Source organism: Pseudomonas sp. I8001, assembly GCF_013385345.1.
Classification (GTDB): Bacteria; Pseudomonadota; Gammaproteobacteria; order Pseudomonadales; family Pseudomonadaceae; genus Aquipseudomonas.
Genome location: NZ_JACAQC010000007.1, coordinates 639,370 through 751,603 on the forward strand (window position 1 = coordinate 639,370; position 112,234 = coordinate 751,603).

111 protein-coding genes (2 of these 111 running past the window's edge) are annotated in these 112,234 nt (G+C 60.2%); 60 read left to right on the top strand and 51 right to left on the bottom strand.

Annotated elements, in window-relative coordinates:
- The 6 genes from atpB to mnmG form a co-directional block, all read right to left on the bottom strand.
- Positions 1-857, bottom strand: the 5' portion of a protein-coding gene (gene atpB, locus HX839_RS07480; protein ID WP_003213554.1) for a F0F1 ATP synthase subunit A. Its footprint begins 13 nt before the window's first position; the window shows 857 of its 870 coding nt (coding positions 1-857); the start codon lies at positions 855-857; the stop codon falls past the left edge of the window.
- A gap of 16 nt (positions 858-873) precedes the next feature.
- Positions 874-1,281: a F0F1 ATP synthase subunit I gene (locus tag HX839_RS07485; RefSeq protein WP_003213556.1), complete on the bottom strand. Its 408-nt coding sequence runs from the start codon at positions 1,279-1,281 to the stop codon at positions 874-876.
- Positions 1,282-1,429: 148 nt separating this feature from the next.
- Positions 1,430-2,302 carry a ParB/RepB/Spo0J family partition protein gene (locus HX839_RS07490; RefSeq protein ID WP_003213558.1) on the bottom strand — a complete coding sequence of 291 codons (873 nt, stop codon included), beginning with the start codon at positions 2,300-2,302 and terminating at the stop codon, positions 1,430-1,432.
- A gap of 9 nt (positions 2,303-2,311) precedes the next feature.
- Positions 2,312-3,109 (bottom strand): ParA family protein, encoded by a 798-nt coding sequence (locus HX839_RS07495; RefSeq protein WP_003213559.1) that lies wholly within the window; start codon positions 3,107-3,109, stop codon positions 2,312-2,314.
- An 18-nt stretch (positions 3,110-3,127) separates the two neighbouring features.
- Positions 3,128-3,772, bottom strand: coding sequence for a 16S rRNA (guanine(527)-N(7))-methyltransferase RsmG (gene rsmG / locus HX839_RS07500; RefSeq protein WP_003213561.1), 645 nt, complete (start codon positions 3,770-3,772; stop codon positions 3,128-3,130).
- Complete coding sequence (mnmG, locus tag HX839_RS07505; RefSeq protein WP_177066909.1) at positions 3,769-5,661, bottom strand: tRNA uridine-5-carboxymethylaminomethyl(34) synthesis enzyme MnmG; 1,893 nt, start codon at positions 5,659-5,661, stop codon at positions 3,769-3,771. Before mnmG ends, rsmG begins: the two co-directional genes overlap by 4 nt.
- A 586-nt stretch (positions 5,662-6,247) precedes the next feature.
- Here mnmG and HX839_RS07510 point away from each other — a divergent pair.
- The 3 genes from HX839_RS07510 (at position 6,248) to HX839_RS07520 (ending at position 10,233) form a co-directional block, all read left to right on the top strand.
- Complete coding sequence (locus HX839_RS07510) at positions 6,248-6,754, top strand: sigma-70 family RNA polymerase sigma factor (RefSeq protein WP_008439546.1); 507 nt, start codon at positions 6,248-6,250, stop codon at positions 6,752-6,754.
- On the top strand, positions 6,754-7,698 hold the full coding sequence (locus HX839_RS07515) for a FecR domain-containing protein (RefSeq protein WP_177066910.1): 945 nt from the start codon (positions 6,754-6,756) through the stop codon (positions 7,696-7,698). The genes HX839_RS07510 and HX839_RS07515 overlap by 1 nt, the downstream gene beginning before the upstream one ends.
- Before the next feature lie 93 nt (positions 7,699-7,791).
- Entirely contained in the window at positions 7,792-10,233 is a 2,442-nt protein-coding gene (locus tag HX839_RS07520; RefSeq protein WP_177066911.1) for a TonB-dependent siderophore receptor, read from the top strand.
- Between the two features lie 22 nt (positions 10,234-10,255).
- Here HX839_RS07520 and mnmE read toward each other — a convergent pair whose 3' ends face one another.
- The 5 genes from mnmE to rpmH form a co-directional block, all read right to left on the bottom strand.
- Positions 10,256-11,626, bottom strand: a complete 1,371-nt coding sequence (gene mnmE, locus HX839_RS07525; RefSeq protein ID WP_177066912.1) for a tRNA uridine-5-carboxymethylaminomethyl(34) synthesis GTPase MnmE — start codon at positions 11,624-11,626, stop codon at positions 10,256-10,258.
- Between the two features lie 80 nt (positions 11,627-11,706).
- On the bottom strand, positions 11,707-13,389 hold the full coding sequence (yidC, locus tag HX839_RS07530) for a membrane protein insertase YidC (protein ID WP_003213572.1): 1,683 nt from the start codon (positions 13,387-13,389) through the stop codon (positions 11,707-11,709).
- A 2-nt stretch (positions 13,390-13,391) separates the two neighbouring features.
- A complete protein-coding gene (yidD, locus tag HX839_RS07535) occupies positions 13,392-13,637 on the bottom strand; it encodes a membrane protein insertion efficiency factor YidD (RefSeq protein WP_003213574.1) in 246 nt (81 codons plus the stop codon).
- Positions 13,630-14,034, bottom strand: coding sequence for a ribonuclease P protein component (gene rnpA, locus HX839_RS07540; protein WP_010168490.1), 405 nt, complete (start codon positions 14,032-14,034; stop codon positions 13,630-13,632). Before rnpA ends, yidD begins: the two co-directional genes overlap by 8 nt.
- Before the next feature lie 16 nt (positions 14,035-14,050).
- On the bottom strand, positions 14,051-14,185 hold the full coding sequence (gene rpmH / locus HX839_RS07545; protein WP_003213577.1) for a 50S ribosomal protein L34: 135 nt from the start codon (positions 14,183-14,185) through the stop codon (positions 14,051-14,053).
- A gap of 585 nt (positions 14,186-14,770) precedes the next feature.
- Between rpmH and dnaA the strand changes: the two genes are divergently transcribed.
- From dnaA to gyrB, 4 genes are read left to right on the top strand one after another with little or no spacing between them, the layout of a single operon-like run.
- Entirely contained in the window at positions 14,771-16,291 is a 1,521-nt protein-coding gene (gene dnaA / locus HX839_RS07550) for a chromosomal replication initiator protein DnaA (protein WP_032868695.1), read from the top strand.
- Positions 16,292-16,330: 39 nt separating this feature from the next.
- Positions 16,331-17,434: a DNA polymerase III subunit beta gene (gene dnaN / locus HX839_RS07555; RefSeq protein WP_003213582.1), complete on the top strand. Its 1,104-nt coding sequence runs from the start codon at positions 16,331-16,333 to the stop codon at positions 17,432-17,434.
- A 20-nt stretch (positions 17,435-17,454) separates the two neighbouring features.
- The gene (recF, locus tag HX839_RS07560; RefSeq protein WP_003213585.1) at positions 17,455-18,558 is read left to right on the top strand and encodes a DNA replication/repair protein RecF; all 1,104 of its coding nucleotides are present in this window, start codon (positions 17,455-17,457) and stop codon (positions 18,556-18,558) included.
- 4 nt (positions 18,559-18,562) lie between these two features.
- Positions 18,563-20,986, top strand: a complete 2,424-nt coding sequence (gene gyrB / locus HX839_RS07565) for a DNA topoisomerase (ATP-hydrolyzing) subunit B (protein ID WP_003213587.1) — start codon at positions 18,563-18,565, stop codon at positions 20,984-20,986.
- A gap of 98 nt (positions 20,987-21,084) precedes the next feature.
- Here gyrB and HX839_RS07570 read toward each other — a convergent pair whose 3' ends face one another.
- Positions 21,085-21,807, bottom strand: a complete 723-nt coding sequence (locus HX839_RS07570) for a response regulator transcription factor (RefSeq protein WP_003213588.1) — start codon at positions 21,805-21,807, stop codon at positions 21,085-21,087.
- A 173-nt stretch (positions 21,808-21,980) separates the two neighbouring features.
- Here HX839_RS07570 and HX839_RS07575 point away from each other — a divergent pair, with 173 nt between their 5' ends.
- The 3 genes from HX839_RS07575 (at position 21,981) to HX839_RS07585 (ending at position 25,807) form a co-directional block, all read left to right on the top strand.
- A complete protein-coding gene (locus HX839_RS07575; protein ID WP_003213590.1) occupies positions 21,981-22,232 on the top strand; it encodes a hypothetical protein in 252 nt (83 codons plus the stop codon).
- Positions 22,233-22,501: 269 nt separating this feature from the next.
- Positions 22,502-23,497: a FecR domain-containing protein gene (locus tag HX839_RS07580; protein WP_250884777.1), complete on the top strand. Its 996-nt coding sequence runs from the start codon at positions 22,502-22,504 to the stop codon at positions 23,495-23,497.
- A gap of 18 nt (positions 23,498-23,515) precedes the next feature.
- Positions 23,516-25,807: a CHASE2 domain-containing protein gene (locus HX839_RS07585; protein ID WP_177066913.1), complete on the top strand. Its 2,292-nt coding sequence runs from the start codon at positions 23,516-23,518 to the stop codon at positions 25,805-25,807.
- A gap of 180 nt (positions 25,808-25,987) precedes the next feature.
- Here the strand turns inward: HX839_RS07585 and HX839_RS07590 are convergent, their stop codons facing one another.
- The 4 genes from HX839_RS07590 to glyQ form a co-directional block, all read right to left on the bottom strand.
- The gene (locus HX839_RS07590) at positions 25,988-26,758 is read right to left on the bottom strand and encodes a 1-acyl-sn-glycerol-3-phosphate acyltransferase (protein WP_177009015.1); all 771 of its coding nucleotides are present in this window, start codon (positions 26,756-26,758) and stop codon (positions 25,988-25,990) included.
- Positions 26,759-26,842: 84 nt separating this feature from the next.
- The gene (gene gmhB, locus HX839_RS07595) at positions 26,843-27,379 is read right to left on the bottom strand and encodes a D-glycero-beta-D-manno-heptose 1,7-bisphosphate 7-phosphatase (protein WP_166742131.1); all 537 of its coding nucleotides are present in this window, start codon (positions 27,377-27,379) and stop codon (positions 26,843-26,845) included.
- A gap of 2 nt (positions 27,380-27,381) precedes the next feature.
- Positions 27,382-29,436, bottom strand: a complete 2,055-nt coding sequence (glyS, locus tag HX839_RS07600; RefSeq protein WP_003213599.1) for a glycine--tRNA ligase subunit beta — start codon at positions 29,434-29,436, stop codon at positions 27,382-27,384.
- Positions 29,433-30,386 (bottom strand): glycine--tRNA ligase subunit alpha, encoded by a 954-nt coding sequence (gene glyQ, locus HX839_RS07605; RefSeq protein WP_003213601.1) that lies wholly within the window; start codon positions 30,384-30,386, stop codon positions 29,433-29,435. Before glyQ ends, glyS begins: the two co-directional genes overlap by 4 nt.
- 81 nt (positions 30,387-30,467) lie before the next feature.
- Between glyQ and HX839_RS07610 the strand changes: the two genes are divergently transcribed.
- Together HX839_RS07610 and HX839_RS07615 are read left to right on the top strand one after the other, a co-directional pair.
- On the top strand, positions 30,468-31,025 hold the full coding sequence (locus tag HX839_RS07610; RefSeq protein ID WP_177066914.1) for a DNA-3-methyladenine glycosylase I: 558 nt from the start codon (positions 30,468-30,470) through the stop codon (positions 31,023-31,025).
- Between the two features lie 40 nt (positions 31,026-31,065).
- The gene (locus HX839_RS07615) at positions 31,066-31,953 is read left to right on the top strand and encodes a lysophospholipid acyltransferase (protein WP_003213605.1); all 888 of its coding nucleotides are present in this window, start codon (positions 31,066-31,068) and stop codon (positions 31,951-31,953) included.
- A gap of 134 nt (positions 31,954-32,087) precedes the next feature.
- Here the strand turns inward: HX839_RS07615 and HX839_RS07620 are convergent, their stop codons facing one another.
- The 5 genes from HX839_RS07620 to def are packed head-to-tail and all read right to left on the bottom strand — an operon-like array spanning position 32,088 to position 36,644.
- Positions 32,088-32,399: a lipopolysaccharide assembly protein LapB gene (locus tag HX839_RS07620; protein ID WP_003213608.1), complete on the bottom strand. Its 312-nt coding sequence runs from the start codon at positions 32,397-32,399 to the stop codon at positions 32,088-32,090.
- Between the two features lie 18 nt (positions 32,400-32,417).
- Positions 32,418-33,791 carry a Trk system potassium transporter TrkA gene (trkA, locus tag HX839_RS07625; RefSeq protein WP_003213611.1) on the bottom strand — a complete coding sequence of 458 codons (1,374 nt, stop codon included), beginning with the start codon at positions 33,789-33,791 and terminating at the stop codon, positions 32,418-32,420.
- Positions 33,792-33,813: 22 nt separating this feature from the next.
- Complete coding sequence (gene rsmB, locus HX839_RS07630; RefSeq protein WP_177066915.1) at positions 33,814-35,124, bottom strand: 16S rRNA (cytosine(967)-C(5))-methyltransferase RsmB; 1,311 nt, start codon at positions 35,122-35,124, stop codon at positions 33,814-33,816.
- Positions 35,121-36,080, bottom strand: a complete 960-nt coding sequence (gene fmt / locus HX839_RS07635) for a methionyl-tRNA formyltransferase (RefSeq protein ID WP_177066916.1) — start codon at positions 36,078-36,080, stop codon at positions 35,121-35,123. The genes rsmB and fmt overlap by 4 nt, the downstream gene beginning before the upstream one ends.
- 57 nt (positions 36,081-36,137) lie before the next feature.
- The gene (gene def / locus HX839_RS07640; RefSeq protein ID WP_003213617.1) at positions 36,138-36,644 is read right to left on the bottom strand and encodes a peptide deformylase; all 507 of its coding nucleotides are present in this window, start codon (positions 36,642-36,644) and stop codon (positions 36,138-36,140) included.
- Positions 36,645-36,794: 150 nt separating this feature from the next.
- On the opposite strand from def, the gene HX839_RS07645 reads away from it, so the two are divergent.
- From HX839_RS07645 to HX839_RS07655, 3 genes are all read left to right on the top strand, one after another.
- Positions 36,795-37,583, top strand: coding sequence for a peptidoglycan-binding protein (locus HX839_RS07645; protein WP_177066917.1), 789 nt, complete (start codon positions 36,795-36,797; stop codon positions 37,581-37,583).
- Positions 37,584-37,646: 63 nt separating this feature from the next.
- Positions 37,647-38,741: a DNA-processing protein DprA gene (gene dprA / locus HX839_RS07650; protein WP_003213620.1), complete on the top strand. Its 1,095-nt coding sequence runs from the start codon at positions 37,647-37,649 to the stop codon at positions 38,739-38,741.
- A 54-nt stretch (positions 38,742-38,795) separates the two neighbouring features.
- Positions 38,796-39,353: an L-threonylcarbamoyladenylate synthase gene (locus HX839_RS07655; RefSeq protein WP_003213622.1), complete on the top strand. Its 558-nt coding sequence runs from the start codon at positions 38,796-38,798 to the stop codon at positions 39,351-39,353.
- A 139-nt stretch (positions 39,354-39,492) separates the two neighbouring features.
- On the opposite strand, the gene HX839_RS07660 is transcribed toward HX839_RS07655, so the two are convergent.
- The gene (locus HX839_RS07660; protein ID WP_008439566.1) at positions 39,493-40,470 is read right to left on the bottom strand and encodes an NADPH:quinone reductase; all 978 of its coding nucleotides are present in this window, start codon (positions 40,468-40,470) and stop codon (positions 39,493-39,495) included.
- Positions 40,471-40,628: 158 nt separating this feature from the next.
- Between HX839_RS07660 and hemF the strand changes: the two genes are divergently transcribed.
- Both hemF and aroE read left to right on the top strand, forming a co-directional pair.
- Positions 40,629-41,558, top strand: coding sequence for an oxygen-dependent coproporphyrinogen oxidase (gene hemF / locus HX839_RS07665; protein ID WP_003213625.1), 930 nt, complete (start codon positions 40,629-40,631; stop codon positions 41,556-41,558).
- A complete protein-coding gene (gene aroE / locus HX839_RS07670; protein WP_003213626.1) occupies positions 41,558-42,376 on the top strand; it encodes a shikimate dehydrogenase in 819 nt (272 codons plus the stop codon). The genes hemF and aroE overlap by 1 nt, the downstream gene beginning before the upstream one ends.
- Positions 42,377-42,490: 114 nt before the next feature.
- Here aroE and HX839_RS07675 read toward each other — a convergent pair whose 3' ends face one another.
- From HX839_RS07675 to betC, 3 genes are all read right to left on the bottom strand, one after another.
- On the bottom strand, positions 42,491-44,059 hold the full coding sequence (locus HX839_RS07675) for a SulP family inorganic anion transporter (protein ID WP_003213628.1): 1,569 nt from the start codon (positions 44,057-44,059) through the stop codon (positions 42,491-42,493).
- A 154-nt stretch (positions 44,060-44,213) separates the two neighbouring features.
- Entirely contained in the window at positions 44,214-45,134 is a 921-nt protein-coding gene (gene choX, locus HX839_RS07680; protein ID WP_177022425.1) for a choline ABC transporter substrate-binding protein, read from the bottom strand.
- A gap of 16 nt (positions 45,135-45,150) precedes the next feature.
- On the bottom strand, positions 45,151-46,665 hold the full coding sequence (gene betC / locus HX839_RS07685; RefSeq protein ID WP_008439571.1) for a choline-sulfatase: 1,515 nt from the start codon (positions 46,663-46,665) through the stop codon (positions 45,151-45,153).
- A gap of 104 nt (positions 46,666-46,769) precedes the next feature.
- On the opposite strand from betC, the gene HX839_RS07690 reads away from it, so the two are divergent.
- The 6 genes from HX839_RS07690 to HX839_RS07715 all read left to right on the top strand — a co-directional run bounded on the left by HX839_RS07690 (position 46,770) and on the right by HX839_RS07715 (position 52,450).
- Positions 46,770-47,720 carry a LysR family transcriptional regulator gene (locus tag HX839_RS07690; protein WP_177066918.1) on the top strand — a complete coding sequence of 317 codons (951 nt, stop codon included), beginning with the start codon at positions 46,770-46,772 and terminating at the stop codon, positions 47,718-47,720.
- A 31-nt stretch (positions 47,721-47,751) separates the two neighbouring features.
- Positions 47,752-48,078 (top strand): DOPA 4,5-dioxygenase family protein, encoded by a 327-nt coding sequence (locus HX839_RS07695; protein ID WP_003213639.1) that lies wholly within the window; start codon positions 47,752-47,754, stop codon positions 48,076-48,078.
- Positions 48,079-48,180: 102 nt separating this feature from the next.
- Entirely contained in the window at positions 48,181-49,149 is a 969-nt protein-coding gene (locus HX839_RS07700) for a 2-dehydro-3-deoxygalactonokinase (RefSeq protein ID WP_003213641.1), read from the top strand.
- Positions 49,150-49,162: 13 nt separating this feature from the next.
- The gene (locus HX839_RS07705) at positions 49,163-49,783 is read left to right on the top strand and encodes a 2-dehydro-3-deoxy-6-phosphogalactonate aldolase (RefSeq protein WP_003213643.1); all 621 of its coding nucleotides are present in this window, start codon (positions 49,163-49,165) and stop codon (positions 49,781-49,783) included.
- A gap of 33 nt (positions 49,784-49,816) precedes the next feature.
- Positions 49,817-50,965 carry a galactonate dehydratase gene (gene dgoD / locus HX839_RS07710; protein WP_003213645.1) on the top strand — a complete coding sequence of 383 codons (1,149 nt, stop codon included), beginning with the start codon at positions 49,817-49,819 and terminating at the stop codon, positions 50,963-50,965.
- Positions 50,966-51,145: 180 nt separating this feature from the next.
- A complete protein-coding gene (locus tag HX839_RS07715) occupies positions 51,146-52,450 on the top strand; it encodes an MFS transporter (RefSeq protein ID WP_003213647.1) in 1,305 nt (434 codons plus the stop codon).
- Positions 52,451-52,618: 168 nt separating this feature from the next.
- Here the strand turns inward: HX839_RS07715 and HX839_RS07720 are convergent, their stop codons facing one another.
- The 3 genes from HX839_RS07720 to trpB form a co-directional block, all read right to left on the bottom strand.
- Complete coding sequence (locus tag HX839_RS07720) at positions 52,619-53,062, bottom strand: anti-virulence regulator CigR family protein (RefSeq protein ID WP_003214903.1); 444 nt, start codon at positions 53,060-53,062, stop codon at positions 52,619-52,621.
- Between the two features lie 140 nt (positions 53,063-53,202).
- Positions 53,203-54,012 (bottom strand): tryptophan synthase subunit alpha, encoded by an 810-nt coding sequence (gene trpA, locus HX839_RS07725; RefSeq protein ID WP_003214901.1) that lies wholly within the window; start codon positions 54,010-54,012, stop codon positions 53,203-53,205.
- Positions 54,012-55,238, bottom strand: coding sequence for a tryptophan synthase subunit beta (gene trpB, locus HX839_RS07730; RefSeq protein ID WP_003214899.1), 1,227 nt, complete (start codon positions 55,236-55,238; stop codon positions 54,012-54,014). Before trpB ends, trpA begins: the two co-directional genes overlap by 1 nt.
- Positions 55,239-55,347: 109 nt before the next feature.
- Here trpB and HX839_RS07735 point away from each other — a divergent pair, with 109 nt between their 5' ends.
- Positions 55,348-56,244, top strand: coding sequence for a LysR family transcriptional regulator (locus tag HX839_RS07735; protein ID WP_177066919.1), 897 nt, complete (start codon positions 55,348-55,350; stop codon positions 56,242-56,244).
- Here the strand turns inward: HX839_RS07735 and HX839_RS07740 are convergent.
- Positions 56,241-56,567 (bottom strand): YqjD family protein, encoded by a 327-nt coding sequence (locus tag HX839_RS07740; RefSeq protein ID WP_003170746.1) that lies wholly within the window; start codon positions 56,565-56,567, stop codon positions 56,241-56,243. The two genes, HX839_RS07735 and HX839_RS07740, sit on opposite strands and share 4 nt — an antisense overlap.
- Positions 56,568-56,723: 156 nt before the next feature.
- Between HX839_RS07740 and HX839_RS07745 the strand changes: the two genes are divergently transcribed.
- Positions 56,724-56,939, top strand: a complete 216-nt coding sequence (locus HX839_RS07745; protein WP_008439585.1) for a dodecin — start codon at positions 56,724-56,726, stop codon at positions 56,937-56,939.
- Between the two features lie 117 nt (positions 56,940-57,056).
- Positions 57,057-57,284, top strand: coding sequence for a DUF1161 domain-containing protein (locus HX839_RS07750; protein WP_003214893.1), 228 nt, complete (start codon positions 57,057-57,059; stop codon positions 57,282-57,284).
- A gap of 118 nt (positions 57,285-57,402) precedes the next feature.
- Here the strand turns inward: HX839_RS07750 and HX839_RS07755 are convergent, their stop codons facing one another.
- Entirely contained in the window at positions 57,403-58,404 is a 1,002-nt protein-coding gene (locus HX839_RS07755; protein ID WP_087694564.1) for an LLM class flavin-dependent oxidoreductase, read from the bottom strand.
- 217 nt (positions 58,405-58,621) lie between these two features.
- Between HX839_RS07755 and HX839_RS07760 the strand changes: the two genes are divergently transcribed.
- Entirely contained in the window at positions 58,622-59,053 is a 432-nt protein-coding gene (locus HX839_RS07760; protein ID WP_008439587.1) for an OsmC family protein, read from the top strand.
- Between the two features lie 113 nt (positions 59,054-59,166).
- A complete protein-coding gene (locus tag HX839_RS07765; RefSeq protein ID WP_003214887.1) occupies positions 59,167-59,406 on the top strand; it encodes a DUF1161 domain-containing protein in 240 nt (79 codons plus the stop codon).
- Here HX839_RS07765 and HX839_RS07770 read toward each other — a convergent pair whose 3' ends face one another.
- On the bottom strand, positions 59,407-59,829 hold the full coding sequence (locus tag HX839_RS07770; RefSeq protein ID WP_177066920.1) for a hypothetical protein: 423 nt from the start codon (positions 59,827-59,829) through the stop codon (positions 59,407-59,409).
- A 142-nt stretch (positions 59,830-59,971) separates the two neighbouring features.
- Between HX839_RS07770 and HX839_RS07775 the strand changes: the two genes are divergently transcribed.
- Positions 59,972-61,027 carry an aminopeptidase gene (locus tag HX839_RS07775; RefSeq protein WP_177035387.1) on the top strand — a complete coding sequence of 352 codons (1,056 nt, stop codon included), beginning with the start codon at positions 59,972-59,974 and terminating at the stop codon, positions 61,025-61,027.
- 96 nt (positions 61,028-61,123) lie between these two features.
- Here the strand turns inward: HX839_RS07775 and HX839_RS07780 are convergent, their stop codons facing one another.
- On the bottom strand, positions 61,124-61,777 hold the full coding sequence (locus HX839_RS07780; protein WP_177009008.1) for an HAD family hydrolase: 654 nt from the start codon (positions 61,775-61,777) through the stop codon (positions 61,124-61,126).
- Between the two features lie 11 nt (positions 61,778-61,788).
- The gene (locus HX839_RS07785) at positions 61,789-62,331 is read right to left on the bottom strand and encodes a gamma carbonic anhydrase family protein (protein WP_003214876.1); all 543 of its coding nucleotides are present in this window, start codon (positions 62,329-62,331) and stop codon (positions 61,789-61,791) included.
- Positions 62,332-62,385: 54 nt separating this feature from the next.
- On the opposite strand from HX839_RS07785, the gene prlC reads away from it, so the two are divergent.
- A complete protein-coding gene (gene prlC, locus HX839_RS07790; RefSeq protein WP_177066921.1) occupies positions 62,386-64,485 on the top strand; it encodes an oligopeptidase A in 2,100 nt (699 codons plus the stop codon).
- Entirely contained in the window at positions 64,482-64,754 is a 273-nt protein-coding gene (locus tag HX839_RS07795; RefSeq protein ID WP_003214872.1) for a YheV family putative zinc ribbon protein, read from the top strand. Before prlC ends, HX839_RS07795 begins: the two co-directional genes overlap by 4 nt.
- A gap of 27 nt (positions 64,755-64,781) precedes the next feature.
- Here HX839_RS07795 and HX839_RS07800 read toward each other — a convergent pair whose 3' ends face one another.
- Positions 64,782-65,468, bottom strand: a complete 687-nt coding sequence (locus tag HX839_RS07800; protein ID WP_003214870.1) for a tyrosine-protein phosphatase — start codon at positions 65,466-65,468, stop codon at positions 64,782-64,784.
- Between the two features lie 284 nt (positions 65,469-65,752).
- On the opposite strand from HX839_RS07800, the gene HX839_RS07805 reads away from it, so the two are divergent.
- Genes HX839_RS07805 through HX839_RS07815 form a run of 3 tightly spaced genes read left to right on the top strand, consistent with a single transcriptional unit; the run spans position 65,753 to position 69,576 of the window.
- Positions 65,753-66,493, top strand: coding sequence for a gluconate 2-dehydrogenase subunit 3 family protein (locus HX839_RS07805; protein ID WP_017477951.1), 741 nt, complete (start codon positions 65,753-65,755; stop codon positions 66,491-66,493).
- 2 nt (positions 66,494-66,495) lie between these two features.
- The gene (locus tag HX839_RS07810; RefSeq protein WP_003214867.1) at positions 66,496-68,280 is read left to right on the top strand and encodes a GMC family oxidoreductase; all 1,785 of its coding nucleotides are present in this window, start codon (positions 66,496-66,498) and stop codon (positions 68,278-68,280) included.
- A 12-nt stretch (positions 68,281-68,292) separates the two neighbouring features.
- Positions 68,293-69,576: a cytochrome c gene (locus tag HX839_RS07815; protein WP_177066922.1), complete on the top strand. Its 1,284-nt coding sequence runs from the start codon at positions 68,293-68,295 to the stop codon at positions 69,574-69,576.
- A 54-nt stretch (positions 69,577-69,630) separates the two neighbouring features.
- Here the strand turns inward: HX839_RS07815 and HX839_RS07820 are convergent, their stop codons facing one another.
- Complete coding sequence (locus HX839_RS07820) at positions 69,631-69,816, bottom strand: hypothetical protein (protein WP_177040934.1); 186 nt, start codon at positions 69,814-69,816, stop codon at positions 69,631-69,633.
- 287 nt (positions 69,817-70,103) lie between these two features.
- Here HX839_RS07820 and HX839_RS07825 point away from each other — a divergent pair, with 287 nt between their 5' ends.
- The 3 genes from HX839_RS07825 to HX839_RS07835 all read left to right on the top strand — a co-directional run bounded on the left by HX839_RS07825 (position 70,104) and on the right by HX839_RS07835 (position 73,723).
- Positions 70,104-71,162, top strand: coding sequence for a PA0069 family radical SAM protein (locus HX839_RS07825; protein ID WP_087694555.1), 1,059 nt, complete (start codon positions 70,104-70,106; stop codon positions 71,160-71,162).
- A gap of 196 nt (positions 71,163-71,358) precedes the next feature.
- Positions 71,359-72,090 carry a carbonic anhydrase gene (locus tag HX839_RS07830; protein ID WP_003214859.1) on the top strand — a complete coding sequence of 244 codons (732 nt, stop codon included), beginning with the start codon at positions 71,359-71,361 and terminating at the stop codon, positions 72,088-72,090.
- 85 nt (positions 72,091-72,175) lie between these two features.
- Positions 72,176-73,723, top strand: coding sequence for a SulP family inorganic anion transporter (locus tag HX839_RS07835; protein WP_008439613.1), 1,548 nt, complete (start codon positions 72,176-72,178; stop codon positions 73,721-73,723).
- A 129-nt stretch (positions 73,724-73,852) separates the two neighbouring features.
- On the opposite strand, the gene HX839_RS07840 is transcribed toward HX839_RS07835, so the two are convergent.
- On the bottom strand, positions 73,853-74,500 hold the full coding sequence (locus tag HX839_RS07840; protein WP_177066923.1) for a hypothetical protein: 648 nt from the start codon (positions 74,498-74,500) through the stop codon (positions 73,853-73,855).
- Positions 74,501-74,868: 368 nt separating this feature from the next.
- Between HX839_RS07840 and coxB the strand changes: the two genes are divergently transcribed.
- From coxB to HX839_RS07860, 4 genes are all read left to right on the top strand, one after another.
- Positions 74,869-75,996 (top strand): cytochrome c oxidase subunit II, encoded by a 1,128-nt coding sequence (gene coxB / locus HX839_RS07845; RefSeq protein WP_003214854.1) that lies wholly within the window; start codon positions 74,869-74,871, stop codon positions 75,994-75,996.
- 58 nt (positions 75,997-76,054) lie between these two features.
- On the top strand, positions 76,055-77,644 hold the full coding sequence (gene ctaD, locus HX839_RS07850; RefSeq protein ID WP_003214853.1) for a cytochrome c oxidase subunit I: 1,590 nt from the start codon (positions 76,055-76,057) through the stop codon (positions 77,642-77,644).
- A 141-nt stretch (positions 77,645-77,785) separates the two neighbouring features.
- Positions 77,786-78,337, top strand: coding sequence for a cytochrome c oxidase assembly protein (locus HX839_RS07855; protein WP_008439615.1), 552 nt, complete (start codon positions 77,786-77,788; stop codon positions 78,335-78,337).
- 35 nt (positions 78,338-78,372) lie between these two features.
- Positions 78,373-79,260, top strand: coding sequence for a cytochrome c oxidase subunit 3 (locus HX839_RS07860; RefSeq protein WP_003214849.1), 888 nt, complete (start codon positions 78,373-78,375; stop codon positions 79,258-79,260).
- A gap of 6 nt (positions 79,261-79,266) precedes the next feature.
- Here HX839_RS07860 and HX839_RS07865 read toward each other — a convergent pair whose 3' ends face one another.
- Positions 79,267-79,470, bottom strand: a complete 204-nt coding sequence (locus tag HX839_RS07865) for a twin transmembrane helix small protein (RefSeq protein WP_010168612.1) — start codon at positions 79,468-79,470, stop codon at positions 79,267-79,269.
- An 84-nt stretch (positions 79,471-79,554) separates the two neighbouring features.
- Here HX839_RS07865 and HX839_RS07870 point away from each other — a divergent pair, with 84 nt between their 5' ends.
- The 5 genes from HX839_RS07870 to HX839_RS07890 are packed head-to-tail and all read left to right on the top strand — an operon-like array spanning position 79,555 to position 83,472.
- On the top strand, positions 79,555-80,298 hold the full coding sequence (locus HX839_RS07870) for an SURF1 family protein (RefSeq protein ID WP_177066924.1): 744 nt from the start codon (positions 79,555-79,557) through the stop codon (positions 80,296-80,298).
- Positions 80,264-80,863, top strand: coding sequence for a hypothetical protein (locus HX839_RS07875; protein WP_023659276.1), 600 nt, complete (start codon positions 80,264-80,266; stop codon positions 80,861-80,863). Before HX839_RS07870 ends, HX839_RS07875 begins: the two co-directional genes overlap by 35 nt.
- 10 nt (positions 80,864-80,873) lie before the next feature.
- Entirely contained in the window at positions 80,874-81,953 is a 1,080-nt protein-coding gene (locus tag HX839_RS07880) for a heme A synthase (protein ID WP_087694554.1), read from the top strand.
- A complete protein-coding gene (cyoE, locus tag HX839_RS07885) occupies positions 81,941-82,840 on the top strand; it encodes a heme o synthase (RefSeq protein ID WP_177066925.1) in 900 nt (299 codons plus the stop codon). Before HX839_RS07880 ends, cyoE begins: the two co-directional genes overlap by 13 nt.
- Positions 82,837-83,472, top strand: coding sequence for an SCO family protein (locus tag HX839_RS07890; RefSeq protein WP_008439627.1), 636 nt, complete (start codon positions 82,837-82,839; stop codon positions 83,470-83,472). Before cyoE ends, HX839_RS07890 begins: the two co-directional genes overlap by 4 nt.
- Positions 83,473-83,684: 212 nt before the next feature.
- Here the strand turns inward: HX839_RS07890 and HX839_RS07895 are convergent, their stop codons facing one another.
- From HX839_RS07895 to HX839_RS07905, 3 genes are read right to left on the bottom strand one after another with little or no spacing between them, the layout of a single operon-like run.
- On the bottom strand, positions 83,685-84,458 hold the full coding sequence (locus tag HX839_RS07895) for a MetQ/NlpA family ABC transporter substrate-binding protein (RefSeq protein ID WP_177066926.1): 774 nt from the start codon (positions 84,456-84,458) through the stop codon (positions 83,685-83,687).
- A 51-nt stretch (positions 84,459-84,509) separates the two neighbouring features.
- Positions 84,510-85,184 (bottom strand): methionine ABC transporter permease, encoded by a 675-nt coding sequence (locus tag HX839_RS07900; protein ID WP_003214831.1) that lies wholly within the window; start codon positions 85,182-85,184, stop codon positions 84,510-84,512.
- On the bottom strand, positions 85,184-86,191 hold the full coding sequence (locus HX839_RS07905; RefSeq protein WP_134325499.1) for a methionine ABC transporter ATP-binding protein: 1,008 nt from the start codon (positions 86,189-86,191) through the stop codon (positions 85,184-85,186). The genes HX839_RS07900 and HX839_RS07905 overlap by 1 nt, the downstream gene beginning before the upstream one ends.
- 268 nt (positions 86,192-86,459) lie before the next feature.
- Here HX839_RS07905 and katE point away from each other — a divergent pair, with 268 nt between their 5' ends.
- Positions 86,460-88,601 (top strand): catalase HPII, encoded by a 2,142-nt coding sequence (katE, locus tag HX839_RS07910; RefSeq protein ID WP_177066927.1) that lies wholly within the window; start codon positions 86,460-86,462, stop codon positions 88,599-88,601.
- 112 nt (positions 88,602-88,713) lie between these two features.
- Here katE and HX839_RS07915 read toward each other — a convergent pair whose 3' ends face one another.
- From HX839_RS07915 to HX839_RS07930, 4 genes are read right to left on the bottom strand one after another with little or no spacing between them, the layout of a single operon-like run.
- On the bottom strand, positions 88,714-89,433 hold the full coding sequence (locus tag HX839_RS07915; protein WP_003214825.1) for a PA5502 family lipoprotein: 720 nt from the start codon (positions 89,431-89,433) through the stop codon (positions 88,714-88,716).
- A 37-nt stretch (positions 89,434-89,470) separates the two neighbouring features.
- The gene (gene znuB / locus HX839_RS07920) at positions 89,471-90,259 is read right to left on the bottom strand and encodes a zinc ABC transporter permease subunit ZnuB (RefSeq protein ID WP_003214823.1); all 789 of its coding nucleotides are present in this window, start codon (positions 90,257-90,259) and stop codon (positions 89,471-89,473) included.
- Entirely contained in the window at positions 90,252-91,037 is a 786-nt protein-coding gene (gene znuC, locus HX839_RS07925; protein WP_177066928.1) for a zinc ABC transporter ATP-binding protein ZnuC, read from the bottom strand. The genes znuB and znuC overlap by 8 nt, the downstream gene beginning before the upstream one ends.
- Positions 91,037-91,519 (bottom strand): Fur family transcriptional regulator, encoded by a 483-nt coding sequence (locus tag HX839_RS07930; RefSeq protein WP_003214819.1) that lies wholly within the window; start codon positions 91,517-91,519, stop codon positions 91,037-91,039. The genes znuC and HX839_RS07930 overlap by 1 nt, the downstream gene beginning before the upstream one ends.
- A gap of 58 nt (positions 91,520-91,577) precedes the next feature.
- On the opposite strand from HX839_RS07930, the gene HX839_RS07935 reads away from it, so the two are divergent.
- A complete protein-coding gene (locus HX839_RS07935) occupies positions 91,578-92,507 on the top strand; it encodes a zinc ABC transporter substrate-binding protein (RefSeq protein WP_371315625.1) in 930 nt (309 codons plus the stop codon).
- Between the two features lie 127 nt (positions 92,508-92,634).
- Here the strand turns inward: HX839_RS07935 and HX839_RS07940 are convergent, their stop codons facing one another.
- Together HX839_RS07940 and HX839_RS07945 are read right to left on the bottom strand one after the other, a co-directional pair.
- On the bottom strand, positions 92,635-93,588 hold the full coding sequence (locus HX839_RS07940) for a homoserine kinase (RefSeq protein WP_087694550.1): 954 nt from the start codon (positions 93,586-93,588) through the stop codon (positions 92,635-92,637).
- 56 nt (positions 93,589-93,644) lie between these two features.
- Positions 93,645-93,935 (bottom strand): DUF2782 domain-containing protein, encoded by a 291-nt coding sequence (locus tag HX839_RS07945; RefSeq protein ID WP_003214814.1) that lies wholly within the window; start codon positions 93,933-93,935, stop codon positions 93,645-93,647.
- A 74-nt stretch (positions 93,936-94,009) separates the two neighbouring features.
- Between HX839_RS07945 and polA the strand changes: the two genes are divergently transcribed.
- Positions 94,010-96,802: a DNA polymerase I gene (gene polA, locus HX839_RS07950; RefSeq protein ID WP_177066930.1), complete on the top strand. Its 2,793-nt coding sequence runs from the start codon at positions 94,010-94,012 to the stop codon at positions 96,800-96,802.
- 266 nt (positions 96,803-97,068) lie between these two features.
- On the opposite strand, the gene yihA is transcribed toward polA, so the two are convergent.
- Positions 97,069-97,710: a ribosome biogenesis GTP-binding protein YihA/YsxC gene (yihA, locus tag HX839_RS07955; RefSeq protein WP_003214811.1), complete on the bottom strand. Its 642-nt coding sequence runs from the start codon at positions 97,708-97,710 to the stop codon at positions 97,069-97,071.
- A gap of 192 nt (positions 97,711-97,902) precedes the next feature.
- On the opposite strand from yihA, the gene HX839_RS07960 reads away from it, so the two are divergent.
- From HX839_RS07960 to HX839_RS07985, 6 genes are all read left to right on the top strand, one after another.
- Positions 97,903-98,205 (top strand): cytochrome c5 family protein, encoded by a 303-nt coding sequence (locus HX839_RS07960; RefSeq protein ID WP_003214809.1) that lies wholly within the window; start codon positions 97,903-97,905, stop codon positions 98,203-98,205.
- Positions 98,206-98,238: 33 nt separating this feature from the next.
- The gene (locus HX839_RS07965; protein ID WP_003214807.1) at positions 98,239-98,844 is read left to right on the top strand and encodes a cytochrome c4; all 606 of its coding nucleotides are present in this window, start codon (positions 98,239-98,241) and stop codon (positions 98,842-98,844) included.
- Between the two features lie 169 nt (positions 98,845-99,013).
- A complete protein-coding gene (locus HX839_RS07970; RefSeq protein ID WP_087694548.1) occupies positions 99,014-99,652 on the top strand; it encodes a thiol:disulfide interchange protein DsbA/DsbL in 639 nt (212 codons plus the stop codon).
- Positions 99,653-99,662: 10 nt separating this feature from the next.
- A complete protein-coding gene (locus tag HX839_RS07975) occupies positions 99,663-100,541 on the top strand; it encodes an endonuclease/exonuclease/phosphatase family protein (RefSeq protein WP_003214803.1) in 879 nt (292 codons plus the stop codon).
- Positions 100,538-102,643, top strand: coding sequence for a GGDEF domain-containing protein (locus HX839_RS07980; protein WP_177066931.1), 2,106 nt, complete (start codon positions 100,538-100,540; stop codon positions 102,641-102,643). The genes HX839_RS07975 and HX839_RS07980 overlap by 4 nt, the downstream gene beginning before the upstream one ends.
- 102 nt (positions 102,644-102,745) lie before the next feature.
- Complete coding sequence (locus HX839_RS07985; protein ID WP_003214798.1) at positions 102,746-103,522, top strand: N-acetylmuramoyl-L-alanine amidase; 777 nt, start codon at positions 102,746-102,748, stop codon at positions 103,520-103,522.
- A 17-nt stretch (positions 103,523-103,539) separates the two neighbouring features.
- Here the strand turns inward: HX839_RS07985 and HX839_RS07990 are convergent, their stop codons facing one another.
- Both HX839_RS07990 and algB read right to left on the bottom strand, forming a co-directional pair.
- Complete coding sequence (locus HX839_RS07990) at positions 103,540-105,327, bottom strand: KinB sensor domain-containing domain (protein ID WP_003214794.1); 1,788 nt, start codon at positions 105,325-105,327, stop codon at positions 103,540-103,542.
- A gap of 10 nt (positions 105,328-105,337) precedes the next feature.
- Positions 105,338-106,684, bottom strand: coding sequence for a sigma-54-dependent response regulator transcription factor AlgB (algB, locus tag HX839_RS07995; RefSeq protein WP_003214793.1), 1,347 nt, complete (start codon positions 106,682-106,684; stop codon positions 105,338-105,340).
- Positions 106,685-107,076: 392 nt separating this feature from the next.
- Between algB and HX839_RS08000 the strand changes: the two genes are divergently transcribed.
- From HX839_RS08000 to HX839_RS08020, 5 genes are all read left to right on the top strand, one after another.
- Positions 107,077-107,361, top strand: coding sequence for a hypothetical protein (locus HX839_RS08000; protein ID WP_087694545.1), 285 nt, complete (start codon positions 107,077-107,079; stop codon positions 107,359-107,361).
- A gap of 77 nt (positions 107,362-107,438) precedes the next feature.
- Complete coding sequence (locus HX839_RS08005; RefSeq protein ID WP_003170804.1) at positions 107,439-107,603, top strand: DUF1328 domain-containing protein; 165 nt, start codon at positions 107,439-107,441, stop codon at positions 107,601-107,603.
- A 2-nt stretch (positions 107,604-107,605) separates the two neighbouring features.
- Positions 107,606-108,073: an inhibitor of vertebrate lysozyme family protein gene (locus HX839_RS08010; RefSeq protein ID WP_102604421.1), complete on the top strand. Its 468-nt coding sequence runs from the start codon at positions 107,606-107,608 to the stop codon at positions 108,071-108,073.
- 729 nt (positions 108,074-108,802) lie between these two features.
- Positions 108,803-110,134, top strand: a complete 1,332-nt coding sequence (gene gltP / locus HX839_RS08015; RefSeq protein ID WP_017477988.1) for a glutamate/aspartate:proton symporter GltP — start codon at positions 108,803-108,805, stop codon at positions 110,132-110,134.
- Positions 110,135-110,233: 99 nt separating this feature from the next.
- On the top strand, positions 110,234-111,463 hold the full coding sequence (locus HX839_RS08020) for a nucleoside recognition domain-containing protein (protein ID WP_003214785.1): 1,230 nt from the start codon (positions 110,234-110,236) through the stop codon (positions 111,461-111,463).
- An 86-nt stretch (positions 111,464-111,549) separates the two neighbouring features.
- On the opposite strand, the gene HX839_RS08025 is transcribed toward HX839_RS08020, so the two are convergent.
- Together HX839_RS08025 and HX839_RS08030 are read right to left on the bottom strand one after the other, a co-directional pair.
- Complete coding sequence (locus tag HX839_RS08025) at positions 111,550-112,209, bottom strand: ABC-type transport auxiliary lipoprotein family protein (RefSeq protein WP_177020364.1); 660 nt, start codon at positions 112,207-112,209, stop codon at positions 111,550-111,552.
- Positions 112,206-112,234 carry the 3' portion of an MlaD family protein gene (locus tag HX839_RS08030; RefSeq protein ID WP_177066932.1) on the bottom strand. 910 nt of this gene lie beyond the right edge of the window, so 29 of the gene's 939 nt are visible here — the last part of the coding sequence; the start codon falls outside the window, past its right edge — the gene reads right to left on this strand; the stop codon is at positions 112,206-112,208. Before HX839_RS08030 ends, HX839_RS08025 begins: the two co-directional genes overlap by 4 nt.

Genomic DNA, 112,234 nt, shown 5'->3' on the forward strand with positions numbered 1-112,234 from the left:
TCGTGCGCCATCGACAGGTAGACGATGGTCAGCATCATGAAGATAAACGCCTGCAGGGTGATGATCAGGATGTGGAACACAGCCCACGCCCACTGCAGAACAATGCCCAGGCCGCTAAGCCAGAGCAGACCACTGCCGAACATCACAGCGATCAGAATGAACACCAGCTCGCCGGCATACATGTTGCCGAACAGTCGCAGGGCCAGGGAAATCGGCTTGGCGACCAGGGTCACGAACTCCAGCAGGAAGTTCACCGGGATCAGCAGCGCTTGAACGAAGATGTTCTTGCTGCCGAACGGGTGCAGGGTCAGTTCGCCGATGAAGCCGCCGATGCCCTTGATCTTGATGCTGTAGAAAATGATCAACGCGAACACCGACAGGGCCATGCCCAGGGTGGCGTTAGGGTCCGTGGTCGAAACCGCACGGAATGGAATGTGGTGATCGCCGGAGATCAGGATGGCCAGCTGAGGAATCCAGTCGACCGGGATCAGGTCGACGGCGTTCATCAGGAACACCCAGACGAAGATGGTCAGTGCCAACGGTGCAATCACCGCGCTACGACCATGGAAGCTGTCCCGCACGCTGCCATCGACGAATTCGACCAATACTTCAACGAAGTTCTGCAAAGCACCTGGCTGACCGGAAGTCGCCTTCTTTGCCGCCATGCGGAAAATCAGGACGAAGATCAGACCCAATGCGACAGACCAGCCCAGAGTATCCAGGTGGAATGCCCAGAAGCCCATTTCTTTGGCTTCTGCTGCGGAGTGGGCAAAGCCCCAGCCGCCGTTGGGAAGCTGACCGAAGGTCAGGTTCTGCAAGTGGTGCTGGATATAGCCCGAAGCGGTTGTTTCTGCCATGGTTGCCTCAAACGCCCTAAGGTTTCGAAAGTCTTGTTTTCATTAGCAGGGGAGCGAACCAGCTGACCAGTTGGGTCAACACGAAGACGCCGAATACAGCCAGCGGCGCCAATGGCTTCACACCTGCAAAGGTCAGTGCAAACAGCACTGCCGTCAAAATCAATTTCCCCGCCTCGCCGGCATAAAAAGACCGGACGATAGCCTGGGCTGCTCGGGCGCCGGAAAACCGAAAGGCCCTGTGAGCAAAATACATATTGGGCAGCAAGGCTATCAGGCCTCCGCAGAGTCCCGAGTATCCGGCTACGACTCCATACCAATACCAGAGCGCCAAAGAGGCGATCAGTAAAATGACAAATTGAGCCACTAAAACCGGGAAAACGGCCAAGCGATGGAACGGCAACGTGTTTGGCGTGCGGGTTTCCATCACTCTTGCTCCTCAATGGTCGGCTGCCGGAAATCAATAACTTGGCATAATTTGTGCCGACAAAATGCGCGCAGAGTATAGGGGCGGTTCTGCCCCTATTCAACTGCCGGGTAGTGATTTCCGACTGCGCGCTACAGAAGCAATTGTTTCAGCGGATGTGGGCAAGGACGCCCTGAAGCTCATCCAATGAGTTATATCCGATGACCAATTGCCCTTTGCCTTTCTTGCCATGACGAATTTGCACCGCAGAGCCTAGGCGTTCGGCCAGGCGCTGCTCCAGGCGTGCAATATCCGGATCAGGTTTGGCGGTTTCGACCGGTGCAGGTTTGCCACTGAGCCACTGGCGAACCAGGGCCTCGGTCTGACGAACGGTGAGGCCTCGTGCGACAACGTGTCGCGCCCCCTCAACCTGTTGATTTTCCGGCAAACCGAGCAAAGCACGGGCATGACCCATTTCCAGGTCGCCATGGGAAAGCATGGTTTTGATGACTTCCGGCAGCGCGATCAGGCGCAACAGGTTGGACACGGTAACCCGGGACTTGCCCACCGCATCCGCGACTTCCTGCTGAGTCAGTTTGAATTCCTGCTGCAAACGCTGCAGGGCGATCGCTTCCTCGATCGGATTGAGGTCTTCACGCTGGATGTTCTCGATCAACGCCATGGCGATGGCGGTTTCATCCGGCACATCGCGCACCATTGCCGGAATGGTTTCCTTGCCGGCCTGCTGGCTGGCGCGCCAGCGGCGCTCGCCGGCGATGATTTCAAAGCGGCCTGCACCAATCGGGCGCACCACGATCGGCTGCATCACGCCCTGGGCCTTGATCGAATTCGCCAATTCCTCCAGCGCCTGCGGGTCCATGTCCCGGCGCGGCTGGTATTTGCCGCGCTGGATCAGGTCCAGCGGCAGGTGCTGCAGCTCGCGCTCGTCGGCCTGCACTGCCTGTTCTTCAAGGGTCGTGACAGTCGGACCACTCAGCAGTGCATCCAGTCCACGTCCGAGACCTCGTTTCTTGACGGCCATGGGGATTCCTTAAGTTGGCTGGGCTGCAGCGGTGCGTGAATTGCGGCGTTGACGGCGAACCATCTCGCCGGCCAGCGCCAGATAGGCAATGGCGCCGCGGGAAGACTTGTCGTACGCCAGCGCGGGCATGCCATAGCTTGGCGCTTCGGCCAGGCGGATGTTGCGTGGAATCACGGTGTCGTAGAGCTGATCGCCGAAGTGTTCCTTGAGCTGTGCCGACACATCGTTCATCAGGCTCAGGCGCGGGTCATACATGGTCCGCAACAGGCCTTCGATTTGCAGGTTCGGGTTGAGCAACTCGGCGATACGCTTGATGTTATCCACAAGGTCGCTCAAGCCTTCGAGCGCGAAGTACTCGCACTGCATGGGGATAATCACCCCGTCGGCCGCAACCAGTGCGTTCAACGTCAGCATCGACAGCGACGGCGGGCAGTCGATCAAAATGTAGTCGTAATTCTCGCGAATCGGCGCCAGAGCGCTGCGCAGACGGCTTTCTTTCATCTGCATTTCCAGCAGCACCACTTCCGCCGCGGTCAAATCGCGGTTGGCCGGCAGCAGTTGATAACCGCCGTGCTCGGAGAAGTGCATGGCCTGGGCCAGGTCGCACTCGCCAATCAGCAAGTCGTAGACCGAGTTTTCCAGGCCGTGTTTATCCACACCGCTACCCATGGTGGCGTTGCCCTGTGGATCGAGATCGATCAACAGCACCCGACGCTTGGTAGCGACCAGGGATGCTGCGAGGTTGATGCAGGTGGTGGTTTTGCCCACGCCACCTTTCTGGTTCGCTATCGCGAATACCTTAGCCATTCTTGCTTGTGTTCCCAATCATGCCGTGCGGCGCAGTATCAGCAGATGGCGTTGGCCTTGGCAACCGGGTACGGCCAAGGCGTGTTCGCTATCGAGGTGGAAGTCTGCCGGCAATGCTAACAGCTCGTCGCTTGGATGAACGCCCTTCATTGCCAGCCAACGGGTATCGCGGTCGCCGAGGTGGCGGGTCCAGTTGCTGAAGTTCTCCATGCTGCTGAACGCCCGGGAAACAATTCCGTTGAAAGGCTGCTCAGGCGTAAAGGCTTCGACGCGACTGTGGATAACTTGCAGGTTATCCAGCTTGAGTTCGAGTTTGACCTGGGTCAGGAAGCGGGTTTTCTTGCCGTTGCTGTCCAGGCAGGTCACTTGCGACTCCGGAAACAGGATCGCCAGCGGGATGCCGGGCATGCCGCCGCCGCTGCCAACGTCGAGCCAGCGGCCGTTTTCGATAAACGGCATCACACTGAGACTGTCGAGCAGATGGCGGGAGACCATTTCGTCCGGGTCACGCACCGCAGTGAGGTTGTAAGCCTTGTTCCATTTGATCAACAGGGCCAGATAACCCAGCAGCAACTCGTGCTGGGCTTCGGTCAGGTTGACGCCAAGCTGGCGAGCACCTGTGGATAACTCTTCGGCGTGTTGCGAGGTGACCAACGAACTCAAGCGCTTTGCTCCAACTGACGGCCCGCGCCGCGTTTTTTCAAATGAATCATCAACAGCGAGATGGCTGCCGGCGTGACGCCCGGGATACGGGACGCCTGGCCCAGGGTCTCAGGTCGAGTTATCCCCAGCTTGCCTTGGATCTCTTTCGACAGCCCGGAAATGTTTGTGTAATCGATATCCACAGGCAGCTTGGTGTCTTCGCTGGCCCGCAGACGAGCGATCTCATCCTGCTGACGGTCAATGTAACCGGCGTATTTGGTCTTGATTTCGACCTGCTCGGCAACCTGTGGATCTTCTGCGCCACCGCCGGTGACCGAGATCAGACCAGCGTAGTCGATTTCCGGCCGGGACAGCAGGTTCAGCAAGTTGTATTCGTGAGTCAGCGGCGTGCCGAATTTTTCGGCAATCGCGTCGCCTTGCTCGGTGCCCGGGCGAACCCAAGTACTTTTCAGACGTTGCTCTTCCAGCTCGATATTTTCGCGTTTTTTGCAGAAGGCCGCCCAACGCACGTCGTCGACCAGGCCCAATTCGCGACCTTTTTCGGTCAAGCGCAGGTCGGCGTTGTCTTCCCGCAGGATCAGGCGGTATTCGGCCCGGGACGTAAACATCCGGTACGGTTCCTGGGTTCCGAGGGTGATCAGGTCGTCGACCAACACACCGATGTACGCCTCATCGCGACGCGGGCACCAGCTGTCTTTGCCCTGAGCACGCAGTGCCGCGTTGGTTCCGGCCAGCAACCCCTGGGCGCCGGCTTCTTCGTAACCGGTGGTGCCGTTGATTTGCCCTGCAAAGAACAAACCGCCGATGACCTTGGTTTCCAGGCTGTATTTCAGGTCACGCGGGTCGAAGTAGTCGTACTCGATGGCGTAGCCAGGACGCACGATGTGCGCATTTTCCATACCGCGAATCGACTGCACGATCTGGATTTGCACGTCGAACGGCAAGGAAGTTGAAATCCCGTTCGGGTACAGCTCGTGGGTAGACAGACCTTCCGGTTCGATAAAGACCTGGTGGCTTTCCTTGTCGGCAAAGCGGTGGATCTTGTCTTCGATCGACGGGCAGTAGCGCGGGCCAATACCTTCGATCACCCCGGAATACATCGGCGAACGGTCGAGGTTCGCAGCAATGATTTCGTGGGTGCGGGCGTTGGTATGGGTAATCCAGCAACTGACCTGCTTTGGATGCTGTTCCTTGGAGCCCATGAACGACATCACCGGGATCGGTGTATCGCCGGCTTGCTCGGTCATCACCGAGAAATCCACAGACCGGCCATCAATTCGCGGCGGCGTGCCGGTTTTCAGGCGACCAACACGCAGTGGCAGTTCGCGAAGGCGCTGAGCCAAGGCGATTGACGGTGGATCACCGGCGCGGCCACCGGAATAGTTCTGCATACCGATGTGGATAAGTCCGCCGAGGAAGGTACCGGTGGTCAACACCACGGATTCTGCGAAGAAACGCAGGCCCATTTGCGTGACAACACCGCGTACCTGGTCTTGTTCGACGATCAGGTCATCGGCTGCCTGTTGAAATATCCACAGGTTCGGCTGGTTTTCCAGGGTTTCGCGGACAGCGGCCTTGTACAGGATGCGGTCGGCTTGAGCACGTGTGGCTCGTACGGCCGGGCCTTTGCGACTGTTCAGTACGCGAAATTGAATACCACCCTTATCGGTGGCCATGGCCATCGCGCCGCCGAGGGCATCGATTTCCTTGACCAGGTGGCTTTTGCCAATCCCGCCAATTGCGGGATTGCAGCTCATGGCGCCGAGGGTTTCCACGTTATGCGTCAGCAACAGGGTTTTTGCCCCCATACGTGCTGACGCCAGTGCTGCCTCGGTACCGGCATGACCGCCGCCGATGACGATCACTTCAAAACGGGAAGGGAAATCCACCACGCACCTCGTGCCTGCTTCTGTAGGTAATTAGGAATGAGCGTTCGAGATCAGGTTTTCGAACGAGTCGGCAAGTATAGGGACTTCGCCCTTCCTAAAGAACCCTTTGCACAAAATTTAACCAGCTGTGGATGAATCACGAACAATAGAAATTAAAAGAGAGAAATTTATTAAATCTTTGTTTTTATGTTTATTTCTACTGAGGCATGTTTCTGTGGATAGATCTCTAAAGGCCTTTATTTACGTTATGTACAGAGATTCAAAAGTCTGTGGTTAGGTGCCAATGAGGCCCTTGGATAAGTGCTTTAAGCCTGTGGATTAAACGGATGGTTATCCACAGAGGGGTTTTTACTCAGGTTTCAAGCCTGGTTATCAACTGGGCACAGGGGCGGTTATTCACAGGGCTTAATCCACAGAAAATCCGGATCCCGATAAGTTTCAGGCAGGCAGATGCCTCCGAAAATCCTCGGTCAGGCAGGAAACAGTTCATTTGCATTTGTGAAACGGGTTGATGGAACGCCTATTGTGAGAAAGCGTCACGGCAGTTAATAATAGTTATTATCATTAACCTGCCTCGTCACCTCTCATGGCCCTTCCCTCGCATACCGTTGCAGTCCAACACATCTATGAGCAGCACCATTCGTGGTTGCACAGCTGGCTCAAGGGAAAGTTGCATAACGCCTGCGATGCAGCTGACGTGGCACACGATACGTTCGTGCGGATCCTGGGCGGCCGCAATGCGACGCAGATCCTCGAGCCCAGGGACTATCTGGCCACAGTTGCCCGGGGACTGGTGATTGACCGCTATCGTCGCCGCGCCATTGAGCAGGCCTATCTGCAAACCCTGGCAGACCGGCCCGAAGCGATCGCAATCAGTGAAGAAGACAAGGCCATCATCATTGAAACCCTCGTTGCTGTGGATAAAGCCTTGTGTGGGCTGGGGGAGCGGGCCAGGCGAATTTTCATGCTGTCCCAGGTCGAAGGCCTGACTTATCAACAGATCGCCGATCAGTTGCGTGTCTCGCTGACCACCGTCAAGAAACATATGGTTCGGGCCCTGACTGAATGCGCCTTGATCATGGCGGGCATGTAATGGCTGCCCCGGATCGCAAGACGTTCGAAGCCGCCGCCAGTTGGTACGTGCAATTTCAATCGCAGCCACCGACACCCGCGCAACAAAGTGCCTGGCAGCAATGGCTCAATGGCGATCCCTCCCATCAGGCGGCCTGGAACCAGATGGAGCAGTTGCAACGTGGCCTCGGTGCGCTACCCAAGGACTTCACCCGTCGTGCGCTCTCGGCCAGTCAACAACGGCGGCAAGTGCTCAAGCTGATGCTGATGCTCGGTGCCGCCGGGTACTTGGGGTGGAACGTTCAACAACACACCTCCCTGGGCAACCTCTGGGCTGACTATCGGACCAAGGTCGGCGAACGACGTCGAATCGGGTTGGCCGACGGCACTCAAATTGACCTCAATACGAACACGGCTATCGACGTACTTTTCGATGGGCAGCAGCGACTGGTCCGTTTGCGTGAGGGGGAAGTACTTATCCACACCGGAAAGTCGGGCCGGCAAACACCGTTTTATGTCGAAACCCATGAGGGTCGTGTTCAAGCCTTGGGTACGCGGTTCACTGTTCGCCAACTGCAAGGGTCGACGCGGGTTGGTGTGCTGGAAGACCGGGTCAGCGTGCAACCCGTCGACCAGCCGGCCCATAGCCGAGTGCTCGGACCTGGTGAGAGTGTCGACTTCGGCACGCAAGACGTAGGCCCCAGCCATATTTATCGCGGGAACCAAGCCGCATGGATCGACGGCCAACTGATCGTTCTGGACGCGCGACTGGGGGATGTCATCGACGAACTGGCGCGCTATCGGCCGGGCGTTATGCAGTGCGATGCCGCATCAGCGCGACTGCGGGTGTCCGGCACTTTCCGTCTGGATTCCACCGACGCCGTATTGGCCAACCTGCAGGTCACGCTGCCGATCCACGTGAAGTATTTCACGCGCTATTGGGTCTCCGTCACGCTTACAGCTTGATACTGAAAAAATACTTTCAACGGGGGTTATCTTTTTTTTACCTGGCGCGGCCCTACAGGTAATCACGATGCTACCTTCAGGGCTTACTCACACATGCGCCTTCCTACAAAACTTCGCCAGCGTCTCTCCCATCACGGCATCACGTATGGCTTGCTGCTGGCCACGGCCGCGACTGCCAGCACCTTGCTATGCACTGGTGCCATTGCTGCCAGCCCAGTGCAACATTACGTGATCGCCTCCGGGCCACTCGACAATGCCTTGAGCCAATTCGCGTCGAAGGCCAATGTGATTCTGTCATTCTCGCCGCAGCAGACGGCGCGCCTGCAAAGTCCTGGGCTGGAGGGTGACTACTCGGTGGAGCAAGGGTTTGCGTTATTGCTGCAAAACTCGGGATTGCAGGCGGCGGTTCAAGGCCCCGGCAGCTACGCGCTGCAGCCGGCTGCGAGCGGGGAACAGCTCATGCTGGCCCCCACTACTGTCAGCACTTATCAACAGACTGGGTTCAATCAGGAAATTGCCGGGGACGTAGGTTACAAGGCGCAAAACAGCCGAATCGGTACCAAGACCAGCACACCATTGTCGGAAACCCCGCGCTCGGTGTCGGTGGTGACCGGTCAGCGCATCAAGGATCAAAAATCCCAGACACTCACCGAAGTGCTGGGCTATGTGCCGGGAATCTTTGCCCCTCCCTTCGCTGCGGGCGACGGGCTGGCCGGTGACTTGTTCTTCATTCGCGGTTTCAACGCCACGGATTATGGCTACGGCCTGCTGCGCGATGGCTTGCGAGTCCAAGGCAACCGGTATGACACCACCAGCGAACCTTATGGCCTGGAACGGGTGGAGATATTCCGTGGCCCTTCTTCCCTGCTCTACGGCGAAAACGCACCCGGTGGCCTGGTCAACCTGGTGAGTAAACACCCGACAGCTACACCACAAGGCGAAGTTCAGCTGACCTACGGTTCTAATAACCGGCGCCAGGTGGGTGTGGATATCTCCGGTCCCTTGGACGACAGCGGCAATATCCTTGGACGGGTGGTGATGCTCGGCAGGAAGTCCGACACCCAGACCGATCACGTTCCCGATGACCGCCTGTATATCGCACCGTCCCTGACCCTCAATTTCGACGACTACAACACCCTGACGCTGCTGGCCAACTACCAGAAAGACCACACTAATCTTGAACTTGGCCTACCTGCAGCAGGCACGTTACTGACCAACCCCAACGGAAAGCTCTCCAAGCACACCATGCTCGGTGACCCGGATTGGAACACCTTCGAACGGGAAACCTGGAGCACCGGCTACGAGCTCAGCCACAGCTTTAACGACGACTGGCAGTTTCGGCAGAACTCGCGCTACATGCAGTCGCGAATCACCCGCCATGAAACCTGGCCAGGCAACCTGAATAATGCGGGGTTCGGCACACAGCTGAACATGAATGCCTACGACCGCTACAACAAATCGATGGTCTACTCGCTGGATAACCAGTTGGAAGGCAAATTCCAGGTGGGCGGGCTGGAAAATACCGTGCTGTTCGGTGCCAGCTATGACCGTACCTCGTTCAGCCAGGATTGGAATGCCGGATTTGCAGGCACGATCAATGTGTATAACCCGGTGTACCTGAGGGATCCATTGACGCCTCTCGCGGTGCAAAACACGTTGCTCGAACAGCAGATGAAAGGTGTTTATGCACAGCTTCAGAGCAAGTATGACCACTGGTTATTCTTGCTCGGCGGGCGGCAGGACTGGGTCGACAGTGATTTTCGCGACAAGGTGGCCAAGGCCGGCAACATCAGCTCTGAAGACCGCAAGTTCACCTATCAGGGCGGGATCATGTACCAGTTCGACAATGGCCTGACGCCATATGTCAGCTACTCGACCGCGTTCGTTCCGGTACAGCAGATCTCCAATGCCGGCACACCGCTGGACCCGATCACCAGCAGTCAATACGAAGTAGGCCTCAAGTACGAGCCGATCGGCTGGGACACGGCGATGACGTTGTCGGTCTATGACTTGCGCAAGCAGGACGACACGTACCTCGACGCCACGACCAATACCTACCGCCAGGTCGGCGAAAGCCGGGCCAAGGGTGTGGAAGTGGAGGTCAACAGCAACCTCACACCTAATTTGAACGTGACTGCGGCCTACACCTACACCGATGCTCGGATTACCAAGGATTCGGCAACGTCGCTCGTGGAAGGTCACCAGATGACCGGTGTTCCGCGTAATCAGGCTTCGGTCTGGGGCAAATACCGCTTTCTTGATGGCCAGCTCAAGGGCTTGTCCGTCGGCGGCGGCGTGCGCTACTTCGACAGCACTTTCGCTTACACCGCGCCTTCTCTATACGGGAAGCTGGATGCTGGAAGCGTGACGTTGGTGGATGCCGCCATTGGTTACCAGATTGACCAGCACTGGTCGGTAGACGTGAATGCGAAGAACCTGTTCGACAAGGAGTATGTGTCCGGCTGCAACGATGCGGGCCGCTGCTACTGGGGTGAAAGCCGGACGCTACTCGGAACTGTTTCCTACAACTGGTAACCAGCCAGCTGTGGATAACCGCCTATTTCCCGATACAGAAGCTTGAAAAGATCCGCCCCAACAAATCATCGGAGCTGAATGCGCCGGTGATCTCACCCAACAGCTGCTGCGCCTGGCGTAAATCTTCAGCCAGCAGCTCACCGGCTCCTGCCAGCGTCAGTTGCGCACGGCCATGCTCGAGGGCGGCGCTGGCATGCCGCAGTGCCTCCAGGTGCCTGCGACGAGCGCTGAAGCTGCTTTCCGAAGTCTGCTCGTAGCCCATGCACGCTTTCAGATGATCGCGCAGCAGTTCCAGCCCTTCTCCTGCAGCCTTGGCACTCAAGCTGATTGTCACGTGGCCATCTTCACTGACTTCCAGGGCAATTGCCTCGCCCGTCAGGTCAGCCTTGTTGCGAATCAGCGTGACCTTGACCGGGTCCGGCCGTTGTTCGAGGAATTCCGGCCACAGTGCGAACGGGTCTGCAGCCTCTGGCGCGGTGGCATCCACCACCAGCAACACGCGGTCAGCTTCCGTGATGGCCTTCAACGCGCGTTCCACCCCGATCTTTTCCACCTGGTCATCGGTGTCACGCAGTCCAGCGGTGTCCACCACATGCAGGGGCATGCCATCGATGTGAATATGTTCGCGCAGGATATCCCGCGTGGTGCCGGCGATCTCGGTGACGATCGCGGCCTCTCGCCCGGCCAGGGCATTGAGCAGGCTCGACTTGCCGGCGTTGGGACGGCCGGCAATCACCACGGTCATACCGTCGCGCAGCAAGGCACCTTGCCCGGCTTCGCGCAGCACTGTGGATAACTCATCACGAACCTTATCCAGCATCGCCAGGACATGGCCATCGGCAAGGAAGTCGATTTCTTCCTCCGGGAAATCAATCGCGGCCTCCACGTAGATGCGCAAGCTGATCAACTGCTCGGTGAGGTTATGCACACGCAGGGAAAACGCGCCCTGCAACGAGCGCAACGCATTGCGCGCAGCTTGTGCAGAGCTGGCTTCGATCAGGTCGGCAATCGCCTCGGCCTGGGCCAGGTCGAGTTTGTCGTTGAGGAACGCGCGTTCGCTGAATTCACCCGGACGTGCCAGGCGGCAACCCAACTGCAGGCAACGCTGCAGCAGCATGTCCAGAACGATCGGGCCGCCGTGGCCTTGCAGCTCCAGGACGTCTTCGCCGGTAAAGGAGTTCGGCCCCGGGAAATAAAGGGCGATACCTTCATCCAGCACTTCTTCATCAGCACCTAAAAACGGCCCGTAATGCGCATACCTCGGCTTCAGTTCCCGCCCACTGATGGCCTGGGCCGCCACGCCGGCGAGCGGCCCGGAAATACGAACGATACCGACACCACCACGACCTTGAGCGGTGGCGACAGCGGCGATGGTTTCACGAGGAGCGCTCATGGCGGGTACCCGGATAAAAGTGACAGAAAGCAAAACGCCCCACTAGGGGGCGTCTTGAGTGGTGTTATCCACAGAGTAAATTACGCCTCGGCTTTTTTGGTAGCCGCTTCGATTTTACGTGTGATGTACCACTGTTGGGAGATCGACAGGCAGTTGTTGACCACCCAGTACAGCACCAGACCAGCCGGGAACCACAGGAAGAAGAAGGTGAAGATGATTGGCATCATTTTCATTACCTTGGCCTGCATCGGGTCCGGCGGAGTCGGGTTCAGGCGCTGCTGGATGAACATGGTCGCGCCCATGATGATCGGCAGGATAAAGAACGGGTCTTTGATCGACAGGTCAGTTATCCACAGCATGAACGGAGCCTGGCGCATCTCCACGCTTTCCAGGAGCACCCAGTACAGCGACAGGAATACCGGCATCTGCACCAGAATCGGCAAGCATCCACCCAGCGGGTTGATCTTCTCTTTCTTGTACAGCTCCATCATGGCCTGGGACATTTTCTGCCGGTCATCGCCATGTTGTTCTTTCAGCGCAGCCAGTTTCGGGGCCACGGCACGCATACGCGCCATCGACTTGTAGCTGGCGGCCGACAGTGGGAAGAAGATCCCCTTGATCAGCATGGTCAGCAGGATAATCGAGAAGCCCCAGTTACCCACAATGCTGTGGATATGTTGCAGCAGCCAGAAAATCGGCTGGGCAATGAACCACAGAATGCCGTAATCCACAGTCAGTTCCAGACCTGGGGATAACTCTTTGAGGACTGCCTGGCTCTTCGGACCGGCGTACAACGTGGCGCTGGCTTCAGCCTTGGCACCCGGCGCGACGGTCAACGTCGGGCCAGTAAAGCCAATGATGTAGTTACCTTGGCTGTCTTTGCGGGTTTGAACCAGGTTGGCATCACCTTTGTTCGGGATCCATGCGGTCACGAAGTAGTGTTGCAACCAGGCAACCCAGCCACCTTGAACGGTTTCTTTCAGCGCGCCCTTGTCGATATCTTTCATCGACACTTTTTTGTACGGCTCGCTACTTGTCCACAGGGCTGCGCCCAGGTAAGTCGCGGTGCCGGTGGCGGTGCTGGAAGAAGGATCGGCGCTGTTGTCACGCTTGAGCTGGGCAAACAGGTTGCCCGTCCACGGCTTCGCGCTTTCGTTGTCGATCAGGTAAGTGACTTTCAGATCGTACAAACCGCGGGTGAAGCTGAAACGCTTGATGTAGTTGACGCCGTCGTGACTGAATTTCAGGTCGACGTTCAACTGGTTCTGGCCATCGGCCAGTTGATAAGTCTTCTGTTCGGTCGAATAAACCGGACGACCGGTAGCACGAGCATCCGGACCGTCAGTACCGGTCAGGCCACTTTGCGCCAGATATACACGTTCGCCACCGTTATCGAACAGCTGGAACGGAACATCCGGATGGTCTTGGCGACGTGGATACAGCGGCAGCTTCAGCTGGGCGATATCACCACCCTGTGGGTCGATTGCCAGGTCCAGTACATCCGTTTTTACATGGATGAGGTCTTTATTGGTGACGACCGGGGTTTCTACCGGGGTACTGGTATCGGCATTCGCGCTGGGTACATCGGCACTGGCGGCAGCATTGTTACCCAGTGGCGTATCCGGAATAGCCGGCGCCGACTGATTGGTAGCAACATTCTGAGTCGGCAGGGCAGCTTGGCCATAATCCTGGTTCCACTTAAGAACCATAGAGTAGGACACGATTGCCAGGGCGACGATCAGGATCGTGCGTTTAATATCCATGATTACTCGGCCATCGAAGAAGAACGGGAGGTAGGGATAGGCGGAACCGGGTCATAACCACCGGGATTCCACGGATGACAGCGACCTAAACGACGAAAGGTCAGCCAGCCACCGCGCAGAAGGCCATGATTTTCTATGGCTTCCAACGCGTAGCAGGAACAACTGGGGTAGAAACGACAGTGGTTTGCCATCAGGGGACTAATGGCATAGCGGTAAAACTGGATCGGAACGAGGGCCAGTTTACGCATCAGTACTGTCTACCCCTACAGTTTCGGTGCTGACAGCTGGTGCTGGCTTGTTGGTACGAGCCAAACGTTTCCAGAGCTTGCCGAAATGCTGAATCAATTCGGGGTTTTCTACGTCCCCCAAGCCTTTGCGCGCGACGATAACAATATCCCAACCAACCAGAGTCTCCTGGTGGAGGCGAAACGATTCGCGCATCAGACGCTTGAGGCGATTGCGCTCAACGGAGAGCTTTACGCTCTTCTTGCCGATCACCAACCCGAGACGGGGGTGATCCAGATCGTTGTTACGCGCAAGGAGCAGGAGATTTTTCCCCGGAACCTTGCCGGTGGGGGAGTCAAAGACTGCCTTGAAATGCCGGGGGGTTAGCAGACGCTTTTCCCGACTGAAGTCCTGACTCACCACCAGTACCGGATTATCAAACTGCCAGACGCGCACGACCTTTGGCGCGGCGACGCGACAGGACAGCACGGCCGTTCTTGGTGGCCATGCGAGCACGGAAGCCGTGAGTACGGGCGCGTTTGATGGTGCTTGGTTGGAAAGTACGTTTCATGGCGTGTTACCTGGTTCGTCCACAACGGGCCGGAATGGCCCCCGTTTTAAGAGACCGGCGATTCTAGAGAAAGCAAGCCTCTAGGTCAATTTCCAACCAGCTTTTCCTTTAATTAGATATCTGGAGGCCTGCGGACCGAATCTGGGCGATTCGCCTTTGACGAGCAATGCCATAGATATAAAAATAAAGAAGGAAGTTATTTAAAGCTTTTCTGTAAAGCTTATAAAAGCTAGGCACCCCATCTTCTGTGGATAACTGCCTTGAGGCCATATTCTACGGGCTGTACAGAGAATGACAACACGGGGGAGAAACGGTGCTCTGCCTGTGCTGCGCTATCGGATAAGCTGTGTGTGGAATGGCTAGTTATCCACAGGCCAGTTACCCACAGACTTTCGCCCCCACTTGTACAACGAGCTTAGGGGCGCTTATCCACAGAGCTTATGCACAGACCATTTGTCGCCTTTTTTACGGTTAAGGCATTGATTCTTGGCGCCCTGTGAGCAACCTACATGTGGATAAGTGGGCGGCTGGCCGCTACAATGGCGGCTGTTTTTGCCTCACCGGCTTTCAACTTAGGGGATATCCGTGTCAGTGGAACTTTGGCAGCAGTGCGTGGAGCTTTTGCGCGATGAGCTGCCTGCCCAGCAATTCAACACCTGGATCCGTCCGCTACAGGTCGAAGCCGAAGGCGACGAGTTGCGTGTCTACGCACCCAATCGTTTTGTTCTCGACTGGGTCAACGAGAAATACCTGAGCCGCGTTCTCGAATTGCTCGACGAACACGGCAACGGGCTTGCTCCGGTGCTCTCCTTATTAATAGGCAGCAAACGTAGCTCGGCACCTCGTGCTGCGCCGAATGCACCGTTGGCTGCCAGTGCCTCCCAGGCTCAGGCCGCTGCGGCACCTGTTAATAACTCGCCAGCCCCGGTCGCCCAGACGCCTTCGAAATCCTCGTCGCAGAAAAACGCGCCTATAAATGAAGAGCCGTCCCGCGACAGCTTTGACCCAATGGCCGGCGCCAGCTCACAACAGGCCCCGGTTCGTGCCGAACAGCGCACCGTCCAGGTAGAGGGTGCGCTCAAGCACACCAGCTATCTGAACCGCACGTTCACCTTTGAGAACTTTGTCGAAGGTAAATCCAACCAGCTGGCCCGCGCGGCTGCCTGGCAGGTCGCCGACAACCCCAAGCATGGTTACAACCCGCTCTTCCTTTATGGTGGCGTTGGCTTGGGTAAAACTCACTTGATGCACGCCGTGGGTAACCACCTATTAAAGAAGAACCCGAATGCCAAGGTCGTGTACCTGCACTCGGAGCGCTTCGTGGCCGATATGGTCAAGGCGTTGCAGCTCAACGCCATCAACGAGTTCAAGCGGTTCTACCGTTCCGTTGATGCCTTGCTGATCGATGACATTCAATTCTTCGCCCGCAAGGAACGTTCCCAGGAAGAGTTTTTCCACACGTTCAACGCGTTGCTCGAAGGTGGCCAGCAGGTCATCCTGACCAGTGACCGTTATCCGAAGGAAATCGAAGGCCTGGAAGAGCGCCTGAAGTCGCGCTTCGGCTGGGGCCTGACCGTAGCGGTAGAACCGCCGGAGCTTGAAACCCGCGTCGCGATCCTGATGAAAAAGGCCGATCAGGCCAAAGTCGACCTGCCGCACGACGCCGCGTTCTTTATCGCCCAGCGCATTCGCTCCAACGTGCGTGAACTGGAAGGCGCACTCAAGCGGGTCATCGCTCACTCGCACTTCATGGGTCGTGACATCACCATCGAGCTGATTCGCGAATCCCTGAAAGACCTGCTGGCGTTGCAAGACAAGCTGGTGAGTGTGGATAACATCCAGCGCACCGTGGCCGAGTATTACAAGATCAAGATTTCCGACCTGCTGTCCAAGCGCCGTTCGCGCTCGGTAGCACGTCCCCGCCAGGTAGCGATGGCGCTCTCCAAAGAGCTGACCAACCACAGCCTGCCGGAAATTGGTGATGTGTTTGGCGGTCGCGACCACACCACGGTCTTGCACGCGTGCCGCAAGATCAACGAACTTAAGGAATCCGACGCGGATATTCGCGAGGACTACAAGAACCTGCTGCGTACACTGACTACTTGATGAACACCAGCGCAGCTTATTAAGGCAAGGGACTAGACCATGCATTTCACCATTCAACGCGAAGCCCTGTTGAAACCCCTGCAACTGGTCGCAGGCGTCGTCGAGCGCCGACAGACCTTGCCGGTGCTTTCCAACGTATTGCTGGTTGTCGAAGGCCAGCAATTGTCCTTGACCGGTACCGACCTGGAAGTCGAGCTGGTCGGTCGCGTCCAGCTCGAAGAGCCCGCCGAACCCGGCGAGATCACCGTGCCGGCGCGCAAGCTGATGGACATCTGCAAGAGCCTGCCCAACGACGCGCTGATCGACATCAAGGTTGATGAGCAAAAGCTGGTGGTCAAGGCCGGTCGCAGCCGTTTCACCCTGTCGACCTTGCCGGCCAACGACTTCCCGACCGTGGAAGAAGGCCCAGGCTCGCTGACCTGCAGCCTGGAACAAAGCCGACTGCGCCGCTTGATCGAGCGCACCAGCTTCGCCATGGCCCAGCAGGACGTGCGTTATTACCTTAACGGCATGCTGCTGGAAGTTTCCGAAGGCATCATCCGCGCCGTAGCCACCGATGGTCACCGACTGGCCATGTGCTCGATGAAGGCCGATATCGGTCAGCCGGATCGCCACCAGGTGATCGTGCCGCGTAAAGGTATTCTGGAACTCGCGCGCCTGCTGACTGAGCCGGATGGCAATGTCAGTATCGTGCTGGGCCAGCACCACATCCGCGCGACCACTGGCGAGTTCACCTTCACTTCCAAGCTGGTTGACGGCAAGTTCCCGGATTACGAGCGCGTTCTGCCTAAAGGCGGCGACAAGCTGGTGATCGGTGATCGTCAGGCCCTGCGTGAAGCGTTCAGCCGTACCGCTATTCTTTCCAACGAGAAATACCGTGGTATCCGCCTGCAATTGGCCAACGGCCAACTGAAAATCCAGGCGAATAACCCTGAGCAGGAAGAAGCGGAAGAAGAAGTGGGCGTCGACTACAACGGCGGCAACCTGGAAATCGGCTTCAACGTCAGCTACCTGCTGGACGTGCTGGGCGTGATGACCACTGAACAGGTCCGCCTGATTCTGTCTGACTCCAACAGCAGCGCCCTGGTACAAGAATCCGACAACGATGACTCGGCTTACGTTGTCATGCCGATGCGCCTGTAATCATGTTCAGCAGAAGCTAGATGTCCCTCAGTCGCGTCTCGGTCACCGCGGTGCGCAATTTGCACCCGGTGACCTTCTCCCCCTCCCCCCGCATCAATATCCTCCACGGCGCCAACGGCAGTGGCAAAACCAGCGTGCTGGAAGCCATTCACCTGCTGGGGCTCGCTCGTTCCTTTCGCAGTGCCCGCTTGTTGCCGGTGATTCAGTACGAGCAACTGGCGTGCACAGTATTTGGCCAAGTCGAATTGGCCGAAGGCGGTCATAGCAGCCTGGGGATTTCTCGTGATCGTCAGGGGGAGTTTCAAATCCGCATCGATGGGCAGAATGCTCGTAGTGCTGCGCAGCTGGCAGAAATCCTGCCGCTGCAACTGATCAACCCGGACAGCTTCCGCTTGCTGGAAGGCGCGCCAAAAATCCGCAGGCAATTCCTCGATTGGGGAGTGTTCCACGTGGAACCGCGTTTCATGGCCACTTGGCAGCGCCTGCAGAAGGCCCTGCGGCAGCGGAACTCATGGCTGCGGCATGGTACACTTGACGCCGCTTCGCAAGCTGCTTGGGACCGGGAACTGTGCCTGGCCAGCGCTGAAATAGATGAATACCGCCGCGCCTATATCAAAGCCTTGAAACCAGTCTTTGAGCAGACCTTGAGCGAGTTACTTGAACTCGAGGGGCTGACGTTGAGCTACTACCGTGGTTGGGACAAAGACCGGGAACTGAGTGCAGTGCTCGCGACATCCTTGCAACGGGATCAGCAAATTGGTCACACCCAGGCCGGACCACAACGGGCTGATTTGCGCCTTAGATTGGGCGCACACAATGCTGCGGATATCTTGTCCCGCGGTCAGCAGAAGTTGGTGGTCTGCGCTTTGCGTATCGCCCAGGGGCATCTGGTTAGCCAGGCCCGGCGCGGGCAATGTATTTATCTGGTGGATGACTTGCCGTCCGAACTGGACGAGCAGCACCGCCGCGCGTTATGCCGCTTGTTGGAAGACTTACGCTGCCAGGTGTTTATCACCTGTGTAGACCACGAATTATTGAGGGAAGGCTGGCAGACGGAAACGCCAGTCGCTTTGTTCCACGTGGAACAAGGCCGTATCACCCAGACCCACGACCATCGGGAGTGAAGGCATGAGCGAAGAAAATACGAATACGTACGACTCGACCAGCATTAAAGTGCTTAAAGGTTTGGATGCCGTACGCAAACGTCCCGGTATGTACATCGGTGATACCGATGATGGCAGCGGTCTGCACCACATGGTGTTCGAGGTGGTCGATAACTCGATCGACGAAGCTTTGGCCGGTCACTGCGACGACATCAGCATCATCATCCACCCGGACGAATCCATCACCGTACGCGACAACGGTCGCGGCATTCCGGTAGATGTGCATAAAGAAGAAGGCGTTTCGGCGGCAGAGGTCATCATGACCGTGCTCCACGCCGGCGGTAAGTTCGACGATAACTCCTATAAAGTATCCGGCGGTTTGCACGGTGTAGGTGTTTCGGTAGTAAACGCCCTTTCTGAAGAGCTGATCCTGACTGTACGTCGTAGCGGCAAGATCTGGGAACAGACTTACGTTCATGGTGTTCCACAGGAACCGATGAAAATCGTCGGTGACAGCGAAAGCACTGGTACGCAGATTCACTTCAAGCCTTCGGCTGAAACCTTCAAGAACATCCACTTCAGCTGGGACATTCTGGCCAAGCGGATTCGTGAACTGTCCTTCCTGAACTCCGGTGTGGGTATCGTCCTCAAGGACGAACGCAGCGGCAAGGAAGAGCTGTTCAAGTACGAAGGCGGCCTGCGTGCGTTCGTTGAATACCTGAACACCAACAAGACCGCGGTCAATCAGGTGTTCCACTTCAACATCCAGCGTGAAGACGGCATCGGCGTAGAAATCGCCCTGCAGTGGAACGACAGCTTCAACGAGAACCTGTTGTGCTTCACCAACAACATTCCTCAGCGCGATGGCGGTACTCACCTGGTGGGTTTCCGTTCTGCACTGACGCGTAACCTGAACACCTACATCGAAGCGGAAGGCCTGGCGAAGAAACACAAAGTCGCCACCACCGGTGACGATGCCCGCGAAGGCCTGACCGCCATTATCTCGGTCAAGGTTCCGGATCCGAAGTTCAGCTCCCAGACCAAAGACAAGCTGGTGTCCTCCGAAGTGAAGACAGCGGTCGAACAGGAAATGGGCAAGTACTTCTCCGACTTCCTGCTGGAAAACCCGAACGAAGCCAAGCTGGTTGTCGGCAAGATGATCGACGCAGCACGGGCTCGTGAAGCGGCGCGTAAAGCCCGTGAGATGACGCGTCGTAAAGGTGCGCTGGATATCGCCGGCCTGCCGGGCAAACTGGCTGACTGCCAGGAGAAAGACCCTGCCCTCTCCGAACTGTACCTGGTGGAAGGTGACTCTGCTGGCGGTTCCGCCAAGCAGGGTCGCAACCGTCGCACCCAGGCCATCCTGCCGTTGAAGGGTAAGATCCTCAACGTCGAGAAGGCGCGTTTCGACAAGATGATTTCCTCGCAGGAAGTCGGCACCTTGATCACCGCCCTGGGCTGTGGCATCGGCCGCGATGAGTACAACATCGACAAGCTGCGCTATCACAACATCATCATCATGACCGATGCTGACGTTGACGGTTCGCACATCCGCACCCTGCTGCTGACGTTCTTCTTCCGTCAGTTGCCGGAGTTGATCGAGCGTGGCTACATCTACATCGCCCAGCCGCCGTTGTACAAAGTGAAAAAAGGCAAGCAAGAGCAATACATCAAAGACGACGACGCCATGGAAGAGTACATGACGCAGTCGGCCCTGGAAGATGCGAGCCTGCACTTGAACGACGAAGCCCCGGGCATCTCCGGTGAAGCGTTGGAGCGCCTGGTAAACGACTTCCGCATGGTGATGAAGACCCTCAAGCGTTTGTCGCGCCTGTACCCCCAGGAGCTGACCGAGCACTTCATCTACCTGCCATCCGTCAGCCTGGAGCAGTTGGGTGATCATGCCCACATGCAGGCTTGGTTGGCCCAGTACGAAGTCCGCCTGCGTACCGTTGAAAAATCCGGCCTGGTCTACAAAGCCAGCCTGCGTGAAGACCGTGAACGTAACGTCTGGCTGCCAGAGGTCGAACTGATCTCCCACGGCCTGTCGAACTACGTCACCTTCAACCGCGACTTCTTCGGCAGCAACGACTACAAGACGGTTGTTACCCTCGGCGCGCAACTGAGCACCCTGCTGGACGACGGTGCTTACATTCAGCGTGGCGAGCGCAAGAAAGCGGTCAAAGAGTTCAAGGAAGCCCTGGACTGGTTGATGGCGGAAAGCACCAAGCGCCATACCATTCAGCGATACAAAGGTCTGGGCGAAATGAACCCGGATCAGCTGTGGGAAACCACCATGGACCCAGCCCAGCGTCGCATGCTGCGCGTGACCATCGAAGACGCCATTGGCGCGGACCAGATCTTCAACACCCTGATGGGTGATGCGGTCGAGCCTCGTCGTGACTTCATCGAGAGCAATGCCCTGGCGGTTTCCAACCTGGACTTCTGATCAGGTTGCAGCGCAAAAACAAAAAAGGCCAACGCTTAGCGTTGGCCTTTTTTATGGGCTGGATATGAGCATTTTATAAATGCTCCACGTGGAACATCTCAGTCCTCGGAAGCCGCCGTCACACTCTCCAACCGATATCCGTACCCATAGATCGTCAGCAACTGCCAACCCCGATCCGCCGTCAGCCCGAGCTTATTCCGCAGCCGATAAATATGCGTATCCAGCGGCCGCGACGACACCATCTCCTCATGGGTCCAGAACCGTTCATACAGGTACTCTCGAGACAGCGGCCGCGCCAGGTTCTCAAACAGGCACCGCGCCAGGCGGTATTCGCGCTCCGTCAGGCTGATGGGTTTTCCCGCCCTGCTCACCGTGAGTTCAGCATCATCAAAGGTCAGGTCATTGAAGGTATGCACCTCACTGGCTGCAGACTTCTGCAACCCGTGGCGACGCAGAACGGCATTCACCCGAGCCTTAAGCTCATTGGGACGAAACGGCTTGCTGACGTAATCATCGGCACCACTGTTCAGCGCCTGGACGATATCGCTCTCGGCATCGCGGCTGGTAAGCATGATGGCGGCTGGCGGCGCTTCCATGTGCTCGCGGGTCCAGCGCAGCAATGCCAGGCCACTGAGGTCGGGCAGTTGCCAGTCAAGGATCAGCAAGTCGAAGGTCTCGCGGCGCAGTTGTCGCAGCAGGTCTTCTCCACGCTCGAAGCAGTGCAGGGTCCATGGCTGATCCGCAGCGCTGGGGATTTGTCGCAGTGTCTGTTCCACCCGCCGCAGTTCAGCAGGTTCGTCATCCAATATTGCGACACGCATGGCAGGGTCCTTTCTTATTGAAGAATGCGGGCATCGAATCTGAACAATTATGGCCAGATTCTCAGGCCCTCTGAATCTCTCGGTACGCTGATATCAAATGGCCGCAAGCCATTGAAAATCGTCAACACCCAAGCTGGGAAGATACCGGCTCGAGACCTTCAGGAAAAGGATCAATGGCAATCTGGTTTTATGCTGTTTCGAGACGTATGGCCGTTCTGGGGAAGGTTGATGTATGGGGAAGACTGGTATTGGTGGTGATGGTTGCTACGCTGGGCACGGAAACGGTCGGGGCCAATAAGCCGGCGATACCTATGCCGTTCGAGGAACGGCAGACTTTGAGTGAGCCCGGCAATGGCATGGGCTTCGCCCGTTCACCGTTTCAGCAACTCAGCGAACAGCAGCAGACCCAACGTTGGGTATTTTAAGTACCCGCAAATCTGAACAAATGTTGCGAATCGGTCCGATGCACCTATGTTGTAGGTAAATTCGCTTTCGCTGGATGACACACGGATTGGAGCGACGGAAGTGCTCCGACACAGGGACGTGTCATCTTCTGCAATGGATCTCACGCTCCCAGATATTTCGGCTATCGACTGGATACCTCATCGAGTATCGTAGACGGTACTCAAGGTCTTCCCGCTGCAAGACGCTGCCTGAAAGTGCTTTCTGATGACCCATTAGAACTAGAATCTTGATGAGCGCCATGACCTTTTTCCCTTGCCGATTCCGCTCTGCCGCTTCTACGCTGTTGAGTTCGGGCCTGATCGTTACGCTTGGCGTAGTGAGTCTTCCGGCCTTGGCACGCCCTGCCCCTCCCCGTGCACCCTATATCGACGACAACCGGATGTGCCGCGCGCAACCGCTTCCGGCAGTGGTGCAGCACCTCACGGGTGAAGCCTGGAAACTGGATGCCAAGGGTGTGTCCACGGCCCTGGAAGAAGGCATGTTCATCGATGAACAAGAAAGCGTAAAAACCTCATCGGGCGCATTTGTCAGCCTGTTGCTGGGGGACGGCTCGCGGATTGTCTTGCCCTCCAGCTCCCAGGTCCGATTGCATCTGGTCGAGGAGCAATCCATTCCCCAGGTGATTCTTGAAGAAGGTCAGGTCGAGGCTTACGTGATCAAGCGTGCCAGCGACTATGACCGTTTCCAGATCATGACCCCGGTGGGCGTTCTAGGGGTACGCGGCACGCATTTCCGTGTGCGTAACGATGGCGAACAATCGCTGGTGGAAGTACTCAACGGGCAAGTGGCGGTCAATCGTGATGACGCTCCACCGAGCCCGCGCCCTATCAAGAAGAAGCCCATTACCGGTCCAGTCTCTGGTGAAGTAAAGGTTGGTGCGCGGCAGGGCCTCGCGTTCAAGAAACAAGGCGAACTCAAACCCGTGGAACTGCTTGATGCGCCACGGTTGGTCGGCCAGGACGGCCAAAAGGGCGATGCGCCTGTCTGGACCCTGTTCCTGCGGCCATTGGCCGGGGCCCAACGCTACCGGGCCCAGGTCGCGACCGATAAGGAGTTTCTGAACATCAAGCAGGAAAACTTCTCCGACAAGCCGCAAATGCGCTTCACTGGGCTGAAAGCATCGTTCTATCACGTTCGCTTGTCGGCATATGATGAACACGGGCTTGAGGGAGAAACCGGGGTTTATGACATTTTCTATTACCCACCCGCGAACCGCGTGCAGTAGTGCCCTGGACGCGAGCCGGTGAGGCTGTGGCACAGGGCTGAAAAGCGCCAACCGACTCAGGCTCAGCGGCTGTTCAATGGCCTGGTGCGCGAATGGCTGTGGGTCAGCCTGTTGCTATTACCCATCACGGCCTTCCTGTCCCTGAGCCCTGGCCTGGCCCTCAATAACCTGCTGTATGACAGCCTCCGCCGGCTGGCGCCTTTATCGGTGGATCCACGCATCCTGCTGGTAACGATCGACGACCGAAGCCTGAAGGAGCTCGGCCAATGGCCGTGGTCCCGACGTGTGCATGCCGACCTGCTTGATCGGCTGAGCGCCGCCAAGCCTGCCGGCATCCTGTTTGATGTGATCTTCAGCGAGCCCGCCCGGGAGCCAGCCAATGACCTGCGCCTGGCCGAGGCTATGTGCAGCGCTGGCAACGTCCTGTTGCCTTTGATTCGTGAAGGTTCGCCACGCTACGGCCAGCCTGTGGCGCAAATCCTGCCTGTGTTGCCCTTGCGTGATTGCGCCCGTAGCGTCGGCCATATCAACGTGGAAGCGGACAGCGACGGCATCGTTCGAAGCCTGTATTTGCGTGAAGGTCCACCCGGTAATTTGACACCGCAGTTAGCCTGGCTGGCGTTTGAACTGAGCGGCCAGCGATCCGGAATGCCGGGCGCACCTGGTCCGTCGGAAAGCTCCAGCTGGCAGCGGGAAAATGCCATTCGAATTCCTTTTATTGCCAGTCATGCTGGCTTTCCCAGCGTGCCGTATATCAGTGTCTTGCGCGGGGAGGTGCCATCCGAGTTGCTGCGCGACCGCTTGATCCTGATTGGCGCTACGGCACCGGGCATGGGCGACCGTTATGTCACGCCGCTTTCGGCCAGTGTCGGCACCACCCCGGGCGTGGAGATCCAGGCAAATATTCTCAATGGCTTGCTGCAAGGGCGCAGTATTGTCGATCTGCCCGTGTGGATGGCGACGCTACTGGCCACCGCGATGGTCGCGGTGCTGTTGGGCCTTCTGCTGTTTCGACCGCGTTATGCACTGTGGCTGACCCTCGGTTGCATGGGGGCTGCGCTTCTGGGTTCTTGGGGCCTGTTGCGCCTGGGCCATTGGTGGTCGCCGGCAGCAAGTCTGGTTGGCATGTTGCTCAGCTATCTGATCTGGAACTGGCGGCGCCTGAGCGTGATCCTGGCCTACTTCGGCTGGGAACTGGCACGCCTGGACAACGAACCCAAAGTGCTCCCGGAGCGCCGTCGAGCGCCCGCCAGCCAGGGTGATGTATTGCAGGGACGAATCTTCGCCCTCGAACAAGCGGTCAGCCGTACCCGGGACACTCGTCGCTTCATGGCCGATGGGCTGGAATGTTTGCCTGTAGCAACCTTGATTACCGATCCCAAGGGCAACGTCCTGCTGGCCAATCGAATTGCCCGCGATGTGTTCGGCAATGAACTGGTGGCCGAAAACCTCTTGGATCAGCTCGCCACATTAGGTTATCCACCGCTGCAGGACGGTGTTCGCCCTGCCCTGTCGACGCTGGAGATTGTCGAGTTCCGCGACACCCTTGACCGCAGCCTGCGCCTCGACCTGGCGCCGCTGCTGCCCGCAGACGGTGACGTGGCCCTGGGCTGGCTGCTGAGCCTCACAGACCTGAGCATTGAGCGTGATGCCCAGCAGCAACGGGAGACCCTGCTGCGCTTTCTGTCCCATGACTTGCGTGCGCCGCATTCGGCGATCCTGGCCCTGTTGGATGTTCAGGACACCGCCGCGCCGATATTTGCGCAGATCGAACAACAAGTCCGCCGTGCCCTGAACCTGACCGAATCATTCGTGCAGCTGGCGAAAGCCGAATCCGATGGCTACCAATTCCAGCCCAGCCTGTTCGCCATGTTGGTGCTCGACGCATTTGATCAAGTCGCAGTGCACGCCCAGTTGAAAGGCATTCGCCTGGTCCATCACCTGGATGAAGACGGCGAAGAAACGGTGTGGGCAGACCAATCGCTGCTGACCCGCGCCTTGTTCAACCTGTTGGAAAATGCGGTGAAATACAGCCCATCGGGCACCACCGTTACGTTAAGCCTGACCAGCCATGAAGACGCTTTGCAGTGCCGTATCAGCGACCAGGGGCGAGGAATCTCCCCGCAGGATTTGCCCGAACTCTTCGCTCAATACCGGCGCTTCGCTTCGGCTCAGGGCAGTGAAGGATTGGGGTTGGGGCTGACCATGGTCAAGGCCGTCGTGGATCGTCACGGTGGGAGAATTCGCTGCGAGAGCGAGGTGGATAAAGGTACGACCTTCATCCTTCAACTGCCATTGTGGCGAGACTGAATCGCGGCTTTTCACCTGTGCATAAAAAACCGGTCTCAAGGACCGGTTTTTTAATGCGGAAAAAACTTATGCACCTTTTCCGCCGTTTTATGAGCTTGGGAAATATGTAAGTAAATCAGCAGCCTATAAGCTAAAAAGCGCAATTCGCCAACAAACCGTACACAGGTTATCCACAGAAACTCAAATCACCGGCGTGTCGACCACAACCGGCTCCGGCGGCAACGAACCCATGGCCCTTTGTTGCGCTTCATTCCATGCCTGGGCACGGTCGTTCAGCGCTGCAATGGCACGTGGGCCTTCGCCCTCGGCATACATGGGCTCGCCAATGATTACAGTGATGGTGCCTTCACGCTTGGCCCAGCCGGTCTTTGGCCAGAACTTGCCGGCATTGTGGGCAATTGGCAGCACCGGCAGCCCGGCGTTCACCGCCAGGGCCGTACCGCCACGTGAGAACTTGCCCACAGTGCCGTAGGGCACGCGTGTGCCTTCAGGGAAGATCAGCACCCAAACCCCATCCTTCAACAGCTCATCGCCCTTCTTGGCCACATGCTTGAGTGCGGCCTTGGGGTTGTCGCGGTCGATGGCGATCGGTCGCAGCATGGCCATGGCCCAGCCGAAGAATGGTACGTATAGCAGCTCACGCTTGAGCACTTGGCTCAGGGGCGAGAAATACGCAGACAGGAAAAAGGTTTCCCAGGTGCTCTGGTGGTTCGACAGAATCACACAAGGCTGGTCCGGGACGTTTTCGGCGCCCCTGATCTCGAAACGAATGTTCAGGAACACCTTGGTCAACCACAGCGCGCAGTTGCACCAAAAGACGTTGATGAAACGATAGCGCGCCTTGAACGGCAGGAAAGGCGCGATAAAAAAGCTCAGGGTGCACCAGAGAAAAGAGCTGGTGCCCAACAGCAGGTAAAAGAAGAAGGTTCTGATGGCCTGCAAAATCGACATGGCGGCATTTACCGTTGCGGGACAACGCCCGCCTGTTAAAAGCGCGCTCCCGAACAGTCCTTGGTCAGGAAGTCAGAAGGGCTGCTAGTTGTTGATAAGTTCTGCGGCAACCGCCGCCAGATCGTCAAAAATCAAAGTACCTACCGGCAGGGTTTTAGCCTGGGTCTTTTCGCCTTTCCCGGTTTTTACCAAAACTGGCTGAGAGTCGACGGCTTTGGCGGCTTCCAGGTCACCGAGGCTGTCCCCGACAAACCATAGCCCAGCCAACGGCACGTTGTAATGTTCAGCAATAGTTTTAAGCATACCCGGTTTGGGCTTGCGGCAATCGCAGCCTTCATCCGGGCCGTGCGGGCAATACACCACCAGCCCTACTTCACCGCCCTGCTCGGCCACCAGCGTGCGCAGGCGCGCGTGCATGGCGTCGAGGGTGGCGATGTCGTAGTAGCCGCGGGCGATGCCGGACTGGTTGGTGGCGATGGCCACCGTCCAGCCCGCTTTACTCAACTGCGCGATGGCCTCGATCGAGCCGGGCAGTGGAATCCATTCCGCCACCGATTTGATGTAAGCGTCGGAGTCGTAATTGATCACTCCGTCCCGATCGAGAATCAGCAGTTTCAACATGGTCAGCTCAGTACGGAAATGTCAGCGATATTGATGAACAGGCCGCGCAGGCGCGCCAGCATGGCGTAGCGGTTTTTCCGCACGCCCGCGTCTTCGGCATTGATCATCACCGCTTCGAAGAACGCATCCACCGGCTCACGCAACGTGGCCAGGCGCGCCAAGGCTTCGGCGTAGTTGCGTTCGGCGATCAGCGGCTTCACTGCATTTTCTGCCTTGGCGATGGCCGAGTTCAGCGAGAACTCCTTGGCATCGGCAAACAGGCCCGGGTCGACTTCGGCATTGCCGAGGTTGTCGGCCTTGCTCAGCAGGTTCGACACACGCTTGTTCACGGCGGCCAGGGCACCGGCTTCCGGCAGCTTGCGGAAGGCCTGTACGGCCTGCACACGCTGGTCGAAGTCCAGCGCCGAACCTGGTTGCAGGGCACGTACCGACAGGTACACCGAAACATCCACGCCTTCGTCTTCGTAACGCGCACGCAGACGGTCGAACACGAACTCCAGCACTTGCTCGGCCAGGCCCGCTTGCTTGACCTTGGCACCGAACTGGCCAACCGCAAACACCACGGCCTGGGTCAGGTCGAGGTCGAGCTTCTTGTCGATCAGGATGCGCAGCACGCCCAGGGCCGCACGGCGCAGCGCATACGGGTCTTTGCTGCCGGTAGGCAACATGCCGATACCGAAGATACCGACGAGGGTATCCAGCTTGTCAGCGATGGCCACGGCCGCACCGGTGAGGGTGGTCGGCAGCTCGGCGCCGGCACCGCGCGGCATGTACTGCTCGTTCAGCGCGAGGGCGACGTCTTGCGGCTCGCCATCATTCAGGGCGTAGTAGTAACCGGCAACACCTTGCATCTCCGGGAACTCGCCGACCATCTCGGTGGCCAGGTCGCACTTGGACAGCAGGCCGGCACGCGCAGCCCAGGCAGCATCGCCACCAATGCGTGGCGCGATGTAGGCCGCCAGCTTGGAAACCCGTACGGCCTTGTCGTATACGCTGCCGAGTTTTTCCTGGAACACCACGTTCTGCAGGCGCAGGTTGAAGTCTTCGAGCTTCTGCTTCTTGTCTTGCTTGAAGAAGAACTCGGCGTCAGTCAGGCGCGGGCGAACGACTTTTTCGTTACCGGCGATGATCTGCTGCGGGTCCTTGCTCTCGATGTTGGCCACGGTGATGAAGCGCGGCAGCAGCTTGCCGTCGACGTCCAGCAGGCAGAAATACTTCTGGTTGTCCTGCATGGTGGTGATCAGCGCTTCCTGCGGCACGTCGAGGAAACGCTCCTCGAACGAGCACACCAGCGGCACTGGCCATTCAACCAAAGCGGTCACTTCGTCCAGCAGGCTTGGCGGCACGATGGCGGTGCCTTCCTGCAGGCGGGCCAGCTCTTCGGTACGCTTGCTGATCAGCTCGCGGCGCTCATTGGCATCCGCCAGCACATAGGCTGCACGCAGGTCATTGAGGTAGTTGGCGGGCGCGGTGATTCGCACGGCTTCAGGATGGTGGAAGCGGTGGCCACGTGAATCACGGCCGGCCTTCTGGGCGAGGATGGTGCAGTCGATGACCTGGTCACCGAGCAGCATCACCAGCCATTGGGTCGGGCGCACGAACTCTTCCTTGCGGGCACCCCAGCGCATGCGCTTGGGAATCGGCAGGTCGTTCAGCGAGTCTTCAACGATGGTCGGCAACAGGCTGGCGGTCGGCTTGCCGGTGATGACCTGGCTGAAACGCAGCTTCGGGCCACTCTGGTCGATTTCGCTCAGCTCGACGCCACACTTCTTGGCAAAACCAAGGGCGGCTTGAGTCGGGTTGCCTTCAGCATCGAAGGCGGCCTGGCGTGGCGGGCCGTCGAGGTTGATGCTGCGGTCCGGCTGCTGGGTTTCCAGTGCGGTGAGCAACACAGCCAGTCGGCGCGGCGCGGCGTAGACTTTTTTTGCGGCGAACTTCAGGCCAGCGGTTTGCAGGCCTTTTTCGATACCGGCCAGGAATGCGTCGGCCAGGGTATTCAGTGCCTTGGGTGGCAGCTCTTCGGTGCCCAGTTCAACCAGGAAATCTTGAGCACTCATTGTGCAGCCTCCAGCTTAGCCAACACTTCATCACGCAGGTCCGGGGTGGCCATCGGGAAGCCCAGCTTGGCGCGAGCCAACAGGTAGGCTTGGGCGACGGAACGCGCCAGGGTGCGTACACGCAGGATGTATTGCTGGCGCGCAGTTACCGAGATGGCACGACGGGCGTCCAGCAGGTTGAAGGTGTGGGATGCCTTCAGAACCATTTCATAGCTTGGCAACGGCAGCGGCTGATCCAGTTCGATCAGGCGCTTGGCTTCGCTTTCATAGAAGTCGAACAGTTCGAACAGCTTCTCGACGTTCGCGTGTTCGAAGTTGTAGGTCGACTGCTCCACTTCGTTCTGGTGGAACACGTCGCCGTAGGTCACCTTGCCGAACGGGCCGTCAGCCCACACCAGGTCGTAGACCGAGTCCACGCCTTGCAGGTACATGGCCAGGCGCTCGAGACCGTAGGTGATCTCGCCGGTCACCGGGTAGCACTCGATGCCGCCGGCTTGCTGGAAGTAAGTGAACTGCGTCACTTCCATGCCGTTGAGCCAGACTTCCCAGCCCAGGCCCCAGGCGCCCAGGGTTGGCGATTCCCAGTTGTCTTCGACGAAACGGATGTCGTGGACCAGCGGGTCCAGGCCGACATGTTTCAACGAGCCCAGGTACAGCTCCTGGAAGTTGTCCGGGTTTGGCTTCAGAACCACCTGGAACTGGTAGTAGTGCTGCAGGCGGTTCGGGTTTTCGCCGTAGCGGCCGTCAGTCGGGCGACGACTGGGCTGCACATAAGCGGCGTTCCAGGTTTCCGGGCCGATGGCCCGCAGGAAGGTAGCGGTGTGGAAAGTGCCGGCGCCTACTTCCATATCGTAGGGCTGAAGTACCACACAACCTTGCTCGGCCCAGTATTGCTGGAGGGCGAGGATCAAGTCTTGGAAGGTACGCACGGCTGGCGTAGGCTGGCTCACGAAATTCACCTGTTACTTGGGCTGCGATTTAAAGAGCGGGAGTATACCCGATTCGGCCGCGCCACCATCCCCTGGAGCCTTATGCCACGCTGCTTTTGGTGTTCTGAAGATCCGCTGTACATGGCTTATCACGATCAGGAGTGGGGAACGCCGCTGCGCGATGCGCAGGGACTGTTCGAGTTGCTTTTGCTCGAAGGGTTCCAGGCGGGCCTGTCCTGGATCACCGTTTTACGCAAACGCGAGCATTATCGAAAGGTCTTGTTCGGCTTTGATGCGCAGCGTCTGGCCCAACTGAGCGATGCCGAGATCGAAGCGCTGATGCTCGATTCGGGCATCGTGCGTAACCGCCTGAAACTCAATGCCACCCGGCGCAATGCCGCCGCCTGGCTGGCGCTGCAGGACCCCGTGGAGTTTCTGTGGTCGTTTGTGGGCGGCGTGCCCAAGGTCAATCATTTCAAGGACCGCAGCCAGGTCCCGGCCATTACGCCGGAGGCTGAGGCCATGAGCAAAGCCTTGAAAAAATCCGGCTTCACCTTCGTCGGGCCGACCATCTGCTACGCGTTCATGCAGGCCTCGGGCATGGTCATGGACCACACTCAGGACTGCGACCGTTACGCGGACCTCGCCAACGCCGGTTAGAATGGCGGCTTTGCGCACCACACACGATCAGGAGTGACCTGTGGAAAAGTTTAAAGGCGCCTTGCTGGTAGGCGCTCTTCGGTTGTTTGCCCTGCTGCCCTGGCGCGCGGTGCAAGCGGTCGGTTCGGCAATTGGCTGGATCATGTGGAAAACCCCCAACCGTTCCCGTGAGACGGTGCGGATCAACCTGTCCAAATGCTTCCCGGACATGGATCCGGCCGAGCGCGAGCGTCTCGTTGGACGCAGCCTGATGGACATCGGCAAGTCCCTGACCGAAAGCGCCTGCGCCTGGATCTGGCCGGCCCAGCGTTCCATCGACCTGGTGCGCGAGGTCGAAGGCCTGGAAGTGCTGCACGAAGCCCTGGCTTCGGGCAAAGGCGTGGTCGGCATCACCAGCCACCTGGGCAACTGGGAAGTGTTGAACCACTTCTATTGCAGCCAGTGTAAACCGATCATTTTCTACCGCCCGCCGAAGCTCAAGGCGGTGGATGACTTGCTGCGCAAACAGCGGGTGCAACTGGGTAACCGCGTGGCGGCGTCCACCAAGGAAGGCATCCTCAGCGTCATCAAGGAAGTGCGCAAAGGCGGCCAGGTGGGGATTCCTGCGGATCCGGAGCCGGCGGAATCGGCCGGGATCTTCGTGCCGTTCTTCGCCACCCAGGCGCTGACCAGCAAGTTCGTGCCGAACATGCTGGCGGGGCACAAGGCGGTCGGGGTGTTCCTGCATGCCCTGCGGCTGCCGGATGGCTCGGGCTACAAAGTGATCCTGGAAGCGGCGCCGGAAGACATGTACAGCACCGACACCGCCACTTCGTGTGCGGCGATGAGCAAGGTGGTGGAGCGCTATGTGGGGGCTTACCCGAGCCAGTACATGTGGAGCATGAAACGCTTCAAGAAACGCCCGCCGGGTGAGGCGCGGTGGTATTGATGTACGGCTGACTCAAGGTTGGCACAAAACAAAATGTGGGAGCGGGCTTGCTCGCGAAGGCGGTGTATCAGACACAAATTCGGTGACTGACACGACGCCTTCGCGAGCAAGCCCGCTCCCACATTGGGTTCTGCTTAAGCTTGGCGGTCGAGTTTCTTCAGGAATACGGTCATTTCCTTTTCGGCCTGCTTGTCGCCATGTGCCAGGGCCGCTTCAATACCCTTCTCCCAAGCTAACCGCGCTGCAGCGTTATCACCCTGCCCCAGCTGCGCCTTGCCCAACAGCTTCCACGCCGCCGAATACTTCGGGTCGAACTCGACGCATTTCTGCAAATGCTCGGCCGCCTTGGCGTTGTCCTTCAGATCAAGATAACCCTTGCCCAAACCAAACCGCAGCAGTGAGTTATCCACGCCCTTGGCGAGCATTTTTTCCAGGGATTCGAGCATGTCGGTCACTCCGTTTGATCAGAAAAAGCTCAGGCCCACGTGGAACAGCTTCTCCACATCGCGGATATGTTTTTTATCCACAAGGAACAGAATCACGTGGTCGCCCGTGGCGATCACCGTGTCGTCGTGGGCGATGATCACTTCTTCATCGCGAATGATTGCACCAATGGTGGTGCCCGGCGGCAGGCCGATATCGCGGATCGCCTTGCCAATCACCTTGCTCGATTTTGAATCACCGTGGGCAATCGCCTCGATGGCTTCCGCCGCACCCCGGCGCAACGAGTGCACACTGACGATATCGCCGCGGCGCACGTGGGCCAGCAAGGTGCCGATGGTCGCCAGTTGCGGGCTGATGGCGATGTCGATATCGCCGCCCTGGATCAGGTCGACGTAGGCCGGGTTGTTGATGATGGTCATCACCTTCTTCGCCCCCAGCCGCTTGGCCAGCAACGACGACATGATGTTGGCTTCGTCATCGTTGGTCAGGGCCAGGAAGATATCGGCGTCGGCGATGTTTTCTTCCAGCAGCAGATCACGATCCGAGGCGCTGCCCTGCAGGACCACGGTGCTGTCGAGGGTGTCGGACAAATACCGGCAGCGTGCCGGATTCATCTCGATGATCTTCACCTGGTAGCGGCTTTCGATGGCCTCGGCCAAGCGCTCACCGATCTGCCCGCCGCCGGCGATGACGATGCGTTTATAGGTCTCATCCAGACGGCGCATTTCGCTCATCACCGCGCGAATGTTCGCTTTGGCGGCGATGAAAAACACCTCGTCGTCAGCCTCGATCACCGTATCGCCCTGGGGCAGGATCGGCCGGTCGCGACGGAAGATCGCCGCCACCCGCGTCTCGACGTTGGGCATGTGCTCGCGCAGCTGGCGCAGTTGCTGGCCCACCAACGGCCCGCCGTAGTAGGCCTTGACCGCCACCAGCTGTGCCTTGCCTTCGGCGAAGTCGATCACCTGCAAGGCGCCCGGGTGTTCGATCAGGCGCTTGATGTAATGGGTCACCACCTGTTCCGGGCTGATCAGCACATCGACCGGGATCGCGTCGTTGTCGAACAGTCCGGCGCGGGTCAGGTACGCGGCCTCACGCACTCGGGCGATCTTGGTCGGAGTGTGAAACAGGGTGTGGGCGACCTGGCAGGCAACCATGTTCGTCTCGTCACTGTTGGTGACTGCCACCAGCATGTCGGCATCGTCGGCACCGGCCTGGCGCAGCACTGTAGGAAACGAGGCGCGGCCTTGTACGGTACGGATGTCCAAACGGTCGCCCAAATCCCGCAGGCGCTCCGCGTCGGTGTCGACCACGGTGATATCGTTGGCTTCGCTGGCCAAATGCTCGGCCAGCGTACCGCCAACCTGCCCTGCGCCGAGGATGATGATTTTCATCCGGTCACTCCCTTAAAACCATTCAGCCGCGAGCGGCGGCAATCTTGATCAGCTTGGCGTAATAGAACCCGTCGTGGCCGCCTTCCTGGGCCAGCAACTGGCGGCCATGAGGCTGCTTGATCCCGGCCTGGATGTCGAGGTCCAGTTCCCGTGCGCCGCTGGTGCGAGCAAGGAAGGCTTCGATGACTTCAGTGTTTTCGGTAGGCAGCGTCGAGCAGGTGGCGTATAGCAGGATGCCGCCTACTTCGAGGGTCGGCCACAACGCGTCCAGCAACTCGCCTTGCAGCACGGCCAGGGCGGCGATGTCGTCGGGTTGGCGGGTCAGCTTTATGTCCGGGTGGCGGCGGATCACGCCGGTGGCGGAGCACGGTGCGTCCAGCAGGATGCGCTGGAACGGCTTGCCGTCCCACCAGGTGGCGGTGTCGCGGCCGTCAGCGGCGATCAGCTCGGCGCTGAGGCCCAGGCGGGCGAGGTTTTCCCGCACACGCACCAGGCGCTTGGCTTCCAGGTCGACGGCGACGACACCGGCCAGGTCTGCTTGCACTTCCATGATGTGGCAGGTCTTGCCGCCGGGGGCGCAACAGGCGTCCAGTACGCGTTGGCCCGGGGCCAGGTCCAGCAGGTCGGCGGCCAGTTGAGCGGCTTCGTCCTGCACGCTGATCCAGCCTTCGGCGAACCCGGGCAGGTTACGTACATCGCCCGGTTCTGTAAGAACGATGCCGTCCTGGCTGTAGACGCAGGCCGTGGCCGCTACACCGGCTTCGCCAAGCAATGTGAGATAAGCGTCGCGGGTGTGATGACGGCGATTGACCCGCAGGATCATCGGCGGGTGCGCGTTGTTGGCTGCGCAGATGGCTTCCCACTGCTCGGGCCAGAACGCCTTCAGGGATTTTTGCAGCCAGCGCGGGTGGGCGGTGCGCACCACCGGGTCATGTTCCAGCTCGGCCAGCAGCGCTTCGCTTTCGCGCTGGGCGCGGCGCAGCACGGCGTTGAGCAGGGCCTTGGCCCAAGGCTTTTTCAGCTTGTCGGCGCAACCGACGGTTTCGCCGATGGCCGCGTGGGCCGGTACGCGGGTGTAGAGCAGTTGATACAGGCCCACCAGCAGCAGCGCCTCGACATCGGCGTCCGCCGCCTTGAACGGCTTTTGCAGCAGCTTGGCCGCCAGCGCCGATAAACGTGGCTGCCAGCGGGCGGTACCGAAGGCCAGGTCCTGGGTAAAGCCGCGATCGCGGTCTTCGACTTTATCCAGTTGGGTCGGCAACGAACTATTGAGGGAAGCCTTGCCGTTGAGCACGGCGGCCAGGGCCTTGGCGGCGCCCAGACGTGGGTTCATTGCGCGTCCACCGCTTGGCCGAGGACGATGCCAACGGCAAATTTCTCACGGCGGCTGTTGAACAAATCGCTGAAGTTCAGCGCCTTGCCGCCGGGCAATTGCAGACGGGTCAGACACAGCGCCTGTTCACCGCACGCTACCAACAGGCCGTCCTTGCTGGCGCCGATGATCTCGCCGGGGGCGCCCTTGCCTTCGGCCAGGGTGGCGGCCAGTACTTTCAAGGCCTCGCCATTGAGCGTGCTGTGGCAGATCGGCCACGGGTTGAAGGCACGCACCAGACGCTCCAGCTCAACGGCCGGGCGGCTCCAGTCGATGCGGGCTTCATCCTTGTTCAATTTGTGGGCGTAGGTGGCGAGGCTGTCGTCCTGCACTTCACCTTGCAGAGTGCCGGCAGCCAGGCCTGCGATGGCCTGGACGACAGCCGGCGGGCCCATTTCGGCGAGGCGATCATGCAGGCTGCCGCCGGTGTCTTGCCCGGTGATCGGGGTGGTGACTTTCAGCAGCATCGGCCCGGTGTCCAGGCCTGCTTCCATGCGCATCACGGTCACCCCGCTTTGCGTATCACCGGCTTCGACGGCACGCTGGATCGGTGCCGCGCCACGCCAGCGAGGCAGCAGCGAGGCGTGACTGTTGATGCAGCCCAGGCGCGGGATATCCAGCACAGCTTGGGGCAGGATCAAGCCGTAGGCCACCACCACCAGCAGGTCTGGCTTCAGCGCAGCCAGTTCGGCCTGGGCATCGGCGTTGCGCAGGGTCGGCGGCTGCAGCACCACAATGTTGTTTTCCAGTGCCAGCTGCTTGACCGGGCTGGGCATCAGTTTTTGCCCACGACCGGCCGGGCGATCGGGCTGGGTGTAGACCGCCACGATTTCATAAGGGCTGGCGAGCAGGGCCTTGAGGTGTTCAGCGGCGAATTCGGGGGTGCCGGCAAAAACGATGCGCAGTGGCTCGGTCATGGGAAACGTCTCACAAAAGAAAAAGGCTTGCCGGAGCAAGCCTTTGAAAGAAGGGAATCAAGCTTGCTGGCGATGCTTCTTTTCCAGCTTCTTCTTGATCCGGTCGCGTTTAAGCGTGGACAGGTAATCGACAAACAGCTTGCCGTTGAGGTGGTCGCACTCGTGTTGGATGCACACCGCCAGCAGGCCTTCGGCAATCATCTCGAACGGCTTGCCGTCACGGTCCAGGGCCTTGATCTTGACGCGCTGGGGACGGTCGACGTTCTCGTAGAAGTCGGGCACCGACAGGCAGCCTTCCTGGTACTGGCCCATCTCGTCGGTCAGGGTTTCGAACTCAGGGTTGATAAACACCAGGGGCTCGCTGCGGTCTTCGGACAGGTCCATGACCACGACGCGCTGATGCACGTCGACCTGGGTCGCGGCGAGGCCGATACCCGGGGCTTCATACATTGTTTCAAACATGTCATCGACCAACTGACGAACCTTGGCGTCCACTACGGCCACTGGCTTGGCGATGGTGCGCAGGCGTGAGTCCGGAAATTCGAGGATGTTCAAAATAGCCATAAGCGTAATTGCTGCACATGTGAGGTAAAGGCAAGTCGGCGCCGGGGATGGACCCTTGATGTGCCGGGATAAGTGCCGTGGGAAAACGTCCGAAAGCCGCGAAGGCCAAGGCGTTTCACGCGAATGCACATAATAAAGGAGATTCACCCCATGAGGAAATCGCTACTCGTCTTGCTGCTGTGGGCCCAGGCCGTTATTGCCCAGGTTCCCAAGAGCTATCCACAGCCCGGCCAACCGTTGCCGCTTCATACGCAGCAGGCCATCCAGCGCTTTTTACTGCACAACCGCATTCTCGATACCCCCCAGGAACTGGAGCACGCTCCCTATATTGTTGCAGCAGATGCCGGACGAGTATTGGGCGCCGATGGCGAGCGTATTTATGCGCGAGGTGCCCTGGACCCTGCAGTCGAAAGCTACGGGATCTTCCGTCGCGGCAAGGCCTATACCGACCCGCAAAGCCAGGAATTGCTGGGTATCAACGTCGACGACATTGGCACCGCACGTTTTGTGACGGCGGGCGATGTCAGCACGTTGGGTGTGCAGCGCGTCACCCAGGAAGTGCGGCCCGGCGACCGATTGCTCAGCCAGCAAGCGCCCACCGACCTGGCCAGCCTGGTGATTCAGATGCCTGCTCGCGCCACTGCCGGACACATCATCGACGTGCCACGGGGCGTGACGCAGATCGGCGTGCTGGACGCGGTGACGCTGAACAAGGGCCGTCGTGACGGCCTGACGGAAGGCCATTTGCTGGCCGTGGTGAAAACCGGGGAAACCGTTCGGGACCGAGTGACCGGTGCTCCGGTGAAGATGCCCGACGAGCCGGCTGGGACGCTATTGGTGTTCCGTACCTACGAAAAGCTCAGCTACGGCCTGGTGCTCAGCGCGTCGCGTTCGCTGGCGGTAATGGACCGTTTTGAGGCGCCTGAACGAAGACAATAATTAGGTTGCTAAATAAGTTACCAACAGAGTTATCCACAGCTTGTTCCGATCAAGGACGATCAAATGTTACCGACGAATGACCGTGAAATTTCCCCGGCAGAACTGGAAGCCCGACTACGCTTGCACAGGCTGCCGGAACTGGGTCCCAAGGGCTTTAAAAAACTTATCGAGGCCTTTGGTTCTGCGTCAAAAGCCATCAGCGCACCGGCCAGTGCCTGGCGCTCCCTGGGGCTCAAGGTGGCCAGCGCCGATGCCCGGCGTTGCGAGGAAGTACGTGATGGCGCCAGTGCGGCATTGGCCTGGTTGGAGCGTCCGGCCCAGCATTTGCTGATGTGGGACCAACCCGACTACCCGGCATTGCTTGCAGAATTGGATGACGCACCCCCGCTATTATTCGTCGCCGGCAACCCGGCGATTCTGGAGAAACCGCAGCTGGCGATGGTCGGCAGCCGTCGCGCCTCCAGGCCAGGAATGGATACCGCCGCCGCGTTTTCCCGCAGCCTGGCGAGTGCCGGTTTTGTCATCACCAGTGGCCTTGCCCTGGGTATCGACGGTGCTGCTCACCAGGCGGCTTTGGATGTTGGAGGACATACAATCGGCGTGCTGGGCACCGGGCTCGAAAATTTTTATCCACAGCGCCATCGACGCTTGGCCGAGGCGATGATTGCCCAAGGCAGCGCCGTTGTTTCCGAGTTTCCGTTGGACGCCGCGCCCCAGGCCGGCAACTTCCCGCGCCGCAACCGTATTATCAGTGGCCTGTCGCTTGGGGTACTGGTGGTGGAGGCCAGCATGGCCAGCGGTTCGCTGATCACCGCTCGGCTGGCGGCGGAGCAAGGGCGCGAGGTATACGCCATCCCCGGCTCCATCCATCACCCCGGGGCCAAAGGCTGCCATCAACTGATCCGCGATGGCGCGGTGCTGGTGGAAACCATCGAACACATTCTCGAAAACCTGCGTGGCTGGCAGGCCCTCTCCCGCCCGGCGCCGATTGCGGTCAATCATCCGCTGGTGGCGCTGTTGCACGCGGCACCCCACACCAGTGAAGCCCTGGCGATTGCCAGCGGCAGGGCCTTGTCCGAGGTGCTGGCCAGCCTGACGGAGCTGGAACTGGAAGGCCGGGTGATCTGCGAAAGCGGGCGCTGGCTTGCGCGCGGCTAGGTTTTGTAACGAAGATCGGTAAACTGCGCAGAGCTTTAGTCCGGAGAGTGAGTAATGGTCAACAGGTGGCGTGTGCGAGAAGCCGCACGAGAAATTCGCGCAGGCGCAGTGATTGCCTATCCAACTGAGGCGGTCTGGGGCCTGGGCTGTGACCCTTGGAACGAAGAAGCGGTGGATCGGTTGCTGGCGATCAAGGGCCGGTCTGTGGATAAGGGGCTGATCCTGATTGCCGACAATATCCGTCAGTTCGATTTTCTCTTCGAAGACTTTCCCGATGAGTGGATGGACCGCATGGCCAGTACCTGGCCTGGTCCGAATACGTGGCTGGTGCCCCATCAGGACTTGCTGCCCGAGTGGATTACCGGGGTGCATGACACGGTGGCGTTGCGGGTGACTGATCATCCGCAAGTGCGGGATCTGTGCTCGCTGGTCGGGCCACTGATTTCCACCTCGGCCAACCCGCAGGGCCGCCCGGCGGCGCGCACGCGGATTCGTGTGGAGCAGTACTTCCGCGGGCAGGTGGATCTGGTATTGGGGGGGAATCTGGGTGGGCGCAAGAACCCGAGTCTGATTCGGGATCTGGCGACGGGTGAGGTTGTGCGGCCGTCTTAAGACCGAGTCGCGGCCATCGCGGGCAAGCCCGGCTCCCACACTGATCTGCAGCGAACACAAAATTTATGTTCACCGCAGAACCAGTGGGAGCCGGGCTTGCCCGCGATGAGGCCCTTACAGGCCCCAGAGAACTAAAGCCCTAAGGCAACAGAATGGTCGACCCAGTCGTGCGCCGCGCCGACAACTCTGCCTGAGCCTTCGCCGCATCCCCCAACGAAAACCGTTGGTTAATATCAATCTGCAGCTTCCCGCTGATGATCATCGAAAACAGATCATCCGCCATCGCCTGCAGGTTTTCCGGGTTGTTGGCATAGGTCGCCAATGTCGGCCGGGTCACATACAGCGAGCCCTTGGCCGCCAGAATCCCCAGGTTGACCCCATCCACCGCCCCCGAAGCATTACCGAAACTCACCACCAGCCCGCGTGGCGCGACGCTGTCCAAGGATGTGAGCCAGGTGTCCTTGCCTACGCCGTCGTACACCACTGGGCACTTCTTGCCGTCAGTCAGTTCCAGCACGCGTTGTGCGACATTTTCCTTGCTGTAGTCGATGGTTTCCCAGGCGCCGAGGGATTTGGCCAGCGCCGCTTTTTCCGGCGAACTCACGGTACCGATCAGCTTCACGCCCAAGGCCTTGGCCCATTGGCAAGCCAGGGAGCCGACGCCACCGGCAGCGGCGTGGAACAGAATGGTTTCGCCGCCCTTCAACTCATAGGTCTGGCGCAACAGGTACTGCACCGTCAGGCCCTTGAGCATCGCGCCGGCGGCCTGTTCGAAGCTGATGTCGTCCGGCAGGTGCACCAGGTTGGCAGCCGGCAACACATGCAATTCGCTGTAGGCGCCCAGCGGGCCGCTGCCGTAGGCCACGCGATCGCCGACCTTGAATTGAGTGACTTCGCTGCCCACCGCATCAACCACGCCGGCCCCTTCCGCGCCCAGGCCCGACGGCAAGGCCGGTGGTGCATACAGGCCGCTGCGGAAATAGGTGTCGATGAAGTTCAGGCCAATGGCCTTGTTCTGCACGCGAACCTGCTGCGGGCCGGGTTCTGCCGGGGTGTAGTCCACATACTCAAGCACTTCGGGGCCGCCATGGGCACGGAACTGGATACGTTTGGCCATCTGCACTCTCCTTAAGTCATTTCGCGTAGCCCCCTATCGGACTCCTAAGCTTGATCTTCGTCAACTGTGGCAGCAGTGGGTGCAGTGGTATCCTGTGCGCCCATTTGCCGCCGATGCCCAATGGCCTCGTGTAGCGTTGCCCGATTCAAGGTGATGTCATGACTACCCGCACCGAGGCTGTCAAAGCCTACCTGCTTGACCTGCAAGACCGCATTTGCAGCGCCCTGGAAACCTTCGAGACGGACACTCGCTTCATCGAAGACGCCTGGACCCGGCCTGCCGGCGGCGGCGGTCGCACCCGTGTGATCGAAAACGGTTCGGTAATCGAGAAAGGCGGCGTTAACTTTTCCCACGTGTTTGGCAGCGGCCTCCCACCGTCCGCCAGTGCCCATCGCCCGGAATTGGCCGGTCGCGGTTTTGAAGCCCTCGGCGTGTCGCTGGTGATCCACCCGCACAACCCGCATGTGCCGACTTCCCACGCCAATGTGCGTTTTTTCATCGCTGAAAAAGAAGGCGAAGAGCCGGTGTGGTGGTTTGGCGGCGGCTTCGACCTGACGCCCTACTACGGCAACGAAGAAGACTGCATCCACTGGCACCGCGTCGCCGAACAGGCCTGCGCGCCGTTTGGCCCGGACGTGTACTCGCGCTACAAGGCCTGGTGCGACACCTACTTCCACATCAAGCACCGCAACGAACCGCGGGGCATCGGCGGTTTGTTCTTCGATGATTTGAACGAGTGGGACTTCGACACCAGCTTCGCCTTCATGCGCGCCATCGGCGACGCCTACATCGACGCCTACCTGCCAATCGTCCAGCGCCGCAAGGCCATGGCCTATACCGAGCAGCAGCGCGAATTCCAGGAATTCCGCCGTGGCCGCTACGTCGAGTTCAACCTGGTCTACGACCGCGGCACTTTGTTTGGCCTGCAATCGGGCGGGCGTACCGAGTCGATCCTGATGTCGCTGCCACCCCAAGTGCGCTGGAGCTATGACTGGAAAGCCGCCCCCGACAGCGAAGAAGCGCGCCTAACCGACTACTTCCTGCAAGACCGCGACTGGCTGGGTGTGCTGCCCAAGGCAGCGGTCTGATGGATCGTTATGTCGTCTTCGGCAACCCCATCGGCCACAGCAAGTCGCCGCTGATTCACCGTCTGTTCGCCGAACAGACCGGCGAGCAACTGGACTACAGCACCTTGCTCGCGCCGTTGGAGGATTTCACCGGCTGTGCAAAAGCATTTTTCGCACAAGGCCGTGGCGCCAACGTCACCGTACCGTTCAAGGAAGAGGCCTACCGCCTGGCCAATACCCTGACCGAACGCGCCCAACGGGCCGGCGCGGTGAATACCCTGAGCAAGCTCGGCGATGGCAGCCTGTTGGGAGACAACACCGACGGCGCCGGCCTGGTGCGGGATTTGACGGTGAATGCCGGGTTCAGCCTGCAAGGCAAACGCATCCTGCTGCTGGGCGCCGGTGGTGCGGTGCGCGGCGCGTTGGAGCCATTGCTGGCTGAGCAGCCGGCTTCGCTGATCATTGCCAATCGCACCGTGGAAAAAGCCGAATTGCTCGCCGAGCTGTTCGACGATCTCGGCCCGGTGTCCGCCAGCGGTTTCGACTGGCTGCGTGAACCGGTGGATCTGATCATCAATGCCACGTCCGCCAGCCTGTCAGGCGATGTACCGCCGATTGCCGGCAGCCTGATCGAACCCGGAAAGACTTTTTGCTACGACATGATGTACGGCAAAGAGCCTACGGCTTTCTGCCGCTGGGCCGGTGAGCAGGGCGCGGCGGTGGCAATGGATGGCCTGGGGATGCTGGTGGAACAGGCCGCGGAAGCGTTCTTCCTGTGGCGCGGCGTTCGACCGGACTCCGCGCCGGTGCTGGCTGAATTGCGTAGCCAACTGGCCTGACGCAATCCAAATGTGGGAGCGGGCTTGCTCGCGAATGCGGTGGATCAGTCGATACATACGGCGACTGTCACACCGCATTCGCGAGCAAGCCCGCTCCCACAGTTTTAACCGCATTCAGTCTTCGAAATGGATGGGGCATTGGTCGGCCCCTTCCAGTTTCTTCAGCTCTTCCACCACCTGCGGCCGGGCCTTGCGCAACGCCAGGCTGCGCCCCACTCCATTCAATCGGCGCGCTTCCTGGTGCAGCATCTCCACCCCGGAATAGTCGATGAAGTTGATCTGCTGCGCCTCGATCACCACCCGCTGGCCGTGCAGGCTTTGCAGCCGTACTTGCAGGTAATGGCTGGCGCCAAAAAAGATCGACCCGCCGACTCGCAGCACATCGTCCTCTCCGTCACGCCATTGCTGGACCCGCGGCTGTGAGGTGCGCTTGAGGTAGAAAAACAGCGACGCCAGCACCCCGGCGTAAATGGCCGTTTGCAACTCCAGCAACAGCGTGGCGATGCAGGTCAGGCTCATCACCACGAACTCTGCGCGGCTGACCCGGAACAGCGCCCGAATACCACGATGGTCGACCAACCCCCAGCAAATCAGCAGGATGCTGGCGGCCATGCTCGGGATCGGGATATGCGCAATCAATGCCGCACCGAACAGCGCGAACAACGCCACCCACAACGCGGAAAACACTCCCGCCAGCGGCGAACAGGCGCCTGCCTCATAACTCAGGCCCGACCGTGTGAAGGAACCCGCCGACAAGTACCCCGAGAAAAATCCACCGACGATGTTGGATAAACCCTGGGCGCGCACTTCCTGATTTGCATCGAGCAATTGTTGGGAGCGGGCCGACAGTGAGCGCGCAATCGACAGGCTGGTCACCAGCCCCAGCATGCCCACCGCCACGGCACTCGGCAGCAGGCGCAGGACCATGTCCAGGTCCATCGGCAGCGGGCTGAACGGTGGCAGCTTGCCGACAAATGAACTGACCCGCGCCACCTCCCCGAACATCGTCGGCCACAGCCACGGGATGAGGCTGCCCAGGGCCAGTGCGATCAACAGGGTTGGCCAGCGCGGTACCCAGAGTTTCAGCAGCACCCCCACCAGCAAGGTGCCGAGCCCGAGCACCAGTGAAGGACGATTCCACTCCCCGGCATGGTTGATCAGCGCCAGCAGACTGTTGATCGCCGTGGCCTGGCTGGGCAGGTCCAGCCCCAGCAGGTTGGGCAGTTGGCCCAGGGCGATCACCACCGCAGCGCCGAGGGTGAAGCCGAGCACCACTGAATGCGAGACGAAATTCACCAGGGCGCCGAAGCGCAGCATGCCCAACAGCCATTGGAAGACGCCGGCCAGGAATGTCAGCAACAGGATGAGTGTGATGTAGTCCTGGGAGCCGGGCACGGCCAACGGGCTGACGCTGGCGTACAGCACGATAGAGATGGCTGCCGTGGGGCCGCAGATCAGGTGCCAGGAAGAGCCCCACAAGCAGGCGATCAATACCGGGATGATCGCGGCGTACAGGCCATACTCCGGTGGAAGCCCGGCGATCAGCGCGTAGGCAATGGACTGGGGTAATGCCAGGACTGCACCGCTCAGGCCGACGACCGCGTCCCTTCCGACGCTGGCGCGGGTTTGGCGCGGGAGCCAGCTGAGGAAGGGGAAGAGTGTATGGCGGTTGGGCCAGGGCATTGGAAACTCGGTTGAAGAGGTTTGAATCAGAGTATCAGGCTCATGATGATCGTTCCCACGCTCTGCATGGGAATGCCGTCCTGGACGCTCTTGAGTCGTGACGCGCAGCGTCACCGGATGCGTTCCCACGCAGAGCGTGGGAACGATCAGTGCATCAGAGTTTGGCTTTTACAGCGGCCAGCGCATCCTGGCCGTCCACGGTTTTAACCCCGTCCAGCCACTTGTCCAGCACCGCCGGGTTCGCCTTGATCCACGCCTTCGCCGCGTCCGCATTACTGAGCTTCTTGTTCACCACTTCAGCCATGATGGCGTTCTCCATCTCCTGGGTGAAACTCAGGTTGGTCAGCAATTTCCCCACATTCGGGCACGCCTGTGCATAGCCCTTGCGGGTCAACGTATACACGCTGCCGGTGTCACCAAAGTACTTCTCCCCACCCTTGAGGTAATGCATCTTCAACTGCACGTTCATCGGGTGCGGCGTCCAGCCGAGGAAGGTCACGAACTTCTGCTTCTTCACCGCCCGGGACACTTCGGCCAGCATCGCCTGTTCACTGGACTCGATCAGCTTCCACTGGCCCAGGTCAAAGTCGTTCTTCTTGATGATTTCCTGCAACGAGAGATTCGCCGGCGCACCCGAACCGATGCCGTAGATCTTCTTGTCGAACTTGTCGGCAAACTTGTTCAGGTCGGCAAAGTCATGCACCCCGGCGTCCCAGACATAGTCCGGCACGGCCAGGGTGAACTCGGTGCCGTCGAGGTTCTTCGCCAGTTGCACCACATCGCCATTGGCCACGAACTTGTCGTAGAAGCCCTGCTGCGCCGGCATCCAGTTACCCAGGAACACGTCCACCTGGCCGTCCTTGAGCCCGCCAAAGGTGATCGGCACCGCAAGGGTGTCGACCTTGGCCTTGTAGCCCATGCCGTTCAACAGGAAACCGGTAATGGCATTGGTGGCGGCGATATCGCTCCAGCCCGGATCGGCCATCTTCACGGTGTCGCAGCTGGTGTCCGCGTAGACGCCGGCACTGCTCAATGCCAGCAGCGCAACGCTCAACACGGTGGATAACTTTTGCATGGCCTTCCCCTCAGTTTTATTGGTTTTGGCAGGGTTGTGGAAAACGTGCCTTGCGCTCCAGATCGTCGAGGTCGATGTGGTTGCGCATGTATTGCTGACTGGCGTCTACCAGTGGCTGGTGGTCCCAGCTCTTCAGCTTGCCCTGGGTCAGCGCCTCGAACACCAGGCGGCGACGGCGTTGGCTGGCGAGCACCTGCTGGTGGATCGCCGGGATGTCCCATTTGGCCCGCGCTTCATGCAAAAACGCCTCGAACAGTGGCCGGTGTTCCGGTGACTGGCTGAGGTCCTCCCGCTCGTGCGGGTCGTTGTGCACATCGAACAATAGGCAAGGATCGTCCTCGCTGTAGATGAACTTGTAGGCGCCACGGCGAATCATCATCAGCGGGCTGATGGTGCCCTCGGCCATGTACTCGCCGAACACTTCGTCGTGCCCGCCCTGCCCTTGCAGGTGAGACACCAGCGAGCGGCCGTCCAGCGCCAGCCTCGGGTCCAGCTCGCCGCCGGCCAGTTCCACCAGGGTAGGCAGCAGGTCGGCGGTGGACACGGCGGCGGTCACCCGGCCGGCGGCAAACTGCCCCGGCGCGCTGATCAGCAGCGGCACCCGGGCGGCCATTTCAAACCAGTGCATTTTGTACCAGAGCCCGCGTTCGCCGAGCATGTCGCCGTGGTCGCCGGAGAAGATGATGATGGTGTCGTCGGCCAGGCCCGTGTCTTCCAGGGTTTGCAGGAGCTTGCCGACGTTACTGTCAATGTAGCTGCACGCGCCGAAGTAAGCGCGGCGTGCATCGCGGATCTTGTTCAGCGGCAGCGGCTTGTCCCACAGGTCATAGACCTTGAGCAGGCGCTGGGAGTGAGGGTCGAGGTCAGCCTGTGGCGGTGTTGCAGGCAGCGGGATGTCGTTGTCGTCGTACAGGTCCCAGAACGGTTTGGGAATGGTGTAAGGGTCGTGTGGGTGAGTCATCGACACGGTCAGGCAGAACGGCTGGTCGCCGTCCTCGCGGATATGGTCGAACAGGTACTGCTGGGCCTTGAACACCACCTCTTCGTCGAAATCCAGCTGGTTGGTGCGCACGCACGGCCCGGCCTGCAGCACCGACGCCATGTTGTGGTACCAGGAGGGGCGCACGTCCGGCTCATCCCAGTTCACGGCCCAGCCATAGTCGGCCGGGTAGATGTCACTGGTCAGGCGTTCTTCATAGCCGTGGAGCTGGTCGGGGCCGCAAAAATGCATCTTGCCCGACAGCGCTGTGCGGTAGCCAAGGCGGCGCAGGTAGTGGGCATAGGTCGGCACGTCGGCGGGGAAATCGGCCGCGTTGTCGTAGGCGCCGATCTTGCTCGGCAACTGCCCACTCACCAGGGTAAAGCGCGATGGCGCACACAGCGGACTGTTGCAGTAAGCGGCGTCGAACACCACGCCCTCAGCGGCGAGGCGACTCAAGTTTGGCAGTTTGATAGGCGAAGGACCGTAGAACGGAAGCATCGGCGCGGCCATTTGATCGGCCATGATAAAAAGAATGTTCTTGCGCTTCATGGTTTTCGCGGCATTCCATAGTCGATGTTTATGCGAATGAGCATGCAGGCCATGGAAATCGTGGTAAAGCCCATGAGAAGCAATGTCTAGGATAAGCCCAGCTTATGTATGAATCCCTCGGTCACCTGTCACTCGACCTGCTGCGTGCCTTTGAATCCGCAGCGCGCCAACGTAGCTTTACGGCAGCGGCGATGGAGTTGGGCACCACCCAGCCGGCCATCAGCCAGCAGATCAAGCGCCTGGAAGAACAGCTGAAGGTGCGCCTTTTTGATCGCATCTACCGTGGCATCGAGCTGACCGACGCGGGCGCCTTGTTATTCGAGCAGGTACAGGCCGGTTTGCAGAGCATCAACCAGGGCCTGAGCGCGATTGCCGAGCAGGACCAGCATGAAGTCCTGCAGGTGGCGACCGACTTTGCCTTCGCCGCGTATTGGCTGATGCCACGCCTGCATCGTTTCCATGAAGCCAACCCGCAGGTGGACGTGAGCCTGGTCACCAGCGAGCGTAACCACGCCACGTTGCGCAGCGATATCGACGTAGCGGTGCTGTTCGGTGACGGCCGCTTCAAACAGGGCGACAGCCTGTGGCTGTTCAACGAGGAAGTGTTCCCGGTGTGCAGCCCGCAGCTACTCCAGGACCGAGTCGCGCCACTGTCGGTGCAGAGCCTGCTGGAGTTCCCCTTGCTGCACCTGCGCCAGCAAAACAACAACCAGTGGTTCGACTGGAGCGGGGTGTTTCGCGAACTGGGCATCACCACCGCGCCCACCCCGGGCCAACTGCGTTTCGACAATTACACGCTGTTGATCCAGGCCGCGATCGCGGGCCAGGGCGTGGCCATCGGCTGGCGTCACCTTGTGGATAACCTGCTGGAGCAAAAATGGCTGTGCCGGCCGATTGGCGAAACGGTGATCTCGCGCTTCGGCTATTACGTGGTGCTGCCCCAGCGCAAACGCCGCAGCCAGTTGATCGAGCGTTTCGTCGACTGGCTGATGACCGAACAGGCCAGCAGCGCACAATCGCTGACCGGTCTGGCCCTGCCGTCCATTGCGGTCTAGGATTTGCCGATCAATGAGCCCGGAGCCTGTCATGCAACGTATCAAGGGCTACCACGCCCATATCTATTTCGACGCCAACACCATCGACCAGGCGCGCAAACTCTGCGAAGACGCCGCGCAATTGTTTCCGCTGCGCATGGGCCGCGTGCATGAACGCCCGGTGGGCCCGCACCCGGACTGGAGCTGCCAGCTGGCATTCGAACCTGAATACATCGGCGTCGTGCTGCCTTGGCTGGCCCTCAACCGCAACGGCCTGGTGGTGTTCCTGCACCCGACCACCGGTGATGACCTCAAGGACCACACCGAACACGCGATCTGGATGGGGGCGATGCGCACGCTGGATCTGTCAATATTTTAAGCCTGTAATTTCCCTATATATGGGACTGATATTTATATATTGAGACTTTGCTGGTCTTGGGTTTATATTCGCCTAATCCGCTCAGAACACTCAGGTGAAGCGATGCAGGCGCAATTGATCGCGCTCGATTGGGGAACCAGTTCCCTTCGTGCTTACAAGCTCGGCCCGGCAGGCGTCGTGATCGAACGGCGCACCTTGGCGTCGGGGATCATGCACCTGCCGACTGAAGCCCGGGAAATAGCCGGTGTTCGCTGCAGCAACGGGTTCGAGCTGGCATTTGACGCAGCCTGCGGTGACTGGCTCGACACCCAGCCGGACCTTCCCGTTATCGCTTGCGGCATGGTCGGCAGCGCCCAGGGCTGGAGCGAAGCGGCTTACCGCGACACCCCGGCCGACGTCTCTACCCTCGGCCAGGCGCTGCATGTGGTGCGCAGCCTGCGGGGCGCAGCGGTGCACATCGTGCCCGGCGTGATTCAACGCGGCGCGTTGCCCAATGTGATGCGCGGTGAAGAAACCCAGGTGCTCGGCGTGCTGCAAAGCCTGTCTGCCCATACCGGGCGCGACGTATTGATCGGCCTGCCGGGCAGCCATTCCAAGTGGGTGGAGGTGGTGGAAGGCTGCATCACTCACTTCGATACTTTCATGACCGGCGAGTTGTTCGCCGTGCTCAGTCAGCACAGCATTCTGGGGCGCACCCAGCGCCCTTCCGAACAGTTCCAGGTGGCCGCTTTTGATCGCGGTGTTCAGGTTGCGCTGTCGGCAGACGGCCAAACGGGCCTGTTGTCGAACTTGTTCAGCGCACGCTCCCTGGGATTGACCGGCGAGCTGGCGCCTGACGAGCAACCGGACTATCTGTCCGGGCTGTTGATCGGCCACGAACTGACCGGCCTGCGCACTCGCAAGCCCAGCCAGCAGCGCGACATCGTCCTGGTCGGCACACCCCAACTCTGCACCCGCTACCAGCGTGCACTCCAACTCTGTGGCTTCCCCCACGTGACCCTGGCGCAGGAGGCTACCGAGCGTGGCCTTTGGCAACTGGCCATGGCGGCGGGGCTGCTGCCTGCAACCTGACGAGAGGCCCGACATGCTCAAGCAAGCACTGACACACAACGGTTTGATCGCGATCCTGCGCGGCCTGCGACCGGAGGAGGCGCTGGCGATCGGCGAGGTGTTGTACACGGCGGGCTTCAGGGTGATCGAAGTGCCGCTGAACTCGCCGGATCCTTATTCCAGCATCCGCATCCTGCGGGACAGCCTGCCCGCCGATTGCCTGATCGGCGCCGGCACCGTGCTGACCCCGGAACAGGTCGATCAAGTCAAAGCCGCCGGCGGCCAGGTGATCGTCATGCCCCATAGCGATGCCAAGGTGCTGCGAGCCGCCAAGGCCGCGGGCCTGTATCTGTCGCCGGGTGTGGCCACGCCCACCGAAGCGTTTGCCGCGCTGGCCGAAGGCGCCGACGTGCTGAAGCTGTTCCCGGCCGAGCAAATGGGCCCGGCGGTGGTCAAGGCCTGGCTCGCGGTACTGCCCGCGGGCACGGTGCTGCTGCCGGTGGGCGGCATCACCCCGGACAACATGCAGGTATTTTTCGACGCGGGCGTCAAGGGCTTCGGCCTGGGCTCCGGGTTATTCAAGCCGGGCATGAGCGTCGCCCAAGTGGCGAGCAACGCCCAGGCCTACGTCGCCGCCTGGCATGCCTTGGGCTGATCAGCGTTCTCCATCTACAAGAGAGATAAGAAGATGAAAATCACCAAACTGACCACCTTCATCGTCCCGCCGCGCTGGTGCTTCCTCAAGGTTGAAACCGACCAGGGCGTGACTGGTTGGGGCGAGCCCGTTGTCGAGGGCCGCGCCCATACCGTGGCTGCCGCCGTCGAGGAATTGTCCGACTACTTGATCGGCAAGGACCCACGCAATATCGAGGACATCTGGACCGTGCTCTATCGAGGCGGTTTTTACCGTGGCGGCGCGATCCATATGAGCGCCCTCGCCGGTATCGACCAGGCGCTGTGGGACATCAAGGGCAAGGCCCTCGGCGTGTCGGTCAGCGACTTGCTGGGTGGCCAGGTGCGCGACAAGATCCGCGTGTATTCGTGGATCGGTGGCGACCGCCCGGCCGACACTGCCCGCGCCGCCAAGGAAGCCGTGGCCCGTGGTTTTACCGCGGTGAAAATGAACGGCACCGAAGAGCTGCAATTTCTCGACAGCTTCGAAAAAGTCGACCAGGCCCTGGCCAACGTCGCCGCCGTGCGGGATGCGGTCGGTCCGAACGTCGGCATCGGCGTCGACTTCCATGGCCGGGTGCACAAACCCATGGCCAAGGTGCTGATGAAGGAACTCGACCCCTACAAACTGATGTTTATCGAAGAACCGGTGCTCAGCGAAAACTACGAAGCGCTCAAAGAGCTGGCGCCGCTCACCAGCACCCCGATTGCCCTCGGCGAGCGCCTGTTCTCGCGCTGGGACTTCAAGCGCGTGCTCAGCGAAGGCTACGTCGACATCATCCAGCCGGATGCTTCCCACGCCGGCGGTATCACCGAAACCCGCAAGATTGCCAACATGGCCGAAGCCTACGACGTGGCCCTTGCCCTGCACTGCCCGCTCGGCCCGATTGCCCTGGCAGCGTGCCTGCAGCTGGATGCGGTTTGCTACAACGCGTTCATCCAGGAACAGAGCCTGGGTATTCACTACAACGAGAGCAATGACCTGCTGGATTACGTGCGCGATCCGGGTGTTTTCGACTACGACCAGGGCTTTGTGAAAATCCCCAACGGGCCAGGCCTGGGCATCGAGATCAACGAGGAATATGTGATCGAACGCGCGGCCATCGGGCATCGCTGGCGCAATCCGATCTGGCGGCATGCCGACGGCAGTTTTGCGGAGTGGTAAAAACCGCGAATTTGAGATGAAAACCCGATCAATGTGGGAGCGGGCTTGCTCGCGAAGGCGGAGTGTCAGTCAACACCTCCGCTGCTGGTAGACCGCTTTCGCGAGCAAGCCCGCTCCCACATTTGATTCGGTTTCGTCAGTAAGACCTGTCCTCAATAACCATAAGAAGAGGCAACCCCCATGCAATCCGAGTCCTTCACCGGGCAGGCTTCTTTAGTCACGCCCAGCCGAAAGCGTTTCTTCATCATGGTGCTGCTGTTCATCACCGTGGTGATCAACTACCTGGACCGCAGCAACCTGTCGATTGCCGCTCCGGCCCTGACCAGCGAGCTGGGGATCGACCCGGTGCATGTCGGGCTGATCTTCTCCGCGTTCGGCTGGACCTACGCGGCCATGCAGATTCCCGGCGGCTGGCTGGTGGACCGGGTGCCGCCGCGCATTCTCTACAGCGTCGCCCTGCTGCTGTGGTCGGTGGCCACGGTGATGCTCGGTTTCGCCGCCAGCTTCATCGCGCTGTTCGTGTTGCGCATGGCGGTCGGTGCCCTGGAAGCCCCGGCTTACCCGATCAACAGCCGCGTGGTGACCACCTGGTTCCCTGAGCGTGAACGGGCCACGGCGATCGGCGTTTATACCTCCGGGCAATTTGTCGGGCTGGCGTTTCTCACGCCGGTGTTGGCCTGGCTGCAACACACCTTTGGCTGGCACATGGTGTTTGTCGCCACCGGCGGCGTGGGCATTGTGTGGGCGTTGATCTGGTACGCGGTGTACCGCGAGCCACGGGATTTCAAAGGCGCGAATGCGGCGGAAATCGAGCTGATCCGCGAAGGCGGCGGGTTGGTGGACATCCAGGCGCAGGCGGCCAAGGCGCCGTTCAGCTGGGTCGACCTCGGCATCGTGTTGAGCAAGCGCAAGCTGTGGGGGATCTACCTGGGGCAGTTCTGCCTGAATTCCACGTTGTGGTTTTTCCTGACGTGGTTTCCCACCTATCTGGTGAAATATCGCGGCATGGACTTCATCAAGTCCGGCCTGCTGGCGTCGCTGCCGTTTCTGGCGGCGTTTGTCGGGGTGCTGTGTTCGGGGCTGTTTTCCGATTGGCTGATTCGCCGGGGAGCGTCCGTGGGGTTTGCGCGCAAGTTGCCGATCATTGGCGGGCTGTTGATTTCCACGGCGATCATCGGCGCCAACTTTGTTGATTCCACGGCGTGGGTGATTGCGTTTCTGGCGGTGGCGTTTTTCGGCAATGGCCTGGCGTCGATCACCTGGTCGCTGGTGTCGACCCTGGCGCCGGCAAGGCTGCTGGGGCTGACCGGAGGGGTGTTCAACTTCATCGGCAATCTGTCGGCGATTACCACGCCGATCGTGATTGGCTTTCTGGCGACAGGGGATTCGTTTGCGCCGGCGATTACGTACATCGCGGTGCTGGCGTTGTTGGGTGCGTTGTCCTACATCTTGTTGGTCGGCAAGGTCGAGCGTATCGAGATTTAGGCGACTGCTGCGGCGAGGGGGCTGGTGTGGCGAGGGAGCTTGCTCCCGCTGGAGTGCGCAGCGCTCCCAGGATTTTGGGGCCGCTGCGCAGCCCAGCGGGAGCAAGCTCCCTCGCCACACCAGCTCCCCAGCCACAGCAAGCTCCCTCACCACAAAAGCAGTGCGGCTCTAGTACAGCGCGCCATCCAGAATCTGATAGACGATGCTGGTGCCAACGGCGATCAATACGATGTCCCCACCCGAACGGCGCCATTCATAACCAGGGTATTGCGGCAGATGGCCCAGCGCCCGTGGGTCCAGACGCTCACCATAGTAGTTTGGCGGCAGGCGCTGGCCGCGCACCAGGTGGATGCCGGGAGGCGGCGGCGCGCCACGGCGGAAGTCGCCATGGTTGTCGCGGATGACCTGTCTCACTGGACCAAAGTCCTGAGGCGGCCCGCCACGGTGGTTGTCCTGCGGCCCGCGATGGTCATCGCCACGTTGATCGTGCTGGCCCTGTGGGCCACCACGGTCAGGTCCGCCACCCTGATCATAGGGCGCAGCTTGGACCAGGGCGCTGGCGCCAAGCACCAGCACACCTACACCTGCAATCAAACGTTTGGGGATTTTCATGGGGCTGTTTCCTCAGTACTGCACGAACAAAAAAGGGATTTCGAACCGAGTTCGAAATCCCTTGGTCTTGTTAGCTTAGGTGCTGATTTGCCAGCATGATTCCTCTGTATCAGGAACTTTACCTACCGCTTACGAGCCGCTTACTTACGGGCGTTGCGTACACCTTCCGACAGCGCCGAGCACAGGGTCAATACACCGTCGATGGCCTGTTGATCATTGCTGGCGTTGGCGATGTGGTCGATCAGTGCCGACCCCACCACCACACCGTCTGCCAGGCGGGCGATTGCAGCGGCCTGCTCCGGGGTGCGGATGCCGAAACCGATGCTGATCGGCAGGTCGGTATGCCGACGCAGACGGGTCACGGCTTCTTCGACGTGTTCCAGGGTCGCGGCACCGGCGCCGGTCACACCGGCCACCGACACGTAGTACACAAACCCTGAGCTGCCGTTGAGCACGGTCGGCAGGCGCGCGTCGTCGGTGGTCGGCGTGGTCAGGCGGATAAAGTCGATACCGGCAGCCTGGGCCGGGTCGCACAGCTCGCCGTTATGTTCCGGCGGCATGTCGACCACGATCAGGCCGTCGACGCCGGCTTCTTTCGCATCGCTGATGAAGCGTGGCACGCCGTACATGTGGATCGGGTTGAAGTAGCCCATCAGCACCAGCGGCGTGTCGCTGTTGCCCTCGCGGAACTCGCGAACCATTTGCAGGGTTTTCGTGAGGTTCTGCTTGGCGGTCAGCGCGCGGATGTTGGCCAGTTGAATGGCCGGGCCGTCAGCCATCGGGTCAGTGAACGGCATGCCCAGTTCGATCACATCGGCGCCGGCCGCCGGCAAGCCCTTGAGGATCGCCAGCGAGGTGTCATAGCCCGGGTCGCCAGCGGTGACGAAGGTCACCAGGGCGGCGCGGTTTTGTTCTTTCAGTTGCGCAAAACGTGTTTGCAGGCGGCTCATCAGTGTTTCTCCTGCTTGGACTGTTCCATGTGGTGCATCACGGTTTGCATGTCTTTGTCGCCACGGCCGGACAGGTTGACCACCATCAGGTGATCTTTCGGCAAGGTCGGCGCGCGCTTGAACACTTCGGCCAGGGCGTGGGCGCTTTCCAGTGCAGGAATAATCCCTTCCAGGCGGCAGCATTTGTGAAAGGCGTCGAGGGCTTCGTCGTCGGTCACCGAGGTGTACTGGACGCGGCCGATGTCATGCAGCCAGGCGTGTTCAGGGCCGATGCCCGGGTAGTCGAGGCCGGCGGAAATCGAGTGGGCGTCGATGATCTGGCCATCGTCGTCCTGCAACAGGAAGGTACGGTTGCCGTGCAGTACGCCCGGGACGCCGCCGTTGAGGCTGGCCGCGTGTTTGCCGGTCTCGATGCCGTAGCCGGCCGCTTCAACGCCGATGATTTCGACGCTGGTGTCATCCAGGAACGGGTGGAACAGGCCCATGGCATTGGAACCGCCGCCGATGCACGCCACCAGGCTGTCGGGCAGACGGCCTTCCTGGGCTTGCAGCTGGGTACGGGTTTCCTTGCCGATCACGGCCTGGAAGTCGCGAACCATGGCTGGGTACGGGTGCGGACCGGCCACGGTGCCGATCAGGTAGAAGGTGCTGTCGACGTTGGTCACCCAGTCACGCAGGGCTTCGTTCATCGCGTCTTTCAGGGTGCCGGTACCGGCGACTACCGGGATCACTTCAGCGCCCAGCAGCTTCATGCGAAATACGTTGGCCTGTTGGCGCTCGATGTCGGTGGTGCCCATGTAGATCACGCATTGCAGGCCAAAACGCGCGGCGACGGTGGCGGTGGCCACACCGTGCATGCCGGCGCCGGTCTCGGCGATGATGCGTTTTTTACCCATGCGCCGCGCCAGCAGGATCTGGCCGATGCAGTTGTTGATCTTGTGGGCGCCGGTGTGGTTCAGCTCTTCGCGCTTGAGGTAGATCTTGGCGCCACCGCAGAACTCGGTCAGGCGCTCGGCGAAGTACAGCGGGCTTGGGCGTCCGACGTAGTCGCGCTGGAAGTAGGCCAGTTCTTCGTTGAAGGCCGGATCGATCTTGGCCGCTTCGTATTCGCGGGCCAGGTCAAGGATCAACGGCATCAGGGTTTCCGCCACGTAGCGGCCGCCGAACGAACCAAACAGGCCATTGGCATCCGGGCCGTTGCGTAAATCGGTCTGGGTCTGAGTCATGGGACGCTCCAGGTAGAAAATGTGTAAGAGGCAATGACGGTCACTCTACCCCTGACGCTTCCACGTGAAAACCGATAAGATCGCCACAACCTGTCAGGAAAACTCACAGATGAGCCGAGACCTCCCACCGCTGAATGCCTTGCGCGCTTTTGAGGCGACTGCGCGCCTGAACAGCGTTAGCCAGGCCGCTGAGCAACTGCATGTGACCCATGGTGCGGTCAGCCGGCAGCTCAAGGTGTTGGAAGAACACCTCGGCGTCAGCCTGTTCGCCAAGGACGGGCGCGGCCTCAAACTCACAGATGCCGGCATTCGTCTGCGGGATGCGAGTTTCGAGGCGTTCGAGCGACTGAGGGACACCTGCGCCGAGCTCACGCAAAGCAGTGCCGATGCGCCGTTTGTGCTCGGCTGCTCCGGCAGCCTGCTGGCGCGCTGGTTTATTCCGCGTCTGGGGCGCCTGAACGCCGAGTTGCCGGATTTGCGCCTGCATCTGTCGGCGGGTGAAGGCGATCTTGACCCGCGCCGCCCCGGCCTGGACGCGCTGCTGGTGTTCGCCGAGCCTCCATGGCCGGCGGATATGCAGGTGTATGAATTGGCCAGCGAACGCATCGGCCCGGTCATGAGCCCGCGTTTTGCCCATTACGAGCGATTGCGCCATGCGCCTCCCGAGGCGCTGCTGAGTGAGGCCCTGTTGCACACTACCTCACGCCCGCAAGCCTGGCCCAGCTGGGCGCAGCACCATGGGATCGACGCTGGCGCGTTGAAGTACGGTCAGGGGTTTGAGCATTTGTATTATTTGCTGGAGGCGGCGGTGGCCGGGCTGGGGGTAGCAATTGCGCCTGAACCGCTGGTGGCAGAGGACCTGCGAGCGGGTCGCCTGGTTGCGCCGTGGGGTTTCAGTGAAACCCCGGCGCAACTGGCGTTGTGGCTACCCAAGCGCGCCGCAGATGGGCGCGCCGGGCAACTGGCGCAGTGGCTCAAGGCTGAGCTTGCGCGCCAGGACGTTTAGTCGCCGCGTTTGCACAGCAAGTAAGCTGCCAGCAGACCCAGCGCGCCGACGGCGACACCGGCGGTAGTCCATGGATGCTCTTGCGCGTAGTCCCGTGTTGCAACACCGGTTTCGCGGATTTTGACTTTGCTTTCTTCGTAGGCATCGCTGATCAGGTGGCGGGAATGCTTGAGAGCGTTCTCGGCATTGCTTTTCAGGGCCTTCAGGGTTTTGCGCGACTCGTCAGACGCATCGTCCTTGAGGCTTTCCAAAGATTTGAGCAGGCTCGAAATCTCGGCTTCCATGCTTTCCAATGACGCTTTGCGTAAAGAGGTGTTGGCCATGTGGGCTCTCCTGGAGTGATTGAGTGGCGTGTGTTGTTTCCGACTGCGGCGGTTTCAGAAAGTGCAGTAAATCTGAACTTTCACATCGCAATAGCCGCCAGAAGCAGTACGAGAATTCACTGCTAGTCTTGATTAACGACCCCAGGAGAAAAACTTATGAGTGATCATCACACCTACAAGAAAGTCGAACTGGTGGGCTCTTCCGCGACCAGCATCGAGGAGGCCATCAACAATGCCCTGGCTGAAGCCAGCAAGAGCATCAAGCACTTGGAGTGGTTTGAAGTGACCGAAACTCGTGGCCACATCAAGGACGGCAAGGCTGCGCATTTCCAGGTCACCCTCAAGGTGGGGTTCCGAATTGCCAGTAGTTGATTGAGCCGGTTGAACTTGCGCGCTGGCCGATTGCCATAAACTCCGCTACAACCTTTAGGCACGTCGACGTGACGAGCGGCGACGTGCTTCCTTTCGATCAACCCAAGGAAGTGACGGATGAAGAACTTTTTGTTGGCGGTAGGTTTGTTGAGCATTGCGGGCACGGCCCTGGCGGCGGGCAAGCCTTGTGAAGAGCTGAAAAGCGAGATTGCGGCGAAAATCGACGCTAAAGGCGCTTCGGGCTACTCCCTGGAAATCGTGGACAAAGGTGCTGCACCTAGTGACCACACGGTTGTCGGCAGCTGTGAAGCCGGTACCAAGGAAATCGCCTACAAGCGCGGGTGATCCCGTGTTGCAGACGTAAAAAACCGACGCAAGTGCGTCGGTTTTTTTATGCCTGCGATCCCTCGCTCCGCGTGGGAATGAAGTCTGGGATGCTCTGTGTCCCGCCTCACTCCTGGATTCAGCCCTTCATGACCTGCGCCAGCAGCTCGTAGGAATGAATCCGGTCGGCATGTTCGTACAGGTCACAGGTAAAGATCAGCTCATCAGCGCCGGTCTGCTCCACCAGCACCTCCAGCTTGGCGCGGATCTTCTGCGGGCTGCCCACCATGGCCAGGCCGAGGAAACTGCCCACGGCGTCTTTCTCATGGGGCAGCCACAGGCCGTCCATGGTCTTGACCGGCGGGCGCTGCACCAGGCTTTGCCCACGCATCAGCGCGAGAATTCGCTGGTACACCGAGGTGGCCAGGTAGTCGGCCTGCTCATCGGTGTCGGCAGCTACCAGCGGGATACCGAGCATCACGTAGGGCTTGTCCAGCACGGCCGAAGGCTTGAAGTGGTTGCGATAGACGCGAATCGCTTCATGCATCAGGCGCGGTGCAAAATGCGAGGCAAAGGCGTAAGGCAAACCGCGCTCGCCCGCCAGTTGTGCACTGAACAGGCTTGAGCCCAGCAGCCACACAGGCACATTGGTGCCCGTGCCGGGTACGGCGATCACGCGCTGGTCCGGGGTGCGCGGGCCGAGGTAGGCCATCAGTTCTGCCACGTCTTCCGGGAAATCATCGGCGCTGCCGGAGCGTTCACGGCGCAGCGCGCGGGCGGTCATCTGGTCGGAGCCTGGTGCGCGGCCAAGGCCCAGGTCGATGCGGCCCGGGTACAGGCTTTCCAGGGTGCCGAACTGCTCGGCGATCACCAACGGTGCGTGGTTGGGCAGCATCACGCCACCGGAACCGACACGGATCGTCGAGGTGCCGCCGGCCAGGTAACCCAGCAATACCGAGGTCGCCGAGCTGGCGATGCCGTCCATATTGTGGTGTTCGGCGACCCAGAAACGGTTGTAGCCGAATTTTTCCACGTGCTGGGCCAGGTCCAGGGAATTGCGCAGCGACTGCGCCGGGCTGCCGTTGGCGCGCACGGGCACGAGGTCGAGGGTCGAGAACTTTACGTCGGACAGCGATTTCATAAGCCTGCTTCTCCAATGGGGGCGCAGGCTTCTTAGACGAACCAAAACCTGCCGCTTCATGTGCATGTCCTATGCAATGAGGGCATATACCCGAGATTCAATAGCGATGGTGAAATTTCCTACTTAATCGCTAGGTTTCTCCGACAAGATGAACTTTGCCGTGGCGTCTATCCTCAGAACCCTTACTGACGCAAAACCACCGTTCGAGGAGACCGCTATGAGTATTGTTAAAAAAGCATCCGCGCATTGGGAAGGCGACCTGAAGACTGGCCTGGGTTCCATTTCCACCGAAACCGGCGTTCTGCGTGAAGCGCCTTACGGCTTCAAGGCCCGTTTCGAAGGTGGCAAGGGCACCAACCCTGAAGAACTGATCGGCGCAGCCCATGCCGGTTGTTTCTCCATGGCGTTTTCCATGATTCTCGGCGATGCCGGGCTCAAGGCCGACAGCATCGACACCCAGGCCGAAGTGACCCTGGACCAAGTGGACGGTGGCTTTGCGATTACTGCCGTGCACCTGACCCTCAAGGCGAAGATCCCGGGCGCCAGCCAGGCGCAGTTCGATGAGCTGAGCAAAAAGGCCAAGGAAGGATGCCCCGTGTCCAAGGTACTGAATGCAACCATTACCCTGGATGGCACGCTGGTTAGTTGATGCAACCCCCTTGCAGGGGTGAGCTTGCTCGCCCCTGCAGGTGCAAATGTGGTCGAATAGCCGATTGCAGACTCAGCGCACACCCGTGCGCGTGCATTCAGGGAGCTTCACACATGAAACGTATTGCCTTGGCGGTTATCTGCTGTGCACTGGCCACGTCGGCGCTGGCGGCGCCAAAAGATTGTGAAGAGCTCAGGAAGGAGATCGAGGTCAAAATCCAGGCGAATGCCGTTCCGTCCTACACCCTCGAAATCGTCACCAAGGAAGAAGCTGACAAGCACGACAGCGCCATGGTTGTCGGCAGCTGTGAGAATGGCACCAAGGCCATCGTCTACCAGAAGAACAACGACTGATCAGATGCAGTTGACGCTACGTTCTTCGGCCAGCAATTGACCCGCTCTGTTGTACAGCCGGATATTCGGGTTGTAGCCCAGTGAGCGCCCTTCCAGGCGATAACGCTGGCCTGCCTCGAAACGGTCGTATTGCAGGGTCATGAAGCAGGTACGGTCAGTGGTTTGGCCAAACCCGCCGAAACTGCCGCCGGTAGGCACCTCGAAATCAAAACGCACCATCAATTCATGGCTGCCTGGCGGCACCTGGAAGAAGCGCCCGTCGTTCAGGTTTTTCCCGTCCAGGCGTTGCGCCATTACCAGCTTGGCGCCGGGTGTCGGGGTAGCGAAGTCGACCCAGGCCTGGTGTGGATCAACCGGCGGTAGTGGCGTCGACGCACAGGCACTGAGAAAAATCGCGGCGACGGGAAGCAGTAGCTGACGCATGTTAAGCACTCAACTGTAGGAATGGTTTTTTGAACGGCTGCGTTCGGCAGCACGCTCCCCATGAGTATAAACACGCCACGCCATGGAAAAATTCCCCACAGGCGAGATAGTCTGGCGGGATGGTTACCGGCGAGAGGTTTTAATGGTCAGGCGTTTGCTTCCCGGCTTGATGCTGCTGTTGCTCAGCGGCTGTTCCAGCGTCAGTTATTACAGCCAACTGGCAGACGGCCAATGGCAATTGCTGCGTGCCCGGGAGCCGGTCTCCGCGGTCGTCGCCGACCCGTCCCGGCCACAGGTGCTGCGCGAGCACTTGGCGCAATCGCAGAAAGCCCGCACCTTCGCCAGCGAACACCTGCACCTGCCGGATAACCAGAGTTACCGGCTGTATGCCGATATCGGCCGCCCTTACGTGGTCTGGAACGTGTTCGCCACGCCTGAATTTTCCCTGTCCCCGCAAACCCACTGCTTCCCGATTGCCGGTTGCGTGGCCTATCGCGGCTACTACAACCAGGGCGCCGCACGCGGCCAGGCGGCTTTGTTGAAGCAGCAAGGGATGGATGTGTCGATTGGCGGCGTGGAGGCCTATTCCACCCTCGGCTGGTTCAACGACCCGATCATGAGTTCGATGATGAGCTGGGGGGACGAGCGCCTGGCCACGCTGATTTTTCATGAGCTGGCGCACCAGCGGTTTTATGTGAAGGACGACACCGAGTTCAACGAGTCGTACGCCACCTTCGTCGAGCAGGAAGGTACCCGGCAATGGCGCGCCGCCCAAGGCTTGCCGCCTGCCAGCGAGTCGGCGCTGAAGCAGCGCGACCAGTTCACCCGGCTGGTGCTCGATACCCGCAAACGCCTGGAGCAGTTGTATGCGCAGCCGCTGACGGCAGATGCCATGCGCCAGGCCAAGGCCGCTGAATTCGAGCGCCTGCGCAGTGACTACCGGCACATGCGCGATAGCCAGTGGGGTGGCGACAAGCGTTATGACGCCTGGGTCAACCTGCCGATGAACAACGCAAGGTTGCTGCCGTTTGGGCTGTATGACCAGTGGGTGCCGGCGTTCGTCGCGTTGTTCCGGCAGGAAGGCGGGGATTGGCCGAAGTTCTTTGCGGCGGTGGAGAAGCTGGGCGGGTTGCCGGTGGATCAGCGCAAGGCGGCCCTGAGGGCGTTGGAGGGATCCGGGCAAGTGGTTGGCCGGTAGGGCCTCATCGCGGGCAAGCCCGGCTCCCACATTTGACTGAGTTGTCTTGGCCGACCGTGATCAAATGTGGGAGCTGGCTTGCCTGCGATAGCGCATTCAAGGCCGTTGCAAAAACGCCTGATGCAGCTCGGCCAATGTTTCAAAATGCCAGGTCGGCGCCTCGGCACTCAGCTCTTCATGGCTGCCAAACCCATAACCCACCGCCGCCGAATCCAGCCCATTGCTGCGGGCCCCGATCAGGTCGTGCTTGCGGTCGCCAATCATCAAGGTGCTGGCCGGGTCCAGGCTTTCTTGCGCCATCAGGTGGGCAATCAGCTCGACCTTGTTGGTGCGGGTGCCGTCCAGCTCGCTGCCGTAGATCACCTTGAAGTGCTTGGCGAAATCAAAATGCCGGGCGATTTCCCGGGCAAATACCCAAGGCTTGGACGTGGCCACATACAGCTGGCGGCCCTGGCCGTTCAGCTCCTCAAGCAGCGGCATCACGCCGTCGAACACGCGGTTTTCGTACAAGCCGGTGACCTTGAAGCGCTCGCGGTAGAAATTCACCGCTTCCCAGGCCTTGGCTTCGTCGAAACCATAAAACTGCATGAACGCTTGCAGCAGCGGCGGGCCGATGAAGTGCTCGAGTTTGGTCAGGTCCGGCTCATCGATCCCCAGTTTGGCGAGGGCGTACTGGATCGAGCGGGTGATGCCTTCGCGCGGGTCGGTGAGGGTGCCATCGAGGTCGAACAAAACGGTCTGGTAATGCATGGGTGTCCTTGTCATTGGTCGAAGCCTTCGGCCAGGTGCAGGTCTTTGAGCTTTACGTAGTTCGCGGCGCTGTAGGTGAAAAATGCGCGTTCCTTGTCAGTCAGCGGGCGGATTTGTTTAACCGGGCTGCCAACATACAAAAAACCGCTCTCAAGTTTCTTGCCCGGCGGCACCAGGCTGCCGGCGCCGATGATCACCTCGTCTTCCACCACGGCGCCGTCCATCACAATGCTGCCCATGCCGATCAGGATCCGGCTGCCTACCGTGCAGCCATGCAGCATGACCTTGTGGGCAATGGTCACATCGTCGCCGATCAGCAGCGGGAAACCATCAGGATTGAAGGGGCCTGCGTGGGTAATGTGCAGCACGCAGCCGTCCTGCACGCTGGTGCGCGCACCGATGCGGATGCGGTGCATGTCGCCGCGGATCACCGTCAGCGGCCATACCGAGCTGTCGGTGCCGATTTCGACGTCGCCGATCACCACCGCCGATGCATCGACGAAAGCCCCGGCGGCCAGGGCCGGCGTGTGATTCTGGTAGGTGCGAAGGGTCACGATAGGCTCTCTCTCTTCTGCTGATAGCTGCGGTGGGCGTTGATTGTAATTAAGATGGCCCCATCTTTGTTCTTACATGTTTCTTCAGCCAAGGTGCCAACCGTGAGCGCGAACAACCCTCTTCTGCAGTCCTACGACCTGCCGCCGTTCTCGGCGATCCGTGCCGAGCACGTGCAGCCGGCCATTGAACAGATCCTCGCCGACAACCGCGTCGCCATCGAAGGCATCCTGCAAAGCCAGGGTAAAAATCCGACCTGGGCCGGGCTGGTCCTGGCCATGGACGAACTCAATGACCGCCTGGGTGCCGCCTGGAGCCCGGTCAGCCACCTGAATGCCGTGTGCAACAGCGCCGAACTGCGGGAAGCCTACGAGGCGTGCCTGCCGGCACTGAGCGCCTACTCCACCGAGATGGGCCAGAACCGCGAGTTGTTCCAGGCCTTCGACGCCCTGGCCAACAGCCCGGAAGCCGCCGGCTTCGACGTGGCGCAAAAAACCATCCTGGAACACTCCCTGCGGGACTTCCGTCTGTCGGGTATCGATTTGCCGCCTGAGCAGCAAAAGCGTTATGCCGAAGTGCAGAGCAAGCTCTCCGAACTGGGCAGCAAGTTCTCCAACCAATTGCTCGATGCCACCCAGGCCTGGACCAAGCACGTCACTGACGAAGCAACCCTCGCCGGCCTGACCGATTCCTCCAAGGCGCAAATGGCTGCGGCTGCCCAGGCCAAGGGCCTCGACGGCTGGCTGATCACCCTGGAATTCCCGAGCTACTACGCGGTGATGACCTACGCCCACGACCGCGCCCTGCGTGAAGAAATCTACGCAGCCTACTGCACCCGCGCGTCGGACCAAGGTCCGACTGCCGGTCAGAACGATAACGGCCCGGTCATGGAACAGATCCTCGACCTGCGTCAGGAGCTGGCGCAACTGCTGGGCTTCGCCTCGTTCTCCGAGCTGAGCCTGGCCACCAAAATGGCCGAGTCCAGCGACCAAGTGCTGAGCTTCCTGCGGGACCTGGCCAAGCGCAGCAAGCCGTTTGCCACCCAGGACCTGCAACAGCTCAAGGCCTATGCCGCCGAACAAGGCTGCGCGGACCTGCAAAGCTGGGACAGCGGTTTCTACGGCGAAAAACTGCGTGAGCAGCGTTACAGCGTTTCCCAGGAAGCCCTGCGCGCCTACTTCCCGATCGACAAGGTACTCAGCGGCCTGTTCGCCATCGTGCAACGCCTGTATGGCATCGAGATCGCCGAGCAGAAAGGCTTCGACACCTGGCACCCGGATGTTCGCCTGTTTGAAATCAAGGAAAACGGCCAGCACGTCGGCCGCTTCTTCTTCGACCTGTATGCCCGCGCCAACAAGCGTGGGGGTGCCTGGATGGACGGCGCCCGTGACCGTCGCCGCACGGTTGATGGCGTGCTGCAAAGCCCGGTGGCCAACCTGGTGTGCAACTTCACCCCGGCCGACAGCGGCAAGCCTGCCCTGCTGACCCACAATGAAGTGACCACGCTGTTCCACGAATTCGGCCACGGCCTGCACCACCTGTTGACCCGTGTCGAGCACGCCGGCGTGTCCGGCATCAACGGCGTGGCCTGGGATGCGGTGGAGTTGCCGAGCCAGTTCATGGAAAACTGGTGCTGGGAGCCGGAAGGCCTGGCGCTGATTTCCGGTCACTATGAAACCGGTGAGCCGCTGCCTCAGGACCTGCTGGAAAAAATGCTCGCGGCGAAGAACTTCCAGTCCGGCCTGATGATGGTTCGCCAGTTGGAGTTCTCGCTGTTCGACTTCGAGCTGCACGCTACCCACGGCGATGGCCGCAGCGTGCTGCAGGTGCTTGAAGGTGTGCGTGATGAGGTGTCGGTGATGCGTCCGCCCGCCTACAACCGCTTCCCCAACAGCTTCGCGCATATCTTCGCTGGCGGTTACGCCGCGGGTTACTACAGCTACAAGTGGGCGGAAGTGCTGTCGGCCGATGCCTTCTCCAAGTTCGAAGAAGATGGCGTGCTCAATGCCGAGACTGGCCGGGCGTTCCGCGAGGCGATCCTGGCCCGTGGCGGTTCCCAGGCACCGATGGTGCTGTTCGTCGATTTCCGCGGACGGGCGCCGTCGATTGACGCACTCTTGCGCCACAGCGGCCTGAGTGAGGACGCGGCAGCATGAGTGAAGCACCTGTGAAAACCAAAAAACGCTTTATCGCCGGGGCAGTCTGCCCGGCGTGCAGCGAGCCGGACAAGTTGATGATGTGGAGCGAGGACGATGTTCCGCACCGCGAATGCGTGGCTTGCGGCTATTCCGACACGCTGAATGAACAAGGTCTGTCAGTGCCCAAGGAATTGGGTACGCGGGTCAATACGTCGGCGTTGAAAGCACCGGACCCCAAGGTGCAAGCGGTGCAGTTCTTCCCTAATCCGAAGCTGAAGAAAGACTGATCGTGAAGCGCTCCCTGGGTTGATGGCTCAGGGAGCGACCACCCAGGCGGTTTTTTCCTCGGCCGGGTCTTTGGCGTTGTCCGCGGTATTCAGCCAGCTTTTCATCGAGCACAGCGCAAAGGCGCTGGTGCTGCATTCGCCGTTGGCCAGTGCGGTGCGTAACTTGTCGACATCGGCCCTCATCATGTAGCGAACACCGTCCTTGAAGCCGCTACTGGCGCCAAAGCCGCCCAAGGTCATTTCGTTCAGCGCATCTTCCTTGCTCCATCCCTGAATCACCACCCGATACATCGCCGCCACCAGGCCAGTGCGGTCGGAGCCGTGTTTGCAGTGCATCAGCACCGGGCCGTTGGCTTCGGCATCCTGAATCGCACGCAACGCTGCGAGCACATCGGCGTCATCGACATGGTTGGTGCGATAGGACAATTGCACCTGGTTGATACCGGGTGATTTCAGCCACTTGGCATCGGACTCGGGCAGAAAGTTGATCACCGTACCGATCTTGAGCTTTTCCAATACAGGAACAGCACCGCTATCCGGCAGCGCGCTGCGATAGAGCGTGGGCGTCATTTGATACAGGTTGTATTGATTGCCCACCGGCTGGGCCCATTCCAACGAACGAATGGGCGTGAGCTCTTCGGCCTGGGACGGTGCGGTGGTGAACAGCGCCATGAACACGAGGCTGACGGCAGGCAGCAATTGATTCTTGAACATGCGCGATGTAACCGAATAGGGAAGGGGCTGATGGGGCCCAGATTCGCCTACAGGGGGTCAATGCCGTGTGAGGTACTCGTCAAAGAATCGTGAATAAGCCGGCTCCGGGCAGATTTTTTCGCGCTGAAACGATTTTCCCCAATCCTTAGCCTGCTATCCTTTGTAACTATTGATTGCTGCTGTGTTCTATCCCCTTGGGTCCTTTGGATCCCATTTACTGCCAAAACTATAAGTCGTTCCTCGAAGCGGCTGATAAATCCGTGACCACATGATGAGGTGCCACCATGTCTGATCAAGATCAAGACAACCCCCGGCGTGAGTTTTTACGCAAATCCTTGACCTTGATCCCCGTGGTCACTGTCGCCAGCACGGGCCTGGGCGGTTCGATGCTGATGGCGGTTCCCGAACCGGCTCAAGCCAGCCCGGAGAAGGCGCCCGTCAGCAGCAAGGCCTATGAGCCGAGCTATTTCACTGCCGAGGAATGGGCCTTTATCAACGCGGCCGTTGCGCGCCTGATCCCGGCGGACGACCAGGGCCCAGGCGCCCTGGAAGCCGGTGCGCCGGAATATATCGACCGTCAGATGAACACGCCGTACGCGGCTGGCGCCCTGTGGTTCATGCAAGGCCCGTTCAATGCCGACGCGCCGCCTGAAATGGGCTGGCAGAGCAAATTGGTGCCCAAGGAGATCTATCGCCTGGGCATTGCTGCCACGGACGCCTGGTCGAAAGCGATGAACGGTAAGTTATTTGCCGAGCAAGACAGCGCTACCCAGGACAAATTGTTGCAGCGCCTGGAGGCTGGCGACGCGCAATTTGACAGCGTCCCGCCGAAGATTTTCTTCAATCTGTTGCTGCAAAACACCAAGGAAGGGTTCTTTTGCGACCCGGTCCACGGTGGCAACAAAGGCATGGTCGGCTGGACCATGATCGGCTTCCCCGGCGCCCGCGCCGATTTCATGGATTGGGTTGAACGCAACGAGCAATACCCCTTCCCGGCTGTTTCGATCCGTGGCGAGAGGGCGTAAACGTGGCGACCATCATGAAGAAAGTGGATGCAGTGATTGTCGGCTTTGGCTGGACCGGCGCGATCATGGCCAAGGAGCTGACGGAAGCTGGCCTCAACGTGGTAGCGCTGGAGCGCGGCCCGATGCAGGACACCTACCCGGACGGCAACTATCCCCAGGTCATCGACGAACTGACCTACAGCGTGCGTAAAAAGCTCTTCCAGGACATCTCCAAGGAAACCGTGACCATTCGCCATAGCGTGAATGACGTGGCGATGCCCAACCGCCAACTGGGCGCTTTCCTGCCTGGCAACGGTGTCGGCGGTGCAGGCCTGCACTGGTCCGGCGTGCACTTTCGGGTGGACCCAATCGAGTTGCGCATGCGCAGCCATTACGAAGAGCGCTACGGGAAAAACTTCATTCCCAAGGACATGACCATCCAGGATTTCGGCGTCAGCTATGAAGAGCTGGAACCATTCTTCGACTATGCCGAGAAAGTCTTCGGCACCTCCGGGCAAGCCTGGACGGTGAAAGGCCAGTTGGTGGGCGAAGGCAAGGGCGGCAACCCTTACGCACCGGATCGCTCGAACCATTTCCCGCTGGAATCGCAGAAGAACACCGTCTCTGCACAGCTGTTCCAGAAGGCCGCCACGGCCGTGGGGTACAAACCCTACAACCTGCCTTCCGCGAATACATCGGGGCCGTACACCAACCCTTACGGTGCCCAGATGGGCCCGTGCAACTTCTGCGGCTTCTGCAGCGGTTATGTCTGCTACATGTATTCCAAGGCTTCGCCGAACGTGAACATCCTGCCGGCCTTGCGCCAGGAACCCAAGTTCGAACTGCGGCCCAATTCCCACGTGCTGAAGGTCAATCTCGACAGCACCAGGAGCAAGGCGACCGGCGTGACGTATGTCGACGCCCAGGGGCGGGAATGCGAGCAGCCGGCGGACCTGGTGATCCTCGGTTCCTTCCAGTTCAACAACGTGCGCCTGATGCTGCTGTCGGGCATCGGCAAACCCTACGACCCGATCTCCGGTGAGGGCGTGGTGGGCCGCAACTTCGCCTACCAGAACATGGCCACCATCAAGGCGTTCTTCGACAAGGACGTGCACACCAACAACTTTATCGGTGCCGGCGGCAATGGCGTGGCGGTCGATGACTTCAACGCCGACAACTTCGACCATGGGCCTCACGGCTTTGTGGGCGGCTCGCCGATGTGGGTCAACCAGGCGGGCAGCCGGCCGATTGCGGGTACCTCCAACCCGCCGGGCACGCCGGCCTGGGGCAGCGCGTGGAAGCGCGCCACGGCTGATTACTACACCCATCAGGTGTCGATGGATGCCCATGGCGCCCACCAATCCTACCGTGGCAACTACCTCGACCTGGACCCGGTTTACCGCGATGCCTACGGCCTGCCGCTGCTGCGCATGACCTTCGACTGGCAGGAAAACGACATCAAGATGAACCGCTTCATGGTCGAAAAAATGAGCAAGATCGCCGAAGCGATGAACCCCAAGGCGATTGCCTTGCTGGGCAAAAAGGTGGGCGAGCACTTCAACACCGCGTCTTACCAGACCACCCACCTCAACGGTGGCGCGATCATGGGCACCGACCCGAAAACCAGTGCCTTGAACCGCTACCTGCAGTGCTGGGACGTACACAACGTGTTTGTCCCGGGCGCTTCCGCGTTCCCACAAGGCTTGGGCTACAACCCTACGGGCCTGGTGGCGGCATTGACCTACTGGTCGGCGCGGGCAATTCGCGAGCAGTACCTGAAAAACCCCGGCCCACTGGTTCAGGCATAAGGAGCGATGACCATGAAAGCATTTGTTATCGCGTCCCTGGCTTTGTTCAGCAGCTGCTCGGTGAGTGCGGCTGAAACCGATCTGGTCAAACAGGGTGAATACCTGGCTCGCGCCGGTGACTGCGTGGCCTGCCACACCGCCAAGGGCGGCAAACCGTTCGCCGGTGGCCTGCCGATGGAAACCCCGATCGGCACCATCTACTCCACCAACATCACCCCGGATAAAACCGGCCTGGGCGACTACAGCTTCGAAGACTTCGACCAGGCTGTGCGCCATGGCGTCGCCAAGGACGGTAGTACGCTTTACCCGGCGATGCCCTACCCGTCTTACGCGCGGGTCAGCGAAAGCGACATGCAGGCGCTGTACGCGTACTTCATGAAGGGCGTGGAGCCGGTGGCGCAGGTGAACAAGGACAGCGACATTCCCTGGCCGTTGAGCATGCGTTGGCCGTTGGCCGGGTGGCGCTGGATGTTCGCCCCCAAGGTTGAGGACTACCAGGCCCAGGCGGGCGCCGACCCGGTGATCAGCCGTGGCGCTTATCTGGTAGAGGGCCTTGGCCACTGCGGTGCCTGCCATACGCCACGGGCCCTGACCATGCAGGAAAAATCCCTGAGTGCATCCGACGGTACCGCTTTCCTTTCCGGCAGCGCACCGCTGGAAGGCTGGATTGCCAAGAGCCTGCGGGGTGATCACAAGGACGGCCTGGGTAGCTGGAGCGAGGAGCAACTGGTGCAATTCCTCAAGACCGGGCGCAGTGATCGCAGTGCGGTGTTTGGCGGCATGAGCGACGTTGTGGTCCACAGCATGCAGTACATGTCGGAAGAGGATCTGACGGCTATCGCCCGTTACCTCAAGAGCTTGCCGGCGGTGGATCCCAAGGATCAGCCGCACCAATACGACAAGCAGGTCGCCGATGCGCTGTGGAAGGGTGATGACAGCAAGCCGGGTGCCTCGGTGTACATCGACAACTGCGCGGCGTGCCACCGTACCGACGGCCACGGCTACACCCGCGTGTTCCCGGCGCTGGCGGGCAACCCGGTATTGCAGACGGCGGATGCGACGTCGCTGATCAACATCGTGTTGAACGGCGGCACGTTGCCGGCGACGCATACGGCACCTTCGACCTTCACCATGCCGGCGTTTGCCTGGCGGCTGTCGGATCAGGAAGTGGCGGATGTCGTCAGTTTCGTTCGGGACAGTTGGGGTAATAAGGGAGAGACTGTAAAGGCTTCGCAAGTGAAAGACTTGCGAAAAGATGCAGTAACTACCGAAGCTGATCAAACTTCAGAGAAGTAGTGTCAGTTGCCAGGTTTATAGTTTTATATATAAGCCTGGCAACTAGCCGATTAATTATCGAGGGGCGCAGGTTTTTACAAAGCTATTCGCCATGTTCAGGAAGATGGTCTTGTCCTGTTCATCGAAGTCGCCGTCGTTATCCAGGTCGGTGGTGGAGGAAGTGGTGTCGTAGTGCCCGTCCCTGTTGGAGGAAGAGGCATACATGGCGTAGGACAGTTTACCGTCGGTAAAGCGCTCCATTAATACTTCCGGGCTGTTATCTTTTTCAAAGTCTGCGCATGTAAAGCGTAGTTCATCCTGAGACATAAATATCCTGTAGGTGGTAATGAGTTAAGTTGTGATCATAGCGATGTGTTAATAACTTTATCCATGTCACATATGTCGCGATTTATTTCTTGTTTGGTTACATGTAGGAAGGTGTCATTCCGTTCGTGCGAAGGTCGATGCTAGACCGCGCCGCCCAGTGGTGCTGGTGAAAAGCGATCTTCTCGAATACTGTATATGGATACAGTTTATGAGGTCTGACTATGAATGTCCCTTTGCCGCCTCGCGGGCGCGGCACGGCCACCAACCTGCACAACCGTTTTGCGCCCACCGTCAGCGTGGCGGAAGACGACGGTTGGTATCAGGAAGTGCCACAGACCCAGGGCACCGAAGTCCGTATCGAAACCGCGAAAACCATCATTACCCGCAACAGCTCGCCGGATATCCCGTTTGACCGGGCGATCAACCCGTATCGCGGCTGCGAGCATGGTTGTATCTACTGCTATGCGCGGCCCAGCCACGCGTATTGGGACCTGTCGCCGGGGCTGGACTTCGAAACCAAGCTGATCGCCAAGACCAACGCCGCCGAGGTGCTTGAGCAGCAACTGTCGAAACCGGGCTACACCTGCGCGCCGATCAACCTGGGCTCCAACACCGACCCGTACCAGCCCATCGAGCGCGAGTACAAGATCACCCGGCAAACCCTCGAAGTGCTGCTGCGCTACCGTCATCCGGTGACGATCATTACCAAGGGCTCGCTGATCCTGCGGGACCTCGACCTGCTGACCGAGCTGGCGCAGCAGCGGCTGGTGGCGGTGATGATCAGCCTCACCAGCCTGGACGATGAACTCAAGCGCATCCTCGAACCGCGCACGGCTGCGCCCAAGGCCCGGCTGCGGGCGATCCGGGTGATGCGTGAGGCGGGGATCCCGGTGGGCGTGCTGTGTTCGCCGATGATCCCGATGATCAACGACAGCGAGCTGGAAAGCCTGCTGGCCGAAGCTCATGCCGCGGGGGCACAGAGCGCGGCGTACATGATGCTGCGTTTGCCTCTGGAGGTGGCGCCGCTGTTTGAGGAATGGCTGGCGGCCCATTACCCGCAGCGCGCGGCCCATGTGATGAGCCTGGTGCGGCAGGTGCGCGGCGGTGAGGTCTACGACAGCCGCTTCGGTGTACGCATGCGTGGCGAAGGGCCGTTTGCCGATTTGCTGGCGCAACGTTTCGCCAAGGCGATCAAACGATTGGGGCTCAACCGGCGGGAAGGGTTTAATCTGGATTGCACGGCGTTTTGTCCGCCGGGCAGACAGATGGCATTATTGTAAACTGCTGGAAAAGCGTACTTTTCTTTAGGAATAGTCGCGTTTTGATATCACTGAAAGCCCCGATCTAGAGCGGCTCATTCAGTTTGAGTTAAGTTTCGGCGGGTACCTTGTTCATCGAGTGACTAATGAGTCGGCGCTTCAGTTTGGGCGCCGGCCGCACTGGAAAACTCCCCTGCTCCAACCAAGAGGATGAATTATGAGTGACAAGGATAAACAGCCGTTGGCTGCGTCGGCTTCAGCCCCTCACGAGGCGGAATCCGCCGATGCAGCGCTGCAGCACATCGTTGAAGGCTTTTTGCATTTCCATAACGAGATCTTTCCCCAGCAGGAAGAGCTCTTCAAAAAACTCGCCACGGCCCAGAGCCCGCGGGCGATGTTCATTACCTGCGCCGACTCGCGCATCGTTCCCGAGCTGATCACCCATAGCTCCCCTGGGGATTTGTTCGTGACCCGTAACGTCGGTAACGTCGTGCCGCCTTATGGGCAGATGAACGGCGGTGTTTCAACGGCTATCGAGTACGCGGTACTGGCCCTTGGTGTGCAGCACATCATCATTTGCGGCCACTCCGACTGCGGCGCCATGCGCGCGGTGCTCAACCCCCAAAGCCTGGAAAAAATGCCCACGGTAAAGGCCTGGCTGCGCCACGCCGAAGTCGCCAAGACCATGGTCCAGGACAACTGCGATTGCGCCAACGAACACGAAAGCATGCACGTGCTGACCGAAGAAAACGTGATCGCCCAACTGCAGCACCTGCGCACTCATCCCTCCGTGGCCTCGCGCATGGCCAACGGGCATTTGTTTATCCATGGCTGGGTCTACGACATCGAGACCAGCGAAATCAGGGCCTACGATGCGGATCAGGCAGCGTTCCTGCCCTTGAACGGTACCCAGCCGATTCCATCCGCGACGCCTAAAGCGCGCTTCTAAAACAATCCCCTGTCGGGTAACGCGATGGCTGCCATTCGAGCAGCCAGGCTTTGCCACGCCCGGCGAATGCCTCGGGAGAGTCATTATGCGTGCTGCTCAATTGAAAGCTGTGCTGCCACGGGAGCTGCTGGCTTCCGTGGTTGTGTTTCTGGTCGCCCTGCCGCTGTGCATGGGGATCGCCATCGCGTCCGGAATGCCTCCGGCCAAAGGCTTGATCACCGGGATCATCGGTGGCCTGGTGGTCGGTTGGCTGGCGGGGTCGCCGTTGCAAGTCAGCGGTCCGGCGGCAGGTTTGGCGGTGTTGGTGTTCGAACTGGTTCGCCAGCATGGCATGGCCATGCTCGGGCCGATCCTGTTGCTGGCGGGCTTCCTGCAATTGGTGGCCGGGCGTTTGCGCCTGGGCTGCTGGTTCCGCGTGACTGCGCCTGCAGTGGTGTACGGGATGCTGGCGGGGATCGGGGTGCTGATTGTCCTGTCGCAAGTACACGTGATGCTCGACGGTGTGCCAAAGCCCTCGGGGCTGGATAACCTTGCCGGCTTCCCTGCGGCACTGATCCAGGCGATCCCCACATTGGGCGGCGGGCTCGGCTGGCAGGCCGGTTTGCTCGGGCTGTCGACGATCATGGTGATGTGGTTGTGGGACAAATTTCGCCCGCAAAAGCTGCGCTTCGTCCCCGGCGCCCTGCTCGGCGTGGGTTTGGCGACAGTCACCAGCCTGGTGCTGGCGTTGCAGGTCAAGCGGGTGGAGGTGCCGGAAAACCTCGCGGATGCCATCGATTGGCTGCGCCCCAGCGACCTGTTGAACCTGGCGGATCCCAATCTGTTGATCGCCGCGTTCGCCGTCGCCTTTATCGCCAGCGCTGAAACGCTGCTTTCGGCGGCGGCAGTCGACCGTATGCACAGTGGCCAGCGTTCCGACTTCGACAAGGAATTGTCGGCACAAGGCGTGGGCAACATGCTGTGTGGCCTGGTCGGCGCCCTGCCGATGACCGGTGTGATCGTGCGCAGTTCGGCCAACGTCCAGGCCGGCGCTACCACGCGTTTGTCGGCAATGTTCCACGGCTTGTGGTTGCTGGCGTTCGTGCTGTTGCTGTCCAGTGTGCTGCAAAGCATTCCGGTGGCAAGCCTGGCGGGTGTGCTGGTGTACACCGGGATCAAGCTGGTGGACATGAAGGCGTTTCGTGGCCTGGCGCGCTACGGGCGAATGCCGATGTTTACCTACGCGGCGACGGCGCTGGCGATCATCTTTACCGACCTGCTGACGGGTGTGTTGGTGGGCTTCGGGTTGACGCTGGTGAAGCTGGCGTTCAAGGCCTCACGCTTGAAGATAAGCCTGATCGACCTGCCGCAGGAGGGCGAGATGGAGCTGCGATTGACGGGGGCCGGGACCTTTCTCAAAGTGCCTGCATTAACCCAGGTGCTGTCGACGGTACCCGCCGGGACCACCTTGCATGTGCCGCTCAGTAACCTGAGTTATATCGACCACTCCTGCCTTGAGCTATTGGAGGAATGGGGTCGGGCCAATGCGGCCAAGGGCTCGAAGCTGATGATCGAGGCGCGGGGGTTGAAGCGCAGGTTGGAAGGACGGGTAAGAACGACGACCGGAATAGGCTCGGCGCCGTCTGTTGGCTGACGAAACCGGATCAAAATGTGGGAGCGGGCTTGCTCGCGAAGGCGCAGTGTCAGTCACTGAATGTGTTTCTGATACACCGCTTTCGCGAGCAAGCCCGCTCCCACATTGGATCTTTGCAAGCCGGCAAATCTAAGCTGGCTGGTCCAGCTCAAGACCCACGCCCAACTGCCGCGACAGGCACGGCCAGCGTTTCCACGCCGCTTCCGTGTCCGGGCTCTTGAGCTTGTCGCGGTAGGCTTCGACCGACTCCAGCGCAAAACTCTCCTCGTTAAGCATCTCATCCACCGCGTGGTGCACCGCCTCATCCAGCTGATTGGCAAACGCCTCGCCGATCAATTGGTGGGCAATCACGTTCGCCACAGTGGTATCCAGCGGAATCAACGGCTGGCCGAAGTGCTTGATATACAGATCGTTGACCTCTTCCACCAGGCGATGCGCCAGGTAAGCCTCATCCAGCAAACCGTCCAGGCCTTCATGCCCGGCCAGGATCGCCGGCGGCTGCAGGAAGAAATGCTCGGCGATTTTCAGCACCGGTTTGATCTGGCTTTCAATACCGGCTTCGCGGGCGACATCGTTGGCCGCCTCCAGCAGATCGGGGACCTGGTCGATGTAGGCGCTTACAAAACGCGTCATCACGCCCTTGGCGTCGACGTCAGGCACGGAAATCGCCGGGTGCAGGTGCGGTAACTGAACTTCCAGCTGCTGAGCAAGCTGGCCAGTGCTGGATTCGTGTTGATGGGCACGGGAAATCTGCTCGCGCAATGCGGCGGTGTTCATGAAAGCTCCAGTGATGCAGGCGTAGGAAATAGGGAGAGCATAAGGTAGCTCGTTTATACGAGAGCCTAAGACGCATTTGTCATAATTATTTCATGGTTATGCGCTGGCGTTATATCAAATTGCCATCGTTCGTCGGATAACGCGCGCCACCGGTCCTGTTGTGTGGTCCGTTTCCTCATTTTCGTTCATTTGCCCGATCACATTGCGGGGTGGCGGTCGCTGTCTATACTCGATTTTGTACGCAATTAGCTGATGACGCCCGACTGCATGAGCAGGCAAGGCCTGGCGGTTGTAAGCAGTATGGAAGCCGCTCCCTTGGCCGCAGGTGCAAACCGGCGGGATAACAAGAATGATAAGGGGAACCCGCAATGACGCGACATCCACATGTTTGGATGGGCCTCCTGTTGTGGTCAGTATTCGGCCAGGCGCAAGCCGCCTGGACAACGAATATGGCGCCAGGGGCCACTGAAGTCAGTCACGCCGTGTTTGACCTGCACATGACCATTTTCTGGATTTGTGTGGCGATTGGCATCGTCGTGTTTGGCGCGATGTTCTGGTCGATGATCGTTCACCGGCGCTCCACGGGACAGGTGGCAGCCAAGTTCCACGAGAGTACGACGGTGGAGATTCTCTGGACCGTGGTGCCCTTGCTGATCCTGGTGGCGATGGCCATTCCGGCCACCAAGACGCTGATCAACATCTACGACAGCACTGAGTCGGATATCGATATCCAGGTCACCGGCTACCAGTGGAAGTGGCATTACAAATACCTTGGCCAGGATGTCGAGTTCTTCAGCAACCTGGCCACGCCCGCCGAGCAGATCCATAACCAGGCCGTCAAAGGTGAGCATTACCTGTTGGAAGTCGACCAGCCGCTGGTGCTGCCGGTGGGTGCCAAGGTGCGTTTCCTGGTGACCGCTGCGGACGTGATTCACTCCTGGTGGGTGCCGGCGTTTGCGGTGAAGCGTGATGCGATTCCCGGCTTCGTCAACGAGGCCTGGACCCGCATCGAAAAGCCCGGCATCTATCGCGGCCAGTGCGCCGAACTGTGCGGCAAGGACCACGGCTTCATGCCCATCGTGGTGGAGGTCAAATCCAAGGCCGACTACGACACCTGGCTCGGCGAGCGTAAGGAAGAGGCCGCCAAGCTCAAGGAGCTGACCTCCAAGGAATGGACCCTGGATGAGCTGGTGGCTCGTGGCGACAAGATCTACCACACCACCTGCGTCGCCTGTCACCAGGCCGAAGGCCAGGGCCTGCCGCCGATGTTCCCGGCGCTCAAGGGCTCACCTATTGCCACCGGGCCCAAGGAAGACCACCTGCACCGCGTGTACTTCGGCAAGCCCGGCACCGCCATGGCGGCGTTCGGCAAGCAACTGTCGGAAGTCGATATCGCGGCGGTCGTGACCTATGAACGTAACGCCTGGGGCAACAACAAAGGCGACATGGTCACACCTAAAGACGTGCTGGCTCTGAAACAGGCGGAAAGCAAATGACTTCCTTCATTGCATATTCCCTGAACCGTCCCGCCCACTCGTTCGCAGGAGAAAGGCCATGAGCGCTGTGATCGATGACCACGGTCATGCCGGTGACCACGCTCACGGCCCCGCCAAGGGCCTGATGCGTTGGGTACTGACCACCAACCACAAAGACATCGGCACGATGTACCTGTGGTTCAGCTTCTGCATGTTCCTGCTTGGTGGCTCGTTTGCCATGGTGATCCGTGCCGAGCTGTTCCAGCCGGGTTTGCAGATCGTCGAGCCGGCGTTCTTCAATCAGATGACCACCATGCACGGCCTGGTGATGGTGTTCGGTGCGGTGATGCCAGCGTTTGTCGGCCTGGCCAACTGGATGATCCCGTTGATGATCGGCGCGCCCGACATGGCCCTGCCGCGCATGAACAACTTCAGTTTCTGGCTGTTGCCGGCGGCGTTCCTGATGCTGGTTTCCACCCTGTTCATGCCCGGCGGCGGGCCGAACTTCGGCTGGACCTTCTACGCCCCACTCTCCACCACTTACGCGCCGGAAAGCGTGACGTTCTTCATCTTCGCGATCCACTTGATGGGCATCAGTTCGATCATGGGCGCGATCAACGTCATCGCCACCATCCTCAACCTGCGCGCCCCCGGCATGACGTTGATGAAAATGCCGCTGTTCGTCTGGACCTGGCTGATCACAGCCTTCCTGCTGATCGCGGTGATGCCGGTACTGGCGGGCTGCGTGACCATGATGCTGATGGACATCCACTTCGGCACCAGCTTCTTCAGTGCCGCCGGTGGTGGTGACCCGGTGCTGTTCCAGCATGTGTTCTGGTTCTTCGGCCACCCCGAGGTGTACATCATGATCCTGCCGGCGTTCGGTGCCGTCAGTTCGATCATCCCGACCTTCTCGCGCAAGCCGCTGTTCGGCTACACCTCGATGGTGTACGCCACGGCGAGCATCGCGTTCCTGTCGTTCATCGTGTGGGCGCACCACATGTTCGTGGTGGGCATCCCGCTGGTGGGCGAGCTGTTCTTCATGTACGCCACGCTGCTGATCGCGGTGCCCACGGGCGTGAAAGTGTTCAACTGGGTCAGCACCATGTGGCAAGGCTCGCTGACCTTCGAGACGCCGATGCTGTTCGCGGTGGCCTTCGTGATTCTGTTCACCATCGGCGGTTTCTCCGGGCTGATGCTGGCCATCGCCCCGGCGGATTTCCAGTACCACGACACCTACTTCGTGGTGGCGCACTTCCATTACGTACTGGTGCCTGGGGCGATCTTCGGGATCTTCGCCTCGGCCTACTACTGGCTGCCGAAATGGACCGGCCACATGTACGACGAAACCCTGGGCAAGCTGCACTTCTGGCTGTCGTTCGTGGGGATGAACATGGCGTTCTTCCCGATGCACTTCGTAGGGCTTGCCGGCATGCCGCGTCGGGTGCCGGACTACAACCTGCAGTTCGCCGACTTCAACATGGTCTCTTCCATCGGTGCCTTCACCTTTGGCGCGACGCAGATCTTCTTCCTGTTCATCGTCATCAAGTGCATCCGTGGCGGCCCGCCTGCGCCGGCCAAGCCGTGGGATGGCGCCGAAGGGCTGGAGTGGAGCATTCCTTCGCCCGCGCCGTACCACACCTTCACCACGCCACCGGAGGTCAAATGAACACCTCCCTATCCTGTGGGAGCTGGCTTGCCTGCGATGGCATCACTTCGGTGTACCTGAAAGACCGAGTTGCCAGCATCGCAGGCAAGCCAGCTCCCACAGAAAGGCCATTCGCAGAACATTCATTCGCAGGTGGCCGCCATGCTTGAGTCCGTGCCTATCAAGCGCCTGGTCACGCGCCTGCTGATCCTGGTGGTGGCGATGTTCGCCTTCGGGTTTGCCCTGGTGCCGATCTACGACGTGATGTGCAAGGCGTTCGGCATCAATGGCAAGACCGCCGGGCAGTACGAAGGCGAGCAGGTGGTGGACCCGACGCGGCAGGTGCGGGTGCAGTTCCTGTCCACCAATGCCATCGATATGGTCTGGGAATTTCACTCCAAGGCCGACGAGGTGGTGGTCAATCCCGGCGCAGTCACCGAGATGCTGTTCGTGGCCTACAACCCCACCGACAAGCCGATGACCGCCCAGGCGGTGCCGAGCATTTCGCCGGCCGAGGCGGCGATGTACTTCCACAAGACCGAGTGTTTTTGCTTCACCCAGCAAGTGCTACAGCCAGGTCAGCGCATAGAGATGCCGGTGCGCTTCATTGTCGACCGCGACATGCCCAAGGATGTGAAGCATTTGACCCTGGCGTACACGCTGTTCGATATCACCGCGCGCCAACCGCCCGTGGCTGTCCATACCGGCGGCTAGGCGTTGCTTGCGGGCTCGATTAGGAGAACGAATACATGTCGACTCATGATACGTACTACGTACCAGCGCAAAGCAAATGGCCAATAATTGCTACGTTGGGGATGCTGATCACGGTGTTCGGATTGGCGACCTGGTTCAACGATTTGAAGGCCGCACGCCCGGAATCCCACGGCCCGCTGATCTTTTTCGTCGGTGGCTTGCTGCTGGCCTACATGATGTTTGGCTGGTTCGGCGCGGTGATCAAGGAAAGTCGCGCCGGTTTGTACAGTTCGCAGATGGACCGCTCCTTTCGCTGGGGCATGACCTGGTTCATCTTTTCCGAAGTGATGTTCTTCATCGCGTTTTTCGGTGCGCTGTTTTATGTGCGGCACATGTCGGCGCCGTGGCTGGCGGGCGAAGGCCACAAGGGCATCGCGCACATGCTGTGGCCGAACTTCGAATTTGCCTGGCCGCTGCTGAACAATCCTGACCCGAAAATGTTTCCGGCGCCCAAGGGCACCATCAGCCCGTGGGGCTTGCCGCTGATCAACACGATCTTGCTGGTCAGCTCCAGCGTGACCATCACTATCGCCCACCATGCCTTGCGCAAAGGCCATCGCGGCGCACTGAAGATCTGGCTGGCGATCACCGTGTTGCTGGGTTGGGCGTTTCTCGGGTTCCAGGCCGAGGAATACATCCATGCCTATAAGGAGTTGGGCCTGACCCTGGGTTCCGGCGTGTACGGCGCGACCTTCTTCATGCTCACCGGCTTCCACGGTGCCCACGTGACCATCGGCACGATCATTTTGTTTGTGATGCTGATGCGCATCCTGAAGGGGCATTTCAACAACGAACACCAGTTCGGGTTCGAGGCGGCCAGTTGGTATTGGCACTTTGTGGACGTGGTGTGGATCGGGCTGTTTTTCTTCGTTTACGTGCTTTGAGGTGTTTCACCAGGGCGCATGAGATACCAGTTGGCCGCTGAAGAAACCCCAGGTGATCAACCCCAGGGTGATCACGGCCAGCACCACACGCACGGTCAAGGCAGTGACGAGGCGGTTGGAGTTGCCCTCGTCCTTGACCAGGAAGAACAAGCCACTGAACAGGCTCACGACGGTAGCAATCAGCATCAGGGCAATGGCTGCTTTGAGCATGGTGGGCTCCGGGGCTCTTTTTTGGAGGGGGCGAGCAATGAGATTCAGTATAGCCAGCGCAGCACCGACCTCTGCGGCAATGCCATGAAACCCTTTCGCCCCGGTATTGCGCCGACGCTGGTGGTACTCGTGCTGCTGCCGTTACTGGTATTTCTCGGCTTTTGGCAGCTGTCTCGCGGTCACGAAAAACAGGCGCTGCTGGACACTTACGCCGAGCGCCGCGCTGCCGAGCCCATGAGCAGTACGCAACTGCAGGCCACCGAAGATCCGGCGTTCCGTCGTGTGCATTTGCGCGGGCAGTTCGATGCCGAGCACAGCGTGTTGCTGGATAACCGCTTTCGCGACGGCAAGGTCGGTGTGGAGCTACTGCAACCTTTCCATGATCAGGCCAGCGGCGAGTGGCTATTGCTCAATCGTGGCTGGCTGCCCTGGCCGGACCGCCGTACACCGCCGGTTTTCACCACTCCCGAACAACTGTTGAATCTCGACGCCTGGGTCTATGTGGCGCCTGGCGAGACCTTCCAGTTGCATGCCGATCCGGCGGGCGCACAGTGGCCACGATTGTTGACCGCGCTGCATCCCGCAGCGCTGTGGACCGAGTTGGGTCGCAGCGGATTCGCCTATGAAGTGCGGGCTGAAGCGGGCCCGGCCACCTACGAAACCAGCTGGCCCGTGGTCGCCATGGGCCCGGAAAAACACCTGGGCTACGCCGTGCAGTGGTTCGCCATGGCGGTGGCGCTGTTCGGCCTTTACCTCTACCTCGGATGGCACAACACAAAAAAGGAGAAGCGCCATGGGAGCGGCCATGAATCCACTCAACATGTCTGACACGCCGGCAGCGCCCAATCGGCGCAAGGGCCGTTGGCAACTGATCCTGATCCTGCTGATGGTGGTCGGCCCGATGGTGCTCGCCACCTTTATGTACAAATTGCAGTTCTGGGTGCCGGACAGCCGCAGTTACCACGGCGAGATGATCGGCAATGGCCAGACCCGTGCCGACATTGGCGTGCAGGCTGACGAAGACCGCTGGCAACTGCTGGTCACCGCGCCCACCGCCTGCGCCGCCGACTGCCAGCAACTGGTGTACCTCGCACGCCAACTCCAGATCGGCCTGGGCCGTGATGCCTCCCGCGCCAGCCACGCCCTGGCCAGTGCGCAGCCGGTCAGCACCGCGTATGACGCCAAACTCAAGGCCGAATACCCGCAACTGCAACGCTATTCCCTGGACCTGTCGACCTTCAACAAAGACGCCGCCGCCCAAGGCAGCGGCGATGCCCAACTGTGGATCGTCGACCCCCACGGCAACCTGGTGCTGCGCTACGACGCCCGGGTCAAGGGCAAGGACCTGCTCAACGACCTACGCCTGCTGCTGAAACTGTCGAACATCGGATAAGGACACCGTCATGGCCAAACCTGGATTTCGCCTCGCGCTGTTTGCCACCCTGCTGGCCCTGATCGTGGTGCTGCTGGGCGCCTATACCCGCCTCACCCACGCGGGTCTCGGTTGCCCGGACTGGCCGGGTTGCTATGGCTTTATCAGCGTGCCGAAAAGCGAAGCCCAGCTGGCCCATGCCGAACTGCATTACCCGGACACGCCGGTCGAGGCGGACAAGGGCTGGAACGAGATGACCCACCGTTACTTCGCCGGCACCCTCGGGCTGTTGATCGTGCTGCTGGCGGCGCGCGCCTGGACCCATCGGCATCATCCGGGCCAGCCGTTGAAGCTGCCGTTGTTCCTGTTGGCGGTGGTGTTCGCCCAGGCAGCGTTTGGTATGTGGACGGTGACGCTGAAGCTCTGGCCGCAAGTGGTCACCGGGCATTTATTGGGCGGGTTTGCGACGTTGAGCCTGCTGTTCTTACTGACGCTGCGATTGTCCGGCGTATTGCCGGCGCTGATCGTGCCCAGGCGTTTGCAGTATTGGGCCACGGCCGGGCTGGTGCTGGTGATCGGCCAGATCGCGCTGGGTGGATGGGTCAGCTCCAACTACGCAGCCGTGGCGTGTATCGACCTGCCGACCTGTCACGGGCAATGGTGGCCGGCGGCGGATTTCGCCAATGGCTTTCACCTGACCCAGCATATCGGCCCCAATTACCTCGGCGGGCAACTGGACAGTGATGCGCGCACGGCGATTCACCTCACCCACCGGATTGGCGCGCTGCTGGTCACTGTCGTGTTGCTGGGCCTGGCCTGGCAGCTCAAGGTGGTCGGCATGACTCGCCTGGCCGGCCTGTTGCTGATCGCCCTGGCGGCGCAACTCTGCCTGGGCCTGAGCAACGTGTACTTCCACCTGCCGCTGCCGGTTGCGGTCGCGCATAACGCCGGCGGCGCGGCGTTGCTGCTGACGCTGGTGCTGGTCAATTACCACGCCCGTACCAGCCTGGTTCGGGTGCGACATCAGTTGCCGTTCGGCTGGCGCTTCAGCCCGCGTAAACACGTGTCGGGCCTCATAACCATTAAAGGAGAGATGCCATGGCGACCTTGATCTGCGAGCGTCACAGCCAGGCGATCTGGCGTGACTATCTGGAGCTGACCAAGCCAAAAGTGGTGGTGCTGATGCTCATCACCTCGCTGGTGGGCATGTTCCTCGCCACCCGCGCCGGGGTACCGTGGCCGGTGCTGATTTTCGGCAACCTGGGGATCGCGCTGTGTGCCGGCGGCGCGGCGGCGGTCAACCATGTGGTGGACCGGCGCATCGATGCGCTGATGGCGCGTACCCATAAGCGCCCGCTGGCGGAAGGGCGCGTATCGCCTGTGGCGGCGCTTGTTTTTGCGATGGTGCTGGCGGTGGCCGGGCTGGCGCTGTTGCTGGCGTTTACCAATCCGCTGGCCGCCTGGCTGACCCTGGCCTCGCTGTTGGGTTATGCGGTGATCTACACCGGCTTTCTCAAGCGTGCGACGCCGCAGAACATCGTTATCGGCGGCCTCGCCGGCGCCGCGCCGCCGTTGCTGGGCTGGGTCGCCGTCACCGGCCACGTCAGCGCCGAGCCGTTGCTGCTGGTGCTGATCATCTTCGCCTGGACCCCGCCGCACTTCTGGGCCCTGGCGATTCACCGCAAGGAGGAATACGCCAAGGCCGACATCCCGATGCTGCCCGTGACCCACGGCGAGCACTACACCAAGGTGCATATCCTGCTCTACACCTTCGCCTTGCTGGCGGTCAGCCTGATGCCCTATGTCATCCACATGAGCGGCATGCTGTACCTGGTGTGCGCACTGGTTCTGGGCGGGCGCTTTCTGCAATGGGCCTGGGTGCTGTACCGTGGCAGTCGGCCGCACGCGGCGATCAACACCTTCAAGTACTCTATCTGGTACTTGTTCGCGCTGTTTATCGCCCTGCTCGTAGACCATTACCTATTGTTGAACCTATGACTCGAACTCAAAAAACTGTCTTCATTCTGGTGGCCATTGTCGCGTTGATCATGGGCCTGACCGTCAACAAAGTCCTGAGTGGCAAAGGCCAGGGCGACCCGACGGCCTTGATCGATGCCGGCATCATCCTGCTGCCGCAAAGCCGCCAGTTGCCACCGGTGACCATGACCAACCAGGACGGCCAGCCGGTGGTGGTCAACGAGCTGAAAGGCAAGTGGAGCGTGCTGTTCTTCGGCTACACCTTCTGCCCGGACATCTGTCCGACCACTCTCGCCCAACTGCGGCAGATCAAGAGCGAGCTGCCCAAAGACGTTGTGGATAAGTTGCAGGTGATTTTGGTCAGCGTTGACCCGAACCGCGATACACCGGCGCAGCTCAAGCAGTACCTGGGCTACTTCGATCCACAGTTCGAGGGCCTGACCGGTGCGAGTGTGGACGATGTGCAGAAGGTTTCGAATGCGGTGAGCATTCCGTTTATTCCGGCAGACACCAGCAAGCCCAACTACACCGTCGACCACAGCGGCAACCTCGCGCTGATCGGTCCGGATGGAACGCAACGCGGGTTTATCCGGGCGCCGTTGAACAACCAGAAGCTGGTAGCGCAGTTCCCGGGGTTGTTGCAGCGTAAATAAGCTTGCCGACCATTTTCTGAGCGACACAAATCAAATGTGGGAGCGGGCTTGCTCGCGAAGGCGGTGTGTCAGTCAACAGATGTATCGACTGAACCACCGCCTTCGCGAGCAAGCCCGCTCCCACATTGGTTTGGATCGTTCCCACGCTCTGCGTGGGAATGCCGCACTGGACGCTCTGCGTCCGCTTTTTCGATCGGAGTTTCGGCCTTGGATCAGAACGCCGGCAGGATCGCGCCTTTGTACTTCTCAAGAATGAACGCTTTCACTTCCGGGGTGTGCAGGGCTGCTACCAGCTTCTTCACCGCGTCCGAATCCTTGTTGTCTTCGCGGGTCACCAGGATGTTCACATAAGGCGAGTCGTTGCCTTCGATCACCAGTGCGTCCTTGGACGGGTCCAGCTTGGCTTCCAGGGCGTAGTTGGTGTTGATCAGCGCCAGGTCGACCTGGGTCAGCACGCGCGGCAGGGTGGCGGCTTCCAGTTCGCGGAATTTCAGGTCTTTCGGGTTTTCAGTGATGTCCTTGATGGTCGACAGGATGTTGGTCGGGTCCTTCAGGGTGATCAGGTTGTGCTTGGCCAGCAGCAACAGCGCACGGCCGCCGTTGGTGGCGTCGTTCGGGATCACGACGTTGGCGCCGCTTGGCAGGTCTTCCAGCTTCTTGTACTTGCTGGAGTAGGCGCCCAGAGGCTCCAGGTGCACAGCGCCAACGCTCACCAGGTGAGTGCCCTTGGCTTTGTTGAACTCATCCAGGTACGGCTGGTGCTGGAAGAAGTTGGCGTCCAGGCGCTTTTCGGCTACCTGTACGTTTGGCTGAACGTAGTCGGTGAAGACTTTGACCTGCAGGTCCACGCCTTCCTTGGCCAGAGCCGGCTTCACGAATTCGAGGATTTCAGCGTGCGGCACCGGGGACGCGGCCACGGTGAGGGTTTCGGCGGCGTGGGCGGAGAACGCGGCAACGGCGGCGAAAGCAACCAGTAGTTTTTTCATTCAACAAGCTCCTTGTTCGGGAATTGGCCGGCTTAACGCCGGCAATAGCCGTTATTTTCGAGAAAAGTGCACCACCAGCTTGTCGCCGACGGTTTGCAGAATTTGTACCAGGATCAGCAGCAGCACCACGGTGACCACCATCACGTCGGTCTGGAAGCGCTGATAACCGAAGCGGATCGCCAAGTCACCCAGGCCACCGGCACCCACTACACCGGCCATGGCCGTGTAGGAAACCAGTGTAATCGCCGTCACCGTAATCGCCGCGAAGATGCCGGGGCGGGCTTCGGGCAGCAACGCGTTGGTAATGATCTGGCGAGTGGTCGCGCCCATGGCCTGGGTCGCTTCGATAATCCCGCGGTCCACTTCACGCAGCGCGGTTTCCACCAGGCGCGCAAAGAACGGCGTGGCACCCACCACCAGTGGCGGAATTGCACCGGCAACACCCAGCGAGGTGCCGGTGATCAGCACCGTGAACGGGATCATTACGATCAACAGGATAATGAACGGCAGCGAACGCAGGATGTTCACCACCAGCGACAACAGCGCATAAACATTCTTTTGTTCGAACAGCTGACGCGGGCTGCACAGGAACAGCAGCACGCCCAACGGCAAGCCCAGCAATACGGTGAACAGCAGCGAGCCGAACAGCATGGTCATGGTGTCGCCGGTGGCGAGCAGGATTTCCGACCAGTCGATGTTCGAGAAAAAGCTCAAGAGGATTTCCATTAGCGCAGCACCTCCATATGGACGTCTGCCGCGGTGAAGGCGGCGAAGGCGGCCTCCATGTCACCGCCGGTGACGGCGAGGGTCAGTTGCCCGTAGGGAATGTCTTTGATGCGGTCGATACGACCGGCGAGGATGCTGTAGTCCACACCCGTGTCGCGGGCGACGGTACCCAGCAGCGGCGCGTAGGTCGCTTCGCCCTGGAACGTCAGGCGCACGATGCGCCCCGGTACATGGGCGAAGTCATCACGCTGTTCGCCTTCGTCGACTTGCTCGGATTCCTGCACGAAGCGCTTGGTGGTCGGGTGCTTGGGGTGCAGGAATACGTCGGCGACGGTGCCTTGCTCGACGATCACGCCGGCGTCCATCACGGCCACGTGGTCGCACACGCGGCGGATCACGTCCATTTCATGAGTGATCAGCACGATAGTCAGCTTCAGCTCGCGGTTGATCTCGGCCAGCAGTTGCAGGACCGAGGCCGTGGTCTGCGGGTCGAGGGCGCTGGTGGCTTCGTCGCACAGCAGGATTTTCGGCTTGGTGGCCAGGGCGCGGGCGATGCCGACGCGCTGCTTCTGGCCGCCAGACAACTGCGCCGGGTACTTCTTGGCATGGTCGGACAGGCCGACCCGCGCCAGCAATTCGGCCACGCGCAGGTCGATTTCCTTGCGGGAAAGTTCGCCCGCGAGAGTCAGCGGCAGCGCCACGTTGTCGGCAACGGTCTTGGATGCCAGCAGGTTGAAGTGCTGGAAGATCATCCCGACCTGTTGCCGGAAACGGCGCAGGCCGTTGGCGTCGAGGGCGGTGACTTCTTCGCCATCGACCTTGATCTGGCCGCCGCTGGGTTGCTCCAGGCGGTTGATCAGACGCAGCAAAGTACTTTTTCCCGCACCGGAATGGCCGATCAGACCAAACACCTGGCCATTTTCGACGCGCAGGTTGGTGGGATGCAGTGCGGGGATATCCTTACCGGCGACCCGGTAGGTTTTATGGACGTTATGAAACTCGATCACGTAGCGAACCTTGTGGGGCGCATTAAAAAGGGATCAGCGGTTAGCCGGGCGCGCATTTTAGCCTGTCCGTATAGCGTTTCTTAGCATTTATTTCTCATCCGACCAGCGATTTGGCAATAACGCGATCAAAGGTCATAAAAAAGGAACGGTACAAAACCGTGTCAGTCACTACATAAGCAACTCGAAACTCCCAGGTGCCGTGCCTGGGGTTTTGCTCAAGAAGAGCCGGGGATCGCTCTGGCCTACGCAAACGAGGAGTTTTTGTCTGATGAGTACTAAAAAGCCAGTTACCCCGCCCAAGAGCGAACTTGCGGGCACCGACACTCTGGACCGTGGCAACACCAACGCCAAGCTGCAAAGCCTGGAAACATTCCGCTCCGACGCGACGGGCCAGGCACTGCGCACCAACCAGGGCGTGAAGGTTTCCGATAACCAGAACAGCTTGAAGGTCGGCTCCCGTGGCCCATCGCTGCTGGAAGACTTCATCATGCGTGAAAAAATCACGCACTTTGACCATGAGCGGATCCCGGAACGTATCGTTCATGCTCGGGGTACCGGTGCCCATGGTTATTTCCAGACCTACGAAAACCACTCGGCGCTGACCAAGGCCGGATTCCTGCGTAACCCCGAACACAAAACCCCGATATTTGCGCGTTTCTCTACGGTGCAGGGCCCTCGCGGCTCGGGTGATACCGTGCGTGACGTGCGTGGCTTTGCCGTGAAGTTCTTCACCGATGAGGGCAACTTCGACCTGGTGGGTAACAACATGCCGGTGTTTTTCATTCAGGACGCGATCAAGTTTCCTGACTTCGTGCATGCGGTAAAACCTGAGCCCCACAACGAGATTCCTACTGGCGGCTCAGCCCACGATACGTTCTGGGATTTTGTCTCGCTGCAGCCGGAGTCGGCGCACATGGTGATCTGGGCCATGTCTGACCGGGCCATTCCGAAAAGCCTGCGAACCATGCAGGGGTTTGGCGTGCACACCTTCCGCCTGGTGAACGCCGAGGGCAAATCCAACTTCGTCAAATTCCACTGGCGGCCTACCGTCGGCACCTGCTCCCTGGTGTGGGACGAGGCGCAGAAGCTGGCGGGCAAAGACACCGACTTCCACCGTCGTGACCTGTGGGAATCCATTGAAAGTGGCGATTACCCGGAATGGGAATTGGGCGTGCAGATCATCGCCGAAGAAGACGAGCATAAGTTCGACTTCGATATTCTCGACCCGACCAAGCTGATCCCCGAAGAGCTGGTGCCCATCACGCCGCTGGGCAAGATGGTGCTCAACCGCAACCCGGACAACTACTTTGCCGAGACCGAGCAAGTGGCGTTCTGCCCGGGGCATATCGTGCCGGGCATCGACTTTTCCAATGACCCGCTGCTGCAAGGCCGTCTGTTTTCCTACACCGATACGCAGATCAGCCGACTGGGCGGGCCGAACTTTCACGAGTTGCCGATCAACCGTCCGGTAGCGCCGTTCCATAACGGCCAGCGCGATGCCATGCACCGCACCACGATAGACAAGGGCCGCGCGTCCTACGAGCCGAACTCGATTGATGGCGGCTGGCCGAAAGAAACTCCGCCTGCGGCGCAGGACGGTGGTTTTGAGACGTATCCGGAGCGCATTGATGCCCACAAGATCCGTGAGCGCAGCGAGTCGTTCGGTGATCACTTCTCCCAGGCGCGCCTGTTTTTCCGCAGCATGAGCAAGCACGAGCAGGAGCACATCATCGCCGCCTACAGCTTTGAACTGGGCAAGGTGGAGCGTGAGTTTATTCGCGCTCGCCAGGTGAACGAGATCCTCGCCAACATCGACCTCGAACTGGCCAAGCGTGTGGCGCAGAACCTGGGCTTGCCAGCACCGACTAAAGGTACGGTGCCAGAGCGCAAGACGTCTCCGGAACGCTCGCCAGCGTTGAGCCAGGCCAATTTGCTGTCGGGTGATATCAAGACCCGCAAGGTGGCGATTCTGGCGGCGAACGGTGTTGATGGTGCGGCGATTGATGCCTTGAAGAAGGCGCTTGAGGCCGCAGGTGCGCATGCGAAGTTGCTGGGGCCTACCTCGGCGCCGGTAACGACGGCGGATGGCAAGAGCCTGCCGGTGGATGCTTCCATGGAAGGCTTGCCTTCGGTGGCGTTCGATGCGGTGTTTGTGCCGGGTGGCGCCAAGTCGGTTCAAGCGTTGAGCGCTGATGGTGTGGCGTTGCATTACCTGCTGGAGGCCTACAAGCACTTGAAAGCAATTGCCCTGGCCGGTGAGGCGAAGCAGTTGCTGGATGTGCTGAAGCTTGAGGCGGATGCGGGCTTGATTGTTGGCGGCGACGCGAAGGCGTTTAAGGCGTTCTTTGCGGCGATTGCCCAGCATCGGGTCTGGGATCGGGAGCCGAAGGCTAAAGCTGTTCCGGCTTAAGGTATCGGTTGTTTGTTAGATCGCTTTCGCGAGCAAGCCCGCTCACACATTCGACCGCATTCCAAAGTTGGAACTCGGTTAAATGTGGGAGCGGGCTTGCTCGCGAATGGCGTTATTCAGTCTTACGCGGAATCAGCACGACCTGCGCCGGAACCTTCTTCAGGATCTGCCGGTGAATCTTCAGGTCATACCCCGAATCGATGCGCTTCACCCGTTTGGTCAGCAACGTGGCCAGCCATGGGTAATCTTCGGTGCGCGGTGCCTGGATGCTCACATCGCACTGGTAATTCACCACATCGGTGGCGATCTCATCCAGTTGATGGCGCAGTGCCTCGATATCGGTGAGGTTCAGCGCAACCGTAGTGCTTGGCGCTGCCGGGTCGATGACCTTGGCCGGCGGCTTGGCTTCGGCGGCTTTCAGGGCGGCCTCGGCTTTGTCCAGCTCGACTTTACGGGCATGGGCGATCGCACTGTTGACGCCACCGGTCAGCGCCGGAGCCTTGGGCATCAATGCCCGTGCGCGGCTCAGGGCCGTCGCGGCAGCGTTGACATCACCCTTTTGCAGGACGATCTGGCTGCGCTGCAAATAGGCTTCGGCCAGTTGGCGCTGATAAGGCTCCAGCGCCGGGTCGTTGGGCGACTGGGCCTGCAAGGCGGCCAGCTCGTCTTCGGCGGTGGCCAGTTCACTGCTGGCGAGGTTTTGCTCCAGCTGTGCGATGGCCGCAGCACGTGCGTCCGGCGCCTGGGGGGCGGCGGGCGGGGTGCTTTGGCAGGCGCCCAGCAGCAAGGAAAATGCGGCAAGGAGCAGATAACGGGCGTTGAACAGCTTCATTCCTGCGACTCTCTAATTGCGCAAAAAGCGAGCAAGTCTACACCCCGCGACGGGGCAGGACAAAACTCAGCAGAAACAGGGCGGCCGCCGTGACCACAATCGACGGCCCGGCCGGGGTGTCCTTGAACCAGGACAGCGCCAGGCCACCACACACCGCGAGCATCCCCAGAAGGCTGGCGCCGAGCGCCATTTGCTCCGGCGAGCGGGCGTGACGCTGGGCCGCAGCAGCCGGGATGATCAGCAGCGATGTGATCAACAATACGCCGACAATCTTCATCGCGACAGCGATCACCACGGCGATCAGCAGCATCAGGGTCATGCGCAGCGCCGCCACGGGCAAGCCTTCGACGGTGGCCAGTTCTTCGTGAACGGTGATCGCCAGCAGCGGGCGCCACAGCGTCACCAGCAGCACCAGCACTGCCGCGCTGCCGCCTAGAATCCACGCCAGGTCGGTGGGGCTGATCGCCAGCAGGTCGCCGAACAGGTAGGCCATCAGGTCGATGCGCACTTCATGCATGAAGCTCAGCACCACCAGGCCCAGGGACAAGGTGCTTGGGGCCAGGATGCCCAGCAGGGTATCGGAGGCCAGAGGCTGACGCTGTTGCAGGGTCACCAGCAGCACAGCCAGCAGCAGGCAGCCGACGGTGACGGCAATGGTCGGGCTCACATCCAGCAGAAATCCCATGGCCACGCCCAGCAGCGCAGCGTGGGACAGGGTGTCGCCAAAATAGGCCATGCGCCGCCAGACCACGAACGAGCCCAGTGGGCCCGCCACCAGCGCCAGAGCCAAGCCTGCCAGCAGGGCGTAGAGCAGAAAATCAGCCATGCTTGCAGCTATCTCCATGAACGTGGGTGTGGGATGCGGTGGAGTCATCGACTACAGCGCCATGCAGGTCATGGGCGTGGTCGTGATGGTGGTGGTAGATCGCCAGGCTCTGGGCGTTCTTGCCGAACAGCTCGACAAAAGCCGGATCGCCGCTGACCTGTTCCGGGTGGCCGGAACAGCACACGTGACGATTGAGGCACACCACCTGGTCGGTGGTGCTCATCACCAGGTGCAGGTCGTGGGAGACCATCAGCACGCCGCAACCATGGCGGTCCCGCAGGCGGGTGATCAGGCTGTACAGCTCGGCCTGGCCGGCGACGTCGACGCCCTGCACGGGTTCATCCAGTACCAGCAATTCCGGCTCGCGCAGCAGGGCGCGGGCCAGCAGCACGCGCTGCATTTCGCCGCCGGAGATGCTTTGCACCGGGCTGTCGATCACCTGTTCGGCGCCCACTTCCTTGAGGGCGGACTGTGCGCGGGCACGGTCGACACCGGGCACCAGGCGCAGGAAGCGCAGCACTGACAGGGGCAAGGTCGGGTCCACATGCAGCTTCTGCGGCATGTAGCCGACCCGCAGCCTCGGCTTGCGCCACACGCTGCCGCTGTCGGGCTTGAGCAGGCCGAGTACGGCGCGCACCAGGGTGGTCTTGCCGGCACCGTTGGGGCCGATCAGCGTGACGATCTGACCTGCCTCGACGCTCAGGGCGATGTTGTCCAGCACGTTTTGCCCGGCGAACGTGACCCCGACCTGCTCCAGGCGGATTAACGCAGTGCTCATCAAGCCCCCTGGCAGCCCGAGCACACACCGACGACTTCGACGGTTTGCCCTTCGACCTTGAAGCCGACGTCGCCGGCGCTCTTGATGATGCTGTCGCTGATGCTTTTTTGCTCAAGTTCGATGGCGGCGTGGCACTCGCGGCAAATCAGGAACTGGCCCTGGTGCGCGTGTTCCGGGTGGTTGCAGCCGACAAAGGCGTTGAGCGATGAGATGCGGTGCACCAGGCCGTTGTCCAGCAGGAAGTCCAGCGCGCGGTAAACCGTGGGCGGCGCGGCGCGGCGGCCGTCCTGCTCGCTGAGCACGCCGAGGATGTCGTAGGCACCCAGCGGCTTGTGGCTTTGCCACACCAGCTCCAGCACCCGGCGACGCAGGGCGGTCAGGCGCAGGCCTTGGCGCGCGCACAAGGCGTCGGCCTCTGACAGTGCGCTGTGCACGCAGTGAGAGTGGTCATGGGGACGGCTGGCAAGCGGTGTTTTAGGCATGAGCGGCGACAGATATTTGTGAGAGACGTTATTATGTTACCTGTTCCTGCCTCCTTGAGTGGTCATCGTGTCCAGACTTTTTCCCGTTTTTGTCGTATTTGTCACCAGTTTGCTGCTTGCCGGTGCCGCTCAGGCGGAGGTTCGGGTGCTGACCAGTATCAAACCGTTACAACTGATTGCTGCTGCTGTGCAGGATGGCGTGGCGATTCCCGAGGTGTTGCTGCCGCCGGGCGCTTCGCCGCATAACTATGCGTTGCGCCCTTCCGACGTACGGCGCGTGCAGTCGGTGGACCTGCTGTATTGGATCGGCCCGGACATGGAAAGCTTTCTGCCGCGTGTCTTGAAAGGCCGCAGCTTGCCGACGGTGGCGGTGCAGGACCTTCCGGGAATGAAACTGCGTCGGTTCGCCGAAGATAGCCACTCCCATGCTGAAGATGCCGACGAACATGATCACGACCATCGCCCGGGCAGCCTGGATGCGCATTTGTGGCTGTCGACGGTCAACGCCCGGGTGATTGCGAACCGCATGGCGGTGGACCTCAGCGCTGCCGACCCGGCGAACGCCGAGCGTTACCAGAGCAACGTGAAGGCCTTTGATGGCCGTATGGATGCACTGGACGCGCGCTTGAAGGCACGTATGGCGGACGTCGCCGGCAAGCCGTACTTCGTGTTCCATGAAGCCTTCGATTACTTCGAAGATGCCTACGGCCTCAAGCACACCGGAGTGTTCAGTGTGGCCGCAGAAGTGCAGCCGGGCGCCCAGCATGTGGCAGCGATGCGTACGCGTTTGCAGGAAGTGGGCAAGACTTGTGTGTTCAGCGAGCCGCCGTTGCGCCCGCGTCTGGCGGAAACGCTGGTGGCGGGTTTGCCGGTGAAGTTGGCGGAGCTGGATGCGTTGGGCGGCTACACGCCGGCCTCCGCCCAGGGGTATGAGCAGGTGCTGGAGAAGCTGGGGAATGACCTGGCTGGGTGCCTGGAGTCGCTCTGACAGACGCCGCATAACCACTGTGGGAGCGGGCTTGCTCGCGAATGCGGTGGATCAGCCAGCGCATCTGGTGACTGAAACTCCGCATTCGCGAGCAAGCCCGCTCCCACATTTTGATCGCGTACGATCTTTACAGCGCGAACGGCAGCGGGGTCTTGACCTGCTGGCGTTGCGCCAGGCGCACCTGAAACTCGCGCGGGTCGTGAATCAGCACGTCCTGCCCGGCGAACGATTCCGCCGCAATCAGGCGTGACAGCCAGAACCGCACACAGGCCACACGCAGCATGGTCGGCCACAGCTCTGCTTCCTTGGCCGTGAACGGCCGCAAGCCCGCATAAGCCCCCAGCAACGCCCGCGCCCGTTGGCCGTCGATCACGCCGTCGGCGTCCGAGCACCAGTCGTTCAGGGCGATCGCCACGTCGTACAGCATCGGCCCCGAGCAGGCGTTGTAGAAGTCGATCAGCCCGGTCAGGTGCGTGCCTTCGAACATCGCGTTGTCGCGAAACAGGTCGGCGTGGATGTTTGCCCGGGGCAGCGTGAGGATCTGCGCCTTGTGCGCCTCGATCTCATCCAGCGCCGCTTGCAACAGGCCGCGTTGTTCCGCGTCGAGGTGCGAGATCAGCTGCGCGCCTTCGCTGAGCATCCAGTCCAGCCCGCGATCGGTCTTGCGTTCCAGCACCTTCTCGCCTTGGGTGGCGAGGTGCAGGTGGCCGAGCAATTCGCCCACTTGCACGCAATGCTGGGCGTTGGCGTCCTTGATGTGCTTGCCCGCCAGGCGCGGTTGCAGCAGCGCCGGTTTGCCCGCCAACTCGCGCAAGGCCACGCCGTCGGTGGTACGCAGGGCGTAAGGCACTGGCAAATCAGCGTCGTGGAGCACGTCCAGCAGTTCGATGAAGAACGGCATTTCCTGCACGGGGCCGCGCTCGACCAGGGTCAGGACAAATTCGCCCTGTTCCAGGCTGATGAAGAAATTGGTGTTTTCACTACCAGCGGCAATCCCCTGGAAATCAAGCAGGCGGCCGAGCCCGTAAGGGGCAAGAAAGGTTTCCAGCTCGGGCCGAGCCAGGGGGGTGAACACAGACATGGTTAAAACTGCCGTTACGGGCGCTGCGCGGAGCAGCGCCGATTAAAGTTAAGAAATCATTTCCATTCGAAGATCTTCCATGACGGGATCAGCATATCCGGCTGGTCAGAGCGGATGAAGTTCGCATCGGTTCCGTCCGCGCGCACCAGGAAGTAAGGCGGAAAGCCTTTCTGGGTCACCTTGATCGCGTACAGGAAACCATTCTGGCGGTATTCCTGGATGGTCTTGTCGCCTTCCGTGCGAATGGTGACTTCCGGGTCGCCCGAAGGGGCAGTATCTGCCGCCATGGCCACCATCGGAGTGAGTGCAATCAAGCCGGTCAACAACAGGCGATTTACTGTACGCATGATAACCTTGTCCCTTTGTCGTCATTGGTCCGGCTATTCTAGCGCCTGACCCGCCGAAAAGGTTGATCCTGCTCATGAGCCAAGCCCCCCTCGTCCTGGTGGACGGTTCTTCTTACCTGTACCGCGCCTTTCACGCGCTGCCGCCGCTCACCACTTCCAAAGGCCTGCCTACCGGCGCGGTCAAGGGCGTGTTGAACATGCTCAAAAGCCTGCGCAGGCAATACCCGAACAGTCCGTTCGCGGTGGTGTTCGACGCCAAGGGCGGGACATTTCGCGATGAGCTGTACGCCGAATACAAGGCCAACCGCGCGAGCATGCCCGATGACATGCGCGTGCAGATCGAGCCGCTGCACCAGAGCGTGATCGCCCTGGGCTTCCCGCTGCTGTGCGTCGAAGGCGTCGAAGCGGACGACGTGATCGGCACCCTGGCCCGCAGCAGCGCGGCCGCCGACCGTCCGGTGGTGATTTCCACCGGCGACAAGGACATGGCGCAGCTGGTCGACGGGCACATTACCTTGGTCAACACCATGACCGGAAGCGCCATGGACGTTGAGGGCGTGAAGGAGAAATTCGGTGTCGCTCCCGAGCAGATCATCGATTACCTGGCGTTGATGGGCGATTCGTCCGACAACATCCCGGGCGTTCCGGGCATTGGTCCGAAGACGGCTTCCGGCCTGTTGGTTGGTGTAAATGGCGGTTTGAAAGAGCTCTACGAGCAGCTCGATATCGTGCCGACCTTGCCGATTCGTGGTGCCAAGACCCTGGTCGCCAAACTGGAAGAGCATAAGGCGAGTGCGTTCCTGTCCTACGAGCTGGCAACGATCAAGATCGACGTGCCGCTGGATGTGGGCCTGGATGATTTGCACCTGATCGAGCCGGATTGCGAGAAGCTGCTGGAGCTGTACACGCTGCTGGAGTTCAAGAGCTGGATTGACGAGATTCAACGCGATGCCAAGCGCGTCGAGTTGAGCGCTGCTCCTTCGGCTGCGGTCGCCGAGGAAGCGGTTGATGTGGTCGCGCCGGTTTCTGTGGAGCCGGTGTACGAAACCATCCTCACCCAGGCTCAGTTTGATGCCTGGCTGAAGAAGCTCAACGACGCCAAGCTGTTCGCCTTCGATACCGAGACCACCGGGATCGACGCCCAGAAAGCGCAACTCGTGGGTGTGTCGTTTGCCGTACAGGCCCATGAAGCGGCCTACATTCCGCTGACCCACTCCTACATCGGCGCGCCGGAACAGCTGGATCGGGACACCGTGCTGCTGGCCCTGAAGCCGTTGCTCGAAGACCCGGAAAAACTCAAGGTCGGCCAGCACGCCAAGTTCGACATGAATATCCTGGCCAACTGCGCCATCGGTGGTGACCCGGCACACGGCATCACCGTGCGCGGCATTGCCTTCGACACCATGCTTGAATCCTATGTGCTGAACTCCGTGGCGACGCGCCATGACATGGACAGCCTGGCGAAGAAGTACCTGGACCACGACACCGTCAGCTTCCAGGATATCGCCGGCAAAGGCGCCAAGCAGCTGACCTTTGACCAGATTGCCCTGGAGCAAGCCGGCCCTTACGCGGCGGAAGACGCGGATGTGACCCTGCGTTTGCATCAGGAACTGCACAAGCAGCTTGCCGCTATTCCTTCCCTGGCCAGCGTATTGTCCGACATCGAGATGCCGCTGGTGCCCGTGCTGGCGCGCATTGAGCGTCAGGGCGCCCTGGTGGATGCCGCCTTGCTGGGCATCCAGAGCATCGAGCTGGGCAACAAGATGGTCGACCTCGAGCGCCAGGCGTATGAAATCGCCGGCGAGGAATTCAACCTGGGCTCGCCCAAGCAGTTGGGTGCGATTCTCTACGAGAAACTCGGGCTGCCGGTGTTGAAGAAGACCGGCAAGGGCCAGGCCTCGACGGCCGAGGAAGTCTTGGCCAAATTGGCTGAAGATGACTACCCACTGCCGAAAGTGCTGATGCAGTACCGCAGCATGAGCAAGTTGAAAAGCACCTACACCGACCGTTTGCCGGAGCAGATCAACCCGCGCACCGGTCGCGTGCACACCTCCTATCACCAGGCCGTAGCAGCAACCGGGCGCCTGTCATCCAGCGATCCAAACCTGCAGAACATTCCGGTGCGTACCGCTGAAGGCCGGCGTATCCGCCAGGCATTTGTCGCGCCCAAGGGCTACAAGCTGCTGGCGGCGGACTACTCGCAGATCGAGCTGCGCATCATGGCGCATTTGTCCAAGGACGAAGGCTTGCTGAATGCGTTCCGCGACGACCTGGACGTGCACACCGCCACGGCGGCCGAAGTGTTCAAGGTTGAGTTGACCGAGGTCACGTCCAATCAGCGTCGCAGTGCCAAGGCGATCAACTTTGGCCTGATCTACGGCATGGGCGCCCAGAAGCTGGGCAAGGACATCGGCGTCGACACCAAAACCGCCAAGGCTTACATCGATGTGTACTTCGCCCGCTATCCGGGGGTGCGCGAGTACATGGAGCGCACCCGTGCCCAGGCGGCTGATCAGGGTTATGTGGAAACCCTGTTCGGGCGCCGCCTGTACCTGCCGGAGATCAATTCCAACAAGCCTCAGGAGCGTGCTGGCGCCGAGCGTACGGCAATCAACGCGCCGATGCAGGGCACTGCGGCCGATATCATCAAGAAGGCCATGGTCAAGGTCGACAACTGGCTGACGGACTCGGGCCTGGACGCCAAGGTCATCCTTCAGGTGCACGATGAATTGGTGCTGGAGGTGCGTGAGGACCTGGTGGCTGAAGTCAGCGCGAGGATTCGTGAACACATGAGCGAGGCGGCAAAGCTGGATGTGCCGCTGGTGGTAGACGTCGGCGTGGGCGACAACTGGGACGAAGCGCACTAAACCTGGGGCCTGGGCCGCGTCATCATGCCGCGGCAGCGCTTTAGATCGGAAAACGCGGCGGGTTATTTCCAATAGTTTTTTGAACGTGCCGGAACTTAACCCGTGAATTGCTACTCAGAGTTACTGAATGGGTGGTGAAGCCCTTCAATGCTCCTATGTTGTGTTAAGTGTTGGCAGATATCTGGACCCCGCCCTAGCGGTCCGGAACTTGGACCCCGAACTTCCCCTCCCCATACGAAGTCCGGGGTTTTTTTTGCCCCGAGTTTTTACTCGGCGGCTTCCGAACCCTTGTCAGCCAGTTCCATCCAGCCTGCCAGCACAGTGTAGGCGTCTTCCAGGCCCATGCGTTTTGGCGCCGAGAACAGCTGGATGGTCACCGCATCGCCCCAACCCTTTCGGATTTCTGCCTGCACTTTGAGCAGGGTGTTTTTCGCTGCGCCGTAGGTCAATTTGTCGGCCTTGGTCAGCAGGACGTGCATCGGCATGCCGCTGGCGACGGCCCAATCGAGCATCAACAGGTCGAAGTCGGTCATTGGATGACGGATGTCCATCATCAGAATCAAACCCTTCAAACTCTCCCGGCCACCCAGATACGCTTCGAGGTGACGCTGCCAGTGCAGCTTCAGCGGGATAGGTACTTTTGCATAACCGTAGCCCGGCAGGTCGACCAGACGCCGATCATCGTCTAGCTTGAAGAAGTTGAGGAGCTGTGTGCGCCCCGGGGTTTTCGAGGTACGGGCCAGGCTGGCGTGGGTCAGGGTGTTCAGCGCGCTGGACTTGCCGGCGTTGGAGCGGCCGGCGAATGCGACTTCGAAGCCTTCGTCATCGGGGCATTGGTCGACTTTGGCGGCGCTGAGCATGAAGGTGGACTGTTGGCACAGGCCGAGGATGGGATTCTTGAGTTGCATGAGTTTTCCGATGTGGGCGGTGCCGGGAATAGGTGCGGCAAGCGGTGTCGTTTCCGTTTCAGTAGCGCCAGTATATAATGCCGCAGATTTTGTGTGTGCTTTGTCCCAGCGAAGGATGAAGTTCACGGGAGCGATAGACCTTTATTGCGCATTAGAACGCAAAACGCTCTCAAACCCTGAAAAGGTCGATGTATGACCAAGTGGCTGCTGGCCTTCGGTTTCTTGATGCCACTTTACAGTGCGCAGGCTACACAGGAACCGGAGGCTGTGTACAACCGCTTTTGCGGGGCCTGCCATGCCGGACAGCTGCCCAACGCCCCTGGACGGGGTGACCAGGCAGCCTGGAAGCCAAGATTGGCTCAAGGTATGGACACGCTGGTGCAACACGTGACCCAGGGTTTCAAGGCGATGCCGCCGCGTGGTTTGTGCATGGACTGCAGTACCGAGGATTACCATGCCGTCATTCAGTTGATGGTGAGTGAACCCGGTCCATAACTCTTTAACCCTTAGCCGTAGTTGGATTAGCTGATGAACAAACTGATCGTGAGTCTGCTGTTGACCCTGGGCATCACCGGTGTTGCCCATGCCGCAGGCGACGCCACTGCTGGCCAGGCGAAAGCCGCCGTATGTGGTGCTTGCCATGGACCGGACGGTAATAGCCCGGCGCCTAACTTTCCAAAACTGGCCGGCCAGGGTGAGCGTTACCTGACCAAGCAGATGCACGACATCAAGGACGGCAAGCGTACGGTCCTGGAAATGACCGGCTTGTTGACCAACCTCAGCGATCAGGACCTGGCGGATATCGCGGCGTATTTTGCCAGCCAGAAAGGCAGTGTGGGAGCTGCTGATCCGAAACTGGTGGCCCGCGGTGAAGAATTGTTCCGCGGCGGCAACCTGGAAAAAGGCATGCCTTCCTGCCTCGGCTGCCACTCGCCTAACGGCGCAGGCCTTGCTGCCGCTGGCTTCCCGCACTTGAGCGGCCAGCATGCCCAGTACATCGGCAAACAGCTGACGGACTTCCGCGAAGGCAATCGCACCAACGACGGCGATACCAAGATCATGCAGAGCATCGCCGCGAAACTCAGCAACAAGGACATCGAAGCCGTGTCCCAATACATCCAGGGCCTGCACTAAGTGCCCCGGCTACGTTAACGCTCGATTAATCCGTCGATGCAAGCATAAAAAGGGTGGCCCAGGCTGCCCTTTTTTGTGGCCGGTGCCGTTACACTAACGAACTCATGCCCGCGTAGACCTGTCACAACAAAGGTCGCGTGAGGCGACTTTATTTGTCCAGGAGTAAAGCATGCGTAATCTGATCCTCAGCGCCGCTCTCGTCACTGCCAGCCTTTTCGGCATGACCGCACAAGCTGCCGATAATGTGCCGCTTGAAGCCGGTAAAACCTACGTTGAGCTGGCCAATCCTGTGCCGGTTTCCGTACCGGGCAAGATCGAAGTGGTGGAGCTGTTCTGGTATGGCTGCCCGCATTGCTACGCTTTTGAGCCAGTCATCAATCCGTGGGTCGAGAAGCTGCCTGAGGACGTGAACTTCAAACGTATTCCTGCCCTGTTCGGCGGCCCATGGGACGCCCACGGCCAGCTGTTCATTACCCTGGACACCATGGGTGTAGAACACAAGGTTCACGCGGCTGTCTTCAATGCCATCCAGAAAGAAGGCAAGCGCCTTGTGAAGCCTGAAGACATGGCCGATTTCGTCGCCACCCAAGGCGTCGACAAAACCAAGTTCCTGGAGACATTCAACTCGTTCGCTGTGAAGGGCAAGATGGCCCAATACAAGGAACTGGCCCAGAAATACGGCGTGCAAGGCGTACCGACGCTGATCGTCAACGGCAAATACCGCTTTGACATCGGCAGTGCCGGCGGCGAAGAGCAGGCGCTGAACGTGGCCGACCAATTGATCGCCAAAGAGCGCGCAGCCAAGTAAGGGGCCCGTCATGCGTCGCTGGGGTACTGAACGTGTCGTTGGCCTGCATGACCCGAAGGTCAACGAACATCACCTGGAATCCACGGGCCTGCCGGCTGACAGTCGGTTGCGCCTGCTCAGTTTCAATATCCAGGTGGGTATCAGTACCGAGAAATACCGGCATTACCTGACCCGTGGCTGGCAGCACCTGCTGCCCCACAATGGGCGTGCCGGCAATCTGCAAAAGATCGGCGACCTGCTGGGTGACTTCGACCTGGTAGCCCTGCAGGAGGCCGATGGTGGCAGCCTGCGTTCCGGCTACATCAACCAGGTCGAGCACCTTGCCCAGCTCGGTGCCTTTCCCTACTGGTATCAACAACTCAATCGCAACCTCGGCAAACTCGGCCAGCACAGCAATGGTGTGCTCAGCCGTCTGAAACCGTGGGCGATCGAGGACCACCCGTTGCCTGGCCCGAAAGGCCGCGGTGCAATTCTCGTACGATTCGGCGAAGGGCCGGAAGCATTGGTCGTGGTGATGATGCACCTCGCGTTGGGGGCACGAACCCGCACCCTGCAGTTGGCCTACATCCGCGAGTTGATTGGCAACTACAAACACCAAGTGCTGATGGGGGACATGAACACCCACGCCAGCGACCTGCTACAGAATTCCCCGTTGCGCGACCTTGGGTTGCTGGCGCCGCAAGTCGAAGCCACCTTTCCCAGCTGGCGACCGCAACGTTGTCTTGATCACATCCTGCTCAGCCCGACCCTGACACTCGAAAGTGTGCAGGTACTGGCGCAGCCCATCTCCGATCACCTGCCCGTCGCGGTAGAGATTCGTCTGCCGGGTTCGCTCACGGCTGATGCATTGCCCGCGTTGAGCCCCGGCCCTCGCGGACCCCTTGCATGAGCGACGACGCCCAGCGTTGGAAAGAGAAATACCTTAAAAGCGTCGAGCAACAAGAAAAGCTCGAGCGTCGCTGGGCCGCCCGCCTCGACCTGCTGCGCCGAGGGCTGGTGCGCAGCACCCTGGCGGCAGAAGGGACCGACCGAGCGGTTGACCAATGCATGAAGGAAATGCGCGATGTGGTGCGCACCGACGACATGGACGCCGCCCTCGCTGCATTGCTGCCGCGCCTGGAAAAGGCCGTGCTGGATTCGGAGCAGCGCCGCGAAACCCGGGTTGACCAGATCGGCAGCGCGTTGACGGCCCTGGTCACTCAGTTGCAGAAACTGCCCTTGCCACGGGACGTGAGTCGCCCGCTGAAGGCTTTCGCCAAGCAGCTGGACGGTCGGGTTGGCCAGGCGCGGGAGATCCCGCTGTTGCTGAGTGAGCTGAGCGGCCTCCAGGGGCAGGCGTTGAGTAACCTGGAGCCGGAGGGCGAAACCAGCCGTTCGAGCCCGGGGCTGTTGCAGCGTCTGTTTGGCACCAAGGACGCAATCGACACGCCGGAGGTTGAAGCGCCCACGCCATCCCGCCCGGCTTCTCCGGCGCCTGCTGCGCCAAAGCCCAGGCCGGTGGATGAAGTTGAAGCGCCGGCGCAATCGGCGGAACTGGCCCAGGCGCTGCGGGCTTTTTCGCCGCAGCCGAAGGTCCCGGCCCCCATCGAGTCGCCCCCTGAGCCGGTATCGCCAGTAGAGGCTGCCGACGCTGTCAGCGAAGCAGTGCCTGTTGTTCCGGCCGTCGCGGTCACAGCGCCTGTCGTCGAGGCACCCGCTACGATTATCGAAACGCCAGAACCCGAGCAACCGATCGAAGCGGAGGTTGAGCTTGAGAGCGCTCTCGCCGCCATGGTCGAGGTGCCAGAGGTGCAGGCCCGTGAGCCGGAGCGGACAGAGATCGGCAGTCTTTCCCTGCCCCCGGTCCTGGCCGATGAACCGCAAGAATCGCCCGAGCAGGCAGAGCTGAACGCAGACGAGCTGCAAGCGGATCAAGCCTACGCCCTGCCCGACACTCCCGAGCCGTCTTACAGTTCGGTGGCCAAGCACATCGAAGATACCCTGCTCGGCTTACTGGAAGACCTCTCGCTGCCCGAGCGCCATCGGCCCCAGGCCGAAGCCATGCGTGAACGCCTGGCCCACGGATTGAACTGGTACGAATTGCTGCCGATCCTCGATGACCTGGCGGTGTTGATGCTGGCGATCACCGACAGCGGCCAGCACGAGTTTGAAGCCTACCTCAAGCAACTCAACGATCGTCTCGAGGCGTTCCAGGGGCACCTGCAGGTCGCCAGTGACGGCCACGCCGACAGCCGCTCGGCGGCCAGGGAACTGGATACCCAGATCCGCGAACAAGTGGATGGTTTGCAAACCAGCATGCAGGACGCCGCGGACCTCGACAGCCTCAAGCACGTGCTGGAGAGCCATCTCGAAGGGCTGCTGGGCACCATGGATGAACACCGCCACCAGCGTGACCAGCGCGAACAGGAAGTGGCTGCACGGCTCAAGGGCCTGGCCGAACGGGTCGCCAATATGGAGCAAGAGGCTCAGGGCTACCGTGAACACCTTGAGGTTCAGCGCCAGAAAGCCCTGATCGATCCGCTCACCGCACTACCCAACCGCGCTGCCTGGAGCGAGCGCCTGGAGCAGGAGGTCAACGCCTGGCACCAGCGTGGAAATAACCTGTCACTGGCGATGCTGGACCTCGATCACTTCAAGCGCATCAACGACGGCTATGGTCATCTGGCGGGCGACAAGGTGCTGAAAATCATCGCCACGGTGCTTCGCAAACGCCTGCGGCCGAACGACTTCATCGCGCGTTTTGGCGGTGAAGAGTTTGTACTGCTGATGCCCAACTCGTCGCTGTCCGATGCGTTGGCGGTGGGTGAAACCCTGCGTGCAGCCATCCAAGCCTGCCCGTTTCACTTCAAGGGCGAGCCGGTGACGATTACGGTGTCCATGGGCATGGCGCAGTTTCAGCCCGGAGAACGCAGTGACCTGGCGCTCAAGCGCGCTGACGAGGCGTTATATCGTGCCAAGGCGGCGGGGCGTAATCAGGTGCAGGCGGCCTGACCGGAAATGTTCCATTTTGTTTAAAACATCGCATTTGGCCGCCTGGCAGCAAACGGTACGTTACACTGTTGCATTATCGTCTTAAGCGTACTATTTGCTGCCATGAAACTTCTGTGTTCTGCCTTTCTGTTTCTCCTGCTCGCCGGTTGCGCGAGCGGCCCTCGCCTGGACACCAGTCATCCTTCGGTGAACCACGACAATCGTGTGCAGTTTGTCGTCGTGCACTACACCTCGGCGTCCCTTGAGCGCTCCCTGGCGCTGTTGACCCATGGCCAGGTCAGCAGTCATTACCTGATCGGTGATGACGCCTCGGCCACCATCTATAAGCTCGTGGATGAAAGCCAGCGCGCCTGGCATGCCGGAGAAAGTGAATGGATGGGCCGCACCTGGCTCAACTCCAGCTCCATCGGGATCGAGATCGTGAACCCGGGTTATCGGGATTTGCCGACGGGCCGCGTCTGGTATCCCTATTCCGAAGCGCAGGTGCAGTCACTGGTGGTGCTGCTCAAGGACATCAGCAAACGCAACGGCATCGACCCGCGAAACATCATCGGCCATAGCGACATTGCCCCGCTGCGCAAGCTGGACCCGGGGCCGTTGTTCCCCTGGAAGCGCCTGGCGGATGAAGGGCTGGGCATGTGGCCGGACGCCAAGGCGGTGGCCCGTTACCAGGTGCAGTACGCAGCCGATCTGCCGAGCATTACCTGGTTCCAGGAAGAGTTGGCGAAGCTGGGCTATCCGACGCCGCAGACGGGCGAGCTGGATGTGGCGACGCGGCATGTGGTGGCCGCGTTCCAGATGCATTTCCGGGCGTCGCTGTTTGATGGGACGCCGGATGCCGAAAGTGCTGCGATCCTGCGGGCGTTGAATCACCAATAACGGTTGGCGCGTTGGTCCTACAGGGGCAACGCCATGTAGAACTGCGTCCCCTGCCCCGGCCGCGAATACACCCCCATGCGGCCACCGTGCAATTGCACGATCTCCTTGCACAGCGCCAGGCCCAGCCCGGCGCCGCCTTTCTTGCGGCCTACCTGCACAAACGGTTCGAAGATTCGTCCCTGCTGGCCGTAGGCAATGCCTTCACCGTTGTCTTCAACGCTGACAATCACCCGTTCGCCATGACGACGCGCCTGCAAGCGGATCTGCCCACCGTCGGCTGTGTGCCGCAGGGCATTGCCCAGCAAATTGTCGAGCACCCTTTCCAGCTGCGCTCGATCGGCATGCAACCTCGGTAGCGGGGATTGTTCCTCAACCAGCAGTTCGATGTTCTGCGCATTCGCCTGCTCCGCGAAGCGGGCGCGGGCATGTTCGAGCAGGTCGCTGATGTCACACGGGCCCAGGGTGAGTTTCTGCAAGCCATTCTGGTAGCGCGAGAAGTTGAGCAAGTCGTTGATCAACTGCATCAGGCGCTGCATTTCCTCGTTGACCGTATCCAGCAGGTCCGCTTCGCGCGACTCCGCAGGAAACTTCGCCCGTTCCCGGAACAAGCCGAAGGCCATGTGCATGCCCGTCACCGGCGTGCGTAATTCATGGGACGCGCGCAATACAAACTCACTGCGCACTCGTTCAAAGGCACGCTGCTCGGTAACGTCATGCAGCACCATCACCGCGCCCAGAATGTGCCCCTGGGTATGGCTGACCGGCGTCAGGCTGTACGTCAGCAGGCGCAGCTCACCCTCAACCTCTACTTCCAGGTCTTCAGGTGCGCGCTCCAGATTGCCGCCGCGCAGTACCAGCTGCAGTTGTTCATCCAGTTCCGGGCGGCCCAGGGCGTCGCCAAGGCCTTGGCCCAGGCGATTCTCGTCCCAGCCGAGTTGACGTTGTGCCACCGGGTTAAGGTGTTCCAGGCGACCCTGGCGGTCGATCATCAGCAGGCCGTCGTCGATGCTGTCGAGCACCGCCTGCAAGCGTTGTTGCCCGGCCAGCAGCTCGTCGACATTGGTTGCCTGATGCTGGCGCAACGCCTCGGCCATGATGCCGAAGCGTCGGGTCAGCAGGTTCATTTCCGCTGCGGATGAAATGGGCAGCGTGACTTCGAAGTTGCCCTGGCCGATCTTGTCGGCGGCCTTGGCCAGCGCTTCGATCGGCCCGCCAAAGCGTCGGGCGATACCGTGGGCGGTAACGAAACCGATGATCAGCACCGCCAGCCCGACCAGGCCCAGCAGGCCGGCAATCAGCAGCGCACGTTCACGGGACTTGTGTTCGGTATCGTTGATGTTATCCAGGGCTTTCTTGTGCTCGGTGATCAGGCCGTTGCGCAGGATGTTGAAGCGTTTGGTCAGCTCGTCGTTGTTGCGCAGTTGCGGCGGAGCATTCTCCTTTTCATCGAACGCCTCGAGAAAGCTCAGGTAATTGGTCTTGGCCTGGGTAAAACCGCTGGTTACCGCGTCCTTTTGTTCGTGGTCGATACCTTGCTGCAACAGGGCGAAATAGCGTTGCTTGGAGTCTTCCAGCGCAGCGGTATTCGGCTGTTCATTGAGCATGATCATCAACTGGTCGCCGAGGGTCTGCCGAAGCTTGAGCCCCAGGTCCAATGTGATGAAGTTGCTGCGAATCAACGATTCCTGGGTCTTGGCCATTTGCATGACGCTCACCAGCCCCAGCAGCAACCCCAACAGGGCGACGGTGATCAGCGCGGAAATACTCAGGAACAACCGAGTGCGCAGGGTCATCGCAAGCTTCATAGGCTACAGCTCACAGGTTGTATTGTTTGCGTTTGCGATACAGCGTCGACGCATCAATGCCAAGGGTTCGGGCCGCCTGGTCCAGGGTGTCGCTGGTGGCCAGCACGGCGCCGATATGCGCCTTTTCCAGTTCATCCAGGCTCAACGCCGCACCGATACGCGGGGCATTGTTAGTCGGCTGCTCGGCCATGCCGAGGTGGCTGATCTCAACTTTTTCCTGCGGGCAGATGATGCTGGCCCGCTCAACCACGTTGCGCAGCTCGCGGATGTTCCCCGGCCAGCGGTAGTTGAGCAGTGCCTCACGGGCTTCATCGCTGAAGCCGCGTGCCGGCCGCGCATATTCCTTCACGAAGCGCGCCAGGAAGCGGTCGGCCAGGGTCAGGATGTCTTCGCTGCGTTCGCGCAGGGGCGGCAGGTGCAAGGTGATGACATTCAGGCGATACAGCAGGTCTTCGCGGAAACGGCCGTCGCGAACCATGTCTTCCAGGTTCAGGTTGGTTGCGGCGAGGATTCGCACATCGGCACGGCGCGTCACCGGGTCGCCGACGCGCTCGTATTCCTTGTCCTGGATAAAGCGCAGCAACTTGGGTTGTAAAGTAAGCGGAAAGTCGCCGATCTCGTCGAGAAACAAGGTGCCGCCATCGGCCTGGTTGACGCGGCCGAGGGTGCTTTCGCTGGCGCCGGTAAACGCACCACGGCTATGACCGAACAACTCGCTTTCCATCAGTTCCGCCGTCAGCGATGGGCAGTTGATGGTGACGCAGGATTTTTTCGCGCGTTTGCTCCAACCGTGGATCGCCCGGGCCAGTTCACCTTTACCGGTGCCGGACTCGCCGAGAATCAGGATGTTGGCATCAGTGCCCGCCACCTGGCGTGCGGTTTCCAGCACCACCATCATCGCCGGGCTATGGGAGTCGAGGCCGTCCTTGGGCTGGCGCACTGCGCCTTCCAGGGCTTCCAGGCGTGCCGAGAGCTGGCGCACTTCCAGCTGTTTGGCCGTGGCCAGGCGCAATTGATCGGGGCTGCAAGGCTTTACCAGGTAGTCGGCCGCGCCGGCCTGAATCGCATCCACGGCGGTGTCGACGGCCGAGTGGGCCGTGACGATCACCACGCGCATCCACGGCGCCTGGATACGCATTTGCGCCAGTACATCCAGGCCGTTGTCTTCGCCCAGGCGCAGGTCCAGGAAGCACAGGTCAAACACCTGGCGTTGCAACAAGGCATCGGCCTGGGCGGCGCTGTTGGCGGTGGCTACGGTGTAGCCTTCATCTTCCAGGCAGTAACGGAAGGTGCGAAGGATCGCGGATTCGTCATCCACTAAAAGAATGCGGCCTTGAAGTTCCTTGGCTGATTCCATCTGTCCCGCGCTCCCTTAAGAATGAATGATGTTGTTTAGTCCCGGAATAATCGGGCAAGTTGCATGGTTTATTCTGATTGATTAAAGCCGTCACCGCGCAGCTATCTGCGCTTCTTCTTACAAAGACGCCCACAAGAGGCGTTTTTGTCTCCCTCTTGCCACTTCGGCAGTCGAACGTTGCCTTCCTATCCCTTGATCCGACCAGTGACCATCGTGCATTTCGCACGGCAAGGATAGGGGCATCGTGCAGGATGCTCGTGGTGTCAAAGCGCTTTTGTTTTTAACTTGTTGATTTTATTGGGTTTTATTTTGTTAAAAAACTGGCACGCAGGCTGCAATACACCTCATACGAGTTTCATCTACGAATAATCAGAATGCGGGAGAGATACAGCATGACTCGCCAAAGCCTGACCCAACTGCGTGTATCGCCACTGCGCCTGCAACAGGGGCTGTTTGCCAGCCTGGCCCTGATGGTGACCTTGATTGGCGGTCAGCAATTGGCGCATTGGCAGCAGAGTCAGCAGCAAGTCGTGCAGTTTGAACGTCCGATGATGACCCAGACCCATTTCCGCTCCGTCGGCAGCACTGCCGCCGATGTGACAACCCCGCAATTGGCGGCGGTTGAACAGGACTCCACCCTCGGCGACCTGCCATCGCAGGAACGCTGGGTGTTCTAGGCAATACACGGTCCTCGAATCGAGCGACCGCAGGCTCTACCGCTGTTACCCCTAAAAGAAGCGTAAGGAGAATCACCATGTTGAGTTGGGCAATCACATTTCTGATCATCGCCATTGTGGCTGCAGTCCTGGGCTTCGGTGGTATCGCGGGCACCGCTACGGGTATCGCCAAGATTCTGTTTGTGGTCTTCCTGGTGATGTTCATCGCTTCCTTCTTCTTTGGCCGTCGTGGTCGAGGCTAAGCATGTTCAACTCGTCCCTTAAAGTCCTGGCTGCCGCCCTGTTGTTGGGCGGCAGCGGCTTGGTGCTGGCTGCCAATGATGGCCAGTCCCGAGCCAACGAACTGCTGAGTGCGGACCCGCAGTACCGCGAGACCTGGCAGAGCGTGGTCAAGAAGGAAGAGCGCCTGCCTGAATGGGTGATGAACCTTTCGGGTAGCGCTGAACAGATGAATGCCGTTGAAGAGGATGGTGACAAGTACTTGGTCGGGCCGCTCTGTGAAACCGCAGACACATGCCTGAACAAGCGCCTGATCGTCGCTTTCAGCTTCGACAAGGAAGATGCTTACGCGATGTTGGTAGAAGTCCCGGCGGGCTTGCCCGCGGACAAATCGCCAACGCGGCACGCCGACTACCGTTTTCTTGGCAAGCCGGACGAAGGCATGCAAAAGCTGCTGATGGAACAGCTCAAGAAAGATCCGAATTGGTACTAGGTTCGGTCTGACGACGCTGTCGTCTACCGGCTTAACGTCCATAGAAAGAAGCGCCGTGCTTCTTTCTGTTTGCATCGCCCGACAAGGGTGGTGCATGACCAAGGGGCCGGGTTGCTCTGATCGTTTGGATCGGCGTGACCTACGGGGACAGGGAGTGCCTGCGCAAGGGCCGGGTCAGGTGAAAAGCTGCGACGCAAGTTCCCAAGCCGATGGTTTGTGGAACTTGCGACGGGCTTGCGGCTCCTATGCCCGCTTCTGTCATGCCGCCCATAGCGGCAATTCTCCTTTTTGCGTCCGCCCAACCATTTCTTGGTGTTTCCGCGTGACCATCTATCGAGAAAGTTTGTCTCCTGCCAGACGAGTTTTTCGATGGTATGCGTAGGAATTTTCAGGGGTTTTCAACTGCGACCGTAGATTTTCAAAAAACCCTGCGCGAGCCTGAAATGGCCGGTTCGCGGCATTTATGCCTGCCGAAATGTCGTATTCGAACTGACCGTTCAGACAGAAAAACTCAAAAAAACTCATGCCGATTCGGCATAGGGTAGGCGTTTACGGCATTAGACGTCGCCTCCTTGCATCGGAATAGTTGCGCCTTTTTTCGCCTGCCAGTGAGCCATATCGGCCAACTGCGGTGACCTTCTACGGGGGCAGATGCACACACTTTTTCGCTCTCGAGCGTTCCAGCTGCTGGCGCATCTGCCTGAGTCCACTTGAAGTAAGGGTAATGACATGAAGAAGGCAAAGCTAAGCCTCGCCTGGCAGATCCTCATCGGTCTGGTGCTGGGGATTGCAATCGGTGCGGTGCTTAACCATTTCAGTGCTGAAAAGGCCTGGTGGATCAGCAACGTGTTGCAGCCCGCTGGCGATATCTTTATCCGCCTGATCAAGATGATCGTTATCCCGATCGTGATTTCGTCGCTGATTGTCGGAATCGCCGGTGTTGGCGATGCGAAAAAGCTCGGCCGGATCGGCGTTAAAACCATCCTTTACTTCGAAGTGGTCACCACCATTGCCATTGTGGTCGGCCTGTTGCTGGCCAACCTGTTCCATCCGGGTACCGGCATCGACATGAGTACCCTGGGTACCGTCGACATTTCCAAATACACGGCCACCGCCGCCGAGGTCCAGCACGAGCACGCGTTCATCGAGACGATCCTCAACCTGATCCCGTCGAATATCTTCGCCGCCGTGGCCCGTGGCGACATGCTGCCGATCATCTTCTTCTCGGTGTTGTTCGGCCTCGGCTTGTCGAGCCTCAAGCCTGAATTGCGCGAGCCCCTGGTGACCATGTTCCAGGGCGTGTCCGAGAGCATGTTCAAAGTCACCCACATGATCATGAAATACGCCCCGATCGGTGTATTTGCCCTGATCGCGGTGACCGTCGCCAACTTCGGCTTCGCCTCGCTGCTGCCGCTGGCCAAGCTGGTGATTCTGGTTTACGTCGCCATCCTGTTCTTCGCCTTTGTGGTCCTCGGCCTGATCGCCCGCCTGTTCGGCTTCTCGGTGATCAAGTTGATGCGCATCTTCAAGGATGAGCTGGTGCTGGCCTACTCCACTGCCAGCTCTGAAACCGTGCTGCCGCGTGTGATCGAGAAGATGGAAGCCTACGGCGCGCCGAAGGCGATCTGCAGCTTCGTGGTACCGACCGGCTACTCGTTCAACCTCGACGGTTCGACCCTGTACCAGAGCATCGCGGCGATCTTTATCGCCCAGCTGTATGGCATCGACCTGTCGATTGGCCAGCAACTGATGCTGGTGCTGACCCTGATGGTCACCTCCAAAGGCATCGCCGGCGTGCCGGGCGTGTCCTTCGTGGTACTGCTGGCGACCCTGGGCAGCGTGGGCATTCCGCTGGAAGGCCTGGCGTTCATCGCCGGTGTCGACCGCATCATGGACATGGCCCGTACCGCACTGAACGTGATCGGCAACGCCCTGGCCGTACTGGTCATCTCCCGTTGGGAAGGCATGTACGACGATGCCAAGGGCGAGCGCTACTGGAACTCCCTGCCGCACTGGCGCACCAAGCAAGTGCTGCCGGCCGGCGAGACCACTCGCGGCTGACCGCCAGGACTGGCTCCTACACAAACCCCGGAAAATCCGGGGTTTGTCGTTTCTGCCAGCCCCGCTATCATTCGCCCCATCTTTCGGGGGATTCAACTGATGCTCAATGGCCTGTGGCTTGGCTTCTTTATCGTGGCGATGGTGTCTGCGCTGGCGCAATGGCTGATCGGCGGGAATGCCGGGATCTTTGCGGCCATGGTGGAAAGCATTTTCGCCATGGCCAAGCTGTCGGTCGAGGTGATGGTGTTGCTGTTCGGCACCCTGACCTTGTGGCTGGGCTTCCTGCGTATCGCCGAGAAAGCCGGGATCGTCGACTGGCTGGCCAAGGCCCTGGGGCCACTGTTCCGGCGCCTGATGCCGGAAGTGCCTGCCGGTCACCCGGCCATCGGCTTGATCACGCTCAACTTCGCCGCCAACGGCCTGGGCCTCGATAACGCCGCTACGCCCATCGGCCTCAAGGCCATGAAGGCGCTGCAAGAGCTCAACCCTATCCCCAATACCGCCAGCAACGCGCAGATCCTGTTCCTGGTACTCAACGCGTCTTCCCTGACCCTGCTGCCGGTCACCATCTTCATGTACCGCGCCCAGCAAGGTGCGGCGGACCCGACGCTGGTGTTCCTGCCGATCCTGCTGGCCACCAGCGCCTCGACCCTGGTGGGCCTGTTGTCGGTGGCGGTGATGCAACGCCTGCGGCTGTGGGACCCGGTGGTGCTGGCGTATCTGATTCCGGGTGCGCTGGTACTGGGTGGCTTCATGGCCTTGCTGGCGACGCTCTCAGCCACTGCGCTGGCGGGGCTGTCGTCGATCCTCGGCAACCTCACGCTGTTCGGGCTGATCATGTTGTTCCTGGTGATCGGCGCGCTGCGCAAGGTCAAGGTCTACGAGGCGTTTGTCGAAGGTGCCAAAGAGGGCTTCGACGTTGCCAAGAACCTGCTGCCGTACCTGGTGGCGATGCTGTGTGCAGTGGGCGTGTTGCGGGCGTCCGGCGCGCTGGATTTCGGCCTGGAAGGCATTCGCCACGTGGTGGCCTGGACCGGCATGGACACGCGCTTTGTCGATGCGCTGCCGACCGCGATGGTCAAGCCGTTCTCCGGCAGTGCGGCGCGGGCGATGTTGATTGAGACCATGCAGACCCAGGGCGTGGACAGCTTCCCGGCGCTGGTGGCGGCGACGATTCAGGGCAGCACCGAGACCACGTTCTATGTGTTGGCGGTGTACTTTGGCTCGGTGGGAATCCAGCGGGCACGGCATGCGGTGGGGTGTGCGTTGTTGGCGGAGTTTGCTGGTGTGGTGGCGGCGATTGCGGTGTGCTACTGGTTCTTCGGCTAAGACCTGAATCCCTGTGGCGAGGGAGCTTGCTCCCGTTGGGCCGCGAAGCGGCCCCAGTCAGTTATCGCAGGTGTGTCAGTCAAAGCTCATTGACTGGTTTTGGGGCTGCTGCGCAGCCCAACGGGAGCAAGCTCCCTCGCCACAAAAGCGCGGTTTCCCAGGCCGACGGCCCAATCCACCACCTGCCTGTTCAGTACATCGCCAGCCTGACCAAACCCGGCTACCACCGCCGGCACCTTGGTATCCCCCACCGGCTGCCTCACCTCGAACCGCTTGCTGGCAATAATCCGTTGATCACTGCCGCGCACCAACCGTGCGTCCAGCCGTATCACCACTTCAACTGCGCTGCCGCGATACTCACTCTGAAACGCCTGCAACTGCCCGCCCAACTCAAAGTCCGCCTGCAGATTGGTCTCATCGGTACTGAGCAACGTCACCCGCCCATCCCGCTGGAACCCGTCCAGCAACCGGTTACGCAACAGCACGGGGGCTGGATCGCTCCAGCGGGAATTCGCATAGCTGCTGATCAAGTCACCGTTAGGCACCACGGCAATCCGCGGGCTGTCGAGGAATTCGCTGGTCTGCGGCTTCGCCACCCGCAGCGACCAGGCCACCGGGCTGGCCTGCGTGGCGGCCTGCGCCGATGGCAACCGGTACACGTCCGAGGGATCCGCCTTCGGCAGGATGGAACACGCACTGACCAATACCAGCGCAACGGGGGCGATCATTTGGTACGCACGCTTCATGGCGTGAACTCCTTGTTCTTGTCGC

Excerpts from the sequence above, each read along its gene's own strand:
- HX839_RS07485 (WP_003213556.1), bottom strand. The coding sequence starts at position 1,281 with ATGGAAACCCGCACGCCAAACACGTTGCCGTTCCATCGCTTGGCCGTT.
- HX839_RS07490 (WP_003213558.1), bottom strand. The coding sequence starts at position 2,302 with ATGGCCGTCAAGAAACGAGGTCTCGGACGTGGACTGGATGCACTGCTG.
- HX839_RS07495 (WP_003213559.1), bottom strand. The coding sequence starts at position 3,109 with ATGGCTAAGGTATTCGCGATAGCGAACCAGAAAGGTGGCGTGGGCAAA.
- HX839_RS07510 (WP_008439546.1), top strand. The coding sequence starts at position 6,248 with ATGGCCCTTCCCTCGCATACCGTTGCAGTCCAACACATCTATGAGCAG.
- HX839_RS07515 (WP_177066910.1), top strand. The coding sequence starts at position 6,754 with ATGGCTGCCCCGGATCGCAAGACGTTCGAAGCCGCCGCCAGTTGGTAC.
- HX839_RS07520 (WP_177066911.1), top strand. The coding sequence starts at position 7,792 with ATGCGCCTTCCTACAAAACTTCGCCAGCGTCTCTCCCATCACGGCATC.
- mnmE (WP_177066912.1), bottom strand. The coding sequence starts at position 11,626 with ATGAGCGCTCCTCGTGAAACCATCGCCGCTGTCGCCACCGCTCAAGGT.
- yidC (WP_003213572.1), bottom strand. The coding sequence starts at position 13,389 with ATGGATATTAAACGCACGATCCTGATCGTCGCCCTGGCAATCGTGTCC.
- yidD (WP_003213574.1), bottom strand. The coding sequence starts at position 13,637 with ATGCGTAAACTGGCCCTCGTTCCGATCCAGTTTTACCGCTATGCCATT.
- rpmH (WP_003213577.1), bottom strand. The coding sequence starts at position 14,185 with ATGAAACGTACTTTCCAACCAAGCACCATCAAACGCGCCCGTACTCAC.
- dnaN (WP_003213582.1), top strand. The coding sequence starts at position 16,331 with ATGCATTTCACCATTCAACGCGAAGCCCTGTTGAAACCCCTGCAACTG.
- recF (WP_003213585.1), top strand. The coding sequence starts at position 17,455 with ATGTCCCTCAGTCGCGTCTCGGTCACCGCGGTGCGCAATTTGCACCCG.
- gyrB (WP_003213587.1), top strand. The coding sequence starts at position 18,563 with ATGAGCGAAGAAAATACGAATACGTACGACTCGACCAGCATTAAAGTG.
- HX839_RS07570 (WP_003213588.1), bottom strand. The coding sequence starts at position 21,807 with ATGCGTGTCGCAATATTGGATGACGAACCTGCTGAACTGCGGCGGGTG.
- HX839_RS07575 (WP_003213590.1), top strand. The coding sequence starts at position 21,981 with ATGGCAATCTGGTTTTATGCTGTTTCGAGACGTATGGCCGTTCTGGGG.
- HX839_RS07580 (WP_250884777.1), top strand. The coding sequence starts at position 22,502 with ATGAGCGCCATGACCTTTTTCCCTTGCCGATTCCGCTCTGCCGCTTCT.
- HX839_RS07590 (WP_177009015.1), bottom strand. The coding sequence starts at position 26,758 with ATGTCGATTTTGCAGGCCATCAGAACCTTCTTCTTTTACCTGCTGTTG.
- gmhB (WP_166742131.1), bottom strand. The coding sequence starts at position 27,379 with ATGTTGAAACTGCTGATTCTCGATCGGGACGGAGTGATCAATTACGAC.
- glyS (WP_003213599.1), bottom strand. The coding sequence starts at position 29,436 with ATGAGTGCTCAAGATTTCCTGGTTGAACTGGGCACCGAAGAGCTGCCA.
- HX839_RS07610 (WP_177066914.1), top strand. The coding sequence starts at position 30,468 with ATGCCACGCTGCTTTTGGTGTTCTGAAGATCCGCTGTACATGGCTTAT.
- HX839_RS07620 (WP_003213608.1), bottom strand. The coding sequence starts at position 32,399 with ATGCTCGAATCCCTGGAAAAAATGCTCGCCAAGGGCGTGGATAACTCA.
- trkA (WP_003213611.1), bottom strand. The coding sequence starts at position 33,791 with ATGAAAATCATCATCCTCGGCGCAGGGCAGGTTGGCGGTACGCTGGCC.
- rsmB (WP_177066915.1), bottom strand. The coding sequence starts at position 35,124 with ATGAACCCACGTCTGGGCGCCGCCAAGGCCCTGGCCGCCGTGCTCAAC.
- fmt (WP_177066916.1), bottom strand. The coding sequence starts at position 36,080 with ATGACCGAGCCACTGCGCATCGTTTTTGCCGGCACCCCCGAATTCGCC.
- def (WP_003213617.1), bottom strand. The coding sequence starts at position 36,644 with ATGGCTATTTTGAACATCCTCGAATTTCCGGACTCACGCCTGCGCACC.
- HX839_RS07645 (WP_177066917.1), top strand. The coding sequence starts at position 36,795 with ATGAGGAAATCGCTACTCGTCTTGCTGCTGTGGGCCCAGGCCGTTATT.
- dprA (WP_003213620.1), top strand. The coding sequence starts at position 37,647 with ATGTTACCGACGAATGACCGTGAAATTTCCCCGGCAGAACTGGAAGCC.
- HX839_RS07655 (WP_003213622.1), top strand. The coding sequence starts at position 38,796 with ATGGTCAACAGGTGGCGTGTGCGAGAAGCCGCACGAGAAATTCGCGCA.
- HX839_RS07660 (WP_008439566.1), bottom strand. The coding sequence starts at position 40,470 with ATGGCCAAACGTATCCAGTTCCGTGCCCATGGCGGCCCCGAAGTGCTT.
- hemF (WP_003213625.1), top strand. The coding sequence starts at position 40,629 with ATGACTACCCGCACCGAGGCTGTCAAAGCCTACCTGCTTGACCTGCAA.
- aroE (WP_003213626.1), top strand. The coding sequence starts at position 41,558 with ATGGATCGTTATGTCGTCTTCGGCAACCCCATCGGCCACAGCAAGTCG.
- HX839_RS07675 (WP_003213628.1), bottom strand. The coding sequence starts at position 44,059 with ATGCCCTGGCCCAACCGCCATACACTCTTCCCCTTCCTCAGCTGGCTC.
- choX (WP_177022425.1), bottom strand. The coding sequence starts at position 45,134 with ATGCAAAAGTTATCCACCGTGTTGAGCGTTGCGCTGCTGGCATTGAGC.
- betC (WP_008439571.1), bottom strand. The coding sequence starts at position 46,665 with ATGAAGCGCAAGAACATTCTTTTTATCATGGCCGATCAAATGGCCGCG.
- HX839_RS07690 (WP_177066918.1), top strand. The coding sequence starts at position 46,770 with ATGTATGAATCCCTCGGTCACCTGTCACTCGACCTGCTGCGTGCCTTT.
- HX839_RS07695 (WP_003213639.1), top strand. The coding sequence starts at position 47,752 with ATGCAACGTATCAAGGGCTACCACGCCCATATCTATTTCGACGCCAAC.
- HX839_RS07700 (WP_003213641.1), top strand. The coding sequence starts at position 48,181 with ATGCAGGCGCAATTGATCGCGCTCGATTGGGGAACCAGTTCCCTTCGT.
- HX839_RS07705 (WP_003213643.1), top strand. The coding sequence starts at position 49,163 with ATGCTCAAGCAAGCACTGACACACAACGGTTTGATCGCGATCCTGCGC.
- dgoD (WP_003213645.1), top strand. The coding sequence starts at position 49,817 with ATGAAAATCACCAAACTGACCACCTTCATCGTCCCGCCGCGCTGGTGC.
- HX839_RS07715 (WP_003213647.1), top strand. The coding sequence starts at position 51,146 with ATGCAATCCGAGTCCTTCACCGGGCAGGCTTCTTTAGTCACGCCCAGC.
- HX839_RS07720 (WP_003214903.1), bottom strand. The coding sequence starts at position 53,062 with ATGAAAATCCCCAAACGTTTGATTGCAGGTGTAGGTGTGCTGGTGCTT.
- trpA (WP_003214901.1), bottom strand. The coding sequence starts at position 54,012 with ATGAGCCGCCTGCAAACACGTTTTGCGCAACTGAAAGAACAAAACCGC.
- trpB (WP_003214899.1), bottom strand. The coding sequence starts at position 55,238 with ATGACTCAGACCCAGACCGATTTACGCAACGGCCCGGATGCCAATGGC.
- HX839_RS07735 (WP_177066919.1), top strand. The coding sequence starts at position 55,348 with ATGAGCCGAGACCTCCCACCGCTGAATGCCTTGCGCGCTTTTGAGGCG.
- HX839_RS07740 (WP_003170746.1), bottom strand. The coding sequence starts at position 56,567 with ATGGCCAACACCTCTTTACGCAAAGCGTCATTGGAAAGCATGGAAGCC.
- HX839_RS07745 (WP_008439585.1), top strand. The coding sequence starts at position 56,724 with ATGAGTGATCATCACACCTACAAGAAAGTCGAACTGGTGGGCTCTTCC.
- HX839_RS07750 (WP_003214893.1), top strand. The coding sequence starts at position 57,057 with ATGAAGAACTTTTTGTTGGCGGTAGGTTTGTTGAGCATTGCGGGCACG.
- HX839_RS07755 (WP_087694564.1), bottom strand. The coding sequence starts at position 58,404 with ATGAAATCGCTGTCCGACGTAAAGTTCTCGACCCTCGACCTCGTGCCC.
- HX839_RS07760 (WP_008439587.1), top strand. The coding sequence starts at position 58,622 with ATGAGTATTGTTAAAAAAGCATCCGCGCATTGGGAAGGCGACCTGAAG.
- HX839_RS07765 (WP_003214887.1), top strand. The coding sequence starts at position 59,167 with ATGAAACGTATTGCCTTGGCGGTTATCTGCTGTGCACTGGCCACGTCG.
- HX839_RS07770 (WP_177066920.1), bottom strand. The coding sequence starts at position 59,829 with ATGCGTCAGCTACTGCTTCCCGTCGCCGCGATTTTTCTCAGTGCCTGT.
- HX839_RS07775 (WP_177035387.1), top strand. The coding sequence starts at position 59,972 with ATGGTCAGGCGTTTGCTTCCCGGCTTGATGCTGCTGTTGCTCAGCGGC.
- HX839_RS07780 (WP_177009008.1), bottom strand. The coding sequence starts at position 61,777 with ATGCATTACCAGACCGTTTTGTTCGACCTCGATGGCACCCTCACCGAC.
- prlC (WP_177066921.1), top strand. The coding sequence starts at position 62,386 with ATGGCCCCATCTTTGTTCTTACATGTTTCTTCAGCCAAGGTGCCAACC.
- HX839_RS07795 (WP_003214872.1), top strand. The coding sequence starts at position 64,482 with ATGAGTGAAGCACCTGTGAAAACCAAAAAACGCTTTATCGCCGGGGCA.
- HX839_RS07800 (WP_003214870.1), bottom strand. The coding sequence starts at position 65,468 with ATGTTCAAGAATCAATTGCTGCCTGCCGTCAGCCTCGTGTTCATGGCG.
- HX839_RS07805 (WP_017477951.1), top strand. The coding sequence starts at position 65,753 with ATGTCTGATCAAGATCAAGACAACCCCCGGCGTGAGTTTTTACGCAAA.
- HX839_RS07815 (WP_177066922.1), top strand. The coding sequence starts at position 68,293 with ATGAAAGCATTTGTTATCGCGTCCCTGGCTTTGTTCAGCAGCTGCTCG.
- HX839_RS07820 (WP_177040934.1), bottom strand. The coding sequence starts at position 69,816 with ATGGAGCGCTTTACCGACGGTAAACTGTCCTACGCCATGTATGCCTCT.
- HX839_RS07825 (WP_087694555.1), top strand. The coding sequence starts at position 70,104 with ATGAATGTCCCTTTGCCGCCTCGCGGGCGCGGCACGGCCACCAACCTG.
- HX839_RS07830 (WP_003214859.1), top strand. The coding sequence starts at position 71,359 with ATGAGTGACAAGGATAAACAGCCGTTGGCTGCGTCGGCTTCAGCCCCT.
- HX839_RS07835 (WP_008439613.1), top strand. The coding sequence starts at position 72,176 with ATGCGTGCTGCTCAATTGAAAGCTGTGCTGCCACGGGAGCTGCTGGCT.
- HX839_RS07840 (WP_177066923.1), bottom strand. The coding sequence starts at position 74,500 with ATGAACACCGCCGCATTGCGCGAGCAGATTTCCCGTGCCCATCAACAC.
- coxB (WP_003214854.1), top strand. The coding sequence starts at position 74,869 with ATGACGCGACATCCACATGTTTGGATGGGCCTCCTGTTGTGGTCAGTA.
- ctaD (WP_003214853.1), top strand. The coding sequence starts at position 76,055 with ATGAGCGCTGTGATCGATGACCACGGTCATGCCGGTGACCACGCTCAC.
- HX839_RS07855 (WP_008439615.1), top strand. The coding sequence starts at position 77,786 with ATGCTTGAGTCCGTGCCTATCAAGCGCCTGGTCACGCGCCTGCTGATC.
- HX839_RS07860 (WP_003214849.1), top strand. The coding sequence starts at position 78,373 with ATGTCGACTCATGATACGTACTACGTACCAGCGCAAAGCAAATGGCCA.
- HX839_RS07865 (WP_010168612.1), bottom strand. The coding sequence starts at position 79,470 with ATGCTCAAAGCAGCCATTGCCCTGATGCTGATTGCTACCGTCGTGAGC.
- HX839_RS07870 (WP_177066924.1), top strand. The coding sequence starts at position 79,555 with ATGAAACCCTTTCGCCCCGGTATTGCGCCGACGCTGGTGGTACTCGTG.
- HX839_RS07875 (WP_023659276.1), top strand. The coding sequence starts at position 80,264 with ATGGGAGCGGCCATGAATCCACTCAACATGTCTGACACGCCGGCAGCG.
- HX839_RS07880 (WP_087694554.1), top strand. The coding sequence starts at position 80,874 with ATGGCCAAACCTGGATTTCGCCTCGCGCTGTTTGCCACCCTGCTGGCC.
- cyoE (WP_177066925.1), top strand. The coding sequence starts at position 81,941 with ATGGCGACCTTGATCTGCGAGCGTCACAGCCAGGCGATCTGGCGTGAC.
- HX839_RS07890 (WP_008439627.1), top strand. The coding sequence starts at position 82,837 with ATGACTCGAACTCAAAAAACTGTCTTCATTCTGGTGGCCATTGTCGCG.
- HX839_RS07895 (WP_177066926.1), bottom strand. The coding sequence starts at position 84,458 with ATGAAAAAACTACTGGTTGCTTTCGCCGCCGTTGCCGCGTTCTCCGCC.
- HX839_RS07900 (WP_003214831.1), bottom strand. The coding sequence starts at position 85,184 with ATGGAAATCCTCTTGAGCTTTTTCTCGAACATCGACTGGTCGGAAATC.
- katE (WP_177066927.1), top strand. The coding sequence starts at position 86,460 with ATGAGTACTAAAAAGCCAGTTACCCCGCCCAAGAGCGAACTTGCGGGC.
- HX839_RS07915 (WP_003214825.1), bottom strand. The coding sequence starts at position 89,433 with ATGAAGCTGTTCAACGCCCGTTATCTGCTCCTTGCCGCATTTTCCTTG.
- znuB (WP_003214823.1), bottom strand. The coding sequence starts at position 90,259 with ATGGCTGATTTTCTGCTCTACGCCCTGCTGGCAGGCTTGGCTCTGGCG.
- znuC (WP_177066928.1), bottom strand. The coding sequence starts at position 91,037 with ATGAGCACTGCGTTAATCCGCCTGGAGCAGGTCGGGGTCACGTTCGCC.
- HX839_RS07930 (WP_003214819.1), bottom strand. The coding sequence starts at position 91,519 with ATGCCTAAAACACCGCTTGCCAGCCGTCCCCATGACCACTCTCACTGC.
- HX839_RS07940 (WP_087694550.1), bottom strand. The coding sequence starts at position 93,588 with ATGTCTGTGTTCACCCCCCTGGCTCGGCCCGAGCTGGAAACCTTTCTT.
- HX839_RS07945 (WP_003214814.1), bottom strand. The coding sequence starts at position 93,935 with ATGCGTACAGTAAATCGCCTGTTGTTGACCGGCTTGATTGCACTCACT.
- polA (WP_177066930.1), top strand. The coding sequence starts at position 94,010 with ATGAGCCAAGCCCCCCTCGTCCTGGTGGACGGTTCTTCTTACCTGTAC.
- yihA (WP_003214811.1), bottom strand. The coding sequence starts at position 97,710 with ATGCAACTCAAGAATCCCATCCTCGGCCTGTGCCAACAGTCCACCTTC.
- HX839_RS07960 (WP_003214809.1), top strand. The coding sequence starts at position 97,903 with ATGACCAAGTGGCTGCTGGCCTTCGGTTTCTTGATGCCACTTTACAGT.
- HX839_RS07965 (WP_003214807.1), top strand. The coding sequence starts at position 98,239 with ATGAACAAACTGATCGTGAGTCTGCTGTTGACCCTGGGCATCACCGGT.
- HX839_RS07970 (WP_087694548.1), top strand. The coding sequence starts at position 99,014 with ATGCGTAATCTGATCCTCAGCGCCGCTCTCGTCACTGCCAGCCTTTTC.
- HX839_RS07975 (WP_003214803.1), top strand. The coding sequence starts at position 99,663 with ATGCGTCGCTGGGGTACTGAACGTGTCGTTGGCCTGCATGACCCGAAG.
- HX839_RS07980 (WP_177066931.1), top strand. The coding sequence starts at position 100,538 with ATGAGCGACGACGCCCAGCGTTGGAAAGAGAAATACCTTAAAAGCGTC.
- HX839_RS07985 (WP_003214798.1), top strand. The coding sequence starts at position 102,746 with ATGAAACTTCTGTGTTCTGCCTTTCTGTTTCTCCTGCTCGCCGGTTGC.
- HX839_RS07990 (WP_003214794.1), bottom strand. The coding sequence starts at position 105,327 with ATGAAGCTTGCGATGACCCTGCGCACTCGGTTGTTCCTGAGTATTTCC.
- algB (WP_003214793.1), bottom strand. The coding sequence starts at position 106,684 with ATGGAATCAGCCAAGGAACTTCAAGGCCGCATTCTTTTAGTGGATGAC.
- HX839_RS08000 (WP_087694545.1), top strand. The coding sequence starts at position 107,077 with ATGACTCGCCAAAGCCTGACCCAACTGCGTGTATCGCCACTGCGCCTG.
- HX839_RS08005 (WP_003170804.1), top strand. The coding sequence starts at position 107,439 with ATGTTGAGTTGGGCAATCACATTTCTGATCATCGCCATTGTGGCTGCA.
- HX839_RS08010 (WP_102604421.1), top strand. The coding sequence starts at position 107,606 with ATGTTCAACTCGTCCCTTAAAGTCCTGGCTGCCGCCCTGTTGTTGGGC.
- gltP (WP_017477988.1), top strand. The coding sequence starts at position 108,803 with ATGAAGAAGGCAAAGCTAAGCCTCGCCTGGCAGATCCTCATCGGTCTG.
- HX839_RS08020 (WP_003214785.1), top strand. The coding sequence starts at position 110,234 with ATGCTCAATGGCCTGTGGCTTGGCTTCTTTATCGTGGCGATGGTGTCT.
- HX839_RS08025 (WP_177020364.1), bottom strand. The coding sequence starts at position 112,209 with ATGAAGCGTGCGTACCAAATGATCGCCCCCGTTGCGCTGGTATTGGTC.